We start from the raw sequence: 93,873 nt of genomic DNA on the forward strand, positions 1-93,873 counted from the left end.
GGTCGCGGTGGCCGACAGGCTGCCGCTCGTGGCTTTGATCGTATTCGTATAGGTGCCCGCCAAGGCGGCCGCCGTGAACAGGCCCGAGCTGCTGATCGTGCCGCCGCCGGCCACCACGGTCCAGGTGGGCGTGATCCCGACGTTGACGCCGGAGAAGTCGGTGCCGAGCGCCGTGAACTGCTGCGTGCCGTTGACCGCCAGCACCTGCGGGTTCGGCGTCACCGTCATCGACGCCAACGTCCCGGGATTGCTGACCCCGTGCACGTCGCACGCCGCCGTGAACAGCCCGGCGACGGCGAGCACCGCGACGACCCGCGCGAGGCGCGCCCGCGGTGCCAGCGCTTGTACGAAGCGACTCTTGATGAAGTGTTTCATGAACTCCTCCTGACCTGATGCATGTGAACGCGAACGGACGCGGACGCGCCCTAGTTCGCGGAGATCTTCAACGACTGCGTGAGTGTGATCGTGATCGGCGTGCCGGGCGTGACGATGACGTCGCGGTCGGCCAGGGTCGCGGCGCGCGCCCCGCCGGCTACGGCGCCGATGGCCCCGCCGATTATCGTGCTCTTCTCATTCTTCCCAATGACCTGGCCGATGACGGCCCCGGCCGCGGTGCCCACGGCCACGTTCCCCACGGCGCTCTTGGTGACGCCGCGGCCCTTCAGGGTATGGGGCACCGACCCGACCGTCGCCGACGGCTCATAGGTCGTCCCGCCCACGGTCAACGAACTCACGTCGAGCGCGATCATGCCGTCGGCTTCGCCCGAGTTCTTGGCCGGTCCCAGCTTCGCGATCGTGAGCACGATCGCCGATCCGCCGGGAATCACCACATGACCGCCATCGTCCATGACGTCGCGGCTGACGATCGCATTCACGTGTTCACCCACGCTGTTGGTGCGTGAGGAGATGGCGTCCTGGATGGTCGCCGCCACGGCAGTGCCAACGGACAGCGTGCGCGCGGAGGGCGCCGACGAGGCAGCGGAGGACTGAGCGTCGCTTGCTGCTCCGGCCTTGGCGGCAAGACTCTTGGGCCCGCTGCCCGCGCATGCGAGGAGGCCGAACGTGAGCAGTCCGGCAGCTAGAGTGTTTTTCATTGGTCCTCGGCACGGCGGCCGTGAAGAGAGGGGATCGCCGGCTCGCCACCGACACCGGCGGGCCCGTCTCGGCCGCGACGACGGACGTCGATGGGGAGATGCAGTGACGTTAGTGCACGCCATTTCCCCCACGTATCGCCTGATGAGGTGAAAGAGGAGGTACTCCTTTTGGGGGGGCAGGAACCACCTGCCGGCCGGGCGACGCGAGGGCCCGGGGCCAGCCCGCGGCGCGGCGCGCGTCACGCGGGATGCGAACTAACTAGTGGACTGACTGTTGGCGTGGCGTGGACACGCCGGGGACGGCGGCGACGCTAGTCGTCCTGATCGTGCGCGTAGGCGGCGATCTGCAGGCGGGTGTGCAGCGCCAACTTGTCCATGACGTTGCGCACGTGGCTCTTCACGGTGTGCGTGGCGATGTTCAGCCGCTGGGCGATTTCCTTGTTGCTCATCCCGACCGCGATCAGCGCGATCACCTCGCGTTCCCGCTGCGTCATGCGCACGGCTTCGAGCGCTACGGCCCCGCCGCGCTGGACGGCCGCCTGCGCGATCTGGGAGAACAGGGTCCCCGTCATCCGGGGCGGCAACACGCGCGCCCCGTCGGCCACGGATCGGATGGTCCCGATGAAATCCTCGAACGTGGCATCCTTGAGAATGAACCCGGCCACGCCGGCGTTCACGAACTGCGCGATCTCCTCGTGCACCGGGAGCAGATCCATCACGATCACCCGCGCGTCGGCCATCTCGTTCTTTGCCGACTCGGCCAGGCGCAGGCTGTTCTTGTCCTGCAAGCCCACATCCAACAGGATGACCCGGGGATTCGCCTCCTTCAGCTTCGCCGTCTCGAGGCTGGTCGCGGCGAGCACGACCTTCACGTCGGGCAGCTCGTTGAGCATCTCCGTCATGCCTTCGCGAACGAGGCGGTTGTCCTCGATGATGGCGACGGTGATCATGCCGAGCCCACCGGCAACCTTGCGGCGGCGACCGGAGTCCCCCGGCGCCGTCCCGCGATCCGAAGCGGCTGATTGCTCATGATCGCAATCTGCGGTGTCTCACGTCAAAACGCCAGCGGCCACGCTCCGCGCTCGGTTCATGCGGCGCCGCCGTCCGTGCGCGCCGAGTCGCCGGCAGGCAGAGCCTGCCGGCGACACCGCACGCCGGGACGACGGGCTACTGCAGATAGCGGAACAGCCCCACGAGCCCGATGATGCCGCTGCCGAGCATCACGATCGTTCCCGAGCGCCCGCCGATGACCGCACCGACGATCAGTCCGGCGCCGCCGACCACCATCAGCGCCATGTTCTGCGAGTTCTCACCCTCTGACGAGACGGCCAGCGCGTTCGGCACGGCCGGCGCGGCATTGGTCCGGAATCCGACCGCAGCCGTCTGGAGCATCGGCCCCACGACCGGAGCCGGCGTCACCGCCGGAGCGGACACGGCCGTCGGCGCGGTGCCCAGGCTCGTGGAGTCGAACGACACCTGCTGCGCGGCGAGAGGGGCGGCCACGAACAGGGCGGCGGCCAGCATGAAGAAACGGGAATGGGCAAACATGTGAGATCGCTCCGGGATTCGAGGACGTGACCATCGCGTGAACCGCATCGCGCGGCGCGCGACGAATGGCGCGCGCCGCCGCATTGCATGAGGCTCCTGATCAGTAACAACGGGCCGCGGCACGAGCCATCGCACGAAGGAGGTAATGCCTCGCCGCAGCGGCGAAATCCTCCGCGCGCCTATCGAACACCCATCTGATGTGCTACCCTGCACGTCATGGATGACCGGTTGTCCGATGCAGCGACCGGCCAGTGCGAGTTGCATCTGCACGAGACGCCGCGGACTTCGATAGCGCGCCGATCCGACGCCGGCACCCGGCCGGTGGCTCGGCGAGCCTCTCAGCCCGCGGTCGCTCGGACCGGGGAAGTGCCGTGGGACGCCGCACCGAGGTGGAGCCGATGCTGCCGCAAGGCGATGCGACCGCAGACGTATACACTGCCCTCGGGCTGCTCGCGGACATCGTCGACACCGTGCGCGAACCCCTGCTGGTGCTCGACGCCGAATTCCGCGTCACCCACGCCAACCGCTCGTTCTTCCGCACGTTCCGGGTGACGCCCGAAGACACCATCGGCCAGATCATCTTCTCGCTCGGCAACGGCCAGTGGGACATCGCTCCGCTCCATACCCTGTTGCACCACCAACTGCCCCTGCAGGCCCAGTTGGACGATTTCGACGTCGAGCACGTGTTCCCCGGCATCGGCCGCAAGGTGATGCTGTTGAACGCCCGCCTGATCTCGTCCAGAGAGCACCTGCCGCGGATGATCCTGCTCGCCATCGAGGACGTCACCGAGCGCCGCCACGCCGAACAACAGCTCGGCGCCCAGCGCCGGGAACTCCAGCGCTCGAACACCGCGCTCCGGGCATTCGCCTCGGTCGCGTCGCACGATCTCCAGGAGCCGCTGCGCAAGATCCTCGCGTTCGGCGAGCGGCTGAGCGCCGCGGCGGGGCCGGTGCTCGACGGCGACGCTCGCGGGTATCTGGACCGGATGACCGACGCCGCGGCGCGGATGCGGAATCTCATCACCGACCTGCTGGCCTACGCGCAGGTGACGACCAGGGCGCAGCCGTTCGTGCGCGTGGACCTTGGCGCGCTGGCGCGGGAGGTGATCGCCGATCTGGAAACGTCCATCGCCGAGGCCGGGGGACGGGTGGAGGTGGGCGACCTGCCCACCATCGACGCCGACCCCCTGCAGATGCGACAGCTGCTGCAGAACCTGCTCGGCAATGCGCTCAAGTACCGCCGGCCCGATCAGCCGCTCGTCGTGCGCGTCCAGTCGCAGCCGCTCGATGCGCGGCAGTGCGCGCTCACGGTCAGCGACAATGGCATCGGATTCGACGACCAATACGCGGAACGCATTTTCGGAATGTTCGAACGGCTCCACAACCGGAAGGATTACGAAGGTTCCGGCATCGGCCTTGCCATCTGCCGAAGCATCGCCGAGCACCACGGTGGAACGATCACCGCGATCAGCACCCCCGGGCAGGGTTCTACGTTCACGGTCTCCCTGCCCGTCACGCAATTCACATCGGCGGACATGTGACCACGCTCGAGGGAAACTCCATTCCCGTCATGATTCTCATCTGTGACGACGACGAGGACGACCGCCTGCTCACCAGGCAGGCGCTCGAAGAAGCGCATCTGTCGAACGACGTCCGCTACGTCGAGGACGGGGTGCAGTTGATGAATTACCTCCACCGCCGGGCCGAGTACGCCGGCGAGAACGGCAAGGCCCCGCGGCCGGGATTGATCCTGCTCGACCTCAACATGCCGAAGAAGGACGGCCGGGAGTGCCTCCGGGAGATCAAATCCGACGAGAACCTCCGCGACATCCCGATCGTGGTGCTCACCACTTCGCGTCAGGATGAGGACATCGCCAACAGCTACCAACTCGGCGTGAATTCCTACATCGCGAAGCCGGTCACGTTCACCGGGCTCGTGGATGCGCTCAAGGTGCTGGGCCGCTACTGGTTCGAGCTCGTCGAGTTGCCGCCGCTCCGGTAGGGCGGCCGGCTACGCGGCTGCCCGCGTATCCTTCACCACCCGCCCGCCCTGCACCACCAGAACGACCGCCTCCGGCGTGAGCGCGTGGATGTTGGCCAGCGGATCGATCGCCGTCACCGTCACGTCGGCCAGCTTGCCGGCGGCGAGCGTCCCCACCCGGTCCTGCCAGCCCAGGCACTCCGCGGCCACCCGCGTCGTCGCCACCAGCGCCTCCATGGGCGACATGCCTGCGTGGTCGCACATGAGCCCCAGTTCACGCAGGTTGGTGCCGTGCGGCATCACCCCGGCGTCGGTTCCCATGGCGATCTTCACGCCCGCCTGGTGCGCGCGGCGGATGCTGTCGCGATGCGCCTGCAGCACCTCCTTCGACTTGCGCAACGCCCACTCGGAGATCGTCCCCGCCTGCTCGGCCTGCTCGATCACCGCCTGCGGCGCCAGCAGCGTGGGCACGAGGAAGGTGCCCCGCTCGAGCATCATCTCGATGGCCTCGTCGTCCAGATAGATGCCGTGCTCGATGGAGTGGATTCCGGCCCGCACCGCGTTCTTGATCCCCTCGGCGCCCTGCGCATGCGCCATCACCTTCACGCCGCGGCGGTACGCCCCCTCCTGCACCATGACGTCCAGTTCCTGGGGCGAGAACTGCGTGAACTCCGGATGGTCGGTGGGGCTGAGCACGCCGCCCGTGGCGCACACCTTGATCACGTCGGCGCCGGCGCGAAGCACCTCGCGCACCTTCTTGCGCACCCCATCCACCCCGTCGCAGATGCCGCTGGGCAATCCCGGGTGGGGCGCGAACAGTCCCAGCTCCTGGCCCGATGGCAGCCAGAAATCCAGGTGGCCGCCGGTGATCGAGAGCGGGACGATGCTGATCTGCATGCGCGGGCCGTCGATCAGCCCCAACTCCAGAGCGCGCTTGAGGCCCAGGTCGGCGCCGCCGGCGTCGCGCACGGTGGTGATGCCGGCATCGAGCGTGCGGCGCAGGTAGCCCAGCGTCAGATAGAAGTTGAGCGAGAAGGGCGTCGTGGCCGCCTTGATCATCCCCTCCAACTGCACGGTGGCATGGACGTGGGCATCGATGAGCCCGGGCAGGATGGTGCCGCCGCCGGCGTCGATCTCCGTGAGCGCGCCGTCGGGGCGCCGCAGGGTGTCGAGCCGTCCCACCGCTTCGATGCGGTCGTCCTTGAGAAGCACGGCGCCGTCGGGTACGGCGGCAGCTCCCGTGCCGTCGATGAGCGTGCCGTTGCGGATGAGCGTGTAGGTCATGGATCGGAGGCGTGGAGGCGGGATCGAGGCGGGAGCGCGCGCGGCGCAGCGGATTCTACGCCGGATACGGACGACACGCGAGTCCCCTCCGCCCTCAGAAATGGTATCGCACGCCGGCGTTGAACTGCCGGCCGTTCAGCGGCCCCCACGCGTCCACCGACCACTGTCCGCCCTCGCCCACCGTGGGCCGCATGAGCGGCTCGAAGCTGGTCTGCCGCACGTTGGTCAGGTTCTCGGCGTTCACGAACAGCGTGGCGCGGCCCACGCGCTGCGCCGCCAGAATACCGAGCGTGGTATACGGCGCCGACAGGGCGCGATAGGGATCGTCCTGCAGCGCCTGCCGGCCCGTATAGAAGATCTCGGCCGCCAGGTACGCTCCCGAATCGTCGTCCTCGAGCGCGGCGTCGATCCCCGCCTCCTCGCGCGGCACGTACGGCGCCTCGCGCAGCCGCCCGGTGGCCGGCGAGATCTCGCGGCTCCGCGTGGCGGCATAGTACGCCGTCACCACGTACGGCTCCTCATTGTAGACCGCGAACAGCTCCGCGCCGTGCGTGCGCAGATCGCCGGCCGCATTCACCAGATCCACGAGTCCGGTGCTGTCGCCAGCCACGGGCCGGAGGCCCACCGGATGCTGCACGGCATCGGCGAACAGCGTGCCGTTCACCTGCAGCGGCCCACGTGACGCGGTGATGTCGAGCGAGGTCGAGCGGGCCCGCTCGGCCTCGAGGGGCTGCGGCTGGCGCACGTGCGTGAGCCCGATGGCCGCGGTCTGATCGTTGAGCGGCGACGGCGCCGACCAGCCGCCGCCCACCGACGCCCGCACGCTCACCGCGCCGAGCGGACGCCACAACAGCGACACGCGCGGCGTACAGATGGTGCCGTACACGCTCGAGGCGTCGCAGCGACCGTCGAGGGTGGACGCGATCCACGCCGTGGGCGAGTACGTGTGCTGCACGAAGATGCCGGGGGTGGACGTCGCCCGGTTGGCCCACGTCACGTCGCGGTTGGTGTAACGGTCGCCCTGCCACGCGGCGCCCACGATCAGCACCTGCCGGCTCCACACGGCCGTCCCCGACAGCTCGCCGAACGTGGACCCCTCGCGCTCGCGCTCCAGCGTGCCGCTCACGATGCGGCGGCGGTGTTGCACGTTGGCCGAAGCGCGCAGGGCAAGCGAGACCGCGCTGGAGATCCGCATCGTCCCCGTGGCGCCGACGTCGGCATGATCGGTGGAAAGGCTGTCGAACCCGAGCCGGCCGGGGAGCACCGTGCGGCCGGGGAGGGCGCCGCCGGCGCGACGCTCGGTGAGGACGCCCGCCGTCACCATGAGCGAGCGGCCGGCGCTGTCATCGTAGAAGAGCCGCGGGCGCACCTCGGCGCGGCGCAGCCCCGTGACGTCGGACCAGCCATCGCGATCCGGATCCACGGCGCGCTGCTGGTGCAGCCCGCCGAGCACCGTGAGGCCCACGTGGGGCGCGAGCTGCCGCGCGTCGAAGCCGAGCAGATCCGTTCCGCCCTGCGACGTACCGTTCACCACCACCTGCGACGTATCGGGCGGGCGGCGCGATACCAGGTCCACCACGCCGCCCAGCGCAGCCGGCCCATAGAGCGACGACGCGGCTCCCTTGATCACCTCCGCCTGCCGCAGGTCGAGCGGCGGCTGTTCCACCAACCCGAAGCCGCCGGCCTGCGTGCCGAAGAGCGGAAGTCCGTCGTTGAGCACGAGCGTGTAGCGGCCCGGGAGTCCCTCGAGCCGGATGTTGGTGGCGCCGAGCGAGGGCGAGGTGGTGCGCATGCGCACGCCGCTCAATTCGTCGAGCAGCGAACTGAGATCAGCGGGCCGCATCTCGTTCTTCTCGCTGATGTCGTCGCCGCCCAACACCTCCACCCGCAGCGGCTCGTCCTCGATGCGGCGATCGGCCCGCGTGCTGGTGACGATCACCGGCGTCACGGCCTGGGCGGCAGCCTGCAGGCGGACGACGACCAACGTGTCGACCCCTGGACGGAGCATCAGGTGCAGGGTGTCGGGCGTGAACCCGAGCTTCGTCACCGTGATCCGCGCCGCGCCCGCGGGGAGGTGCAGCGTGGCGCTGCCGCTGGAATCCGTCCGCGCCGTGGCGCCACCGCCCGTGGCGGTGGCCGCCGCGATCGGCCCGCCGTCTCCGCGGGCGAGCACGTGCACCGTTGCTTGTGGCCGTTGGGCGAACGCGCGCGGCGCGACCGCCCCCAGAATTCCGATGATGCCCGCCATCGCGTACCGAGCCTTCAACCCGCCCCCCAGCCACGTTCCTCATCCGCCGCGACGGCCGCGGCAATAGCTGCGGGAGAAAGGTAGACGGGCCACCTATCAGCACGATGACAGGCGCAGGTCCTCAGTGCTTTCTTTGCGGCGCGCCGGCCGGGGCAAGGCGGGTCGAGAAGGCGCGCCGCGCCGGCGCCCGGGGGGGCGTATAGTTGTTTTCATATATCTGTCGCCGCGTCCAATAATTTGACAGCGTCCAGAAATTATACTGTTGCCACTAATGGGCATGCTAATCTATTGTATCGCCATACGCCGACGCGCCGGCCCTCCCCCCTGGCCACCGGCATCTGGCATCGTTGGTCCGCAACGCCGCGAACCCGACACCTGTGACGCGATCCCACCACAAGAAGCTTTCCGACCCGGACCATCGCGTCCTGTTCGAGTCCGCTCCCGGCCTGTATCTGGTGCTCGCGCCGGACCTCACGATCGTCGCCGCCACCGACGCGTACCTGCGCGCCACGATGACTACCCGCGACCACATCCTGGGCCGCGGGCTGTTCGACGTTTTTCCCGACAATCCGGGCGACCCCGCGGCATCGGGCACGCGCAATCTCCGAGCCTCGCTCGACCATGTGCGGTCCAGTCTCGTGCCCGACACGATGCCGGTGCAGAAGTACGACATCCGCCGCCCGGAGTCCGAGGGCGGCGGATTCGAGGAGCGGTTCTGGAGCCCCGTGAATACCCCGGTGCTCGGCTCCGACGGCACGCTGGCGTACATCATCCATCGCGTCGAGGATGTCACGGAGTTCGTCCGCCTCCGGCAGCGCGAGAGCGAGAACCGGCTCGTCACCGACGAACTCCGCACGCGCGCCGAGCGCACGCAAGCGGAGGTGTACCTGCGCGCGCAGGAGGTGGCCGCGGCCAGCCGGCAACTCAAGGAAACCGAGCAGGGCCTGCTCCGCGCCAAGGAGGTCGCCGAGCGCGCCAATCGCGCCAAGTCGATCTTCCTCGCCAAGATGAGCCACGAGTTGCGCACGCCCCTCAACTCGATCATCGGCTTTTCCGAAGTGCTCCACGACGAGACCTTCGGCGCGCTCAACGAAAAGCAGCGGCGCTACGTGAGCAACGTGCTGAGCAGCGGCCGCCAGCTCCTGGCGCTGATCAACGACATCCTCGACCTCTCCAAGGTCGAGGCTGGCCGCATGGAGCTGCTGCCCAGCGAATTCTCGATCGCCGGCGCGCTGGCCGACGTGCGCGCGATCGTCACCGCGCTCGCCGACCGCAAGACGCTCGTCCTGGACGTGGACCTGGACGACGGGCTCCCGCGGATCGTGGCCGACCAGGGCAAGTTCAAGCAGGTCATGTTCAACCTGCTCAGCAACGCGATCAAGTTCACGCCCGCCACCGGTCGCGTGGCCGTGACCGCGCGCCGGGCCCTGCACGCCGCCGGGCACCCCCGCGACGATCTGGTGGAGATCGCGGTGTCGGACACCGGCATCGGGATCCGCCCCGAGGACCAGGAGCGGATCTTTTTCGAGTTCGAGCAGATCGACTCCGACTACGCGCGCGAGCAGGAGGGCACGGGACTGGGGCTGGCGCTGTCGCGCCGACTCGTGGAGTTGCACGGCGGAAGTCTGTGGGTGGAGAGCCAACTCGGGGCCGGCAGCACGTTCCGGTTCACGCTCCCCGTGGTGCCGGCGGCGCCGGCAGCCGCGCCGCCGGCGCCGGTCGAGGCGGACGACGGCGGGGACGCGGAACCCGCCGGGGCCGGTCCGCTCGTGCTCGTCGTGGAGGATGACGCCAAGTCGGGCGAGCTCCTCTCGCACTACCTGAGCAGCGTCGGCTATCGGGTGGCGCGCGCCGCCAACGGCGTGCAGGCGCTGGCGCAGGCGCGCGCGCTCCGGCCCGACGCGATCACGCTCGACATTCTCCTGCCCGACCGCCACGGGCATGAAGTGCTGGCGCTGCTCAAGGCGCAGCCGGAGACGCGTGAGATTCCCGTGGTCGTGGTCTCGATCACCGAGAACCGTGAGTTGGGGTTGAGCCTCGGCGCGGCGGACTGGCTGGTGAAGCCGGCGCGGCGCGAGGACTTCATCGCCGCCATGCAACGCGCCGCGAAGGGCGCGGCGGACCGGCCCGGCGCCCCCGCCGCCACCGTGCTCGTGATCGACGACGAGGTCACGGTCCTCGAGTTCCTCACCGACGTGCTGAGCCACCAGGGGTTCCGGGTGATCGCGGCGCGCGGCGGGCGCGAAGGGCTGGCGCGCGCCGCCGATTCCTCCCCCGACGTGGTGGTCCTCGATCTCATGATGCCCGACGTCTCCGGGTTCGACGTGGTGCGGGAGATCCGCGCCGGCGCCGAGGGGCGCAACGTCCCGATCGTGGTGTTCACCGTGAAGGATCTCACGGCCCGCGAGCGCGCCGAGCTCGCGACGGTTCACGGCGTCGTGCAGAAGGGGCGCGGCCGCGAGGCGCTGCTCCACGCGCTGCGGAGCATCGCGCGTCCGGACGCCGCGGGGGCGTGATGGCGACGATCCTCGTGGTGGAAGACAATCGCCTCAACATGGAGCTGGTCACCGACCTGCTCGAGGCGGCGGGACACGTCGTGCGTCCGGCGACGACCGCCGAGGAGGGGCTCGCGATGGCGCGCGCCGAGCAGCCCGACCTCATCCTGATGGACATCCGTCTGCCCGGCATGCCGGGCTCGATGGCCGTGCGCGTACTCAAGGACGACCTGCGCACCGAGCGCATTCCGACCATCGCCCTCACGGCCCAGGCCATGAAGGGCGACGACGAGTCGGCGCTGGAAGTCGGGTTCGACGGATATCTATCCAAGCCGATCGACACGCGCCAATTCCCGGCGGAAGTGGAGCGCTTCCTGAACCTTCGGGGGCGCGTCTGACGGTCCCGCCTTCCGCGCACGACGCGCCGCTCACCGGCCGCGTGCTGGTCGTGGACGACCACGCCGGAAACCGCCTGCTCCTGCGCGATCTGCTCGACGCGCAGGGGCACACCGTGGTCGAGGCCACGGACGGCGCCGCGGCGCTCCAGCACGTGAGCGACCAGCTACCGGACGTGATCCTGCTCGACGTCCAGATGCCGGGGATGGATGGGTTCGAGGTCTGCCGACGGCTCAAGTCGTCGCCGGCGTCCGCCGCCATTCCGGTGCTGCTGGTCACGGCGCTCAGCGCGCGCGAGGACCGACTGGAGGGCATCCGCGCCGGCGCCAACGACTTCGTGACCAAGCCCGTGGACACAGCCGATCTCGTGCTCCGCGTGCGGAACGCCATGCAGACGCGCCATCTCCACGCGCGCGTCGAGGCGCAGTACCGGAACCTGGGCGAGATGGAACGGCTGCGCGACAGTCTGGTGCACATGGTGGCGCACGATCTCCGCTCGCCGCTGGCCGGCGTGCATGCCATTCTCGAGATGCTGCAGATGGATGCCGAACTGCTGCCTCCGGACAGCGCGGCGTTCCTGAGCGATGCGCTGCGCCTCACGCGCCGCGCCGCCGACATGATCGGCGATCTGCTGGACGTGAGCCGCCTCGAGGCCGGCCGCCTCCCGGTGGAGCACGAGCGCGTGGACCTCGGCGCCCTCACCGCCGAGGCCGTGCGCGGGATGTATGCCGGATCGGTGCGCATGCTGTGCGTGCCGCCGCCGTCGCCCGTCGTGATCCAGGGCGACGGCAAACTGCTGGCCCGCGTGGTGACCAACCTGCTCGACAACGCGGTGAAGTTCACGCCCAAGGGCGGCACCGTGCGCGTGGCCGTGACCGAAGACGACCGCGGCTGCACCGTGACCGTGACCGACGAGGGGCCCGGCGTGCCGCCGGACGCGCGCGCGGCGATCTTCGACAAGTTCGCGCAGGTGCCCGGCGTGTTGCAGCCGCGGCGATCGAGCGGCCTGGGGCTCACGTTCTGCAAGCTCGTGATCGACGCGCACCATGGCACGATCGGCGTCGACAGCGCCGCCGGCGGCGGCAGCGCATTCTGGTTCGTGTTGCCGGGGCCGGCCTGATCGGGGCCGCCGCGCGCGGCGGGCGCGGTCAGTGGGTCGTCGAATCCGCGCGAAGCCCGCGGCGCGCTTCCGCCCACCAGTTGTGGACGACGACCAGACGGGGATTGTCGCCCTTGAGCACGAGCAGGGTCTTGCCGTCGGGCGACACGTCGTAATTGGCGTGGGGCGAGACGGCCGGCAGATAGTCGTCGTCCATGAACGTCGTGCGCGACGTCACCCGGAAAGGCCGGGTTGCCGCGATCGCGGCCGCCACGAAGCGGCCGTTGCTCCGATAGAACAGGCGCCGGCCGTCGCGCGCCCACACCGGCTCCGTCCCGCCGGTGCTCGAGATCTGGATCCGCGGGCCCGGTCCGGGAAAGGGCTGCACCACGACCTGCGCGGTGCCCGACTCGTCGGTCACGAACGCCACCCAGTGCCCGTCGGGCGAGACGCGAGCCATGAACTCCTGGAACCGCGTGCCGGCGATCGACCTGAGCGTCGTGTCGCCGCTCAGCATCCGGTATCCGACGTCGCCGCCCGTCGTATCCACCTGGAACACGATGGCGCGCGCGTCGGGCGTCATGACCGCCTCGTAATAGGCGGCCGTGGGACTGGCCAGGAGCACGGTGGCCGGCGCGCTCTCATCGATCGGCTGCCACCAGATGGCGGAGCGCGCTCCGCGGTCGGAGCGATACATCACCCGCGTACCGTCGGCCGACCACTCCGGCCGTTCGTTGACCGAGCCGCCGCTGGAGAGACGCCGCAGGCCGCGAGTAGCAAAATCATATATCCAGATGTCGCTCGTCGCGCCGGACGTGATCGACAGCGCCAGCCGCTTGCCGTCGGGCGAGTATCGCGGAAACCCGTAGCCCCGGACTTCCGGGAGCACCGGCGTCTCGCCGTCGGCGTTGGCGAGCACCACTTGGGATTTCGCGCCCCCGGTGGCATAGACGAGCGTTCCGGCGTTCGAGAGCGCGGCCTGGGCGCCGGCGCGATTCCCGGTCGCCACGTCGCCCACCGCCGGCACCGCCGGGCCCGTCGCGGAGCCCGAGGCGACATCGAACGGCGCCACGACCAGACTTCCCGTGGTGTTGGCATAAACCAACGAACCATCCATGGCGCCGAGCACGCTCGTGGCCGGCACGTCGAGCCGGCGCGCCCGGCCGGTAGAGAGCGTCAGCATCCCGACCCGCACGGCTTCGAGCCCTCCGGAGCCCCAACTGGAGTACGCCACGTGATCGCCATCCGCGATCGCCGTCGGGAAGTACTGGCCCTCCTCGCCTCCCGCGGTGTCGAGCGCCGCGACTGCCGGCTTCGCGCCGCCCGCGGCGGGGAACGAGACCAGGTGTCCGGTGATGCTGACGACGATCGTGCCGTCGCGAGTCCAGGTGCCCCCGACCATGTTGGCGATTTCGGCGATGGGCTGCGGGGCACCACCGCGCACATTCACCTTCAACAGCCGCCCCGCCACCCAGAACGCGATCCACTGTCCGTCCGGCGAGAAGAACGGCTGGACCCCGCCTTCCGTGCCCGGGATCGGGGAGGCCGCCAATTCGTCCAACCGGCGGATGTACAGCCGCGCGACGCCGTCGGCGCCGATTCCCGAAATGACGATCGTGGAACCGTCCGGCGAGATCGCGACCCCCATCCCCCCACTCGTTCCCACGGCGCTGCGAATCATCGGCGTGACGCCTTGGGGCAGATCCACCGCGAACCGTTCCACCGTCGCCTCCGGCGCGCGGCGCGCAGCGATCCACATCCGGGCGGCGAACGCAACGGCCGCGATGGCGATCACGACGCTGCCGAGCACGAGCGGATGGCGGAGCGAGGCACGCCATCCACTGGGCGAGCCCGCATGGCCTGCGCCGCGCCCGGCTGCGCCGAGCGACGCCGCCGGCGCGGCCGGCGCGGCGAGCGCATCCGCGAATGCCTGCGCCGTGGGGAACCGGTCGGCGGGCAGCTTCTCCAGCGCCCTGTGCACGGCATACGCCACCGGCTCGGGCGTGCTCTTGCGCAGCATCGTCACGGGCTCGGGCTCGGCGCTCATCACCTTGGCCACCACCGCCTGCACGGTGGACCCCGTGAACGGCGGATCGCCGGTGAGCATCTCGTACAGCACGGCGCCCAGCGCGTAGACGTCGCTTCGGGCGTCGATCTGCTTCTCGCCCATCGCCTGCTCGGGGCTCATGTACTGCGGCGTGCCCAGGCTGAGCCCCGTCTGGGTCATCCGCGCGCCGGCCGCGCTCTGGATCGCCAGCGCGATGCCGAAGTCGGCGACGGTCGCGCGGCCGTCGTGCAACAGGATGTTCTCGGGCTTGACGTCGCGGTGGATCACGCCGTGGCGGTGCGCGTAGTCGAGCGCGCTGGCCACCTCGCAGGTGATGCGCACCGCGTCGGCGATGGGGAGCGGCTTCTCGCGATCCAGCCGGTCGCGCAGCGACTCGCCCTCGACGTACGGCATCACGTAGAACAGCAGGCCGTCCGCCTCGCCCGAATCGTGCAGGGGGAGGATGTGCGGATGCTGCAGATTGGCCGTGGTCTTGATATCGCTCAGGAAGCGCTGGGCGCCCAGCGCGGCCGCGAGATCCGGATGAAGCACCTTGATCGCGACCTTGCGGTCGTGCTTGAGGTCCTCGGCGAGGTACACCGTGGCCATGCCGCCGGCGCCGAGTTCGCGCTCGATGCGGTAGCGGTCGTGCAACGCGTTACGAAGGCTGGCTGCGACGTCGCTCAAGGCGCGCTCCGTGTGGATCGGGCGGATCTGCCGGCACGAGAGATCAGACGCCGTGACGGCGTCCGACCGCGGGCCCGATGTGGGGAGCGCCCGGGAGTTCGGCGCGGAAGGCCCGCCGGAGCCTCCGCGTCGGGGCAAACATAGGGGCCGGCCGCCCGGACGGGCAAGTGTTCCGACGCGCTACCGCGCGTCCAGCACCCGCCCGGCGTTCAGGTGGTCCCAGTTCAGCATCGTGTTGAACACCAGGAAATAGGTGCCGATCGTTTCGCCGCGATAGATCGGGTTGTTGGCGAACAGCACGATATGCCCCTTCCCGTATGGGTCATCGACGACGAGCGGCCGCTGGGCGATGTCGGCGCCGCCGCCGAGGAGCCCCGACACCAGCAGGTCGTGCTGGTCGGTGTACCGCAGCGCCACGCGCGGACGCTGATCGGGCGGGATGACGTTGAGCGGATTGCGCAGCTGCTCATCGGTGATCGGCGCCGCCTGCCAGGGCTCCACGGTCGGACGCGGCGGCGCCTGGAATTCCGGCGCCAGCGCCGGCCGGCCCTGCACTTCGTCCTGGTCGGCCGCCGTGCCGCGGCCGGTGGGACGGCCCGCCGCGCCGCCGCCGAACCGCCCGCCCCCGCGTCCCCCGCGGACGTTGCTGACGCCGAAGCTCTCGCCGTCCTCGCTGTACACGGCCAGGCTGTCCCTCACGCCGTACACGATGGGGCTCGCGTTGTCCACGATCCGCGCGCGCAGCAGGCTGCCCACCACTTCCTGGCCGCGCGGCTGGTTGTCGCTCACGCCGTTGGTCAATCCGTACTGCATGGCGAGCTGCGCGGTGCTGCCCACGCCGATCAGCACGCCGCCCCGGGCCACGAAGTCCTGCAGGTGCTGCAACCCGTCCCAGCCCAGACCGGGCCGGATGTCGTCGGTCTGGGCCCAGGTGCCGATGTTCGGCGTCTGGGGCGTGTTCTTCCACGGCATCGGGTTCCGCCACATGGGCATCCCCTCGACGATGGCCTGCGGGCTTGCGCCCACGGGCGGGAAGATGACCACGTCGTACTTGGCGTTGAGGTCGGCGTCGCGGGCCACGTCCTGCGTGCTGATGTAGGCGTACGGCAGGTGCAGGAAGTCGAACGCCTCGCGCCACCAACCCTCGGTCTGCGTGCCCTGCCAGGCGTGCACGATCGCCACGCGCGCGGCCCGCAACGGGTGCATGGCCACCGCCGGCGCCGACGGCAGCGCGTACGCCTCGAGCCCGAGCGCCCTGGTGGCGCTGTCAAGGACGGCCCGTGACACGCCGCGGATGATGAACGTGCCGCGATCGAACCGGCGTCCATCGGCCGTGAACGAATCCTCGGCGGCCTGGAAGTCCGCGTCCTTCAACGCGTAGCGCAGCGTGGCGAGCGCGTTGTCGCCGTTGTGGTTGATGGCGAACACGCTCCCGCTGCCGTGCACGCCACCCGGCGCCGAGATCTGGCCGGTCACCTCCTGCATGGCCGCGGCGAGCACGGTGGTGTCGGTCACGCGCACGCACTCGACGTCGAAGCCTTCGGGGAACGTCCACCCGGTGTCGTCGTACGGATGCTTCTGCGGATCGTTGGGCGACCAGAACTGGTAGTCGAGCAGCGCGTCGGCGATGCGCGAGTACGGCTGATCCATGCGAATGACGTAGCTGCCGGCCGGGAAGGTGCGCGGCACCATGGCGGGCGGCGGCGCGCTCTCGCCGCCACCGCGCGCTCCGCGGCCGTTGGCGGGTCGCTTGCCGGGCACGTTCACGGTGAACGGCGCCGTGGCCCGCGAGATCTCGACGTGCTGCCGCTGCAACACCTGCAGCAGGCCCACCTGGGCGCCAGGCCGCGGATCGTCCCCGGGCAACACGTAGGCGGCGGGGCCTTCGGTGGTGGCCTTCTCGATGGATCGCTTGGCCTTGGTGTAAAAGTTCTCGAGGAACAGCTGCCGGTTGTTGGCAAAGTACTCCAGCGAAACGAGCAGGCCGGTCTGCTCGTAGTTGTTGTTGTCGCGCAGCGACCACTTCACGTGCGGGAGCGGCGGATCCTGGCGGTACCAGGTCTTGTCGGTCTCGCTGGGCGACAGCGTGCGCTCCACGGTCTCGGCGGTGCCGCCGTTGCCGAACGTCTCGTACAGGCGGCTGATGCCGTTGTGCATGGCGGCGATGAACATCAGGTAGCCGGGCGACCAGGTGTCGAAGTTGCCGTGGGCGAACACGCCGGGCATGCCGAACCGCGTCATCTCCTGCACGTTGTTCCAGCCGAGCATCTGCCATTCGTTGGCGAGCAGCGGATCGATCCACGCGTTGTAGGGGCCGTCGCCGACGGTGTTGTCGTACATGAACGGCACGGATTCGTGGAGGTCGTGCAGCACCTGGGCGTTCCAGCCCACGTACGTGTTGAGCACGTTCCGCGTGAGGTCGAGCGTGGCGCCCATGGCATCGCGGTTGTTGTCGTGCGCCACGTAGTGGCCCCAGTAGATGAGCGGCGGCGCCGTCTCGCCGGGGTGGGCCATGTGCCAGTGGAAGAGATCCACCTCGCGGTCGCGGCCGTCCACCTCGACGATCGGGGTTATTAGTGTAATCAGATGGTCGCGGATGTTTCGCACGTACGGGCTCTCGTCCACGGCCAGGCGGTAGGCCAGCTCCATGAGCGCGGTGGGAGCGCCCGATTCGGTGGAGTGGATGGTGCCGGTGATGTAGTACACGGGCGTGGTCTGCGGGATGAGCTGTTCGGCCGTGGCGTCGTTCATGCCGATGGTGCGCGGGTCGGCGAGCTTGGCGAGGTTGGCCCGGTTGCGGTCGAGATTCTTCCACACCGCCTCCGACGCCACGCCGACGGCGATCATCTCGCGCCCCTCCTCGGTGTGGCCGATGGTCCACACGCGCACCCGCGGGCTCGACTTGGCGAGCAGCCGCATGTACGCGTACACCTGCGACGAGTACGGCAGGTTGTCCCTGGCGCCGGCGATGTCGCCGAGCACGGCCATCGGGGTGGGCACGGTCTTCGATGCGGGGAGGTAGTCCACCAGCGGCGAGCTGAAGAATGGCTCGGTGGTGTACTCCCTGATCCGCGCGGTGTACGCCGAATCGATGGGCTGGCGCGGATCGCGTCCGGGCTTGAGGCCCTGCAGTTCGCCCTGGGCGTGGGCGGCGGCGGTGGGGGCGGCGAGCAGGAGTGCGGCGCCGAGCGTGGCGAACGGGGGGAAGAGACTGCGCCTCATGACGGGCCTCGGGAGCGTGGGACGGGACGTCCGGATACCGGCCAGAAATTGGGTGCGCGCGCGGGCCGGCGCCAGACGGGGCCCGGGTCGCACCCCCACCGAAAGTTTACAGGCGCCGCGACACGCCACCGGGCCGGCTTCTATATTCCCCCCACCATGATTCTCGCTATTCTGGGCGCGTTCCAGCTCGCCGCGGCGCAGCCGGTGCCGGAACCGGCGATCTACAACGCGCGTGCCGGTCAGACGTCGGTGCACATTCCCATCATCGACACCACGATCACCGTGGACGGCCGCCTCGACGAGCCGGTGTGGCGGCGGGCGTCCATGCTCACCGGGTTCTCGGAATACCAGCCGGTGGACCAGCGCCCCGCGCCCGACTCCACCGAGGTGCTGGTGTGGTATTCGCGCGACGCGATGTACTTCGGGATCAAAGCCTTCGAGACGCACGGCGCCGTGCGGGCCACGCTCGCCGAGCGCGACAATGTGAGCAGCGACGACAACGTCGAGGTGCACCTCGACACCTACGACCAGCGCACCCGCGCGTTCGTGTTCATCGTCAACCCGCTGGGCGTGCAGGCGGACGGGATCAAGAACGAAATGGGCGGGTTCGTGCCCGGATCCAACGTGTCGCCGGGCCAGAACGACCTCAGTCCCGATTTCATCTGGGAATCCAAGGGCCACGTCACGCCCTGGGGCTATGAAGTCGAGATGCGCATCCCGTTCAGCAGCCTGCGCTACCCCGCGAAGTCGGTGCAGAACTGGGGCATCCAGATCCAGCGCAACGTGCAGCACAGCGGCTACCAGGAAACGTGGACCGAGGCCCACAAGGCGTCGGCCAGCTTCATTCGGCAGGAAGGCCAGCTCGTGGGCCTCACCGGCATGCACCATGGGCAGGTGGTGCAACTCAACCCCGAGCTCACCAACACCGTGACCGGGTCACCCTGCTGCAACACGGCGCTCGACGGCTGGCAGTACGCGTCGAAGCCGCAACTGGGCGGCAACGTGCGCTGGGCGATGGGGAGCAACTTCGTGCTCAACGGCACGGTGAAGCCCGACTTCTCGCAGGTGGAGGCCGACGCGACGCAGATCGCGGCCGACGAGCGGTTCGCGCTGTTCTATCCCGAGAAGCGCCCGTTCTTCGTGGAAGGGGCGGACCAGTTCAACGTCCCCAACACGCTGGTCTACACGCGGACCATCGTGCAGCCGACCGCCGCCGTGAAACTCACCGGGCAGGTGGGGAACACCGACGTCGCGGTGATGTCGGCGCTGGACGCGGGGAGCACGACGCCCGACGGGCGGAGTCCGCTGGTGGACATCGTGCGGCTCGATCGCGGCTTCGGCCGGCAGAGCACGGTGGGCATGCTCTACAGCGACCGCGTGGGCGGCGGGCGCGCCAACCGCGTGCTGGACGGCGACGTGCACTACGTGCTCGACCCGCGCACGTACGCCCAGTTCCAGGCGGTGATGAGCTCGACGACGCAGAACGGCACGACGCACGACGCCCCGATGTGGGAGACGGTGCTCGACGGCACGGGCCGGGGGTTCGGCTTCCACTACAGCGTCCTCGGCATCGGCAACGGGTTCGCGGCCGACAACGGGTTCGTGCAGCGCACGGGGATCGTGCAGCCGAGCGTGATGAACCGCCTCACGCTGTACGGCGCGCCGGGGGCGTTCATCGAGCGGTTCAACGTGTACCTCATGACGTCCGGCGTGTGGCGGTACGACGACTTCTTCTCGGCCAGGCACCTGCTCGAGGACAAGCTGTCGCCCAACGCGTCGTTCACCCTCCGCGGCGGCTGGTCGTTCAACGTCACGCCCACGCTCTCGAGCTTCGCGTTCGATCCCGCGGCGTACACCGGCGACTTCACGGGCACGCCGCAGGCGCCGGTGCCGTTCGCGCCGTCGCCGCGGATCACGACCGCGCTCACCACGCTCAAGCTGTCGACGCCGCAGTTCCAGACGTATGCCGCGTCGGCGGGGATCACGACCGGGAACGACGTGGACTTCCTGGAGACGGCGCGGGTGCGGCGGCTGGACTACAACGGGAGCCTGGACCTGCGGCCCACGCAGCAGTTGCGCCTGAGCGCCACCTACCAGAGCAGCACCTTCACGCGGCGCAGCGACGGGGTGCAGTCGCTGTCGGTGCGCATCCCGCGGCTCAAGGTGGAGTACCAACTCACGCGCTCGATCTTCTTCCGGGTGGTCACGCAGTACACGGCGATGAAGCGCGAACCGCTGCAGGACTGGCGCACCGGACAGGTGCTGCTCGTGGGGAGCGGCGGCACGTACACGCCGTCCACGGCGAGCGTGAGCAACGCGCTGCGCACCGACTGGCTGTTCTCCTACCGCCCCACGCCGGGCACGGTGTTCTTCGCGGGGTACGGGAACACGCTCACCGAGCCGGACCCCCTGGCGCTGGACCGGCTGACGCGGACGAGCGACGCGTTCTTCGTGAAGGTGTCGTATCTGTTCGGGGCGATCGGGGCGCGGTGAGCCCGGACGCCGGCTGCGGCCGGCGGTTTGACTTCGCGCCCGCCAGGCGCGAAGATCGTAGCTTGGCCAATCCTGCACCGCGAAGACCGCACTTGCGAGTTCCCCCGGAGGCTGCCGCGTCGCACCCACACGAGGACCTCTTCCAGCGGGCCAGCTCGGCGGTCGAGTCGCGGTACAGGCTCGAGCGCGAGTTGGGGCGTGGGGCGACGGCGGCGGTGTTCCTCGCGCGCGATCTGAAGCACGAGCGCCTGGTGGCGCTCAAGGTGCTGCTCCCCGAGTTGGCGGCGTCCCTGGGCACCGATCGCTTCCTGCGCGAGATCCGGCTCGCGGCGCGGCTGGCGCATCCGCACATCCTGCCGGTGCTCGACTCGGGCACGGCGGGCGAACTGCCGTTCTACGTCATGCCGTACGTCGAGGGGGAAACGCTGCGCGAGCTGCTGGCGCGGCAGGGATCGCTGGCCATCGACATCGCGGTGAACCTGGCGCGCGACGTGGCCGACGCCCTGGACTACGCCCACGCGGCGGGGATCGTCCACCGCGACGTGAAGCCCGGCAACATCCTGCTCCTCGGGGGGCACGCGGTGCTGGCGGATTTCGGGATCGCGCGCGCCATGGTGGCCGCGGCCGGCCAGCACGTGACGGGCGCCGGCATGGCCGTGGGCACGCCGGCGTACATGAGCCCGGAGCAGGCGGCCGGCGACGACGCGGTGGACGGGCGGAGCGATCAGTACTCCCTGGCGATCGTGGTGTTCGAGGCGCTGGTGGGATATCCCCCGTTCGCGGGCGGGACGACGCAGGCGATGATCGCGCGACGATTCGTGGAGCGGCCGCCGGCGGTGCGGACGCTGCGCGCCGATGCGTCCGAGGCGCTCGAAGACGCGTTGTCGCGCGCCATGGCGCTCGACCCGGCGGACCGGTTCGCGGACATTCGCGAGTTCGCCACGGCGCTCACCCCGGGCGGCGAACGCACCGTGCGCGTGAGCCCGCCGACCGCGACCCGCGCCGCGCCGGTGTCGGCGGTGCCCTCGGTAGCCGTCCTTCCGTTCGCCAACGGGAGCACCGATCCGGAGATGGAGTTCTTCTCCGACGGCATGACGGACGAGATCGTGGGGTCGTTGAGCCGGCTGCGCAATCTGCGGGTGGCGGCGCGGAGTTCGTCGTACGCCGCCCGGTCGCGCCACGAGGATGCGCGCGCGATCGGCGAGCGGCTGGGCGTGGGGGCCATTCTCGAGGGGAGCGTGCGCCGGGCCGGCACCCGCGTGCGGGTGAACGCGTTTCTCGTCGACGCCCGGACGGGGTTCCAACTCTGGTCGGATCAGTACGACCGCGAGATCGACGACGTGTTCGCGATCCAGGAGGAAATCGCCACGCGCATCGTCGAGACGCTGCGCGTGCAGCTGCTGGGCAACGCGGCGCGCCCGCTCGCGGCGTCCACGACGACCAATGCTGCCGCGTACGACGCCTACCTGCGCGGCCGCTACTTTGCCAATCAGCGGACCGAAGCGGGGCTGCGCCGTAGCCTCGACCAGTTCCGCAGCGCGATCGAGGCCGATCCCGGGTACGCGTCGGCCTACGCCGGGTTGGCGGAGGCGTTGGCGCTGCTCGGCCTGTACGGCGTGGTGGCGCCGCGCGAGGCGATGCCGCAGGCGGCGCAGCGGGCGGACGAGGCGCTGCAGCACGACCCGGCGCTCGCCGAAGCATACGTGACCCTGGGCATGGTGCGCGCCCTCTACGATTTCGATTGGCCGCGGGCCGAGGACGCGTTCCGGCGAGCGATCGCGCTCAGCCCGCGCTATCCGGCGGCGCACCAGCGCTACGCGATCGACTGCCTGGCCCCGCAGCGGCGCTTCGGGGCGGCGATGGCCGAGATCGATCAGGCGTGCCAGTTGGAGCCGCTCTCCCCCGTGCTCCAGGCGAGCGCCGGGATGATCCGGTATTTCGCGGGCGACCTGGACGCGGCGATCGCGATGGAGCGGGCCGCCGCGGCGAGCGACGGGGGATTCGCGATGGCCGAGTTCTTCCTCGGCACGATGGCGCGCGACGCGGGGGACATGCCCACCGCCTACGCGGCGTTCCAGCGCGCGATCGCGCTCACCGGGGGAACGCCGGAGATGATCGCCGGCCTCGCGCGGGCGCACGCCGGGGCCGGACAACAGGGCGAGGCCGAGCGACTCCGCGCGCAGTTGGCGGATGCGGCGCGCGACCGGTTCGTGTCGCCCTGCCTGCTGGCGCAGATCGACCTGGCGCTGGGGCGCGTGGACTCGGCGCTCGACGGGCTGGAGCTGGCCATGGAGGTCCGGGACCCCGAACTGGCGTACCTCGTGGTGCGGCCGGTGTATCGCGAGCTGGCGGGACAGGAGCGGTTCGTCCGCCTCTGTCGCGCGCTCGACCTGCCGTTGATCTCGTAACCGCCCACCGCCGAGGGCGCGATGACCACCCAATCGAAGACGAGCGTGGCGGTACTGGGCGGCGGCTGCGGCGCGATGGCCGCGGTGTTCGCGCTCACGGCCACCGCCGAACTGCGGGCCCGGTACGACGTGACCGTGTACCAGCTGGGATGGCGGCTGGGAGGCAAGGGAGCGAGCGGGCGCAATGCGCAGGCCGGCCAGCGTATCGAGGAGCACGGGCTCCACATGTGGCTGGGATTCTACGACGACGCCTTTCGCATGATGCGCGAGTGCTACGCCGAATGGAACGGTCCGGTGCCGTTCGCGCAGGCGTTCATTCCGCAGCGGCTGATCACGTTGCAGGAGCTGGTGGGCACCGGTCCCGCGGCGCAATGGGAGACCTGGAACGTCCACGTGCCGGTGCTGCCGGGCGAGCCTGGCGTGGACGGCCCGCCGCTGCTGGTGGAGTTGCTGGACGGACTGTTCGACGCGCTCACCGGCCACTACGCGACGGCGGGTCTCAGGGACCGCGCGGCGGCCGGGTTCCACGCGCTGACCGCGGCGCGCGCGCATCTGGGCACGATGCACGAGGACCCCTCGCGCCACACGCCCCACGACCGCCAGCAGCTGTTGGCCCACATCGAGACGGCGCGGGCGAGCGTGGCGGCGGCGGCGCCACTGTCGTCGCTGGGCGACTTCATGCGGCGCGCCGCGTTGCTGGTCGAACTGGGGCTGGCGATCGCGAAGGGATTCGTGACCGACGTCCTGCCCTACGGCGACGCGGGGTACGACTGCATCAACGACGTCGAGTTCCGCGCCTGGCTCGAATCGCACGGCGCGAGCCCGGACGTCTCCTTCTCGGCGCCGGTGCGCGCGCTGTACGACCTGGGGTTCGCGTACGCGGCCGGCGTTGCCGACCGCGACCACGCCCAGGCGGCGGCGGGAGTCGCCCTGCGGGTGATGCTGAGCATCGCGTTCGGGAGCCGCGGCGCCCCGCTCTGGAAGATGTACGCCGGGATGGGCGACACGGTGTTCACGCCGTTCCACGAGGTGCTCAAGGCGCGCGGGGTGCGCTTCAAGTTCTTCCACCGCGTGCGGGCGCTCCACCTCTCGCCGTCGGGCGCGCTCGTGCAGCGGGTGGAGCTGTCGCGCCAGGTGGACGTGCTCGCCGGCGCCGAGGAGTACGACCCGTTCGTGCCGGTGGCGGGGATTCCGGCCTGGCCATCCGATGCGCTTTGGCCCCAGATCAGGGACGGGCAGGCGGTGAAAGCGCGCCTCGAAGCGGAGGGGATCACGCTCGAGTCGCCGCGGTGCACCGAGGAGGTGGAGCGCGTCACCCTCGAGATGGGCCGCGACTTCGACCTCGTGCTTCTGGGCATCTCGCTGGGCGGTCTGCCCGACGTGTGCGGGGAGTTGCTGGACGCGAGCGAGTCGTGGCGGTCGATGGTGGCCAACGTGCCGACGGTGGGAACGCAGGCGTTCCAGGTCTGGCTCAACAAGCCGCTGGCCGAACTCGGCTGGACGGCGGGGCCCACCGTGATGACGTCGTATGCCGAGCCGTTCGACACGTGGGGCGAGATGTCGCACCTCATCCCGCGCGAGGCCTGGCCGCCGCAGGCCGGCGTGCAGAGCATCCATTACTTCTGCGGCGCGATGCCCGACCATGCGGCGCCAGCCTCGGCGCTGGGGCCGCTGAGCGCGGCCGAGCTGGACGTGGTGGTGCGTGACCGCGCGCGCGCGTGGCTGGAGGAGCGTATCGCGCACCTGTGGCCGAGCACGATGGCCGGGGGCACGTTCGACTGGAATCTGCTCGTGGATATGAACGCGGGCGTGGGGCCGGCGCGGTTCGACGCGCAGTTCTTCCGGTCGAATCTCGGGTTGACCGAGCGGTACGTGCTCTCGCCGCCGGGCTCGATCCGGTTCCGGCTGCCGCAGCGCGACGCCGAGTTCGGCAATCTGTTCCTCGCCGGCGACTGGACGCGCACGCTCTACAACTCGGGGTGCGTGGAGGCGGCCGTCGACTCGGGCCTGCGCGCGGCGGCGGCGATCAACGCCTATCCGTCGTTCCCCACCGCCGCGCCCACGACCTAGGTATTGGGCGCGCGCCAGACCTCGGTGCCGGCGTCGGCGGTGAAGTCGAGCTTGGCCCAGCAGGCGAAGAGCACGGGGATGCCGCCCGTGGTGGGCAGGCCGAGGTCATTGGCGATCTGGTGGCTCGGAAAGTCGGCGAGGTCGAGCACGTAGTCGCCCGTGAGGAGGCCGCCGCCGTAGATGTGGGTGGGCGTGAACGTGCTCTCGATGATCGCCTGATAGCAGGCCCGCGTGCTGTCGCGCGCGTCGCGGAACTGCTTGAAATTCACCGACGGGACGGCGCGCGAGGCGAGCATCTTCACCACGTCCACCAGCAACTCCAGCCCGTGCACCGGGAGCTTGGAGGCGCCCTTGCCCCAGAAGTCGATCAGGAGTTTCCACAGATCCTCGATCTCCTGGAGCGGCCCCAGCGTTCCGTCGCGCCGGACGCGGGCCACCGTGCGCATGGTGCCCTGGCTGGCGTTGCTCAGCGGATCGAACACGATGGCGTTGGTGACGAAATCCGCCGGATCGGTGGGCTGCAGCGGCATCGTGATGTCGCCGATCTCCTTGCGGAAGCCCCAGATCTCGCGGCCGGTGGCCATGCCCATGGGGCCGCTGATGAACAGGTAGGGAATCCAGAAGGTGATGCGATCGGGGCTCGAGCCGTCCGTCGTGCGGGCCAGGAGCGGGATCCAGAATCCGGTCTCGTAGTCGGGCGTGTAGCCGGCCTGTTCGGTCACCGAGAAGTGGCGCGCGGTGAGCGAGTAGCTGAGCATGACCGACGACCCGATCACGGAGTAGGTGATGGCCCCGCCGTTGGGCTGGTTGAGGAACTTGTCGACGAGGGCCTGCATGTTGGCCTGGGTGCCTTCGACGAAGAAGGCCATCAGCGTGACGCCGTCGCAGGCCGCCGGCGCCTGCGGCACCTGCAGCCCGTGCCCGAGGTCGTCGACGTAGAGCGGGTAGGACGAGGGCGAGGAGGACATGGCGGGTTCCGTCAGGGTGATTGGAGAAAGTTGAATCCGACGATGGTGGCGGGCTCGCCGCAGATGGCGCGGGACGCGGCGGCGCCGGACATGACCGCGCCCTCGACGCAGGTGACGTTCATGCCCGTTCGCGTCCAGGTGCCGGCGAGGTACAGGTTGAGGAATCCCGAATCGCCCTGGCGCAATCGATACTTGGTGGACCCGTGCCAGGACGCCACGCAGCATTCGGAAGGATCGACGTTGGCGCGCATCCATTGCGTGGCCACGCGGGCCGGCCCCTGGGCGTTGGCCGCCGTGTGCAGGAGGGCCCAGTCGAGCGTGGCCTGCGTGCCGGGCTCGAGCGCCGACGGCCAGATGGTGGCGGTGTAGGTACTGAGCCATGTCCGGGCGATGTCGGCGACCGCCTCGGTGGCGAGGCGCGGCACGTCGTGGTCGCGCGACGGACGGCGGAAGAGGTCGGTATTGAACGGGCCGCAGAAGTACTGGATGGACCGGGGGCCGGCGGCGAGGGGCCAGCTCTCCTTGTCCAGCACCTGCGACATGTCGGCCCACACGTCCATCGGCTCGGCGGATCCGTCCATCGCCGGCCTGGGGTGGGCCCAGCCCAGGCCCTGGAGATCGCGGTCCATCCACAGCTGCACGCCGAACGTGGGGATGAGGCCCAGCTGCTCGGTCATCGCCCGGAACTGGGGGCTGGCGGCGATCAACTCCTCGCACATCGAGGGATCCTCGTCATTCAACTTCTGGAATGCGCCGAGGTTGATGCCGAGGATGACCTTGTCGAAGTCGGTCCCGAGTTCGAGCGATACGTCGCCGGCCTTGGTGTCGCACCAGCGGGACTCGAGCGTGAGGCCGGCGGCGTCGAGCTGGGCCTTGATCGCGGGCCCGTTGCGGATCTGTTCCCAGAACGGTTCCGACGGCCAGCAGGGCAGCCCCTTGACCGTGAACATCGGGTCGTACGACGCGCCGGCCAGGTCCACCTGGCGATCGAGATGGACGCGCTGGATCCACCGCTTGTTGGGCGAGAGTTCGAGGTGCCTGACCTTGTGGAAGAACTCGAAGTGGACGCCGCGCGCCTTCAACACCTGGTAGAGCGGCCCGATCACCGTCTCTCCCATGCCGGCCTGCATCTCGTACAGCACGGCGCCCTTGTACGTGGCGAAGATGCGGATGAGCGAGCGGATGGCGGCGCCGGCCGCGAAGTCGGGCTGCAGGCCCTTGGCCAGGTCGGTGCGATAGGCGAACGCCAGATCGTACAGGGCGCGGAGCTCCGGGGCATCGAACAGCCGCGGCACCGACTTGATCGTCGGGCGGGCGCCGTTCTCGATCAACCAATCGAGGTACTCGTATTCGTCGAGGCCATTGAGATCCCAGGTGGTGGTGAACCCGTACCGGGGATTGAGCAACCCACGCAACGTGGCCGTGGCGGTATCGAGAATCATGCCGAGCAGCGCCCCTTCGCCCGTCGGGTCGACGAGCCGCCGCACGACGTCGTGCGCGCCCTCCAGGAGCAGGAGGGTGGCCTCGGCCAGCGCGTGGTCGAACGCGCCCTCCATCGACTCGGCGGAGACGGAGGTGAGGTGGCTGCGCTCCAGCAGATGGTGCAGACGGCCCGACGAGTGGCGCAGGGCAAGTCCCGGGATCGCTCCGGCCACGGCGATCGTCTTGCGGATGGCATGGCCGAGTCCCTTGCGCGTGCGCAGGTCGCTGACGATGCTGGCCAGCAGGCGGCCGACGATCGCCAGGGCCGCGCGGACCATGTGCCCCCGCCCGATCTCGTGCTCGATGTCGGCGAGGAGCTGCTTGACGATCTCGGCGAGCACGCCCAGCGCCTCGGTGACGGCGCCCCACGGCGTGAGCAGGAGTTGGCCGTCGCCCGGCGTGTCGGCGTTGGTGGGCCACTCGGCGAGGAAGTACGTCTGGCCGTCGCCCAGTCCGAGCGGCGTGATCGATTCCGGCTTGAACGCATCCGTCCACGCCTGGAAGGGATTGTCCGGCTCCTTGGCCTGCTCGGCGTAGCATTCGCGCATCATCGCGAACGCGTTCTCGTAGAAACCGAGCCAGATGTGGAGGCCGTGCTCCTCCACGCGATCATGCTCGTCGCGGTTGCGGCCGCTGGCCCCCTGCCCTCCCAGACGCCAGCCCATCTGGTAGATGGTCACGTCGTGCTTGGCCCGCAGTTCGGGCGTGCGCGTGAGTTGATATGCCGCGCTGAGCGAGCCGGCTCCGCCTCCGAGAATTGCGATGCGCGTCTTGGGCATGGCGGCGGGTTGCGAAGAAGGTGAGCGGGGAACGGACGATCAGACCGGTCCGGACGACGGCACGGATTGTATCGCAGCAGCGGCGCGTGCCGCGTCGTGTTCGGCGCCCAGGGAGGCGAGCCTCGCCGCGGCGCCGTCGAGTTGTCGCCGCTGGGCGGCGGGCGGCGCGGACAGATGCAGCGCCGACTCGAGCTCCAGAAGGCCATAATCGTACGGCATCCGCAGGCGTTCGGCCAGTTGGAGCCCCGTGTCCCACAGGCGCCGGGCGCGGCGCGCATGTCCGGCCTGCCAGGCGTACTGGCCCCGATGGAGGGCGGCCCGCGGGCCGGCCACGGGGAGCATCCAGGCGAACTGCCGCAGGACCATGCACGCCTGGCGGGCGCGACGGCGCGCCTCGGCGGCGGCCGGTCCACCGGCGCGCGCGCGCCAGTCGGCGAGGAAGACCTCGCACATGCCGGCCACGCTCCAGAGGGAGTAGTACAGATTGGGCGGGGTGGCGCGGAACTGCGCGAGCGCGGTGGTGGCGTGCGTGAGCGCCAGCTCCCGATCGTCGTCGCGCAGGGCGGCGACGGCCAGCAACCCGTGGCCCACCGTCTCCTCGGTGCGGTGCGCGTTGTACTTGAGCTGGGCGCGGTAATCCGCGACGAGGCCGGGATCCACGCGGCCGCGCGTGGCGAGCAGTGTGGCGCACTGGCCGGCGCGCGCCCAGAGCCGCGATTGGAGCGCGCCGTACCGCGCCGACGCGAACGTCTCGTCGAAGCAGCGCCGGGCGTCGGCGAAGCGGCCGGTGGAGAGGTTGGTGAATCCACGGCCGGCGCGACACGCTTCCCAGAGGAACCGGGCGCCCTGGCGTCCGAACAGCTCGCACCCCCAATCGGTGGTACGCTCGACCAGCTCCCAGTCGCCCACGTTGCTGGCGTAGTTGAGCTGGATGCGCGCCAGGTCGCGCACGTTGGGTTCGTCGCGAGCCAGCGATTGGGCGCGCGCGACGTACCAGTGGGCGGCCGACGTCAGGCGGGCCATCCCGGCGAGAATGGCGAGCGTGGCGTATCCGTCGATCATGCCCGCGCCGTCGGCGCCCCGCTCGGCGAGGTTGGTGCATCGCAACGAGGCGTACACCGGCGAGACCTGCTCGTTGTTGAACCAGCCGGCCTCGGCGAATCGTTTGGTAGCGAGCGCCGCCGTGGCGAGCGCGGCGCGCTCGGCGGGCGGCGCGGCGCCGACGAACCGCGCCGGCCGGAGGCGGTGCAGGATCTGCGCGGCCAACTCGCGCCATATGCCGGCCGTCATGCCCACCGTTCCCGACGACAGCGGGTAGCCGAGCAGGGCGAGCGCCGTGCGCAGGTGCGTGCCGGCCACGTTGTACTCCGACAGATGGATGGCGGCTTCGCCGAGCCAGAATTCCCACTGCGCCCGGCGTTGCGCGTCGAGGGGTACGTCGTTGGCCGCGGCCAGCTCCTTGGCCCGCTCCAGGAAGCTGCGCGCTTCGCGGTTGGCAAAACTCTGCACCGCCTGCTCGGCCGCGCGCTCGAGATACGGAATGGCGCGCGCCGGCTCGCCGGCGCGATCCCAGTGGTGCGCGAGCAGCGGAGCCAACGCGGCCAGTTCGTGGGCGCGGTGCCGCTCGTACCACTCGGCCACGGCGCGGTGGAGTTGCCGGCGTTGCGCGAACAGCAGGGCGCCGTACGCCACGTCCTGCACGATGGCGTGCCGGAACAGATACGCCAGATGCGGGTCGGGGGACTCGACGCGCGTGAGATCGACGTCCTCCAGGTGCTCCAGCCCGCCGCGCAGGCGCGGGAGGTCGGTGGGCACGGGGTACACGTCGTGCAGCACGTCGTGCTCGAACACGCGGCCGATGATACTGGCTGACTTGAGCATCAACTGCTCGTCGAGCGGCAGGCGGTCGATGCGCGCCGAGACCACGCCGTGCACGGTGTCCGGGAACTCGGCGCCGCGCAGCCCCGCCTCGCCGGCGGCCAGGCGGCACACGCCGTCGTCGATCGCGACGAGGCCGGCTTCGGCGAGGGCGCGCGCGAGTTCCTCGCTGTAGAACGGATGCCCCTCGGCGCGCCCGAGAATGAACGCGACGAGCTCCTGCGGGACGTCGGGAACGTGCAGGCAGTGAGCGAGCAGCGCGGGCAGCTCGGCTTCGCCCAAGGGCCCGAGCGGCAGATGCACGCCGTTCGCTGTGTCCATGAGGCGCCGGACGCCGGTGGCGGTGGGCTCCTCCAGCGGGCGGCTCGAGAGCACGACGAGCAGTCGCGGCACGCGGGCCGCCACCGCCGCGGCCAGGTCGAGCGACGCCGAGTCGAGCCAGTGGACGTCGTCGAGGATGAGCACCAGCGGCGCCTCGCGGGCCACCGACGCGACCAGGGCCACGGCCAGATCCTTGATCGCGTCGGCGCGCACCTCGTGGCGCATGGCCTCGGTGAACGGGGTTTCCGGCAGCTGCAGCGGCAGGATGGCGTTCAGGACGGGGGCGCGCGCGGCCAGATCGGGCTGGTCGGCGAGCGGCGCGAGCAACGCCTCACGCAGTTCGGCGCCCTTCAGCGATGTGCCGCGGCCCGCCAGGCGCGCGAGCAGATCGCGCCATGCGAAGTAGGCGGTGGTGCGCTCCACCGCGTCGCCCGCGCCGGCCACCACCTGCACGGCCGCGCCGCGCGCGCGGTCGGCGAGATCGGCGACGAGGTACGACTTGCCGATCCCCGCCTCCCCCTCGATCCAGACGAGGCCGCCGTCCCCGCGCCCCAGCGCGTCGACGCGCGCGGCAAGTGCGGCGCGCTCCGTCGCGCGACCGGCGATGAACTGGCCGCCGGCGCGCAGCGGCACGCTCGCCCGGCCGCGTGGCCGATGGACGCTCACCGGTTGCGCAAATCCCTTGACGCGAATGGGGTCGAGGGTGTCGAACGCGAAGCGGCCGCCGCTCGCCTGGCGCGTGGCGTCGTCCACGAGCACGCCGTGGGCCGCCGCCTTCATCAGCCGCGCGGCCAGGTTGATGGTGGTGCCGACGATCGTGTACTGGCGTCGCGCCACGCTCCCGTACGCGCCGCAGAAGGTGCGGCCGGTGGCGACGCCGATCGTGGGCGTGAGGCCGAGCGCCGCCAACTCCTGGGAGAGAACGACCGCCGATTCGACGGCGCGGGTCGCCGCATTCTCCGCGCCCCCGGGCGGGAGACCGAACGCGCCGATGATGCTCAGGCCCTTGTCGTCCATCAACGCCTGGTACACCGCGCCGGCGCGCCGCTGCATCTCGCGTTGCGTGGTCTCCACCGCCCGGTGCAACATCGCGGGCGCCGCGGCCGGATCGTCGGGCAACCCGAGCAGATTGATGAACACCACCGACACGCGACGGAACTCGGCGCCCCACGCGCCATGGCCGGCGTCCACGCGATCACGCACCACCGGCGGCACGTAGGGGCGCAGCAGATCGGGCGAGACGTGGGGGAGCCGCAGCGCACGTGGAGGCCCGCCGCCGGGCACGCCGTCCACGCGCCGCCACCCGCCGGGAAGCGCGGCGCCCGGTGCGGCAGCCGTCAGGAATCGCGACGCATCCGCGGACAGGACCACGTGACCCGGTTCGGCCACGCCGCTCGCGTCGCCCGCCTGGCGGATGGGATCGCCGACGAGCATCGCCGTCCACTGGTCGTCGATGCCGCCGAGTTCGACGATGCCGAGGGCGCCGGCGCCGATGCCGGCGCGCAGGCCCAGCGTGACGTCGGGCGCCGGCGCGAAATCATGCAGGCGGTCGCGGATGGCGAGCGCGCACTGCGTGGCCGCGATGGTGGCGGCCTCGAGCGTCGGCGCGTCGTCGGCGTGCCAGAGGGCCAGCGCCGCATCGCCCGCGAACAGTTGGACGTCGCCGCCATGCGCGACGACGAGATCGGTGAGCTGGCCGAAGTACGCGTTGAGGATCTCCGAGAGGCGCTCGGCGCCCTCGGCGCCTGCTTGCGCGAGGCGTTCGGCGAGGCTGCTGAACCCGGCGATGTCCACGAACAGCGCCGACCCGAGAAACTGATCGTGACTCGGCCCCGTGGGCGGTCCCCGTCGAGCCGCCACGCGTCGCTGCTGGATGGCGGAGACGTACGAGGCGAGGGATTCCATGACCGATGAGTATGGGGGCGCCCCCCCCGACCGGACAATGGGCGCGCGAGCGGGCGGTCCGGAGGTGCTAGCGGGTGGGTCCCTGCCGGAGAAAGCGCTGCGCCAGCGTCGCCATCCGCTCGTCGCCCTCCCGCGCGGCCCGGTCGCGGATGCGCGTCACGATGGGCTTGAGCTTCTCCTCGCCCCACGCGTAGCCCGTGGCCTGCTCGGCGCCGTACGAGTTGCCCACGTTGGCGCCGTCGAGCAGCGCCTGCGCGGCCGCGTCGTCGTAGCCCGGGTCGTCGCGCGGGGGCAGGACGTAGCGCGGCTCGGGCTCGTTGGCGTCTTCGTTCACGAATGCGCGGGACATTCCTTACGTATAGCGATACGGGCGGGTGGGAGGAAGACGGTAGGGCGGTAGGGGGGTAGGGGGGCTACTGCGTTACGCAGTCTACCGTCCTCCCCCCCTACCCTCCTACCGTCCTACCTGCTCCTATTCCAGCGCCTCGCGCACCTTCCGCAGCAGCGACTCGGACGTGTACGGCTTCTGGAGCAGCGACTCGCGGCCCTCCATCACGCCGTGGCGGATGATCGCGTCGTCGGAGTACCCGGAGGCGAAGACGATCCGGATGCCGGGCCACCGCTGGCGCACCCGCTCGGCGAGTTCGCGGCCGCTCATGTTCGGCATCACGACGTCGGTGATCATGAGATCCACCTTGCCGCCCAACTCCTCGAGCACGCGCAGGGCCTCGGGCCCGTTCGCGCCCTCGATCACCCGATAGCCGCGCGTGGCGAGAATGCGCGTGGCCATGCGGCGCACGCCCTCGTCGTCCTCCACCACGAGCACCGTCTCGGCGCCGTGCTCGGCGCGCAGGGGCGCAGGGGCGCCCATGGCCGCGACCGGCTGCTCCACCACCGGCAGCGTGATGTGGAAGACCGTGCCCTTGCCCGGCTCGCTCTCGACATCGATCGTTCCGCCGCTCTGCGCCACGATGCCGTGCACCACGGCCAACCCCAGCCCGGTGCCGCGGCCCGCGGCCTTGGTCGTGAAAAAGGGCTCGAACAGGCGCCCCTTCACGTCGGCCGCCATCCCGGTGCCGGTGTCCGACACGGACAGGCGGACGCGGGGGGGCGCGGCGTCCACGGCCGGGTCCGCGGCAAGCGCGCGCGTGGTGATGGCCAGGCGTCCTCCTTCGGGCATGGCATCGCGCGCGTTGACCGCGAGGTTGAGGATCACCTGCGAGAGCTGGCCCGGATCCACGCGCACGGGCCCGGCGGACGGATCCAGCACCACGCTCAGCTCGATGTCCTCCCCCAACAGCCGCTGGAACATCTGCTCCGCCTCGGTGACGATGCCGTTGACGTCGAGCACCTGGGGCGCGATGACCTGGCGGCGGCTGAACGCGAGCAGCTGCCGGGTGAGCGATCCGGCACGCACCGCGGCGAGCTGGATCTCGGCGGCCAGCGGCCGGAGGGAATCGCCGGTTTCGAGCGCCGCGAGCAGCAGTTCGGTGTTGCCGCCGATCACGGTGAGCAGATTGTTGAAGTCGTGGGCCACGCCGCCGGCGAGGATGCCGATGGACTCGAGCTTCTGCGTTTGCTGAAGCTGGGCTTCGAGATGGCGGCGCTCGGTGACGTCCTCGGCGACTCCGGCAATGCGGAACACCGTGCCGGCTGCATCGCGCACCGGGAACCCGCGGTCCCGGATCCAGCGCGTGGCCCCGTCGGGCCGCAGGATGCGGTACTCCTCGTCGTAGGTGCCCGCCACCTGCTTCTCGTACGTGGCCCGGACCACACGCTCGCGGTCGTCGGGATGAATGGCGTCGATCCAGTCCTTGGACGAGGCATACAGACTCTCGCAGCTGCGTCCCCAGATCGTTTCGTACCCCGGGCTGATGTACACCATCTGATCGTGCGCGGGATCGGCGAGCCAGAACACCTCGCGAATGTTCTCGGCGAGCTGCCGGAACCGTGCCTCGCTCTCGCGCAGCGACTCGTCCACGCGGCGCGTCTCGGCCCGCTGGCGCAGCGTTGCGATCCCGAACTCGAGATCTTCGGCCAGCTCCTTGAGCAGCGCGATCTCGCCGTCGTCGAACGCGTCGGCGTCGGCGGCGTACACCGTGAGCGCCCCCAGCGGCGCCCCGTCGACCATGATCGGCAGGGCCAGCGCCGATCCGATGCCGTGGCGCTGGGCGGCCTCGCGCCAGGGCACGAAGGCAGGATCACCGGCGATGTCGTGGCTGGATTGCGGCCGTCCCGAGCGCACCGCCCGGCCAATCGGACCGCGGCCACGGTCGCTGTCGTCCCAGCGCACCATGATCCCCTCGAGGTAGGCGATGGCCGGACCGGCCCTCGCCACCGGGCGCACCGTCCTCGCCTCATCGTGCTCGGCGATGCCCACCCACGCCAGTATGTAGCCGCCTACGGAGACCACGATCTCGCAGATGCTGTCGAGCAGCGCCGCCTCATCGGCGGCGCGGATCATCGCCTGGTTGCACTCGCTGATCGTGCGCTGCGCCCGGTTCGTGCGGCGCAGCTCCCGCTCGATGGCCTTCCGCGCCGTGATGTCCTGCACGGTACCGGCGAGACGCGGGTGGCTCTCGGTGGGAACCAGGGACTCGCTGCGCGCCTCGATCCAACGCACCGTGCCGTCGCGCAACACGATGCGATATTCCACGACGACGGGTCGGGGGTTGTCGCTCGCTTCGCGGAAGATCCGGCCCACGCGATCGCGATCGTCCTCGTGCATGCGCCGCAGCGTGTGCTCGAACGCCGGGATCGGGCCGCTCGGATCGATTTCCAGGATCCGGAACAGCTCCGGCGACCACCAGCGCTCGCCGGTGCGCGAATCGTATTCCCAACTGCCCATCCGCGCGATCGCGGACGCCGTGTTCAGGTGCGATTCGCTGCGCGCCAGCGCCTCGGCGAGCGCGGCGTCCGAGGGATCCCCGATGGTGGCGGCGAAGCCCGCCGGTCGGTGCCGCGCATCGTACAGGCACGACAGCGCCAGGGGTGCGTCGAAGCGGGACCCGTCAGCGCGCGCCCACGACCGATTCTCGCGCGCCTGGCCGTCGGCCACGGCCCGGGCCATGATCGGCGGCGCGTCCTCGAGCCGCCCGTCGTCCGGCAGGTGCAGCCCCGCCCACGGCCGGCCGACGACCGATCCGGCAGGGCGCCCGAACAGTCGCTCAGCGGCCGGGCTCCACCCCGTCACGACGCCGGATGCGTCGAGGGTGAACGTCGCGGCGGCGCCTTCATGCGTCATGCGGAATGCTGCGCCGCAGGGCCGGCCCGCACAAGGGCGGGGGGGGCGGCCCCGCCCTACCGTCCTACCGTCCTACGTTCCCCCCAGCCGCATCCACGTCTCCACCACCGTATCCGGATTCAGCGAGATGGTCTGAATCCCCTCGTCCATCAGCCACTTGGCGAAATCGGCGTGGTCCGAGGGCCCCTGGCCGCAGATGCCGATGTATTTGCCGAGGCGATTGCACGTGGAGATCGCCATCGACAACAGCATCTTCACCGCCGGATCGCGCTCGTCGAACCCCTGCGCCACGAGCCCCGAATCGCGATCGAGCCCCAGCGTGAGTTGGGTGAGATCGTTGGACCCGATGGAGAATCCGTCGAAGTACGCCAGGAACTGCTCGGCGAGGAGCGCATTGGACGGGATCTCGCACATCATGATCAGGCGCAGCCCGTTCTCGCCGCGCGTGAGCCCGTGCTCGGCCAGCAGCTCCACCACCCGCTTGGCCTCGCTCACCGTGCGCACGAACGGGATCATGATCTCCACGTTCGTGAGCCCCAGCTCGTCGCGCACGCGCTTCATGGCGCGGCACTCCAGCGCGAAGCAGTCCCGGAAACTCTCGGCCACGTAGCGCGACGCGCCGCGAAAGCCGAGCATGGGATTCTCCTCCTCGGGCTCGTACAGCTCGCCGCCCAACAGCTTGCGGTACTCGTTGGACTTGAAGTCCGACAGCCGCACGATCACCGGCTTGGGATAGAACGCGGCGCCGATGGTGGCCACGCCCTCGACCAGCTTGTCCACGAAGAACGCCTCGGGGCTGGCGTAGCCCCGGGAGCGCCGGAGGATCTCCTCGCGCAGGCTGGCGCGCGCGCGGTCCACGTCGAGGATGGCCTTGGGGTGGATGCCGATCACGTTGTTGATCACGAACTCCAGCCGCGCCAGCCCCACGCCGCCATTGGGAATCTGCGCGAATTCGAACGCCAGTTCGGGATTGCCCACGTTCATCATGATCTTGGCCGGCAGGTGCGGCAGTTCCGCCACGTCGCTCCGCGTGACCTCGAAGTCGAGCGCGCCGCGATAGACGTATCCGGTGTCGCCCTCGGCGCAGCTCACGGTGACGTGCTCGTCCTCGGCGAGCGTGGCGGTGGCGTCGCCGCAGCCGACGATGGCCGGGATGCCCAACTCGCGCGCCACGATGGCGGCGTGGCAGGTGCGCCCGCCGCGATTGGTGACGATCGCCGCGGCGCGCTTCATCACCGGCTCCCAGTTGGGATCGGTCATGTCGGTCACGAGGACGTCGCCGTCCTTCACGCGGTCCATCTGGCTGGCGTTCTTCACCAGGCGCACGGCCCCGACGCCGATCTTCTGGCCGATGGCCCGCCCGCTGGCCAGCACCTTGCCGTGCTGCTTGAGCCGGAACTTCTCCGTGGACCGGCCGGCGTGCGACTTCACGGTCTCGGGACGCGCCTGCAGGATGTACAGCTTGCCGTCCAGCCCGTCCTTGCCCCATTCGATGTCCATGGGGCGGCCGTAGTGCTTCTCGATGATCACGGCAAACCGCGCCAGTTCGAGCACGTCGGCGTCGCTGAGCGAGAAGCGATGGCGGTCGGCCTCCGGCACGTCCACGGTGACCGTGCTCTTGCCGGCCTCCTTGCTGCCCGTGAACACCATCTTGATGAGCTTGGAGCCGAGGCCGCGGCGCACCACCGACGGCTTGCCGAGCGCGAGCGTCGGCTTGTGGACGTAGAATTCGTCGGGGTTCACGGCGCCCTGCACCACCGTCTCGCCCAGTCCGTAGCTCGACGTGATGAACACGACGTCGGGAAAGCCCGACTCGGTGTCGAGCGTGAACATCACGCCCGACGCGCCCTCGTCCGACCGCACCATGCGCTGCACGCCCGCCGACAGCGCCACGTCGGCGTGCGCGAATCCCTTGTGCACGCGGTAGGCGATGGCGCGATCGTTGTACAGCGACGCGAACACCTCGTGGAGCGCGGCGAGGATGTTCTCGTACCCGTGGATGTTGAGGAAGCTCTCCTGCTGGCCGGCGAACGAGGCGTCGGGAAGGTCTTCGGCGGTAGCCGAGGACCGCACGGCGAACGTGACGTCGCCGCCGGCGCCGGCGGCGAGCTCGTCGTAGCGGGCCTTGAGCTGCGCTTCGAGCGCCGGCGGGATGGGCGTGTCCATGACCCAACGACGGATCTGGGCGCCGGTCCTGGCGAGCGTGACCACGTCGTCCACGTCGAGCGCGTTCAGCGCCTTCTCGATGCGGCCGGCCAGCCCCTGATGCGCCAGAAAATCGCGGAAGGCGGCGGCGGTCGTGGCGAAGCCGCCGGGCACGCGCACTCCCATTGCCGCCAACTGGCTGATCATCTCGCCGAGCGATGCGTTCTTGCCGCCCACCTTGTCCACATCGGTCATGCGGAGCTGGTCGAACGGGATCACGTATGGAGTCGGTGCGGTCATCTGGCCCGGCCTTTCATGACGGAGATTTGTATTGCCCAAGCGCTCCAACTATTCTAACGCATTCCTCACGGGCCCCGAACGCATGACCGCCACCAGGACTGTCTTCTTCATCTCGGACGGCACCGGCATCACCGCCGAGTCGCTGGGCCACAGCCTGCTTTCCCAGTTCGAGGGGATCGCGTTCCGGCAGGTGCGCATCCCGTTCGTGGATTCCGTAGAAAAAGCTCGGGATTGCGTGGTCCGGATCCGGGAGGCGCGGGACGCCGGCGGCGCGCGGCCGGTGGTGATCTCGACGCTGGTGAACCCCGACGTGGCGAGCGCCCTCCGCGAGGCGGATGCGCTGGTGCTCGACTTCTTCGAAACGTTCATCGCGCCGCTCGAGTCGGAATTCAGCGTTCGGTCGTCGCATGCCATCGGCAAGTCCCGCAAGGTGGCTACCAGTAGCGACTACACGGCCCGCATCGAGGCGGTGAACTTTGCCCTGGCGCACGACGACGGGGTATCGAGCGCCGATCTGGAGCAGGCGGACATCATCCTGGTGGGGGTATCGCGGAGCGGGAAGACGCCCACGAGCCTGTATCTGGCGCTCCAGTTCAGCGTAAGGGCAGCCAACTATCCGCTGATCCCCGAGGATTTCGAGCGCAACAAGCTGCCCGACGATCTGGAGCGGCACCGCGGCAAGCTGTTCGGACTCTCCATCAGCCCCGACCGGCTGGCCAAGATCCGCGAGGCGCGGCGTCCCGACAGCACGTACGCCGCACTGGACAACTGCCGTTACGAGGTGGAGGCGGCGCAGCACCTCATGCGACGCCACGGCATCCGGTGGTTCGATTCGACGACCAAGTCGATCGAGGAGATCGCGGCGGTGATCATGCAGACGGCGAAGTTGGAGCGCATCGCGTACTGAACTACTGGTAGGGTGGTAGGACGGTAGGGGGGTAGGACGGTAGACTGCGTGACGCAGTCATCCGTCCTACGCCCCTACACCCCTACCGTCCTACTGTCGTTGTCTCGCTACCGCTTCCACGTGCGCCCGCGCCTCCGGCTGGCTGTCGAGCAGGGCCAGGAAGTCCGGCCGTGAGAGCGTGAGGAAGAGGCAGTCGGTGCGGGCGGTGACCGTCGCATTGCGCGGGGCGTCGCGGAGCAGGGCCATCTCGCCGAATTCATCGCCCTCGCCCAGGCGCCCGAGTTCCACCGTCTCGCCGCCCGGCTCCACGCGACTCACCTGCGCCTGGCCGCGCACGATGAGGTAGAACCTGTCGCCGGCATCGCCCTGACGCACCACCACCTGCCCCGCTGGCGCACGCTGGGCCACGAACCGCGTGGCCAGGGTGCCGAGCTGATCGGCGAGCGGGCGCAGCATCGGACTCTCCCTGAGCCGCTGCGCCCCCACCGCGGCGCTGGCGCCGTCGCCGCTCACGGTGATGCCCTGCTGCCGCCGCCACATCTCGGCGTACGTCCCCTCGCGCGCGAGCAGCTGCTCGTGCGTCCCGCGCTCCGCCACGCGCCCGTCCCGCAGCACGAGAATCGTGTCGGCGTGGGTGACGGAGCCGAGCCGGTGCGTCACGGCCACCGTGGTGCGCCCCCGGCCGGCCCGCAGCAGGGTGGCGTTCACCGCCGACTCGGTCACCGGATCGAGCGCCGCGGTGGCCTCGTCGAGCACGAGAATGGCCGGATCGCGCACCAGCGCGCGGGCGATTGCCAGGCGCTGGCGCTGCCCGCCCGACAGCGACGCGCCGCTGATCACCGTGTCGTATCCATCCGGCAGCGCGGCGATGGCGTCGTGCATCTCGGCGGCGCGGGCCGCGGCCTCCACCTCCGCGTCGGTCGCGTCGGGCCGGCCGAGGCGGATGTTCTCGCGCACCGTCGCCTTGAACAGCACGCTGTCCTGGAGCACGAATCCCATCTGGGCGCGCAGGCTGCGGGCGGTGAACTCCCGCGCGTCCACGCCGTCCAGCGTGACTCGCCCGCCCAACGGCTCGTAGAACCGCGCGAGCAGGTTGAGCACCGAACTCTTGCCGGAGCCGCTGGCGCCCACGATCGCCACGAACTCTCCCCGCGGGATGCGCAGCGACGCGCCGTGGAGCACCGGCGGCCGGCCCGCGTAGGCGAACGTCACGTCCTCGAACGCGATGGCGTCGCGCAGCGGCGCGGCCTCGCGCCCGCCGGCCTGATCGGCCGCGTCTTCGGGCTCGGCGAGCAACTCGTCGATGCGCCGCATGGACGACGCCGCCGCCACGAGGCTCGGCGCCGAACGCGCCAGCACGACGATGGACCAGCCGAGGCTCCAGAAGACCGTGATGAACGCGATGAACGACCCGAGGCTGATCTGGCGGCCATAGGCGAGGAACCCGGCCACGGCGATCGCGCCCACCTGCACGACGTAGATGCTGATGACGGTGGTGCGCTCGACGAGCGTGGCGAGCGTGCCGGCGCGCACGATCGTGCCGGAGAGCGCCTCCAGCGCGCGGCCGAACCGCGCGCCGGCCGCGGCGTGCAGGTCGTACACCTTCACCACGCGGTGGGCCGCGAGCGTCTCCTCGGCCACCGCCAGCAGCGCCGTGTCGCGCGCCTTCTGCTCGTAGGCGGCGGCGCCGGCGCGCGGCGCGATGAGGCGCGGGCCGATCAGCGCCAGCGGCCAGACGAGGATCGCCGCCAGCGCCAGCTGCCAGGGCAGGAGATAGACCAGCAGCGCCATGCCCACGAGCACGCTCAGCCCGGGGAGGAGCAGCGTGTTCACGGCGCCGATGAGCCACGCTTCGAGCCAGGCGACGTCGGACGACAGGCGGCCCAGCACGTCGCTGGGCGCGTGCGACGTGTAATACGAGATGGGCAGCCGCTGCGCGTGGTCGAAGATCGCGCGGCGCACCGTGCTCACGGCCCGCGCCACCCAGCGCACGTACAGGCGATCCCGCCAGAGCGCGAGCGACGCGGCGCCGGCCACGGTGACGGCCAGCGCCGCGAGAATCGTCACCAGCGCCTGCCGGTTGGCGGGAACGATGGCCCGGTCGATCAGGAACCGGTAGCTGAGCGTGAGCGCGCCGTCGAGCGCCGCCTCGAGGAGCGCCAGCGGAACGATGAACGCCAGCGCCCGGCGCCCGCCGCCCAGCAGGCGCGCCACGCGGCGCGGCGGCCGTTCAGCCACCGGTGCGGAAGCAGTGCACGACGAGCCGCGCGTTGGCCGTGGGCCGCAGGCGGTCGAGCGGCGTGCCCGCGAAGTCGCCGTGCACGTCGATGCGCGTGAACCCCGCGCCGGCGAGGAGCGCGAGTTCGTCGTCGAGCGGGATGTTGCGGAAGACCACGCGCACCACGACGCGTCGCGCCACGCGATCGTCGGGCTCCAGCCAGTCGATGAAGTCGTAGCGCACGCTCACCGGCGCATCCGACGCATCGAAGAGGTTGGTCTGCAGGCGAACGCGCTGGCCGGTGGACGGATCGCGGCTCACGGTACGGACGTCGAGCGTCGTGCCCGCCGCCGGGCCGGCCAGCCAGCCCGGCAGGTCGTCGAAGATGAACACCCCGCCCGGCGCGAGGTGTTCGTGGACCGCGCGAAAGGTGCGCGACCGGTCGGCGTCGGTGAGCAGGTGGGCCACGGTGCCGAACGGCGCCACGACCATGCGATGTCGATCGGCCAGCTGCATGGTGCGCATGTCGCCGTGCACGAGGCGGCAGCGGTCGCCGTACGGGGCCAGCCGGACCCGGGCGCGCTCCAGCATGTCGGCGCTGGCATCCACGCCCACCACGCGATAGCCGGCGGCGAGGAACTGTTCGGTGAGGCGCCCGGTGCCCACGCCGAGTTCGAGAATCGTGTCGCCCGGCGACAGCCGGTCGGCGGCGGCCCGGAGGTAGAACGCCGCATCGGCGAGCGAATCCTCGAACAGCGTGTCGTAGACCGGGGCGTAGCTGGCGTAGACGGCGCCGAGTTGGTCGTCGGGGCTGGGCCAGTCGAGGTTCATGGGGTTGGATCCAGGTGAGAACAACTTGTAGGACGGTAGGGGGGTAGGGGGTAGGACGGTTGACTGCGTGACGCAGTTATCCGTCCGCCCCCCTACCGTCCTACCCCCCTGCCGTCCTACCGAGTCTCTAGTAGAGTCCTGCCCTGCCCTTCACCGATGCGATGAGCTTGGCCGGGTCGTACCCCACGCCCTGCTTGAACACGAGCTGCACCTTGGCGATGTCGTCGATGTTCGCCGCCGGGTTGCCGTCGATGACGACGAGGTCGGCCTGCTTGCCGGCGGCGATGGACCCGATGCGGTTGGCGCGGCCCAGATACGTCGCGCCGTTCAGCGTGCAGATCCTGATCGCCTCGAGCGGGGTGAAGCCGCTGCCCACGAGCAGCTCCACCTGGCGCTGGTCGGAGTAGCCCGGAACCACGCCGCCGCCGCCCGTGGGATCGGTGCCGGCGATGAGCAGTCCGCCGGCCCGGGCGAACGCCAGTTCCATGGCCCGATCCTTGGCGAACAGACCCGGGTAGATGGAATTCGTGTTCTTCTGCGTGGCGGCGTACCGCTGCGCGAACTGCGCCTGGAGAATCGGATCGAGCACGTCGAGCCCGGGCGGCATCGGCTGGCCGGGCGTGAACGTCTCGAACACGGTGAGCGTGGACGTCATCGCCACGTGGTGCTTCACGAGGTCCGCCACGAGCGCCTTGAATGGGGCGCCGTTCGGATCGACGGCGGCGAGCGCCGCCATGCCCTTGGCCTGGCCCGGGCAGAGATCCGGCTGCTTGTCGTGCACGAAGTCGGTGGAGACGAAGAACCCGTGCTCCAGATCGTCGATGCCCAGCGCCGCGGCCTCGCGATACGTCACCGAGCAGAGGTGGCCCGTGATCTTGAGCCCGCGCTTGTGCACCTCGGCCACGGCCGCCTTCAGCTCGGCGCGCGTGATGTTCATGTACGCCTTGAACGACGTGGCGCCGGCGTCGGCCCAGAAGTCCACGTACCGGCGCGCGTCGGCGGCGTTCTTGAGGGCGTACATCTGCGTGAAGCCAGAGCCCGGGCCCTGCAGATAGGGCGCCGTGGCGTCGATCCACGGCCCGGGCTGCTCGCCCGCCTTGATCGAGGCGGCCCAGTTGAGATCGCCATAGCCGCCCACGTTGCCCGTGGTGCGCATGGACGTGACGCCGCCGGCCAGGTAGAGCCGCGAGAAGCTCACGTACTCGTTGCCGTACACGCCCGGGCCGGTGGGATAGAACAGGTGTTCGTGCATCATCACGAGGCCCGGGATCACGGTCTTTCCGGTGAGATCGAGCACCTGGGCGCCGTCGGGCACGGCCACGGAGCCGGCGTCGCCGACGGCGGCGATGTTGCCCTCGCGGATGATCACGGTCTGATTCTCGCGCACCGGCGCGCCCGTGCCGTCGATGACCCGCACGTGCGTGAGCGCGACGACGCTGGTGTCGACGCTCACGAACTGCATCACGTTGGGCGAGAGCGTGGGGCGCTGGGCGGCGGCCGGCACCGCGCCGGCCGCGAGGACGAGAGGCACCGCGGCGGCGAGCGAGCGCGCGGCGCGGGCGAGGCGGAGCGTTCTGGTAGTCAGCATGCGGAGAGCTTACCGCGCGCCGGCCGCTTCGTCCACCGGCGCCGGCGGGCGCATGGCCGAGCGGTAGCCCCACACGAGCGCCGCGACGTACAGCGCCACGCCCAGCACGTGGACGTCGGTTGCGAGCGCGGTGTCGTGGCGGAGCAGGCCGGCGCGGCCGAGCAGGTAGGCCCAGTCGTGCTCGCCCCCTCCCACCAGGGGCAACGCCTGCGCGCGGGCGTCGCCCACGTACACGGCGATGTTCCACAGGTTCTGCGCGATCCACCAGAGCACCACCGAAGCGCCGAACGGATCGCGCGCTGGAGCGAAGCGCAGGAAGTACACCAGGAACGCCGACGGGACGATCAGCTGGAACAGCGTGCCGCCGGCAAACTGGATCACCTCGCCGAACGGGCCGAACACGAGGTGGCCCGTCTCGTGGATGGCGAGGTCCACGCCGTCGAGCAGATGCCCGCCGCCCGGATCGCGCAGGCAGACCAACCCGTACAGCGCGAGGGCGCCGAGGAGCGCGAGCTTGGCGTTCCGCGTTGCGGTGGACGGCGCGTCGGCGCGGGGGGCCATCAGGCCGGCCGCCGCGCTACCGCTCGGGCCCGGCGGTGACCGTCTCGCCGGCCAGGAACCGCCCGATCTTGTCGTTGAGGAACTTCAGGTCGGCCGGACTCGCGCCGGCGCCCGCGGGGTGGCCCCAGAGCGACGGGATGGGCACCAACGACACCGTGCGCATGAACTGCGCTTCGTAGCGCGCGTCGCCGACGGGAAAATAGAGGTCGGTGGCCGACGGCATGTACAGGAACGGCACCTTGATCGAGCGCAGCGCGGCCTCGACGCTGCCGCCGAAACCCGGCGTGTTGCCCACGTCGTGCCGTTCCCACGTGCGCGCCTGCAGGATCACGTCGTTGGCGTCGGCGCCCGGCAGGAAGTGCGTGCGGAAGTTCTCCAGCACCTGCGCGAACGTGGTGCCCGGAGGCGAGTTGGTGCGCCACAGTTCGCGGCGCCACCACTCCTGCGAGTAGAGCCAGCCCGCCCACACCAGGCCGAACGCCTCGAGCCCCTTCTCGGGCTCGGTGGTATAGTCGCCGCCGTGGAACGTCTGGTCGGCGGTAATCGCGGCGATCTGCCCTTCGAGGCGCACGATGCCGTGCCCGTACGTCTTGGCGGTGCCCGAGGTGGCCACCACGCGGTCGGCGAAGTCGGGGTAGCTCACCGCCCACTGGAACGCCTGCTGCGCCCCCATCGAGAACCCGATCACGGCGCGCACGTGCGTGATCTTCAACTCTTCGGTGAGCAGCCGGTGCACGGCCTCGACATTGTCGCGGATGGTCGTGACCGGAAAGCGCGGCCCGTGGTACGGCTCGGGCGTATTACTTGGCGACGACGAGTGGCCGTTGCCGAACAGTTCGGTGACCACGAGGAAGAGCCGCGTGGTGTCGAGCGCCCGTCCCTGCCCGATGAGCCACTCGTAGCCGCGGTGGTCCCCCATGTAATACGAAGGCAGCAGCACGGCGTTGTCGCGCGCGGCGTCCAGATGGCCGTAGGTGCCGTACACGATGCGCGCCGCGGGCAGCACGACGCCGCTCTCCGTCTTGAAATTCCGGATCACGAAGTCGCGGACGTCGGCGGGGTCGGGGCGCTGCTGGGCGAGGGCCGGCGCCGCGGCCAGAGCGAGGAGGGCGGGCACCAGGAAACGACGATGGGCGAGCATGGGGGAGGGAGAGAGAAGGTTCAGATCCAGCGGCGCACGCGCCCCGTGTAGGCGCGGTACGCGTCGCCGAACGTGCGCGCCAGGTAACGCTCCTCGCGCCGGATCGCGTACTGCTGGATCACGAGCACGAGCGGCAACAGCAGGACGAACGGCCAGAGCGCGTCGAACCAGAGCGCCACGCCGGCATAGAGCATGAGCATTCCCAGATACAGCGGATTGCGCGTGATCCGGAAGGGCCCCTTGACGATCAGCGCCGTGGTGGGCTTCACGGGCACGACGCTCGTATGGTGGCGGCGAAAGCAGGTCAGCGTCCACGCCGTGAGCCCCACCCACGCCACGACGAGCACGAGCGCGGCAACACGCGCTTCGTCGCGCGGCAGCAGCGTCATCGGGCGCAGCCGCTGGAGGCCCCACCCGGCGGCGAACGCGAGCAGGAAGATGAGCGGGGGTGGAAACCGCACGCCCGCGCTGTCGGGCCGCGCCGCCGTGGGCGCGCTGTGCCGCGTGGTGGGGGGCTCCATCAGCGCTCCGGGGAACGGGGTGCGGTGCCGCGCCATCGAGCGAGGGGGGCGCGTCTGGCGCTCGCCCGCGCCACGCCCCAATTTGGCCCAGGCCCTTCCCGGCCGCCACCCTCCGCTTCAACCCACCCTGCCATGATGTTCCGACTCACGCCCTCGCTCCTCGTCGCACTCGGCGGGCTCGCGCTGGTTCCGACGCGCACCGCTCCCGACCCGCAGCCGCTGCGTGGATTCACCGGCGCCTCGTCGCGCGTGGAACGCGATTGGGAAGCAAAGTTCGACGCGATTCCCGATCCGGCCCGCATGCGCGCCGCCATGAAGCTCCTCTCGGCGCGCCCCCATCACGTGGGGTCGGCGTACGACTCGACCAACGCGGAGTGGATCCTGGCCCAGTACAAGTCGTGGGGGTGGGACGCCCACATCGAGACGTTCTACGTCCTGTTCCCCACGCCCAAGCAGCGGCTGGTGGAGCTCGTGGCGCCCACGCACTACACGGCCAAGCTCGAGGAGCCGACCGTCGCCGTGGATCCCACGTCGGGGCAGAAGTCCGAGCAGCTTCCCACGTACAACGCCTACTCCGCCGACGGCGACGTGACCGGTCCGCTGGTGTTCGTCAACTACGGCGTGCCTGCGGACTACGACGAACTGGCGCGGCACGGCATCTCGGTGAAGGGCGCGATCGTGATCGCCAAGTACGGCGGGTCGTGGCGCGGCATCAAGCCCAAGGTGGCCGCCGAGCACGGCGCCATCGGATGCCTCATCTATTCCGATCCGGGGGACGACGGCTACGCCGGCGGCGCGGTGTTCCCCAACGGCCCGATGCGGCCCTCGCAGGGCGTGCAGCGCGGCAGCGTCGAGGACATGCCCACGTACACCGGTGATCCGCTCACGCCCGGCTGGGGCGCCACCAAGGACGCCAAGCGGCTGCCAATCAGCGAGTCCACGGTCCTGTCCAAGATCCCCGTGCAGCCCATCTCGTACGGCGACGCGCAGCCGCTGCTCGAAGCCATGGGCGGGCCGGTGGCGCCGAAGTCGTGGCGCGGCGGACTGCCAATCACCTACCGGCTGGGCGCGGGCCCGGCGCGCGTGCACTTGGTGGTGAAGTCCAACTGGGACATCAAGCCCATCCACGACGTCATCGCCAAGCTGCCGGGCACCACCGAGGCCGACCAGTGGATCATCCGCGGCAACCACCACGACGCGTGGGTGAACGGCGCCGCCGATCCGCTCTCGGGACAGGTGGCCGAACTGGAGGAGGCGCGCGCCCTCGGCACGCTGTACCGGCAGGGCTGGCGCCCCAAGCGGACGATCATCTACGCCGCGTGGGACGGTGAAGAGCCCGGCCTGCTCGGCTCCACCGAATGGGTCGAGGAGCACGCCGCGGAACTGCAGCAGCACGCCGTGGCATACATCAACACCGACGGGAACGGGCGCGGGTTCTTCCATGCCGCCGGATCGCATTCGCTCGAGGACTTCGTGAACGGCGTGGAGAAGGACGTCACCGATCCCGAAGCCAACGTCAGCCTCTGGCAGCGCAACAAGGCCGAGCAGGCCGTGCGCGCGGCCGAGGACGGCGGGCGAGGGGGCGCCGGCGAGAGCGCCACGGCCCGCCCCGACGCCGACCTGCCCATCGGCGCGCTCGGCTCCGGCTCCGACTACACGCCGTTCCTGCAGCACCTCGGCATCGCGTCGCTCGACGTCGGCTTCGGCGGCGAGGACCAGAGCGGCATCTACCACTCGATCTACGACGATTTCTACTGGTACACGCACTTCAGCGACACGTCGTTCGTCTATGGCCGCGCGCTGTCGCAGGCGGTGGGCACGGGGGTGATGCGGCTGGCCGACGCCGACGTGCTGCCCTTTGTCTACACCAACCTCGCGGCCACCGTCCACCGGTACACCACGGAGTTGCAGCAACTCCGCGACCAGCGCGCGCGCGAGATCGCCGCCAAGGATCGCGCCATCGCGGCCGGCGACTACGCCCTGGCCAGCGACCCGCGCAACCCCACGCTGGCGCCGGCGCCCGAAGTGGCGCCGCCGCAATTCAACTTCGCGCCGCTGCTCAACGCCGTGGACACGCTGACGGCGGCGGCGGCACGGTTCGAGAGAGCCTACGCGCAGTGGGACCACACCTCCGACACGGCCGAAGCCGCGTTGCGCGGCGTGAACGAGCGCCTGCTCCAGTCGGAGCGCGAGCTGACGTCCGACGCGGGCCTGCCGCGCCGTCCATGGTACAAGCACCTGCTCTACGCCCCCGGCTACTACACGGGCTACGGCGTGAAGACCATGCCGGGCGTGCGCGAGGCCATCGAGCAGGACGAGTGGAGCAGCGTGGATGCGCAGATCGCGCGCATCGCCGGCGCGCTCCAGGCGGAAGCGGCGCTCGTGAACGGCGCCGCCGCCAACCTGGGCCCCGCCAGGTGAGGGACCGAACGCCGAGCCCGTGAACGATCAGTTCAGCCGGTGAGCTCGCGATTCCAGGCGATGAATGCGCGCTCGATGAAGCTCTTGCTGAACATCGTCCACTCGCCGGTGGACGGCGGAAGGGTGTACGCGGCCGCGGCGTCGTGGGCGCTCATGCCCTGCGCGTGGGCGCGCCGGGCGGCGCGTTCCACGTCGTCGATCATCGCGACGTACCGGTCGAGATCGGCCGGCGTCCCGATGGCCCCGTGCCCCGGAACGTACGTGCGCGCCCGGGCGCGCTGCAGCACCCGCACCGACGCCGACAGCTTGCTGGGAATGGCGTCCACGTAGTTGGGGAACATCGCGTTCCAGAACAGATCGCCGCAGAACACGATGTTCGGATCGTCCAGCTCGAGCGCCAGGTCGCTGTCGGTGTGGCCGAGCTGCGGCACGATGCGGACGGCGCGGCCGCCAAGGTCGAACGTGCCGCCCTCGGTGGGCGACAGCAGCACGGCGTCACGGAGCGCGGCGGTGCGCGCGTCGTCGGCCGGCTTGTTGCGCGCGATGGCCTCGTCGCGCGTGATCTGCGTGGCGCTGATCTCCGGGTGGCGGCCGTCGGTGAAATAGCCGGCCACGCCGTTGGAGTGGTCCGAGTGGTAGTGCGTGACGATCACGTGGGTGGGCCACCGGCCGGTGAGCGCGTGCGCCTGGCCGGCCAACCACTGTGCACCCTTGGGCGTGTTGAACCCCTCGATCACCAGCACGGCGTTCCGGCCCACGATGATGCCGCCGTTGGAGACCGTGGTGTAGTCGCCGCTCAGCGGCGTCGAGACCAGCGCCCAGATCCCCTCGGCCACCTGTTCCAGGCGCGCGAACGGCGCGGTGGCGACCACGGGGCCGGCCGGCATGCGGGCCCACAGCTCGCGCAGCGCGCGCGGGGCCACGGCGGCGGCGAGGGCCAGGTGCGCGGCGCAAGAGCCGGAGGTGGCCAGAAATTCGCGACGGGTGATGGGCGGCATGACGTCCCGGGGAAAGGGGTTCGAAGCGAAGCCGGGCGGATCAAGGCGTGCCGTAACTCATGGCGGGCAGCCCCGCCTGCTTGCGGAGCAGCGAGAGCTGGCCCAGATGGTACGAGTCGTGCTGGACGAGAAACGTGAGCGCGCCGAATACCGTCTGCTCCGGGGCCGGAAAGCGGACCGTCACCGCGGCGTCCAGTTCCTCGGCGGTCATCGCCGCCAGCCGGTCGCGCAGGGCGTGTGACGCCGTGGTCCACGCGGCCTCGAGGTCGGCGTGCGCCGGCCACTGTTTCACGTCGTCGATGCTGCGCGCCGCGGCGAGATCGGCGGGCAGCGGATTGGCCGTCTCGGCGCCGAGCAGCTTGAGCAGGAAGTAGCGCGACTGCACCAGATGCAGGGCCACGAACGCGGCGCTGTTGGCGTGATCGGCGGGGCGTGCCTGCGCCTGCTCGGCCGTCATGCCGTGGAGGCAGTTGCGGTAGAGCGTGGTGTTGAGGCGCAGGATCGATGATGGGGCGATGACGCGCGGGTCCATGGGAGCCTGGGTGGGAGTGGATCAGTCGTCGGGGTGCGTCATGACGTACGTGAGCATCTCGATGTTGCCGGGAGTGTAGCCCGCGCGGCGGATGGCCGCCACGACCTGGGCCCGCGTATGCGTGCCGTGGTTGGCGGTGTGGAGCAGCATCTGCCACATCCGGGACTTGCCCGACGGCCCGTTGGGAATGCCCCACTCGAGGAACTGGTGGATCCGGTCGTCGGTGAGCCCGGCGATGAAGGCGTCGGTCTGGGCCAGGATCGGGAGCCACCGTTGGCGGGCCTGCGCCACCGTGGCCACGTCGTCGGGCTGGAGTCGCAGCTTGATCGCATCGCTCACGGTGATCTTTCCCTCGTACCACGACACCCACGCGTGCTGCGACGCCATGAAGTGCGCGAAGGTGTCGCGGATGGACCCGTGCCCACTGCATCCGGGCGCCGCATACTGCTCGGGCGTAAGCTGCTCCATGGATTTGAGCAGGCCGTCCGTGGCCCAGGCGTTGTACTTGTAAGCGTAGGCGATCACGTCCAGGGTCATGCGGGCCTCGCTGGGCAGGGGACGGTGGGCGGGGAGCCGCCCGGATTCTACTGCGCGCCGGCGCCGGGTGAAAGCCGGCGCCCGCGGCGGCCGCCTATCTGGCCGCCGCGGTTGGGGGATAGATTGGCGCATGCGCCGACTTCTCCTGATCCTCGTGTTCGCCTGTGGCGGGCTGGCCCACGCCCAGACCGGACCGTTGGTGGCCGACTCAGGCCGCTTCCTGCTCCGCGGCAAGCCGTTCCAGATCATCGCCGGTTCCATGCACTACGCGCGCGTGCCGCGCGCGTACTGGCGCGACCGGCTGGAGAAGGCCCGCGCGATGGGCCTCAACACGATCACGACATACGTGTTCTGGAATCTCCACGAGCCCTCGCCCGGCCACTACGACTTCTCCGGCCAGAACGACATCGCCGAGTACCTCCGCATCGCCCAGCAGGTGGGGCTGCACGTGATCCTGCGCCCCGGCCCGTACGTGTGCGCCGAATGGGACCTGGGCGGATATCCCGCCTGGCTGTTCGCCGACTCGGGCATCGTGCTGCGCAGCACCGACCCCAAATTCACCCGGCCCGCCCAGCGCTGGCTCGACCGGCTGGGCAAGGAAGTCACGCCACTGCTCGCCAGCCACGGCGGTCCGATCATCGCCGTGCAGGTGGAGAACGAGTACGGCTCGTTCGGCAAGGACACGGCCTACCTGGAGTGGCAGCTCGCCGCGCTCCGCCACGCCGGATTCAACGACGTGCTGCTCTACACCGCCGACGGCGACTACCAGCTGCCGCACGGGACGCTCCCCCAGCTGCCCGCCGTGGTGAACTTCGGCCCCGGCGAGGCGGACAGCGCGTTCGCGCGGCTGCAGAGCTTTCGCCCCGACGGCCCGCTGATGACGGGCGAGTACTGGGCCGGCTGGTTCGACCAGTGGGGACGCCCGCACCACACCACCGATGCCGCGCAGCAGACACGCGAGTTGGCGTGGATGCTCGGCCGCGGCTACTCGGTGAACCTCTACATGTTCCACGGCGGCACGACGTTCGGGTTCATGAACGGCGCCAACATCGACGGCGGCCACTATCACCCGCAGACCACCAGCTACGACTACGACGCCGCGCTCGACGAGTCGGGGCGCCCCACGCCCAAGTACTACGCCTTCCGCGACGTGATCGCCAAGCACACCGGCATCACGCCGCCGCCGGTGCCGGACACCCCGCCGCCGATCGCCGTGCCCCCGTTCCCGCTCGCGCAGGCGGCGTCGCTCTGGAGCCAGCTCCCCACGCCGGTGCACGTGGCGCGGCCCCGCAGCATGGAGACGTTCGGCCAATCGTACGGCTACATCCTGTACCGCACCACCGTCGGCCCCGCCACCGCCGGTGAGTTGGTGGTGCGCGACGTGCGCGACTACGCGCAGGTGTACGTGAACGGCGCCCTGGCCGGCACCATGGACCGTCGGCTCGACCAGGACAGCATGGCCCTGGCGCTTCCCGCCCACGCCCGGCTCGACCTCCTGGTGGAGAACACCGGACGCGTGAACTTCGCCCGGCCGCTGCTCACCGAGCAGCAGGGCATCACGCATTCGGTATCGCTCGCCGGCCAAGAGCTGACCGGGTGGGACGTGTACACCCTCCCCATGTCGTCCACGCCGAATCCCGCGTTCCACGACGGCGCGCCGGCCGGCCCCGCGTTCTACCGCGGCGAGTTCCAGGTCGCCAAACCCGGCGACACCTTTCTCGACATGCGCGGCTGGGGCAAGGGCACGGTCTGGGTGAACGGACACCAGCTGGGCCGCTTCTGGTACATCGGTCCGCAGCAGACGCTGTACGTGCCCGGCCCCTGGCTGCACCGCGGCAGCAACGAGGTCGTGGTGTTCGACCTGATGCACCCCGAACGCCGCACGCTGGCCGGACTGGCGCATCCGATCCTCGACGACCTGCAGCCCACCACCCCCGCAGCCCCCGCCGGCGCCGCCGGCGCCCAGCGTCCCGAGGCCCTCTGGTACTCCGTGGGCCACGACGCGAGCACCGAGAGCTTCGTGGCCCACGCCGATCAGATCGACATCGTCGCGCCGCAGGTATTCGCGATCGAGCACGACGGCCGCATCCGCGGGCACATCGATCCGCGCGTCGTGCAGACGGCGCGCGACAAGCACGTCAAGCTCGTGCCGCTGGTCGTGAATCCCGGATTCGACCAGGCCCTGGTTCACCGGGTGCTCACCGTCCCCATCGTGCGGCGGCGCGCCCTGCACAGCCTGGCCGACCTGTGCCGCGACGAGCATCTGGACGGCATCCAGTTCGATTTCGAGAACGTGAACGTCGCCGACCGCGACGCGTTCACGGCGTTCGTGCGCCAGGCCGTGGACTCGGTGCATCACGCCGGGTGCACGCTGTCGGCCGCCGTCGTGCCGCGCGCCAGCGACGCGCCCGGATCCACCGCGTACGAGCAGTGGCTGTTCGAGAACTGGCGCGGCGTGTACGACTACAAGGCGTTGGCCGACACGCTCGACTTCATCTCGTACATGACCTACGCCGAGCACACGGGCGGGACCACGCCGGGCCCGGTGGCGGGATTCGCGTGGATGGAGGCGTGTCTCCAGCACCTGCTCGCGCTGGGCGTGCCCCCGGCCAAGATCTCCCTGGGCATCCCCTCGTATTCCGACTGGTGGTATCCGTTCTACAGCGAGAAGACGGGCGCCCGCTCCGAGGGCCGCGACATCCCGTACGCGCGCGCCGAGAGCCTGCTCACCGCGCACGGCGCGCACGCCACCTGGGACGAGGCGCAGCAGTCGCCGTTCGCCGTATGGAGCGACCACGGGTTGTTCAATTACCTGTGGATCGAGGACGCCCGCGCCTTCGCCGCCAAACTCGCGCTGGTGCGCCAATACCACCTGCGCGGCTATTCGGTGTGGGTGCTGGGCACGGAGGATCCGCTCGTCTGGCCGGCGATCGCCGCCGCGGGACGACCGTAGCCGCGCGCTACACCGACGTTCCCACGAGCCGGCCGACGCCGGCCGTGAGTCCCATGGCCAGCGCGCCCCAGAAGGTCACGCGCGCCGCGCCCGCAAACACCGGGGCGCCGCCCGTCTGAGCCGCCAGGGCGCCGAGCCCGGCCAGGAACACCAGCGACGCGCCGATCACCCACGGAATCAGCACCCCCGCGGGGACGACGGCGCTGGTGATGAGCGGCAGCGCCGCTCCGACGGCGAATGTGGCCGCCGATGCCATCGCCGCCTGGATCGGGCGCGCCGTGACCACTTCGGAGATCCCCAACTCGTCGCGCGCATGCGCGCCCAGCGCATCCTTTACCATGAGCTGTTCGGCCACCTGATGCGCGAGCGCCGAATCCAAGCCGCGCTTCACGTAGATGGCCGCCAGCTCTTCGCGTTCGGCCTTGGGATCGGCGGCCAGCTCCGCGCGCTCGCGCGCCAGGTCCGCCTGTTCGGTCTCGGCCTGCGATTTCACGGACACGTATTCCCCCGCCGCCATCGACATGGCGCCCGCCATGAGCCCCGCCACGCCGGCTAGCAGGATCTGGGCGCGCCCGGAGTCGGCCGCGGCCACGCCCACCAGCAGACTGGCCGTGGAGACGATGCCGTCGTTGGCGCCGAGCACGGCGGCGCGCAGCCAGCCGATGCGTTCGGTGCGATGGCGTTCGACGTGTCGCGCAGGGGGTTTCACGGCGTGTTCCTCGGGGTCGGCGTCCCTTTCAATATGGTGTACCGCACGGTATTTCTGGGATGCCCCCAGCGGCGACCCTCGGCCCCGTGTCATGGCCTGCGGCCGCCGGGCGGCGATGGACCCCCAGACCGGAGTTCCGATGCGTTGTCGTCTTCTGTTCGCACTCACGGCGTTCGGCGCGCTCGCCGCGCTGCCCGTCCCGTCCGCGGCGCAGGGCGCCGCGAAGTACCCGGCGCGTGCCATCCAGCACGACGTGCCGATGACCGACATGATCCAGCGCGCCTTCGCCGCAGGCACCCGCGACTCGACGGGCCGCCCCGGCCCCAACTACTGGCAGCTGTGGACCGACTACGCGATCACCGCGCGATTCGATCCGTCCACCGGCCTGCTCACCGGCCACGAGCACGTGGTGGTGCAGAACAACGGCCCCAACGAGATGCGCGAGATCGTGCTGCGCCTGGACCAGAATCTGTTCGCGGCCAACGTGCCGCGCGCCGAGGTGGTCACCGACATCACCGACGGCATGCAGGTGACCGGGCTCAGCGTGGACGGCCGGAGCGTAGCGTTGAATCCCGGCGCGGCGCCCCGCCGGTTCGGCCGCGGCGGCCGCGGCGCGGCGCCGCCCCCGGTGACGCTCAGCGCGTTCGACATGTCGCAGACCTCGGCCACGATCACGCTGCCCGACCCCGTGCCGGCGCACGGCAGCGTGACGCTCGACGCCGACTGGCACTTCACCGTGCCCAAGGTGGCGGCGCCCACCCGCGGCATCCGCATGGGCGCGTGGGGCGATTCCCTGTACCAGGTGGGCCAGTGGTATCCGCGGGTGGCCGTGTTCGACGATCTCCGCCAGGGCGGCTGGGACACCGAGCCGTACCTCGGGCCATCAGAATTTTATAATAATTTCGGTCACTTCGACGTGCGGCTCGACCTCCCGGCGGGATGGGTGGTGGGCGCCACGGGCATCCTGCAGAATCCCCAGGACGTGCTGACCGCGGCCGAGCGCGAACGGCTGGCGGCGGCGCTCGGATCCGACTCGACCACGCGCATCGTCGGGCCCGGCGACTTCGGACCCGGCAAGGCGACCGCGGCCGGCGACCGGCTGACCTGGCACTTCGTGGCCGACACCGCGGGCGACGTGGCCTGGGCCACGTCGGATCAGTTCGTGTGGGACGCCACGCGCGCCGTCATTCCGGGCAAGGCGGCGCCGGTGCCGATCAACGTCATGTACCTGCCCGGCCACGCCACACAGTACGCCGACGCCGGCCCCACCGTGCGCCACGCGCTGCAGTTCTACTCCAGGCTGTGGCTGCCGTATGCGTTCCCCACGATCACGATGGTGGACGGGCCGGAGCTGGGCATGGAATATCCGATGTTCATCATGTCGAGCGTCGGAGCGTCGGACCACGAAACCGGGCATGAATGGTGGCCGATGACGCTGGGCACCAACGAGACCTGGTATCCGTTCATGGACGAGGGATTCAACCAGTACATGAACATCCTCTCGGCGGCCGATCGCGCCGGCAAGGTGCCCGACCTCGACGGACGCGGCCAGAGCTACGGCCGCACGAGCGGCAACGAGCGTGAAGGGCCGATGATGTGGGACGCCAACTACGGCGGCCCGATGTACCAGTTCCAGGCCTACAGCAAGGCGCCGATGATGCTGTCGATGCTGGGCGGCGTCGTGGGCGACAGCGCGGTCTGGCGCGCGATGAGCGAGTACGCGCACGCCTGGCGGTTCAAGCACCCGTCGCCGTGGGATTACATGTTCTTCATGAACAACGCCCTGCACCGGAACCTGAATTGGTTCTGGTACTACTGGCTATTCACCACCGACGGCGTGGACGGCTCCATCCAGAACGTCACGCACGCCGGCGCGCGCACGATCGTCACCGTGCACCAGGCGGGCGAGATGCCATCGCCGGTGGTGCTCGCCGTGCACTTCGCGTCCAAGGGAGCGGCCATTCGCCACATGGCCAACGCGACGATGGTGGACGACTCCACCGCGCTCGTCACCTATCCGGTGGACGTGTGGTTCAGCGGCAGCCGGACGTTCAGGGCGACGCTCGACTTCGGGGCGCGGAAGATCGACCGCATCGTGCTCGATCCCCACTGCCGGTTCCCCGATAAGAACGTGGAAGACAACACGTGGCCGCGGCAGCCGCAGGCCGCGGAGGCAGCGGGCGCGGAAGCGCCCGGCCGCTTCGGGCCACCGGTGTGCAAGGGGTGACCGCGGCATAGACAACGGACAATCCTCCATAGACAATGCCCGCCGGCGCAGTGCGCCGGCGGGCATTGTACCACCAATGGTGTTACGCGGTCACTTGCCCTGGTGGCTGATCGCGTAGACGTACGCCGACACCGACTTGATCTGCTCGGGGGTGAGCTGCGCGCCCCCCATCGGCATCATGGGCGCCACATACGGCGCCGTCGGCTTGGGCATGCCTTCGGTCACGCGCTTCTGGATGAACGCGTAGCTGCCGTCGCCGGTGAGCCACACCGTGTCGGCCAGCGACGGCGCCAGGACCGTTCCCTTGGCATCCACGCCGTGGCAGGTGGCGCACAGCCCGCCAGCCTTCTGCCCGTGAAAGATGCTGTCGCCTTCGGCGACCATCGCCGCCGTGGCGCCCGCCGGCGGCGCGCCCGCCGTGGGCGCAGTGGGAGCAGCAGCAGGGGCAGCTGCCGGCGCCGCCGCCGCCGCAGCCGCAGCCGCAGCCGCCGCGGAATCCGCCGTTTTCGAGGCGGCCTTCTCGCCGCCGCCACACGCCATCAGCAAGAAGGCCGACGCCACGACCGTCGTCCCCGCCACGCGCCCTGCAGCGCCGACCAACACTCGACCAGAAATATGCATCCCATCCTCCCGGATCTCGAACTGTTTAGAGTAGTAGACGCCTGCGGGAAGGGGCGAGAGCAGAGTCGTCGCCGGCTCAGCCCCTCGGTCCGACTCCCGTAGAGGCCACGATATGATGCTACACCGATTCGCGGCGCTGTAAAGCCGCCCAACGCCCAACGCCCGGCGCCGCCCTGCGCCGCCGCTTGCGGCGTTCCGTGCCCCGCCCACAGCTTGAGGCATGCACCGTCGCCGCTTCCTCCAATCACTCGGCGCCTCGCTGGCAGGCGCGGCCCTGGCGCCCCGCCTGCCCCTTGGGCAGCGGCGCCTGCGTCGCGTGGGGCTCGAGCTGTATTCCGTGCGCGGCGCGATGAAGCGCGATCCCGAGGGCACCCTGGCCGCGGTGCGCGCCATCGGCTACGACGATGTGGAGTTGCTCTGGTCGTTCGACAATTTTGGCCGCACGCCGCAGCAGGTCAAGGCAACGCTCGACCGGCTGGGGCTGCGCGCGCCGTCGGCCCACATCGCGCCCGAACTGCTGGCCGGCGACTGGGAGACCAGCCTCGAAACGGCGCGGTATCTGGGGCACGAGTTTCTCATCGTGCCCAGCCTGCCCGACGCCACCAACCACTCGCTCGACGCCTGGCAGGAGTGGGCCGACCGGTTCAACGTCGCCGGCGCGGCGGCGCGCAAGGCCGGCGTGTGGCTGGCGTTCCACAACGAGCCGGAGCACATGCGCCCCATCGACGGGCAGGTGCCATACGACCTGTTCGTCGCGCGCACCGATCCCAAGGCGGTCTGCCTACAGTTGGACTTCGGCAACATGGCGGTGGGCGGCGGCGATCCGATGGCATACCTCATGCGGTATCGCGACCGCTACCGGACCTTCCACGTGAAGGACGTGGTGCGCGACCGCACGCATGACACGGAACTCGGCACCGGCGTGCTGGACCTGCGGGCGCTGCTCGCGGCCATTCCCGACATCGACGCCAAGCCCTGCTACATCGAGCAGGAGAGTCCGGCCGACGAGATGGCCAGCGCCCGCGCGAACTACCGCTACCTGTCCAGGCTGGAGTTCTGAGGCGGCGTCACGAGCCCCCGCACCCCGGCATGCGGAACGCGCCGATCCGCGTCGAGTAGCGGTCGGCGTCAGGCTTGAAGTAATCGCCCACGTACCAGATGGTGCAGTCGTCGCTCGGATCCACCGCCGTCTGCGTGTAGTCTTCCCAGCGGAGCGTGGTGGTCTGCGCCGCCCGGCCCGTGGCCAGCACCGCCTCGCGCAGCGTGAGCAGCCCCTTGGGATCGCCCGCCAGGCGGCCGGCAAACCGCTGGCCCGCAAAGTCGGGCGTGCCGCCGAACGAATACCCGATGCCGATGTCGCCGCGGGCGTCGATGGCGGCGCTGCCCATCCAGCGATAGAAGCTGTCGGGCGCGTACGTGCCCTGCTGGTACAGGCGGAGCGCGCGGCCGGCGCCCACCCGGAATTCATACCAGCGCACGCCGCCCCCGCCCTCCGACGTGTTCACCGAGTGCACGGCGACGATCGATTCCTGATCGCCGATGCGGCGGTAGACCACGCGGGCCATGAGCTTGTCGCCCTGCGCGTCCAGCCGGCGGTCGGTGCCGGGCTGCGGCACGCAGCTCGAGAGCTGGCCGTCGCACAGGTAGTGATACGGCGCCACGGGAATCTTCACCGGCCCGGCCACGCGCGTCCTGGACGGGTCGCGCCAATCCACGTGATACGTCCAGGCATAGATCCCGTCGTCCTCCATGACGTGATCCAGCTGCGTGCCGCCGGCGGCGAGCATGATGTTGGGCGCTCCGGCCGGCGGGAGCTGCGTGCCCTCGAGGTCGGCGTTGTTCAGGAAATTCACGCCGTCGATCACCACGCACTGCTCCCCGGCGTCCTCGCCGGCCAGCATCTTCGCGCGGTCGGCCACGCACGCCTGCTTCTGGATCACGTGGTCGCCGGTGCTCGTGGGCACGTAGTAGCCGTCGGGCCACACGGCGGGACGCGGATAGTCCGGGAACAGCGGGCGGATGAACTCGTAGCGGAAGTACGGGCCGAACGGGCTCGCGCCGGTGCTCACGGCGTAGCACATCGCGTACGAACCTTTCTCGTCCGCCGGGGGACGGCCGCCGCGCCCACGCCCGCGCGCGGCGCCGGTGTCGGCACCGGGCGGCGGCGCCGGTGGCTGGTAGAGCGCCACGGCGGGGCCCGGCTGTCCCGGCACGCCTCGCACGCTCTCGCGCGCCGGTCCGCCCGACACCGGAGGCGGCTGGTCGTCGGCGCGCGGCGGGATGCGCGAGAAGATCGGCATCACGATCAGCCACCGGTTGGCCAGCTGATCGTACCGCGCCACGGCGTCCCCGTTGTTGCGCTCGGCGCACGCTCCGCCGAATCCGCGGAACACGTTGTTGGTCTCCACGGGTCCGTACAGCACCTTGCCCGTGGTGTCGAACATCCTGCCCTTCTTGGTATAGATCGCCATGCGCGAATTGACGATCTGCACGATGTAGTCGGCGCCAACCGCCAGGGAGTTGTCCGACGGATTGCGCAATCGCGCCGACCCCTGCGGGCCCTGGAACCCGGCGCCGAGTCCGTCGAAGCGGGCGAGTAGTTCCGGCGCCGGCCGAGTGCCCGGCGCGCGCTGCTCCACCGCCGCCGAGCCCGGGGGCACGGTGATGGCGACGGCGCTGGTGTCGGCGCGGCGCGGCGCGGCGGCGTGATGGCGCGCGGCAAGGAGCGCCACGAGGAGCAGCGCGGGCAGGAGGGCGATGGCGACGCGGATTCTGGCGGTCATGAGCGGCGACGGGATGAGAGCGGAGCGCGGCGGGAGGGCGCCCGGCCTATCATAGCGCCGGGAGACCGGCCGGGCGAGCTGGAACCGGGCCCCCTTGCCGGCATTTCTAGATTGCCTGGTGAGCCCCCGTTTCGGGGCGCGAGGATTCCGGAGGATCCATGTCGATCAGACCCGTCAAGCGCATCGTCGAAGCCACGCCCACACTCGAAGGCGCGGGGGTGAAACTTCGTCGCGCCTTCGGATTCGGCAACACCGAGGAGTTCGACCCGTTCCTCCTGTTCGACGATTTCCGCAACGAGCGGCCCGAGGACTTCCTCAAGGGGTTTCCGTGGCATCCGCACCGCGGCATCGAGACCATCACCTACGTGCTCGCGGGCACCGTGAACCACGGCGACAGCCTGGGCAACACGGGCGCGATGGGCGCCGGCGACGTGCAGTGGATGACGGCGGGGAGCGGCATCCTGCACCAGGAGATGCCCAAGGGCGACGCCAATGGCCGCATGCACGGGTTCCAGCTCTGGGCCAACCTGCCGGCGTCACAGAAGATGACCGACCCGCGGTATCAGGACATCCTGTCGGCCGACATTCCCGAGGTGATCGACGACGACGGCACGCGCGTGCGCGTGGTGTGCGGCGACTTCTGGGGCAAGACGGGCCCGGTGGACGGGGTGGCGGCGGAGCCGAGCTATCTGGACGTGTACGTGCCGGCCGGCGTGCGGAAGACGCTGCCCGTGGACACGTACCGGCACGCCTTCGCGTACGTGTTCGAGGGGAGCGGGACGTTCCGCGGCGCGTCCGATCCGTTCGGCGCGCTCACCGAGCGCGTGGGCGACAACGGGGCGACCGTCGCCGAGGAGACCGTGCGCGACACCGCGGGCAACCGGTCGCTCGTGGTGTTCGACAGCGGCGACGAGGTGACGGTGCAGGCCGGGGACGAGGGGATCCGGTTCCTGCTCGTCTCGGGCCGGCCGATCGCGGAGCCGGTGGCGTGGTACGGGCCGATCGTGATGAACACGCAGCAGGAGTTGCGGCAGGCCATGCAGGAGCTGCAGCAGGGGACGTTCATCAAGCACCGGTAGGGGCAACCCGGAGTTGCCGGCGCGCTACACGCCCGGCAACTCCGTGCCGCGCACCTTGCCCGCCAGCCCCGCGAACACCACGAGCGCCGCCACGCCCAGCAAAGCTTCCGTATAGAGCATCCCGTTGGTGTGCCACGCGTCGTGCGCCCATCCGTCGATCCGCAACACGCCGAGCGTGAACAGCGTGTTGAGCGCGAAGAACAGGTTGAGCTTCGTCGCCGCCGCGGTGTGCCCCACGATCGCCAGCGCCAGACCGGTGAACGACGCCGCCACCATGCCGAGGGTGAACGAATAGAACAACGTCGACGCGGCGTACCCCGCCGCGTCCCGCGGCGACCAGGCCATCACCACGCACGCCACGAGGCCCAGAAAGCACGACGACGCGTACGCCCACGGCTTGCTGATCCGATCGGCGAGCCGGCCGCCCAGGAAGCACCCGGCCACGACGGCGATGCCCCCGCCCACCCCGAGCACGAGCGACACCATGTCGGCCGGCGCGTGCCACTCGGGACCGAGCGAGCCGAACAGATCCTTGGCCGCGCCCGTGCCGATGGGCAGGATGGCGAGGATCAGCCCGATCCGCCCGATGCGGGAACGCACGATGCCCGCCAACTCGCGCCATGCGTCGGCCACCCGCGCCCCGACCGACGCGCCATGCAGCGCGCGCGGCGGCTCGTCGAGCAGCAGCAGCGGCAGCGCGCACAGCGCGAGCACGACCGCCAGCGCCGCCCCCGCCATCCACGGCTCGGGCGCGTGCCGCATGAACCAGAGGCTCAATCCGCCGCCCGCCGTCTGGCCGAACTGATTGCCCGACTGGAACCACCCCGCCGCTCGGCCCCGCGCCGCGAGCGGCGTGTTGTGTACCATCAGCCCTTCGGTGGCGAAGGCCACGAACGTCGCGGCCACGCTCGACATCAGCACGAGCACCGACAGCAACGGCATCGTGGCCTGCGACAGCGGCACGAGCGTGATGGCGATGAACCCCGCCGACACCGTCGCGATCGCGATCAGGTACCAGCGCTTTCGCGACAGGGTGTAGTCGCCGATCGGCGCCCACACGAACTTCCACCCCGAGGCGAGCAGCGTCATGCCGATCACGCCGGCGATGGCCGACACCGAGATCCCGGCCCGCGCCGCGAGATACCCCAACGCGATCGACGGAAACCCGAACGACAGCCCGAACGGGAAGTAGAGCACCGCCCACACCCACGGGTGGCGGGCCGCGGGGGGCGTCGCGGAACGAGCGTCGGGGACGGCGGACCGGGCGGGCGGCATGAACGGCCAACATACGGAACGCGCTGCGCCGGCGCGAATGGCGCGCCGCCACGCCGGCGTGGACGCCCGGCGCCGCGGCGCTGTACCTTGGTGCATCGCGTTCGCCATGCCTTCCTGAGGTCCCCGTGCTGAACCGCCTGCTCCCGGCCACGCCGCTCGCCCTCGCCGCCGCGCTCGTCGCGACGACGCTCCTCGCCCCGAACGCCACGGCCCAGACGCGGGCCGCGCCGGCGTTCGATCCCGCCGCCACGGCCGCCGGCCCCCGCCCCACCCCGGGACCGGTGTACGAGTCGTTCGCCTTCAGTCGCGCGGTGGCCCGCGGCACGCGCACCCGCAGTGGCCTTCCCGGCCCCAACTACTGGGTGCAGCACCCGCGCTATTCCATAGACGCGGCCCTCGACCCGGTGCGCAACCGCGTGACCGGGCGCGAGACGGTGGAGTACGTGAACCATTCCCCCGACTCGCTGCGCACGATCGCCGTCTATCTGCGGCAGAACGTGTTCGCGCCCGGCGTGCCGCGCCGCCAGCCGGCGCCGATCACCGGCGGCGTCACGCTCGGCCGCGTGGCGGTGAACGGGCGCGCGATCGTGGCCGAGCGGCACCGCAATCCCGCGATGCCGATCACGGCGCCACCGGAGCAGCCGCCGCGCGTGGGCGAGTACGCGGTGGACGGCACGGTGATGTGGATTCCGCTCGCGCAACCGCTGCTGCCGGGCGACAGCGTGCAGCTCGCATTCGCCTGGTCCTATGCGCCGGCGCCGGCGCCGGCCGACGGCCGCGAAGGGCACGACGGCCACGTGTACTTCATGGGCTACTGGTATCCAGAGATCGCCGTGTACGACGACGTGGACGGCTGGGTGACCGATCCGTATCTGCTCGAAGCCGAGTTCTACATGGATCCCGCCGACTACGACGTGCGCCTCACCGTGCCGCGCGGCTGGGTGGTGGACGCCACCGGCACGCTGGCCAACGCCGCCGCCGTGCTCACCCCCGCGGCGCGCGACAGCCTGGCCGCGGCGCGCCGCACCGGGCGCGTGGTGCGCGTGCTCACGCCGGGCGCGCCGGCGGCGAGGGTCTTCCAGCCCGGCGGCGCCACCACCACCTGGCACTTCGTGGCGCCCGACGTGCGCGACTTCGCCTGGGGCACCAGCGACCAGTACGCGTGGGATGCGACGCGCGCCCTCGTGGGCGGCGGCCGCGACACGGTGGCCATCAACAGCTTCTTCCGGCTGAACCGGCCCGCCGCCGCCTGGCGGTTGGGCGGCGCGCGGTTCACGCGCGACGCCATCGAGCGGCTCTCGGCCTACCTGTGGGCGTATCCGTGGCCCAAGATGACGTCCATGGAGGGCGTGCTGAACAGCGGCGGCATGGAGTACCCGATGATGACGCTGATGCAGCCGTGGGCCGACACGCTCTCGCTGGCCGGCGACCTGATGCACGAGACCGGGCACATGTGGTTCCCGATGCAGGTGGGCTCCAACGAGACGCGCTACCCATGGATGGACGAGGGGTTCACGCAGTTCGACGTGGCCCAGGGCATGCGCGCCCTGTACGGCGAACCGCGCGCGGGCGGGCGCCCCAACGACTCCGAAGCGGGCCAGCGCGCGCTCTACGTGGGCAGCGTGCGCGCCGGCGGCGATGCGCCGTTGATGCTCCCCGGCGACGAGTATCCGCAGGATCTGTACTTCGTGATGTACTACGACAAGACGGCCCAGGCGCTGGCCGCCCTCCGCGGGATCCTCGGCGCCGACACGTTCCATCGCGCGTTCGTGGAGTACGGCCGCCGTTGGATCGGCAAGCATCCGCAACCATATGATTTCTTTAATACCCTGGCGAGCGTGTCGGGACGCGACCTGTCGTGGTTCTGGCAGACCTGGTTCTACCACGCGTGGCCGCTCGATCAGGCGCTGGCGTCGGTGACGCCGGACGGCGATTCGGTGGCGATCACGATCGTCGACCGCGGACTGGCGCCGATGCCGGTGCCGCTGGCGGTGACGCGCGCCGACGGCCGCGTGCAGCGGCTCGAGGTGCCGGTGGACGCGTGGCTGGCCGGCGCTCGACGGGCCACGGTGCGGGTGGCGGCCCAGCCAGCCATCGTCAAGGTGCAGATCGATCCCGACGCCGCCTTCCCTTACGTGAACCGCGCCGGCCTCACCTGGACGCCGCGCTGACCGGCGCTACCCCGCCGCTGGAGCCTCGGCCGCGAACGCGCAGTTGCGGCCCATCTCCTTGGCGCGGTACATCGCGGCATCCGCCCGCGCGATCACCGATTCGAGCGCCTCGCCCGGCGCCCATTCGGCGATCCCCACGCTCGTGGTGATCGTCACCGGGCCGTCGATCGCGTCGAACTCGACGGCGGCGATCGCGTCGCGCACCGCGTCGGCCAGGCGCACCGCGCCGGCCAGGGGCGTGCCTGGAGCGACGATCACGAACTCCTCGCCGCCATAGCGTCCCACGTGATCGTAGGCGCGCACTCGGCTGCGGATGGCCGCCGCCGCCATCTGCAGCGCGGTGTCGCCCACGGAGTGGCCGAACGTGTCGTTGATCGACTTGAAGTGGTCGAGGTCGAGCATCAGCACGCACAGCGGATCGCCGAATCGCGCCGCGCGGCCGATCTCCTGCCGACCGAGTTCTTCCAGGCGGCGGCGGTTGTACGCTTCGGTGAGGATGTCCACGCCCACCAGTCGATCCAGCTCCCGCGTGCGCTCGAGGACCAGGGCCTCCAGCCGCAGGCGATCCTCGTCCGCGCGCCGCTGCGTCGCGGCCACGAACGCCCCGAGCTCGGCGACGGTATTGTTCACCAGATAGGCGAGGACGTCGGGCGGATCGCCCGCGAAGTCGCGCTCCAGCTGCGCCGTCAGGTCGCCGGCCGCCACCCGGATCAGCATCTCGGACGTACTCTGCACGAAGTCGGCCAGGCGCTTCTCCTGCTCCTGCGACGTGCGCATGATCCGCTCCAGCTCCTCGGCGATCGCGTTGACGAAGAACGCGGCGGTGTCGGTGTCGTCGCGCGTGCCGGTGCGCGGCAGGCGGAACGAGAAGTCGCCCTCGCACAGCCGGAGCAGCCCGGTCACCAGTTCGGGGGGCAGTTCGCGCGGATCCGGCATCAGCCCACCACCTGGCGGATCCACGCCGCCGCGTCGTCGAACGACCCGAACATGCGCGTGGGCACGCGGGGCCGGCTCAGCCCCAGGAACACCGATCCCACCGCGCGGCCGAACGGCGAACTGCCCACGAGCGCGAAGCACACCTGCAGCGCGGGATCGGGGGCGTCGCGGTACACCGCGCGCGCGCCCGCGTCCTGCTCGATCACCGGATCCATGAACACGATCACGCCGGCGCGCGTCCCCCGTGACCGCAGGTGGTCGAGCTGGATCCCCACGCTCTGCCGCGCCGTCTCGGCGGTGTCGGCGGTGCCGTCGCGCGGCACCACGGCGAGCATGCGCGGCTCCACCTCGTAGAAATCGGCGTTGTCGCTGGTGCCGATCCTCGTCCAGCCGGTCGTGTCGATCGCCGTCAACGCGCGCGTCCCGGCCGGAGGGTCTCCACCCACGCGATCGCGGTATCGTAGGAATCGTGCACCCGGGTGGGGAATTTCGGCTTCGTCAGTCCCAGGAAGAAGCTGGCGATGGCCCGCGAGATCGGATTGCTGGCCACCAGCGCCGCAGCGTAGAACAGCGCCGGATCCATGCGCTCGGCGTAGATGCGGCGCGCCTCCGAGTCCTGCGACAGCAGGCTCGTCAGGTGCACGACCACGGCCACCGGCCGGCCCATCTCGCGCGCGAATCGGATCTGGAAATCGGTGTTCATCACCGCCGAGGCCCCGTCGTCCTTGAGATCCTTGTCCGGCAGGACGATCAGGATGTCGGGGTCCACACGGAAGTACTGCGTATTCGCCGTGCGGCCCACCGGCGTCGACGCCGCGGTGGGGGGAGCGGGCTCGGTCATCTCGTACTCCGTGAATCCATGGCGTTGCCGCGCGTCGGCCGCGCGGCGATGCACGCTATCTTACGTCGTCAGGCCACGCAACGCCATCGCCGACGCCGTCCACCCTCCGCACCACCCGCGACTGGCCGCTCGCCGGTCCACGACGCATGTTGTCCGGCGTCCAAGTCTTCCCCGAGAATCCGTCATGCCGAAGCTCAACATCCTCTTCACGCTCCTCGTCACGGCCGCCGCCGCGCTGCCCGGCCCGCGCGGCGCCCAGGCGCAGACCCCGCAGGAGATCGCGCGCTGGGAGCAGGAAGCGCAGCGCGTCACGATCATCCGCGACGACTGGGGCATCGCCCACATCTACGGCCACACCGACGCCGACGCCGTGTTCGGCGTGGAGTACGCCCAGGCTGAGGACGACTTCAATCGCGTGGAGACCAACTACCTGAACGCGCTGGGCCGCCTGGCGGAAGCCGAGGGCGAGTCGCAGATCTGGCGCGACCTGCGCATGAAGCTTTTCATGGATCCCGACACGCTGAAAGCGGAATACGCGGCGAGTCCGGCGTGGCTCAAGCAGCTGATGGACGCGTTCGCCGACGGATTGAACTTCTATCTGTACAAGCACCCCGAGGTGAAGCCCCGCGTGATCACGCACTTCGAACCGTGGATGGCGCTGTCGTTCACCGAAGGGAGCATCGGCGGCGACATCGAGCGGGTGAACCTCAACGAGCTGGCGGCGTTCTACGGCCACGTGCCGCTGCCCGCGCGCCAGGGCCGAGGCGACGGGCCGCCGCCGGAGCCGTCGGGCTCCAACGGCATCGCCATCGCGCCCGCCAACACCCTCGACCATCACGCGCTGCTCTGGATCAATCCGCACACGTCGTTCTACTTCCGCTCCGAACTCCAGATGGTGAGCGACGAGGGGCTGGACGCCTACGGCGCCGTCACCTGGGGGCAGTTCTTCATCTATCAGGGCTTCAACCCCACCGCCGGATGGATGCACACGTCCAGCGGCGTGGACAACATCGACGAGTTCCTGGAGACGGTGGTGAAGAAGGGCGATCGCCGCTTCTATCGCTACGGCAACAGGGACCTGCCGATGGCGCAGCGGACGATCGACGTGCCCTACAAGACCGCCACCGGCATGGCGCACCGCACGTTCACCGCGTACTTCACGCAGCACGGCCCGGTGGTGCGCTCGGTGGGCGACCGGTGGGTGAGCATCAGCCTCATGCAGAGCCCCGTCAAGGCGCTCACCCAGTCATACACGCGCACCAAGGCCAAGGACTACGCGGCGTGGCGCAAGATCATGCAGCTGCACACCAACTCCTCCAACAACACGATCTTCGCGGATGCGGAGGGGAACATCGCGTACTTCCACTCCAACTACATCCCCCGGCGCGACACCTCATTCGACTGGACCAAGCCGGTGGACGGCAGCAACCCGGCCACGGCCTACCACGGCCTCCTGTCCACCGACGAGACGCCGCACCTGCTGAATCCGCCGGTCGGGTGGCTCTACAATTCCAACAACTGGCCCTGGTCGGCGGCCGGCCCCGACAGCCCAAGACGCAAGGACTTTCCCCGGTACGTGGAGACCAGCACCGAGGAATCTCCGCGCGGCTACCACGCGCTGCGGCTGCTGCCCAACCACAAGGACTTCACGATGGCGTCGCTCACCGCGCTGGCGTTCGACAGTTATCTGCCCGCGTTCGCGACGATGATCCCGCCGCTCATCAAGGCGTACGACGCCACGCCGGGCGCCAATCCGCTCAAGGCCCGGCTGGCCAAGAAGATCACGCTGCTGCGCGGGTGGGACTATCGGTGGGGCATCAATTCGGTGCCCACGTCGCTGGCCGTCTTCTGGGGCACGGACATCATGCATCGCGTGGGGCGCGAGGCGCGCGCCGCGGGCATGTCGGCCGAGGACTATGTGGTGCAGCGCGCGTCGTCGGACGAACTGCTGCAGTCACTGGCGGCAGCGGCCAACCAGATCACCGCCGACTTCGGCACCTGGCAGACGCCGTGGGGCGACATCAACCGGTTCCAGCGCATCAACGACGACATCGATCCGAACTTCGACGACGCGAAGCCGAGCATCCCGGTGCCGTTCACGTCGTCGATCTGGGGCTCGCTGGCGTCGTTCGGCGCTCGCGCGTATCCCAACACCAAGAAGTGGTATGGCACGAGCGGCAACAGCTTCGTGGCCGTGGTCGAGTTCGGCGACAGCGTGCGGGCGCGCGCGGTGACCGCCGGCGGCGAGAGCGGCGACGTGCATTCGCCGCACTTCGCCGACGAGGCCGAGCGCTACGCCACGGGGAACCTGCGTGTGGTGTACTTCTACAGGTCGCAGCTGCAGGGCCACACGGAACGGGAGTATCACCCGGGCGGCTGATCGCAATCGCCCGTCACCGCCCAACCTCCACGAGGAATCTCATGCGCGCCCTGCCGTACATCGTCGCGAACGCCGGCCTGATCGCCGCACTCGCCGTCCCTTGCCCGGCCCCTGCCCAGGCCGCCGGCGCCGCGGCCCAGCCGGCCAGCGATCCCATCGAGACGCTCGTGAGCCGGCTCGATCTCGAGAAGTACAAGGCCACGATCAAGGGCCTCACCCAGTTCGGCGACCGGCGCCAGGGCACCGAGCGCAACCGCCAGGCGGTGGACTGGATCGAGGCGCAACTCAGGAGCTATGGGTGCGCCGACATCCAGCGCCTCACCTATGACTGGCAGCCGCCCGCCCCGCGCGGACGGGGCGGTCGCGGGGGCCGCGGGGGCCGCGGGGGCCGCGGCAGCGACCTCGCGCAGGGCGGCGGCCGCTACCGCGGCATCCGCGCGCGCACGGGCGTGAACACCGACTCGCTGCGCCAACCCGATCCGGCAATCCGCGCCATCGACACGCCGCCCACGGTGCCGGGCGAACGCCAGGAGGTGTTCTGCACCAAGGTCGGCACCACGCACCCCGACGAGATGTACATCGTGGGCGGCCACATGGACGGCATCGGCTGGGGCCAGGCCGCCAACGACGACGGCTCCGGCTCGGCGCTCGTGATGGAGTTGGCCCGCGTGTTCAGCAGCCCCGACGTGCAGACCGACCGCTCCATCCGCTTCGTGCTCTGGAACAACGAGGAGAGCGGGCTCAACGGCAGCCGCGCGTACGTAGCCCAGCGCGAGTCGCTGCAGGGCAAGGAAGATCCGCCGGGGTCGGGCAAGTATCCGGAACCCCGCTGGCTCGGCATGATCCAGCACGACATGATGCTGTTCGACCACGGCATGCCGCGCGCCGACGGCACGCTCTCGCCGGAGCAGCGGCCGGAGGCGGACGTGAACATCGAATTCCAGGTGAATTCAAAGTTCGCCGCGCAGGCCCAGACGCTGGCCTGGGCGTTCGAACGGGCCAACGAGAAATACGCCACGGACTATCCGGCGTCGGTGGGCAGTCACATGACCAACACCGACTCCGACCCGTTCAAGGACATCGTTCCCGCCATCAGCCTGCGCGAGAACCAACGCGGCACGCAGATCGGCGCCGGCTGGGATCCCAACTGGCACCAGCCCACCGACGTCTACACCACGTACAACGACAAGGATTTCCGGCTCGGGCTGAATGCCGCGCAGACCACGCTGAGCGCGGTCGCCGAACTCACCGGCGCGACGATCAGGAAGTAGCGTCGCGCAGGTCCCGCTTGACGGCGGCGATCCCGCCGCCGTCCACGACGCGCGTGTAGCCGGCCTGCTTCAGCGCGTTCGTGGCCAGCGCCGACCGCGAACCGCTGGCGCAATACAGGAGGATGCCGGCGTCCTTGGGAATGCCGCGCCGCTCCATCGCGTCGTGTCCCACCTTCTGCACGGGAATGCAGATGGCGCCGGGCACGTGACCGAACAGGAACTCCAGGCGCGACCGCACGTCGATCACGAACGCCACGGTCTTGTTGCGATACTTCTTCATGAATTCACGACTCGCTAACGATGTGGAGGAGGCGCGCGGAACAGACCGAGGTCGATCGACTCCGCCATCGCCCGATATCCGGCGTCTCCCGGGTGGAGATGGTCGCCCGAATCATAGGCGGGCAGAAATCGCGCCGGATGGCTCGGGTCGCGCATCACAGCATCGAAATCTATGACGCCGTCGAATGCGCCGCTGGTCCGGATCCATGCGTTCACCGCCTGCCGCTTGGCCTCCGACGCGGCCGAGTAGTACGGCTCCGACCCCTCGAACGGCGTCAGCGTGGCTCCGTACACCACGAGCCCCCGCTCGCGCGCGCGCTCGGCCAGCTGCGACAGCCCGAAAATGATGGCGGCCGCGCTCACGGAGTCGTCGGGGTTCCTCGAGAAGTTCGCCCGTCCGATGTCGTTGATGCTCTCCATGATGATGACGTCGCGCGCGCCCGGCTGCAGCAGCACGTCGCGGCCGAACCGCGCCAGGGCGCTGGGCCCCGCTCCGGGATTCAGCACCCGATTGCCGGAGATGCCCGCGTTCGCCATGCTCATCACCGGCGCGCCCGGCGTGGTGAGCAGGCGCCGGGCCAGCACGTCGGGCCACCGGCGGTTCTCATCGGGCGTGGACGCGTACCCGTCGGTGATCGAATTCCCGATCGTCACGATGGCGCCCGCCGCCTGCGCGTTGGTGACGTCCACGCCCGACAGGAAGACCCAGGATCGGAACGCCGTATCGGCGGCGAACGCGGTCGCGGCGGCGAAGTCGCCGGCGCCGGACACATATGTGGTCTGCAGGCCGAGCGGATGGCGCGTGGACGTGCGCGCCGAATCGGGCAGATAGAGGCTCACCACGAGGTCGCTCAACGGCGGCACCTGGTAGGCGATCGGATCGCTCACCACGGTGGCGCCCGCCCCGATCGTCACCGCCGCCTGCCCTCCGAACGTGAGCGCCCGGTCGGACCCCGCGCCGGTGTTCGCGCCGCCGGCGCGCCGCGCCACGCGCGCGTCGCCAATCACCAGGGGCCGGTCGCCGTACTCGTTGGACAGGCGCACGCGCACGCTGTCGCCGCCGAGCGTGGTGTGCACGATCTCACGGATGGTGCGATTGACGTAGGTGGGCACGCCATCCGGCGTCCCGGCCGCTGGTCGCGCGTCCATCCACGACTGGCTGGCGCTCCAGGTGACGATCCAATGGGGGGCCGCTGGGCGCTGCGCGCCGGCGCCGGTGAACGCGGCGGTGAGCGTCGCGACCGCGAGGGCGAGCGTACGAACGGAGCGACCGGACATGGGCGGTGCCTCCAGCTGGAGAAGCCAGAGAGTTACGTGCCCGGCACGGCCTCCGGAAGAGCCGGCCCATCGCCGCCGAACGGCGCCGTCTCGGGGGCCCGCCGCCGCGAGAACCTGGTCTGCAATTCGTCCAGGTACGTATAGAACACCGGCGTCACGTACAGCGTGACCAACTGCGAGAACGCGAGCCCGCCCACCACGGCCACGCCCAGCGGGCGCCGCGTGGCGGCGCCGGCGCCCCAGCCCACGGCGATCGGGATCGCTCCCATGAGCGCCGCCATCGTCGTCATCATGATCGGCCGGAAACGCACGCTGGCCGCTTCGAGGATCGCCTCGGTGGGCGTCTTGCCGCTGTCGCGCTGCGCCTCGATGGCGAAGTCGATCATCATGATCGCGTTCTTCTCCACGATGCCGATCAGCATGATCACGCCCACGAACCCGTAGATGTCGAGGTCGAGGTGCACCAGCATGAGCGTGGCCAACGCGCCGAACGCCGCGAACGGGAGCCCGGTGAGAATCGTGATCGGGTGGATGAAGCTCTCGTACAGCACGCCGAGGATCACGTAGATCACGAACACCGCGAGCACGAGGAGCACCACCAGCCCCGACTGCGTGTCCACGAACGCCTGGGCGATGCCCGAGAAGCTGGCCGCGATGTTGGCCGGCAGGATGCGGGCCGATTCCTGCTTGACCGCGGTCAGCGCCGTGCCCAGCGACACGCCGGGCGCCAGGTTGAACGAGATCGTGGCCGACGGGAGCTGCCCCGAGTGGTTCACGGTGACCGGACCCACGCTGTCGTTGAACCGCGCCACGGTGGACAGGGGCACCAGCGGTCCGCGGGACGAGCGCACCCACAGGCGGCCCAGCGCCGCGACGTCGGATTGGTACTGCGGCAGCAGTTCCATCACCACCCAGTACTCGTTGGTGGACGTGTAGATCGTGGACACCTGCCGCTGGCCGAAGGCGTCGTACAGGGTGTTCTCGATCTCCGCCGCCGAAACGCCCAGCTGTCCGGCCTGCTCGCGGTCGATGTCCACGGTGACCTGCGGATTGTTGATCAGCAGGTCGCTGGTGACGTCCGTGAGGATGGGCAGCTGGCGCAGGCGCGTCTCGAGCGCCCGGGCCGCGGTGTCGAGCGCGCCCATGTTGCCGCTCTGGAGCGTGTACTGGTAGAGGCTCTTGGACGCGAGGCCGCCGATGGAGATCGCCGGCGGATTCTGGACGAACACGGTGATGTCGGGCACGCTCGCCAGAGCGCGCGTGATGTCGCGCGCGATCTCGTCGGCGCTGCGGCGCCGCTCCGTGATCGGCTTGAGGTCGATCGTGAGTTGGCCCTGATTGGCCGCCGCCGTCGTGCCCACCGACGACGTCACCGACCGCACGTCGGGATCCTGCGCCACCACCGCCGCCACCTGCTTCTGCCGTTGCGAGAGGCCGTCGAACGAGATCCCCTCCGCCGCCTCGGTGGTGGCCAGCAGTTGCCCGGTGTCGTCGGTGGGGAACAACCCCTTGGGGATGGCCCAGAACAACCAACCGGTCACGACCAGCGTGGCGAACGAGAACGCCAGCGCCGCCGGCCGCCGCTGCATCACCCACGCCAGCGTGCGTTCGTAGATGCCCAGCCACCAGTCGTAGAACCGCTCGGTGGCGTGGTAGAACCGTCCGTGCGCGCGCTCGTGCTCGGCCCGCAGGAAGCGGCTGGACAGCATCGGCGTGAGCGTCAGCGACACGAACCCCGACACGAGGATCGCGACGCCGATCGTGACCGCGAACTCGTGGAACAGCTTGCCGATGATCCCGCCCATGAACAGGAACGGGATGAACACCGCGGCCAGCGAGAACGTCATCGACAGGATGGTGAATCCCACCTCGGCGGCGCCGTCGATGGCCGCCTGGCGCTTGGTCTTCCCCATCTCGAGGTGGCGCACGATGTTCTCCAGCATCACGATCGCGTCGTCCACCACGAAGCCCACGGCCAGCGTGAGCGCCATCAGCGACAGGTTGTCCAGGCTGTAGTGCAGCAGGTACATCACCGAGAACGTCCCGATGATCGACATCGGCAGGGCCAGGCTGGGGATGATCGTGGCCGAGAGATTGCGCAGGAACAGGAAGATCACCAGCACCACGAGCGCCAGCGTCAGCTCGAGGGTGAACGTCACGTCGTGCACCGACGCCTGGATGGTGGCCGAGCGGTCGTAGAGCGTGGACACCTTCACCGTGGGCGGGATCTCCGACTGCAGGCGCGCAATCGACGCCTTGACGCGGTTGGCCACGTCCACCGTGTTGGTGCCCGGCTGCCGCTGGATGGCGAGCACGATCGACCGCTGCCCATTGTACCAGCTCGCCGTCTTGTCGTTCTGGACGTCGTTGGTGATCCGGCCCACGTCGCTCAGGTGCACGGGCGCGCCGTTCCGGTAGGCCACGATCACGTCGCGGAACTGATCGGCGTCGGACAGCTGCCCGGTGGCCTGCACGGTGAGCGCCGTCAGGGGGCCCCACAGCACGCCGGTGGGCATGTTCACGTTCTGACTGGCGATCGCCGAGGCCACGTCCTCGAGCGCGATGCCGCGCGTGGCGAGCTGCGCCGGATCGAGTTGCACGCGCACGGCGTACTTCTGCGCCCCGTACACCAGCACCTGGGCCACGCCGCCCACCATCGACAGCCGCTGGGCCAACGTCGTCTCGCCGATCTCGTCGAGCGTGGACAGCGGGACCTCGGTGGACGTCAGGGCGAGCGTCAGGATCGGCGCGTCGGCCGGATTCGATTTCTGGTATGACGGCGGCACGATACCCTGCGGCAGCGCGCGCGTGGTCTGGGCGATGGCGGCCTGCACGTCCTGCGCCGCGGCGTCGATGTCGCGGTCGAGGGCGAACTGGATGACGATCTGCGTCTGCCCCACGCTCGACGTCGACGTCATGTTGTCGATGCCGGCGATGGTCGAGAACTGTTTCTCGAGCGGCGTGGCCACGGTGGCCGCCATCGTCTGCGGGCTCGTGCCCGGCAGCACGGCGGTGACGGTGATCGTGGGAAAGTCCACGTTGGGCAGGTCGCTTACCGGCAGCTGCCTGTAGGCCACGATGCCGAACACGAGAATGCCCACCATGACGAGCGTCGTCATGACGGGGCGTTTGATGAACAGCGTCGTGAAGTTCATAGGGTCAGTCGCCCGCCGCCGGGACCACCTGGCCCCCCGCGGTGGTGGTGGTGCCGGTAGCGCGCGCGAACACGCGGCCGCTCCAGCCCTGCAATTCGTCGAGGTACGTGTAGAACACCGGCGTCACGTAGAGCGTCACGATCTGGGAGAAGGCGAGTCCGCCCACGACCACGATGCCGAGCGGGCGCCGCGACGCCGCGCTCGCGCCCACGCCGATCGCGATCGGCAGCGTGCTGGCGATGGCCGACACGGTCGTCATCATGATCGGCCGGAACCGCACGCTCGCCGCGCGGACGATCGCTTCGGCCGGCGTGCACCGGTCCTCGCGCTCGGCGGCGATCGCGAAGTCGATCATCATGATCGCGTTCTTCTTCACGATCCCCACCAGCATGATGATCCCCACGTAGCCGTACACGCCCAGCTCCACGTGGGTCACCCAGAGCGCCACCAGCGCCCCGAACGCCGCAAACGGCAGCCCGGTGAGGATGGTGATGGGGTGGATGAAGCTCTCGTACAGGATGCCGAGAATGATGTAGATGATGAACACCGTGATCACGAACAGCAGCCCCATCCCCTGCTGCGACGCCTCGAACGCCTGGGCGGCGCCCGAGAAGTTGGCCGAGATCGACGCCGGCAGCGTGCTCCGCGCCAGGCGATTGACCGCGTCCACCGCCGCGCCCAGCGAGACGTTGGGCGCGAGGTTGAACGAGATCGTCACCGACGCCATCTGCCCGGAGTGCGCCACGCTCAGCGGCCCCGTGGTGTGCTCGAACGTGGCCACGTCCGACAGCGGGATCATGCGCCCGTTGGACCCGGGCACGAAGAACCGCCGCAGCGCGTTGGCGTCGGTCTGCGCGGCCGACACCGTCTCCATCACCACCCAGTACTCGTTGGCGGGCGTGTAGATGGTGGACACCTGCTGCTCGTTGTAGGCGTCGGCCAGCGCCTGCTCGATCGACGCCGGCGTCACGCCCAGCGCCAGCGCGCGGTTGCGGTCGATGTGCACCTGCAGGATCGGGGCCCGGTTCTCGAGGTCCGACGTCACGCTGGTGAGCAGCGGCACCTGCTGCAGCCGCGCCATCAGCTTGCCCGCCTCGGAATACAGCGTGTCGATGTCGTTGCCTCGCAGCGTGAACTGGTACTGCGCCTTGGCCGAGCGGCCCCCGATGTGGATGGCCGGCGGGTTCTGGAAATACACGGCCAGCCCCGGGATGCCCGACAGGCGCCTGGTCAGTTCGTTGACCATCGCGTCGGCCGACGGCCGCTGGCCCTCCGGCTTGAGCGTCACGTTCAGCCGCCCCTGATTGGACGACCCGAACCCGCCGCCCACCGACGAGCTGAACGACTCGACGTCGGGATCGGCGGCCAGCCGCGCCATGGCGATCTGCTGCAGCCGCTTCATCTCTGGGAACGACGTGCCCTGCGCCGCTTCGGTGGTCCCGTTGAGCTGGCCGGTGTCGTCGGGCGGGAACAGCCCCTTGGGGATGATCATGAACAGCCCCGCCGTGAGCACGAGCACCACCACCGAGAATCCCAACGCGTAGCGGCGGTGGCGCATCACCCAGCCCAGACTCCGCTCGTACGCGTGTAGCGTGCGTTGGAACATCTGCTCGGTGGCGTTGAACCAGCGGCCGTGGCGCTGCTCGCTCTTGGCCTTGAGCAGCCGGCTGCACAACATCGGCGTGAGCGTGAGCGACACGAACCCCGAGACGAGGATCGCCACCGAGATCGTGATCGCGAATTCCTGGAACAGCCGCCCGATCTGGCCGCCCATGAACATCAGCGGGATGAACACCGCCGACAGCGACAGCGTCATCGAGAGGATCGTGAATCCCACTTCCTGCGCGCCGTCGAACGCGGCCCGCATCGGCGGCTTCCCCATCTCCAGATGGCGCACGATGTTCTCGAGCATCACGATCGCGTCGTCGACCACGAACCCCACGGCGAGCGTGAGCGCCATCAGCGACAGATTGTCCACGCTGAAGTGCAGGATCGCCATGATCGAGAACGTGCCGATGATCGACATCGGCAGCGTGAGGCTGGGGATCAGCGTGGCCACGGCGCTGCGCAGGAACAGGAAGATCACCATCACCACGAGGCACAGCGCCACGACCAGCGAGAACTTCACGTCGTGCACGGAATTCTGGATCGACACCGAGCGGTCGTATTGCACGTGCACCGTGACCGTGGGCGGGAGCCCCCGCTCGATCTCCGCCAGCGCCTCCTTCACCGCCGCCGCCACCTCCACCGTGTTCACGCCCGGCTGCCGCATCACCGCCAGTCCGATCGCGCGCTCGTTGCCGATCCAGCTCGCCCCCTTGTCGTTCTGCATGTCGTCGAGGACGTTCGCCACGTCGCCCAGCCGCACCGCCCCGCCGTTGCGATAGGCGATGATCAGCTGGCGGAACTGCGCGGCGTTGGCCAGCTGCCCGGTGGCCTGCACCGTGCGCGTGCGATCGCGCCCGTAGAGCACCCCCGTGGGCAGCATCACGTTGTTGTTGCGGATCGCCGCCGCCACCTGCGACACCCCGAGCCCGCGCGCCGCCAGCCGCGCCGGATCGACCTCCACGCGCACGGCGTACTTGGCCGACCCCCACACCTGCACCTCCGACACCCCTTCCACCATCGACAGCCGCTGCGCGATGTCGGTCTCGGCGTACTCGTCCACCGTCTGCAGCGGCAGCACCGCCGACGTGAGCGCCAGGAACAGGATCGGCGCCGCCGCCTGGTTCTGCTTGTGCATCGACGGCGGATGGATGCCCGCCGGCAGCGCCGGCATGGCCTGCGAGATCGCCGCGTTCACGTCCTGCGCCGCCGCGTCGATGTCGCGATCGGGCGAGAAGGTGAGGCTCACGTTGGTCGAGCCCAGCGAGCTGTTGGACGTGATCTCGTCGATCCCGGCGATGGCCGAGAACGCCTTCTCGAGCGGCGTCGCCACCGTGGCCGCCATCGTCTCCGGGCTGGCGCCCGGCAGGCTCGCGCCCACGCCGATGCTCGGCGAATCGGTGATCGGCAGGTCGCTCACCGGCAGCCCCCGGTAGGCCACGATGCCGAACACCACGATGCCGATCATCAGCAGCGTGGTCATGACCGGCCGCCGGATGAAGAGCCCGGTGAGACTCATCGCCCCGCTCCGGCGCGGCGCCTTCGGATCGCGGTCACCGCGACGTCGCCGTCACGCACCCGGGCGCCCGCGCCGGCCGCCGCCGGAGGCGCTGCCACCCTTGGCGCCGCGGCTCACATGCGTGCTGTCGCCGGCCGGCGGGTCCACCGCCGTGCGCAGCGTGGCCGCCGCGCCCGGCGTGAGACGCGACTGCCCTTCGGTGACCACGCGGTCGCCCTCGGCCACGCCCGCCGCCACCACCGCCAGGCCGCCCGTCGTCCGCTCGATCACCACCGCATGCTGCTGCGCCTTGTTGTCGGCACCCAACGTGTACACGTACGTCCCCTGCTGCCCCGTCACCACCGCCTGGGCCGGGATCACCAGCGCCCCCTGCTCCACGTACAACCGCATGCGCGTGGACGCGAACTGGCCCGCCCACAGGTCGCCGTCCTTGTTCGCGAACGTGGCCTTGAGCTGCACGGTGCCGGTCGTCGTGTCCACCGCATTGTCGATGAAGCTCAGCGTCCCCAGCTCGGGCTGCGTGCCGCTCCCCTGCTGGGCCGCGAGCGCCTCCGCCACCGGCGACGACGACTCCGGCGCCACCGTCGGCTGCGTGGTGGAGTCGAACGGCGACGATGCCGGCGTGCCCCCGCCCGGCATCGCCGTCACCGGCAGGCCGCCCCGCGGCGCATAGCGCAGCAGCTTGGGCAGCTCGGACGACGGCACCGAGAATCGCACCATGATCGGACGGATCTGGTTGATCACCACCAGCGGCTGGCTGCCCGCGGCGCGCACCAGATTGCCCACCCGCACGAGCACGCTGCCGGTCTTGCCGGCGATCGGCGCCCGCACCGTGGTGTTGTCCAGGTTGAACTTGGCCGTGGCCACCAGCGCCGCGTCGGCGCGGAGCGTGGCGTCGCTCGTGGCCGCCGTCGTCTCGTACTGCTCGGCCTCTTCGGGCGTGATGACTTTGGCGGCGACCAGGCTGCGGTACCGGTCGCGCTCGTATCGCGCGTTGGCCGCCGTGGCCGAGTCGCGCGAGTACGCGGCCCGGGCCTGCTGGTAGGCGTTCTCGTAGGGACGGGGATCGATCTGGAAGAGCACCTGCCCCGTGGTGACCTCGTGGCCTTCCTGGAACGCTACCCGGGTGACGATCCCGTCCACCTGCGAGGCCACCGCCGCCGACTGGATGGGCGTGACCACGCCGTTGGCATCGATGATGTAGGGCACGTCGGCCCGCCGCGCCGCGACCACAGCCACCGTGACCGGCGGCTTCGGGGGTCGGGCCTGCTGCTTGGCGCACGAGGCGGAGAGCACGAGCGCGCCGCACAGGGCGGGGGCGACGCGGGAGACACGCACGAATTGCTGCAATTGCCGCATTGGTTGAGCCGAGAGTGGGGATCGCGGTGAGACGGACGCGGAGGGCGCGCGGGCCCCCGATCCGGGAGGGCAACCCGCCGCTCGCCACGCCTGCACCCCAACATACGGATGAGGGGGCCCAGACGTTTGAAATCCGCGCCGGCCTTTACATCGCCCCGGTCCCCGGCTAATGGCGGCCCGCCCCGGCGGCTCCCCCCTACTTCATCCGCGACGGCAGCTTGAGCGTGCGCCCCGCCACCATGAATTCCCCCATCCCCCGGTGATGGAGGGTCCGCGGCGCCACGCGCGACGGGCGAATCCAGGCCTTCACCACTTCGAGCACGAAGAAGTTGTACCTGGCCACCAGCCGCGTATCGGACACGACGCACTCCAGATTCGCGAAACACTCGGCGATCAGGGGCGGCGCCACGCGCGCCGCCGGCTCCGCCGTCAGGCCGAAGGCGGCGAACTTGTCCACCCGCCGCCCGGTCGTGTTGCCGCACGCCACCACCCGGTCGGCCAGCCCCACGGCGGGAATGTTGATCACGCACTCCCGCGAGGCCTTCAGCGCCCCGAACGAATAGTTGCGCTCGCTGATCACGCACCCCACCAGCGGCGGTTCGAACTCCATCATCGTGTGCCACGACATCGTCATCACGTTCGGCCGCCCGCGCCGCGCCGTGGTGACCAGCACCACCGGGCCCGGCTCGAGCAGGCGATACACCCGCGACAACGGGAGCGACCGCTTCCGGGCCCGCTGGCCCGCCGCCGGCACGGTCACCCCGCCAGTTGGGCGTCGAGCGTCATCGGCACCGCCGACAGCGCCCGCGACACGATGCAGCCGGTTTTGGCGTCTTCGGCGAACTTCTTGAACTCCCCATCCGACACGCCCGGCACCACGCCGCGCGTCACGAGGTCGATGCCGCTGATCGAGAAGCCGGCCTCCCCCTTGGTGAGATGCACCGTGGCCGTGGTCGTGACGCTGGTGGCCGGGTGCCCCGCCGTGGCCAGCGCCGCCGCGAGGGCCATCGAGAAGCACCCCGCATGCGCCGCGCCGAGCAGCTCTTCGGGATTGGTGCCGCTCCCGCTCTCGAACCGGCTGGCGAACGAGTACGGGCCGTCGAACGCCCCGCTCCCGAGCTTCACGTTGCCGCGGCCCCCCTTCAGGTCGCCGTTCCAGCGGGCTTCAGCCTTGCGATCCATAGCGCGCTCCTTCCGATGCGTGATCCCACCATGGGCCGGCGCGCCGCGGAACGGCGAGCGGTCCCCTCCATAGTCTGAACGTACGCGAAATGCGGCGCCGGCCGGAAGGCTGGTAGTCGCTCCCGCACGACCCTACATTCAACCAGCCGTTCGCAACCGGTTCGTTGCCCGGCCCGCCGTCTCCTTCCACGGCGTTCCCTTCCCGGCTCCGCAATCCCGCACTGCGGCGTGATTTCGCGTCCGGACCTGGCAGCGCCGTCCCACGCCATGCCCCCACGGTTTCCCCTCCTGCCGCAGCGCCTCTCCGGGCTGGCAGACATCGCCGGTAATCTGTCCTGGAGTTGGAATCGCGACGCGCGCGCGATCTTCCGCACCATCGATCCTCTCATCTGGACGCGCTGCCGGCATGATCCCATCCGGATCCTCAATGAGGTGAGCGGCGAGCGCCTGGCCCAGTGCGCCGCCGATCCCGACTTTCTTGCCCAGTACGACGCGCTCATGCGCTGGCACGCGTCGGAACAGTCGGACGACGTCACCTGGTTCGCCCAGACGTATCCCGACCAACGCCGCCGGGCCATCGCGTACTTCTGTGCCGAGTTCGGCTTCTACCACTCCGTGCCCATCTACTCGGGCGGGCTCGGCGTGCTCGCCGGCGATCACTGCAAGACGGCCTCGGACCTCGGCGTGCCCATCGTGGGCGTCGGCATCCTGTACCGCCACGGCTACTTCGATCAGCGCATCCGCTCCGACGGCTGGCAGGAGGATGCCGACGATCCATTCGACATCCACAACACGGTGCTCGAGCCCGTCGAGGCCCCCCACGCCACCCCGTATCTCACGGCCGTGCGCACGTCGGGGCGCGACGTGTTCATCCGCGCGTGGCGGTTGCGCGCCGGCCGAGTCTCGGTGTACCTGCTCGACACCGACTTCGACCAGAACCACCCCGACGACCGACCCCTGCTGAGCAAGCTGTACGCCGGCGGACCGGAGTTGCGCCTCAAGCAGGAATGGCTGCTCGGCGTGGGCGGCGTGCGCGTGCTGCGCAGCCTCGGCATCAAGCCCGCGGTGTGGCACGCCAACGAGGGCCACGCGGCGTTCATGCACATGGAGCGCCTGCGCGAGTTCCACCAGGCCGGCGTGCCGCTGGACGAGTCGATCCGGCGCGTGCGCGCCACGAGCGTATTCACCACCCACACGCCCGTGCCCGCCGGCCACGACATGTTCCGCATGGACCAGGTGCTGGAATGCACGGGCCCGATTCCCGACGCGCTGGGGATCGATCGTGACACGTTCATGATGCTCGGTCACCATCCCTTGATCGACCACGACACCTTTCACATGACGGCGGCCGCCATCCGGCTGAGCCACCGCGTGAACGCCGTGTCGCGGCCGCATGCCGCGGTCACGCGCCACCTGTGGGCTTCTCTCTGGCCGGACCGCCGCGAGGACGAGGTGCCAGTAGGCTACGTGACCAACGGCGTGCATCTCGCCACCTGGATGGCCAATTCGGTCATGGCGCTTCTCGAGCGCCACCTCGGCCCCGACTGGGGCGCCCGCGTGGACGACCCCCAGCTGTGGGAGCAGGTGCTCACGCTGGACGACGAAGCGCTCTGGCGCGTCCACCGGCGGCTCAAGGAAACCCTCCTCATGCACGTGCGCGAGCATGCGCGGCATGCCTTCGCGCGGCGCGCGCAGGTGGCCGATCAGCTCGTGGGCTCCGGCGTGCTGCTCGATCCGCACGCGCTCACCATCGGCTTCGCCCGCCGGTTCGCCACGTACAAACGCGCCCACCTCATCTTCGAGGACACCGAGCGTCTGCTGCGCATCGTCACCAACCCGGCGCGCCCGGTGCAGATCGTCTTTGCCGGCAAGGCGCACCCGGCGGACAATCTCGGCAAACAGGTGCTGCAGGAGGTCTACCAGGCCACGCGCGATCCCCGATTCGAGGGACGCGTGGCCTTCGTCGAAGACTACGACCTCCACCTGGCGCACGTCCTCGTCCAGGGAGTGGACCTCTGGATGAACCTCCCGCGGGTGCCCATGGAAGCGTCCGGCACCAGCGGCATGAAGGCCGCGCTCAACGGCGTGCCGCAACTCGGCACGGTGGACGGCTGGTGGGAAGAGGGATTCAACGGGCACAACGGCTGGTCGGTGGTGGAAGATCCGGCGGCCCCGGATGCTGAGGTGGGTCCCCAAGCGGCCGCACAGGTGTATCATCTACTGGAGCGGCATGTCGTGCCGGCATTCTATGATCGCGACAGCAAGGGCGTGCCGCACGCCTGGATCGAAGTCATGAAGCACGCCATCCGGGCGGCGGGCATGCATTTCACCGGTCAGCGGATGCTCACGGAATACGTGCGGGACTATTACGTGCCGGCAATCGTCGGCGATGCCGGCGCCGACGTCCCGCCCACAGGATAGGCGGCGCGCGTGGCCACTCGAAGGACTCCGGCACCGGCAAAGCCGCGGCGGGCCGCCTCCCCGCCGCGGGCGGCGTCCGATGCCAACCGGCGCACCATCGTCCACCTGACGGCGGAGTACTATCCGTACGCCCGCACCGGCGGCCTCGCCGAGGCGGTGGCCGGCCTCGCCAAATTCCAGGCGCGCGGCGGCGAACGCGTGGTGGTGTTCATGCCGCTCTACGCGCTGGTGCGGGAGGTGGCGCCCGACCTCGAGCCGCTGGGCCCCGCGCTCACGATCGCCGTCGGACCACGCCTCGAAGAGGTGCGCTTCTTCCACAACAAGCACGCGGCCGACGGTCCGGAAGTGATCTTCGTGGACTCGCCCGCCTACTTCAAGCGCGCCGGCATCTACGGCGAGCAGGGCGCCGACTACCCCGATAACCATCGCCGGTTCGCGCTGTTCGCCCGCGCCGCGCTCGAGGGCATCGTCCAGTTCGTGCCCGGCCCCGTGCTCCTCCATGCCCACGACTGGCACACCGCGCTGGCGCCCGTGTACGCGCGCACCTACAGCGCGCTCGCCGAGCGGTTCGCGGCCAGCCCGATCGTCGTGTCGGTGCACAACGCCGGCTACCAGGGGCACTTTCCCGAGACGGCAATCGAGGAACTCGGGCTTCCCTGGGAACTGTGGACGCTCGACTACCTTGAGTGGTACGGCAAGCTCAACGTGCTCAAGGGCGGCCTCAGCTTCTGCGACATGGCGGTCACCGTCAGTCCCACGCACGCCCGGGAGCTCTGCACGCCGGAAGGCGGGTTCGGCCTCCACCACACCTTCCAGGACCTGGGCGACCGGCTGGTGGGCATCATCAACGGCATCGATCAGCGCGTGTGGGACCCCGCCACCGACGATTACATCGCCGCGCACTATTCGCGCGACGACCTCTCCGGCAAGGCGGCGTGCAAGGCGGCGCTGCAGCACTCGTTCGGACTGGCCGAACGCCCCGACGTGCCGCTGTTCGGCATGACCGGCCGGCTGGTGAAACAGAAGGGGTTCGACCTCATTCTCGAGAGCGAGCGCGTGCGGTCGTACGACGCGCAGTTCGTCTTCCTCGGCGAGGGCGAACCGGGGTACCGCGCGGCGCTGTCGTCGCTGGCCGCGGGGCGCTTGCACACCGTGGCCGTGGACTTCGCGTTCACCGATGTGCTCGAGCACCGGCTCATGGCGGGCTCCGACATCGTCCTCATGCCGTCGTTGTACGAACCGTGCGGGCTCACGCAGCTGCGCGCCCAGCGCTACGGCGCGCCGGTCATCGGGCGACGCGTGGGCGGCATTCGCGACACCGTGCAGGACAACCGCACCGGCTTCCTGTTCGACGACTTCACCGCGGAGGCGCTGGACGGCGCCATCGACCGCGCGCTCGCCTGCGCCGCCGACCCCGACGCCTGGACGGCGATGATGCGCCGCGCCATGGAATCGGACTTCGGGTGGGAACGCGCCGCCCAGGCGTATGGCCGCGTGTACGCCGAGGCCGATCGCCTGGCGCGGGCACGCCCATGAACGCATTCTGCAGCTAATGGACTTCGTCCTCGTTCTGCACTCGCATCTGCCCTTCGTGCTCGGGCACGGCCGCTGGCCCCATGGCAGCGACTGGCTGATGGAAGCGGCCCTCGATTCGTATCTCCCGCTGCTCGATGCCCTGGAGCAGCTGGACGAGGAGCGCGTGGCCGCGCCGGTCACGCTCGGCGTCACGCCCGTGCTCGCCGCCCAACTCGCCGATCCGCTGTTCGCCACCGAGCTCCGCGCATTCTTCGCGCAGCGCCTGGTGGCCTGCGACGAGGCGGAGCGCGAACTCGCGCACACCGGCGACCACCAGCTCATTCCCATCGTCCACGTCTGGCGCGACCGATTCCGCCGCCTGGAGGCGCGTTTCGAGTCGCTCGACGGCAACCTCGTGGGCGCCCTGCGCGCGCTCGAGGCGGCCGGCCGGCTGGAGCTGATGAGTTCGGCGGCCACGCACGGCTTCCTGCCGCTCCTGGCTCGCGACGAGAGCATTCGCCTGCAGCTCCATGCCGGCCGCGCCGAGCATACGCGGTTGTTCGGCCGCGAGCCCGCCGGGCTCTGGCTGCCCGAATGCGCGTACCGCCCGCGCGGGGAATGGGCCCCGTGGCCCGGCGCGCCCGTCACGGGCGTCCGCGCCGGCATCGAGACCCACGTCGCCGAGGCCGGCTACCGCTACACGGTCATCGACTCGCACCTCGCGCGGGCCGGCCGCCCGCTCGAAGCCTACCACTCGAGCGCCGAGTCCGCGGCCCACGAGGCGCTGCGGTCGCCGTACCGCGACTACGCCGTGGGGCACGACGCCGACGCGGTGCGCGCCCTCGTGCGCGACCCCGCGTCCACGCGCCACGTGTGGAGCCGCGACGAGGGATATCCGGGCGCGTTCCGGTATCTGGAATTTCATAAGATCCGCTGGCCCGGCGGGCTCAAGCTCTGGGAGGTGACCGGCGCCGGCGTGTCGCTGGGCGACAAGCGACCGTACGACGCCGCGGCCGCCCGCGCGCTGGCCCGCGAGCACGCCGGCCATTTTGCCGGCCTGCTCGACGGCATCGCCCGCGACGCCACGCCGGCCGAGACGCTGATCGTCGCCCCCTTCGACTCCGAACTGTTCGGCCACTGGTGGTTCGAGGGTCCGGACTTTCTCGCCGACACCTACCGCGCCCTGCGTGGACACCCGAGCGTCCGGCCCACCACCGGCTCCACGCACGTCAATGCGGCCGGCGCGCCCACGTCGCTCGAGCTGCCCGCGGGATCGTGGGGCAGGAACGGTGATTTCAGCATGTGGCTCAATCCCGGCACCGCCTGGACGTGGGAGCGGCTGTGGGATCTCGAGACGCGCTTCTGGCGCGCCGCGCCGGCCGCGTTGGCGCTCCCTGCCGCGCATGCCGTGCTCGCGCAGGCCGCCCGCGAACTGCTGCTCGCCCAGGCCTCCGACTGGCAGTTCATCATCTCCACGGGCGAGGTGGTGGATTACGGCGAGCGCCGGTTCCGCGTGCACGCAGACGCCACCGCGGAGTTGGTGGCCGCGCTCGAGAGCGGCAGCGATCTGGCCGGCGCCGCCGTGCGCGCCGAGGCGCTGCGCGCGCGCGACGGCCTCTTTCCCGACGTGCTCGATGCCGTGGCCCGCGCGCTCAAGCCCTCCGCCGCGTCCGCCTGATCATCCATGCACTCGGTTGTCGTCCACGGTCACTTCTATCAACCACCCCGCGAGAATCCCTGGCTCGGCCGCGTGGACGTGGAGGCGAGCGCCGATCCGTTCCACGACTGGAACGAGCGCATCACGCACGAGTGCTACGAGCCCTGCACGGCGGCGCGACTGCTCGACGCCGAGGGGCACGTGGACGGACGGATGAACCTGTTCTCGTGGATGAGCTTCGACGCCGGCCCCACGCTGCTCCGCTGGTTGGAGCCCAACGCCCCCGACGTCTACCGCGCCATCCTCACCGCCGACGCCGAGAGCGCCCGGCGCCTGGACGGGCACGGCAACGCGCTGGCCATGCCCTACCACCACGTCATCCTCCCGCTCGCGTCGCGGCGCGACAAGGCCACCGAGATCCGGTGGGGACTGGCCGACTTCCGCCGCCGGTTCGGCCGCGACGCCGAAGGGTTCTGGATGCCCGAGACCGCGATGGACGAGGAGACGCTCGTCGTGCTCGCCGAGCACGGCGTGAAGTTCACCATCGTCGCGCCGCGCCAGGTGGGCCAGGCGCCGACCCAGGGCCAGCCGCTGCGCTTCTCGGCCGGCGGCGGACGCGAGATCGCGCTCTTCGTCTACGACGGACCGCTCGCCACCGGCGTCGCCTTCGGACGGCTGCTGGAACACGGGGATCTCCTGGCCCGGGCCCTCGCTCCCGACTCTGCCGTCGACGGATTCTCGCTCGCCAGCGTGGCCACCGACGGCGAGACCTTCGGCCACCACCACAAGTTCGGCGAGATGGCCATGGCCCGCGCGTTCGCGATCCTCGCCGCGCGCGCCGACGTGCGCGTGGAGAACTTCGCCTCGGTGCTGGCTCGCCATGCGCCCACGCGCAACGCGCTCGTGGTCGAACCGTCGTCGTGGAGTTGCGCGCATGGCGTGGAACGGTGGCGCTCCGACTGCGGCGACCGCATCGTGCCGGGCACGTCGCAGGCCTGGCGGCGTCCGCTGCGCACCGCGCTCAACTGGCTGGCCCGCGAGATGGACGCCCGCTTCGAGGCCGAAGGCGCCACGCTGTTCGTGGACGCATGGCCCGCCCTCGACGCGTTCGGCAGCGTGGCCACCCGGCTCGACGCCGAACGCCGCGCCTGCGTGCGCGCCCATCTCGCGCCCGGCGCCAACGAGGATCGCGCCCTCGAACTGCTGGACGCGATGTGGGCGCGGTTCGGCATGTTCGGATCGTGCGCCTGGTTCTTTGACGATGTCGCCGGACACGAGACGGTGCTCATGCTCTGGCTCGCCGCATATGCCATCGAGCGCATGCGCGACGCCACGCTCGAGAGCGGATTGCGCGACCGCCTGGCCGCCGCCATGAGCAACGATCCCGCCGAGGGCGACGGCGAGCGCGTCTATCGCACCCGCGTCCTCGCGGCGCGCCCGAGGGCGGCCACGTGAGTCATCCGGTCCCGCTCCCGCCGGTGCGCTTCGTGTTCGGCGTGCACCTGCACCAGCCGGTGGGCAACTTCCACCACGTGTTCGCGGCCCACGCCCGCGATGTGTATCGGCCCCTGCTCGCCCAGCTCGAACGCCGGCGCCTCGGCCCGGCGCTGCTCCACATCTCGGGGCCGCTGCTCGAATGGATCGAGGAACACGACCATCAGCTCGTGGATCAACTCGGCAAGCTCGCCGCCGACGGCGCCGTGGAATTCCTGCTCGCCGGCATGTACGAGCCCATCCTCGCCGCCATCCCGCGCCCCGACCGCGTGGAGCAGATCGCCTGGTTGCGCCAGGCGCTCCAGGCGCGATTCGGGATCGCCGGCGACGGCCTCTGGCTCACCGAGCGCGTGTGGGAACCCGAACTCTCCGCCGATCTCGCCGCCGCCGGCATCCGCTACGCCCTCGTGGACGACCGGCACTTCCTGGTCACCGGGTTCCGCCGCGATCAGCTGCACGTGCCCTATCGCACCGAGAGCGACGGCCAACCCCTCACCCTGCTCGCCATCGACGAACGGCTGCGCTACCTCATCCCGTTCCGCCCCCCCGAAGAGATGGCCGACTACCTGCGCGCCCTGCACGCCGCGCGCCAGCCCCTGGCCGTGTTCGCCGACGACGGCGAGAAGTTCGGCGGGTGGCCCGGCACGCGCGAGTGGGTGTACGACCGCGGCTGGTTCGACCAGTTCTGCGACATGCTCGACCGGTTGCGCGACGAGGGCGTGGTGCGCCTGTGCAGCGGACGCGAGGCGCTGGACGAGGTGCCGTGCGGCGGAATCGCCTACCTGCCCACCGCGTCGTATCGCGAGATGGAAGGCTGGGCGCTGCCGCCCGATGCGGCCAACCGGCTCCTCGCGCTCGAAGCCGAACTCGGCACCGAGCGCATCGCCGGCCCCGACGGCGCCCTCGTCCGCGGCGCGCACTGGCGCAACTTCCTGGCCAAGTACGCCGAGTCCAACCGCATGCAGAAGAAAATGTTCGCGCTGAGCACGCTCTGCCGGCAGCGCGGCAACCCACCCGTCGCGCGCCGCGCCGTGGGTCGCGCGCAGTGCAATGACGCCCTCTGGCACGGCGTGTTCGGCGGCCTCTACCTGCCCCACCTGCGCGCCGGCGTGTGGAGCCAACTCGCGATCGCCGAGCGCGAACTCCGGCAGGGCGAACCCATCGCCGCCGAGACGCTCGACATCAACGGCGACGGCTCCGATGAGGTCTGGGTCCACTCGGCGCACTTCTCGGCCATCATCGCGCCCGCCCGCGGCGGCGCGCTGGAAGAGTACACGCGCTTCGACACCGGGCGGAATCACGCCGACACCCTCACCCGCCGGCTCGAGGCGTACCACCTGTCGCGGCCGGGCCACGCCGGCACGCCCGCCCACGACGGCACCGCCAGCATCCACGACCTCGAAGCCGCCCTCGTGTTCGACGCGCAGCCGCCCGTGGATCTCGACGACCGCGCCATCGGCGTGCCGCGCATCATCGCCGGCCACCTCGCCGCCGACGCCTACGCCGCCGCCGCGTACCAGCCGGTGGCGTCGTTCGCGCGCACGCGTTGCGCCGCGCGTGTCGAGGTGGCCGACGACGCCGTGATCGTGCACTGCGAGGCGCCGGGCTTTACCGTGGACTGGCGCATCGCCGCCGACGGCGAGGTCCACGCCCGCTACACCTGGGACGCCGGCGCGCTCCCCGAAGGCGCGCGGTTCGCGCCCGAACTGTCGCTGGCGTATCCGCTCGCCCTCGACGCGCCCGGCGCGCGCGACGTCTGGCGCTACGAGATCGCGACCACCGCCAAGTCGGAGCGCGGCATCGAACGGGTGCGGCAGGGCGAGGCGGTCACGCCGTTGTTCGACGCCGCCACGGGCGAGGCCGCGTTCTCCCTCAGGTAGCCGCCGGACCCGCGCGATCCACGTAGTCGCGCACCGCGAGCACGTACGCCGCCTGGCTCCACGTGAGCGGCGACACCGACAGCGGGTCGCCGTTGTACGGGTTCAGCTGCTCGGCCATCACGCCCGACGGCAGCGCCCGCTCGGCGGCCCACTCGATGAGCGCGCGGCCGATTGCCCGATCGTCCCCCGTGCCCCGCTTGATGTGGTAGCGCGCCAGCCAGAGCGTGGAGATGAACCACGGATTGCCCTCCGCGATGTCCAGCCGCTGCGTCTCCACCTGGTGGTAGCGATCGTTCTCGTATCGCGCCATGCCGCCGATGTCGGTGTGCACGCGCAGCCGCTCGGCGATCTGTTGCACCGTGGCCTGCAGCTGCACGTCGTCCGGCGGCAGGACGTCCAGCTCCACCAGCCCGAACAGACTGGAGTCCATCGTCATGTCCAGGGTGTAGCCCGACGGCGTCACCGACGCCATGCGCGCGAACCGCTGCTCCCGATCGTTCCACATGACGTTGCGGAATCCATCCAGCATCCGCTCCGCGCCCGCGCGATAGCGCGCGGCGCGCTCACCTTCGCCGAACGCGTCCGACAGCTCGGCGGCGGCGCGCAGGCCGGCGATCACCGCCGCCACCGTGAACGCGTGCACGCCCCAGCGCTCCTCCCACAAGTCGAACGACGGCTGCGGGAGCCCGGTGTTCTGGTCCACGTACGCGAGCATGAAATCCCCGGGCCGGGTGACCAGCGACCGGTAGAACGGCGCCGTGCCCTCCACGTTCCGGAATTTCAGGAAATTCTGCCACAGCGCCCACACCACGAGCGCCGTCTCGTCCTCCTGGATGGGCAGCACGGGCTTGCCGTCGCGGATGTAGCTCTGCCACGTGGAGGCCAGCGTGCCGTCCGGATTGAACTTGTGGCGCAGGAATCCCTTGGACGAGATCACCCGCGAGCAGAAGCCGAAGAAGTTCTCCGGCGCCTGGGCGTGGCCGGCGCGGATCAGCGCCACCGACACCAGCGCGCCGTCGCGCGGCCACACGTACGAGTAGGTGTCGCGCGCCTCGGCCGTGATGTCGGTGTCGTTGGCCGCCAGGACGGCGCCGTTGCGGTCGATCTGCGTGCGGATGATGAGCAGACTCTGCGCGTACCGCTCGAGCGCCCGCGCCGAGAGATCGGTGTCCACGCCCAGCCCGCGGCTTCCCCAGAGGCCCCAGTAGTTGTGCGTGCGGCGCAGCAGCCGGTCCGGCGTCTTGGCGCGCATCACCTGGTCGATCGTGGCCACCGCGCGGTAGTCGGTGCCCGCCGCCATCCAGTAGTACAGCTCCGCCGAGCCCTGCGCCGGCACCTGCAGCGTCACGCCCATCGTCGAGTCCACCGAACCCTGGGCGATGGGATTCCCCTGCAGCACGCCGTCCTCCGCGTCGCGCCATGTGCCTTCCTTCCCGTCCACTTCCTTGTTGCCGCAGGCATATTGCGTGACGCCCACCTGGTGGCTCACGGCGCAGTTCATGAGGAAGTAGCGGTCGTCCTTGTAGTGGATGATCGCCTGCGTCTCGGGGTCGAAGAACGCGGTGTCCCCCACCTCCGTCCCGCTGAGGTGGAAGTCATGATGGAAGAACACGCGGATATCGCGCGCCCGCGCCGCCTCGTTGTGCACCACGATGCGCCGCACCAGCACGTTCTCGAAGAAATCCACGGTGTCGGCGCACGCGAGCGAAACCGCCAGCCCCGCATGCCGAGCCTTGACGTCGGTCACCAGCGTCCCCGCCGCGAACCGCAGGTCGGGCGCCCACTCGGGACCCATCCAGGCCATCTGGCCTTCGGTCCACACGCCGAAGTGGAACGGGTGCCCGGTGGCGTGATTCTCCTTGCCGATGTTCGGAAAGTAGATGTCGCGAATCAGGTAGTCGCGGCCGAAAGCCACGAGCAGCGCGCCGTTGGCGAGCGGAAGGTCACGAGGCATGGAGGACCATTGGGGTGAAGCGTGGAGATCGCGCCTATCGCGGAATCCCGTTCGCGTAGCCGGCCACGGCCACGAGATGGCACGCGCTGCCGCCGAGCACGAACAGATGCCAGACCAGATGCGCATACCGCATCCGGGGCCTGGTATAGAAGAGGACCCCGAGCGTGTAGAAGGCGCCACCGGCCAGCAGCCAGGCGAGGCCCGCCGGACCCACCGCCACCGCCAGCGGGTGGATGGCCACCACCACCAGCCAGCCCATGAGCAGGTACACCGCCGTGGACAGGCGCGGGTACTTGAATCCCACCCCCGCCTTGAGCACGATCCCCGCCAGCGCCAGCGTCCAGATCGTCCCCAGCAGGCTCCAGCCCCACGGACCGCGCAGCGCGCCGAGCGCGAACGGCGTGTAGGTGCCCGCAATGAGCAGGTAGATCGCGCCGTGGTCCACCACGCGCAGCACCGGCTTGGCATGCGACCGCGCCGGCACCGCGTGGTAGAGCGTGGACGCGCCGTACAGCAGCACCAGCGTGCTGGCATAGATGGCGCCCGCCACCACCTGCCACGCATTGTGATGCCGGGCGCCGGCGATCACGAGCAGCGGCAGCGCCGCCACGCTCGCCAGGAATCCAGCGCCGTGGCTCACCGAATTGGCGATCTCCTCGCCCAGCGTCTGGGGACGGTCCGACATCGCTAGCGCGTCACCGCGTAGTAGATCACGTACAGCCACGAGAAGAATCCGTGGACGATGGCCCACAGAATCGAGTGCGACTGGGACCACGAGATCGTGATCGCCAGCGCCGTCCCGAACCCCACCCCCGTCTTGGCCACTTCCACCCGCGAGAAGCCGGATCTGTCGCTCATCGGTGCCTCCGAATTCGTGATCCCTACCCGAGCCTGACCACCATCTTGCCGGTGTTCCCGCCGCGGAACAATCGGAGAAACGCCCCCGGCGCGTTCGCTATGCCCTCCACGATCGTCTCCCTGGCCTGCAGCCGGCCGGCGGCCAGATGTCCGCCCACATCCTTCGCGAATCGGGGCAGTTGATCCAGATGGTCGCTGACGATGAATCCCTTCATGGTCAGCCGCTTGCCGATCACCAGCGCCAGATTGCGCGGCCCCGGCGGCGGCGTCTGTTCGTTGTAGATGGAGATCGCGCCGCAGGCGATGATGCGCCCGTACGGCCGCATCGCCGTCAGCGCCGCCTCCAACTGCTCCCCGCCCACATTGTCGAAGTACACGTCGATCCCCGGCGGGGACGCGGCCGCCAGCTGCGCCGGCAGATCGCCGTCGCGGTAGTTGAACGCCGCGTCGAACCCCAGCTCGCCCGTGAGCAGCTTCACCTTCTCCGCCGATCCGGCGCTGCCCACCACGAAGCATCCGCGGAGCTTGGCCAGCTGGCCGGCCACGCTGCCCACCGCGCCGGCGGCCGCCGAGATGAACACGCGATCGCCCGCCTTCACGTCCACGAGGTTCAACCCCACCCACGCCGTGAGCCCCGTGATGCCCAGCACCCCCAGCCACATCGATCGCGGCTGCACCGCCGGGTCCACTTTGCGCACCGCGGACGCGTCGGCCACGAACGCCTCGCGCCAGCCGAGCATCGAGGTCACCACGTCGCCGGCGGCGAACCCGTCCGCGCGCGACGCGATCACCTCGCCCACCGCCGACCCTTCAAGCACCTGCCCCACCTGGAACGGCGGCACGTACGATTTCACGTCGTTCATGCGGCCCCGCATGTACGGGTCCACCGACATGAACGTGTTCCGCACCAGCACCTGCCCCGGCGCCGGCTCGCCCAGTTCCACCGAGGCGAGCGCGAAATGTTCGGCGGCTGGCATCCCGCGCGGGCGCGACACCAGACGGATTTCGCGGCTGACGGTGGTGGACATCGTGCGCTCCTCTCGGGAATGGCTGACAATGAACGATAACCACGCGGCCGCCGGCCGTGGCTTGCCCAGTCCCCCACCGGCGGCGATCTTCGGGCCATCCCTTCGTGAGGCCCGTGTCCCATGCCTACCCTCGTCGTCGGTTCCGCCACGGCGCGCCCCGGCGCCAAGGTCTCGGGCTTCCTGCATGTACCCCACGCCGCCGATCCCGGTGCCGAGATCCCGGTCACCATCGTCGCCGGCGCCGATCCCGGTCCGGTGCTCGCCCTCATCGCCGGCACGCACGGCTCCGAGCCGTCGCCCATCGTCGCGCTGCAGCGCGTGCGCGCCGAGCTCGATCCGGCCGTCCTCCGCGGCACCGTCATCATCGTGCAGATCGCCAACGTCCCCTCGTTCGCGCACCGCACCATCTACCGCGGTCCGTGGGACCAGAAGAACCTCAACCGCGTGTTTCCCGGATCGCCCCACGGCACCGCCTCGGAGCGCATCGCCCACGCCATCACCACCCAGGTCATCGACCAGTGCGAGTATCTGGTGGACATGCACTCCGGCGACGGCAACGAGGCGCTCCGTCCGTACTCGTACTGGAACAACCTCGGCGTCGACGGGCGCGTCGATTCCACGGCGCGCGAGATGGCGCTCGCCTTCGGGCTCGACCACATCGTGGTCGACCGCGGCCGCCCGCGCGACCTGAACGCCACGCTCTTCTGTTCCAACACGGCGCACGCGCGCGGCAAGCCCGCGGTGACCACCGAGGCGGGCGGCGTCGGCGTCCCCACCGAGGACATGGTGGCCCTCAACGCGCGTGGCGCGTTCCGCGTGATGCGCTACCTGGGCATGCTCCCCGGCCCCCGCGACATGCTCGAGCACGCCGTCTGGATCGAGCCGTCCGAGGTGCTCACCAGCCCCGCCACGGGCCTCTGGTATCCCGCCGTCCATCCCGACCAGTACGTGGCCAAGGGCGCGCCCTTTGGCCACCTCACCGACTACTTCGGCGAGACGATCGCCGAGGTGCGCGCGCCGATGGCCGGCATCGTGTTGTACGTCGTGGCGTCCCCCGCCATGGGAGAGGGCGAGCCCCTGGGCATGGTGGGCGC

64 protein-coding genes are annotated in these 93,873 nt (G+C 70.2%); 23 read left to right on the forward strand and 41 right to left on the reverse strand.

Features of this window, described 5'->3' with window-relative positions:
• From VNE60_07910 to VNE60_07925, 4 genes are all read right to left on the reverse strand, one after another.
• Positions 1–375: hypothetical protein (locus VNE60_07910; GenBank protein ID HVB31427.1), on the reverse strand; the 375-nt coding region annotated here is incomplete at its 3' end.
• Positions 376–425: 50 nt separating this feature from the next.
• Positions 426–932 (reverse strand): YMGG-like glycine zipper-containing protein, encoded by a 507-nt coding sequence (locus VNE60_07915; protein ID HVB31428.1) that lies wholly within the window; start codon positions 930–932, stop codon positions 426–428.
• Between the two features lie 473 nt (positions 933–1,405).
• Positions 1,406–2,044 (reverse strand): response regulator transcription factor, encoded by a 639-nt coding sequence (locus VNE60_07920; protein HVB31429.1) that lies wholly within the window; start codon positions 2,042–2,044, stop codon positions 1,406–1,408.
• 217 nt (positions 2,045–2,261) lie between these two features.
• Positions 2,262–2,642: a hypothetical protein gene (locus VNE60_07925; GenBank protein HVB31430.1), complete on the reverse strand. Its 381-nt coding sequence runs from the start codon at positions 2,640–2,642 to the stop codon at positions 2,262–2,264.
• A 371-nt stretch (positions 2,643–3,013) separates the two neighbouring features.
• Between VNE60_07925 and VNE60_07930 the strand changes: the two genes are divergently transcribed.
• Together VNE60_07930 and VNE60_07935 are read left to right on the forward strand one after the other, a co-directional pair.
• Positions 3,014–4,183, forward strand: coding sequence for an ATP-binding protein (locus tag VNE60_07930; protein HVB31431.1), 1,170 nt, complete (start codon positions 3,014–3,016; stop codon positions 4,181–4,183).
• A 29-nt stretch (positions 4,184–4,212) separates the two neighbouring features.
• Positions 4,213–4,644: a response regulator gene (locus VNE60_07935; protein ID HVB31432.1), complete on the forward strand. Its 432-nt coding sequence runs from the start codon at positions 4,213–4,215 to the stop codon at positions 4,642–4,644.
• 9 nt (positions 4,645–4,653) lie between these two features.
• Here the strand turns inward: VNE60_07935 and VNE60_07940 are convergent, their stop codons facing one another.
• Positions 4,654–5,907 (reverse strand): amidohydrolase family protein, encoded by a 1,254-nt coding sequence (locus tag VNE60_07940; GenBank protein HVB31433.1) that lies wholly within the window; start codon positions 5,905–5,907, stop codon positions 4,654–4,656.
• A gap of 94 nt (positions 5,908–6,001) precedes the next feature.
• Positions 6,002–8,155: a TonB-dependent receptor gene (locus VNE60_07945; protein ID HVB31434.1), complete on the reverse strand. Its 2,154-nt coding sequence runs from the start codon at positions 8,153–8,155 to the stop codon at positions 6,002–6,004.
• A gap of 377 nt (positions 8,156–8,532) precedes the next feature.
• Here VNE60_07945 and VNE60_07950 point away from each other — a divergent pair, with 377 nt between their 5' ends.
• Genes VNE60_07950 through VNE60_07960 form a run of 3 tightly spaced genes read left to right on the forward strand, consistent with a single transcriptional unit; the run spans position 8,533 to position 12,166 of the window.
• The gene (locus VNE60_07950; protein ID HVB31435.1) at positions 8,533–10,671 is read left to right on the forward strand and encodes a response regulator; all 2,139 of its coding nucleotides are present in this window, start codon (positions 8,533–8,535) and stop codon (positions 10,669–10,671) included.
• Positions 10,671–11,048 (forward strand): response regulator, encoded by a 378-nt coding sequence (locus tag VNE60_07955; GenBank protein ID HVB31436.1) that lies wholly within the window; start codon positions 10,671–10,673, stop codon positions 11,046–11,048. Before VNE60_07950 ends, VNE60_07955 begins: the two co-directional genes overlap by 1 nt.
• A 41-nt stretch (positions 11,049–11,089) precedes the next feature.
• Positions 11,090–12,166 (forward strand): response regulator, encoded by a 1,077-nt coding sequence (locus VNE60_07960; protein HVB31437.1) that lies wholly within the window; start codon positions 11,090–11,092, stop codon positions 12,164–12,166.
• 28 nt (positions 12,167–12,194) lie between these two features.
• Here the strand turns inward: VNE60_07960 and VNE60_07965 are convergent, their stop codons facing one another.
• On the reverse strand, positions 12,195–14,879 hold the full coding sequence (locus tag VNE60_07965; GenBank protein HVB31438.1) for a protein kinase: 2,685 nt from the start codon (positions 14,877–14,879) through the stop codon (positions 12,195–12,197).
• A 180-nt stretch (positions 14,880–15,059) separates the two neighbouring features.
• Positions 15,060–18,101 carry a M14 family zinc carboxypeptidase gene (locus tag VNE60_07970; protein HVB31439.1) on the reverse strand — a complete coding sequence of 1,014 codons (3,042 nt, stop codon included), beginning with the start codon at positions 18,099–18,101 and terminating at the stop codon, positions 15,060–15,062.
• Positions 18,102–18,257: 156 nt separating this feature from the next.
• Here VNE60_07970 and VNE60_07975 point away from each other — a divergent pair, with 156 nt between their 5' ends.
• The 3 genes from VNE60_07975 to VNE60_07985 all read left to right on the forward strand — a co-directional run bounded on the left by VNE60_07975 (position 18,258) and on the right by VNE60_07985 (position 25,072).
• Positions 18,258–20,594, forward strand: coding sequence for a DUF5916 domain-containing protein (locus tag VNE60_07975; GenBank protein ID HVB31440.1), 2,337 nt, complete (start codon positions 18,258–18,260; stop codon positions 20,592–20,594).
• A 92-nt stretch (positions 20,595–20,686) separates the two neighbouring features.
• Entirely contained in the window at positions 20,687–23,002 is a 2,316-nt protein-coding gene (locus tag VNE60_07980) for a protein kinase (protein ID HVB31441.1), read from the forward strand.
• A gap of 21 nt (positions 23,003–23,023) precedes the next feature.
• The gene (locus VNE60_07985; protein ID HVB31442.1) at positions 23,024–25,072 is read left to right on the forward strand and encodes an FAD-dependent oxidoreductase; all 2,049 of its coding nucleotides are present in this window, start codon (positions 23,024–23,026) and stop codon (positions 25,070–25,072) included.
• Here the strand turns inward: VNE60_07985 and VNE60_07990 are convergent.
• The 6 genes from VNE60_07990 to ppsA form a co-directional block, all read right to left on the reverse strand.
• Positions 25,069–26,040 (reverse strand): hypothetical protein, encoded by a 972-nt coding sequence (locus VNE60_07990; protein ID HVB31443.1) that lies wholly within the window; start codon positions 26,038–26,040, stop codon positions 25,069–25,071. The two genes, VNE60_07985 and VNE60_07990, sit on opposite strands and share 4 nt — an antisense overlap.
• 11 nt (positions 26,041–26,051) lie before the next feature.
• Complete coding sequence (locus tag VNE60_07995) at positions 26,052–28,301, reverse strand: FAD-dependent oxidoreductase (protein HVB31444.1); 2,250 nt, start codon at positions 28,299–28,301, stop codon at positions 26,052–26,054.
• Positions 28,302–28,340: 39 nt separating this feature from the next.
• Positions 28,341–32,405 (reverse strand): AAA family ATPase, encoded by a 4,065-nt coding sequence (locus tag VNE60_08000; protein ID HVB31445.1) that lies wholly within the window; start codon positions 32,403–32,405, stop codon positions 28,341–28,343.
• A gap of 67 nt (positions 32,406–32,472) precedes the next feature.
• Positions 32,473–32,754: a hypothetical protein gene (locus VNE60_08005; GenBank protein ID HVB31446.1), complete on the reverse strand. Its 282-nt coding sequence runs from the start codon at positions 32,752–32,754 to the stop codon at positions 32,473–32,475.
• 123 nt (positions 32,755–32,877) lie between these two features.
• A complete protein-coding gene (locus VNE60_08010) occupies positions 32,878–35,649 on the reverse strand; it encodes a PAS domain-containing protein (protein HVB31447.1) in 2,772 nt (923 codons plus the stop codon).
• 72 nt (positions 35,650–35,721) lie between these two features.
• Positions 35,722–38,094, reverse strand: coding sequence for a phosphoenolpyruvate synthase (ppsA, locus tag VNE60_08015; protein HVB31448.1), 2,373 nt, complete (start codon positions 38,092–38,094; stop codon positions 35,722–35,724).
• Between the two features lie 82 nt (positions 38,095–38,176).
• On the opposite strand from ppsA, the gene VNE60_08020 reads away from it, so the two are divergent.
• Positions 38,177–39,001, forward strand: coding sequence for a pyruvate, water dikinase regulatory protein (locus tag VNE60_08020; GenBank protein ID HVB31449.1), 825 nt, complete (start codon positions 38,177–38,179; stop codon positions 38,999–39,001).
• 90 nt (positions 39,002–39,091) lie between these two features.
• On the opposite strand, the gene VNE60_08025 is transcribed toward VNE60_08020, so the two are convergent.
• The 6 genes from VNE60_08025 to VNE60_08050 all read right to left on the reverse strand — a co-directional run bounded on the left by VNE60_08025 (position 39,092) and on the right by VNE60_08050 (position 45,861).
• Positions 39,092–41,239 (reverse strand): ATP-binding cassette domain-containing protein, encoded by a 2,148-nt coding sequence (locus VNE60_08025; protein ID HVB31450.1) that lies wholly within the window; start codon positions 41,237–41,239, stop codon positions 39,092–39,094.
• The gene (locus tag VNE60_08030) at positions 41,232–42,050 is read right to left on the reverse strand and encodes a class I SAM-dependent methyltransferase (protein ID HVB31451.1); all 819 of its coding nucleotides are present in this window, start codon (positions 42,048–42,050) and stop codon (positions 41,232–41,234) included. Before VNE60_08030 ends, VNE60_08025 begins: the two co-directional genes overlap by 8 nt.
• A 127-nt stretch (positions 42,051–42,177) precedes the next feature.
• Positions 42,178–43,638, reverse strand: a complete 1,461-nt coding sequence (locus VNE60_08035; GenBank protein HVB31452.1) for an amidohydrolase family protein — start codon at positions 43,636–43,638, stop codon at positions 42,178–42,180.
• Positions 43,639–43,647: 9 nt separating this feature from the next.
• A complete protein-coding gene (locus tag VNE60_08040; protein HVB31453.1) occupies positions 43,648–44,199 on the reverse strand; it encodes a hypothetical protein in 552 nt (183 codons plus the stop codon).
• A 16-nt stretch (positions 44,200–44,215) separates the two neighbouring features.
• A complete protein-coding gene (locus VNE60_08045; protein HVB31454.1) occupies positions 44,216–45,340 on the reverse strand; it encodes an alpha/beta fold hydrolase in 1,125 nt (374 codons plus the stop codon).
• Positions 45,341–45,360: 20 nt separating this feature from the next.
• The gene (locus VNE60_08050) at positions 45,361–45,861 is read right to left on the reverse strand and encodes an isoprenylcysteine carboxylmethyltransferase family protein (protein HVB31455.1); all 501 of its coding nucleotides are present in this window, start codon (positions 45,859–45,861) and stop codon (positions 45,361–45,363) included.
• Positions 45,862–45,993: 132 nt separating this feature from the next.
• On the opposite strand from VNE60_08050, the gene VNE60_08055 reads away from it, so the two are divergent.
• Positions 45,994–48,282, forward strand: a complete 2,289-nt coding sequence (locus VNE60_08055) for a transferrin receptor-like dimerization domain-containing protein (GenBank protein HVB31456.1) — start codon at positions 45,994–45,996, stop codon at positions 48,280–48,282.
• 32 nt (positions 48,283–48,314) lie between these two features.
• On the opposite strand, the gene VNE60_08060 is transcribed toward VNE60_08055, so the two are convergent.
• From VNE60_08060 to VNE60_08070, 3 genes are read right to left on the reverse strand one after another with little or no spacing between them, the layout of a single operon-like run.
• The gene (locus tag VNE60_08060) at positions 48,315–49,280 is read right to left on the reverse strand and encodes an MBL fold metallo-hydrolase (protein ID HVB31457.1); all 966 of its coding nucleotides are present in this window, start codon (positions 49,278–49,280) and stop codon (positions 48,315–48,317) included.
• 40 nt (positions 49,281–49,320) lie between these two features.
• A complete protein-coding gene (locus tag VNE60_08065) occupies positions 49,321–49,812 on the reverse strand; it encodes a DinB family protein (protein ID HVB31458.1) in 492 nt (163 codons plus the stop codon).
• A 21-nt stretch (positions 49,813–49,833) separates the two neighbouring features.
• Positions 49,834–50,349, reverse strand: a complete 516-nt coding sequence (locus VNE60_08070; GenBank protein ID HVB31459.1) for a DinB family protein — start codon at positions 50,347–50,349, stop codon at positions 49,834–49,836.
• Between the two features lie 130 nt (positions 50,350–50,479).
• Between VNE60_08070 and VNE60_08075 the strand changes: the two genes are divergently transcribed.
• Positions 50,480–53,302 (forward strand): beta-galactosidase, encoded by a 2,823-nt coding sequence (locus VNE60_08075; GenBank protein ID HVB31460.1) that lies wholly within the window; start codon positions 50,480–50,482, stop codon positions 53,300–53,302.
• Between the two features lie 7 nt (positions 53,303–53,309).
• Here VNE60_08075 and VNE60_08080 read toward each other — a convergent pair whose 3' ends face one another.
• A complete protein-coding gene (locus tag VNE60_08080) occupies positions 53,310–54,011 on the reverse strand; it encodes a VIT family protein (protein ID HVB31461.1) in 702 nt (233 codons plus the stop codon).
• Between the two features lie 139 nt (positions 54,012–54,150).
• Here VNE60_08080 and VNE60_08085 point away from each other — a divergent pair, with 139 nt between their 5' ends.
• On the forward strand, positions 54,151–56,238 hold the full coding sequence (locus tag VNE60_08085; GenBank protein ID HVB31462.1) for a M1 family metallopeptidase: 2,088 nt from the start codon (positions 54,151–54,153) through the stop codon (positions 56,236–56,238).
• Positions 56,239–56,328: 90 nt separating this feature from the next.
• Here the strand turns inward: VNE60_08085 and VNE60_08090 are convergent, their stop codons facing one another.
• Positions 56,329–56,817, reverse strand: a complete 489-nt coding sequence (locus VNE60_08090; GenBank protein HVB31463.1) for a c-type cytochrome — start codon at positions 56,815–56,817, stop codon at positions 56,329–56,331.
• A 262-nt stretch (positions 56,818–57,079) separates the two neighbouring features.
• On the opposite strand from VNE60_08090, the gene VNE60_08095 reads away from it, so the two are divergent.
• Positions 57,080–57,919, forward strand: a complete 840-nt coding sequence (locus VNE60_08095) for a sugar phosphate isomerase/epimerase (protein ID HVB31464.1) — start codon at positions 57,080–57,082, stop codon at positions 57,917–57,919.
• A 7-nt stretch (positions 57,920–57,926) separates the two neighbouring features.
• Here VNE60_08095 and VNE60_08100 read toward each other — a convergent pair whose 3' ends face one another.
• On the reverse strand, positions 57,927–59,642 hold the full coding sequence (locus VNE60_08100; protein HVB31465.1) for a hypothetical protein: 1,716 nt from the start codon (positions 59,640–59,642) through the stop codon (positions 57,927–57,929).
• Between the two features lie 158 nt (positions 59,643–59,800).
• Between VNE60_08100 and VNE60_08105 the strand changes: the two genes are divergently transcribed.
• Positions 59,801–60,721, forward strand: coding sequence for a pirin family protein (locus VNE60_08105; protein ID HVB31466.1), 921 nt, complete (start codon positions 59,801–59,803; stop codon positions 60,719–60,721).
• A 24-nt stretch (positions 60,722–60,745) separates the two neighbouring features.
• Here VNE60_08105 and VNE60_08110 read toward each other — a convergent pair whose 3' ends face one another.
• Entirely contained in the window at positions 60,746–61,996 is a 1,251-nt protein-coding gene (locus VNE60_08110; GenBank protein HVB31467.1) for an MFS transporter, read from the reverse strand.
• A 125-nt stretch (positions 61,997–62,121) separates the two neighbouring features.
• On the opposite strand from VNE60_08110, the gene VNE60_08115 reads away from it, so the two are divergent.
• Positions 62,122–64,167 (forward strand): M1 family metallopeptidase, encoded by a 2,046-nt coding sequence (locus VNE60_08115; protein ID HVB31468.1) that lies wholly within the window; start codon positions 62,122–62,124, stop codon positions 64,165–64,167.
• Between the two features lie 6 nt (positions 64,168–64,173).
• Here the strand turns inward: VNE60_08115 and VNE60_08120 are convergent, their stop codons facing one another.
• Genes VNE60_08120 through VNE60_08130 form a run of 3 tightly spaced genes read right to left on the reverse strand, consistent with a single transcriptional unit; the run spans position 64,174 to position 65,944 of the window.
• A complete protein-coding gene (locus tag VNE60_08120) occupies positions 64,174–65,103 on the reverse strand; it encodes a GGDEF domain-containing protein (GenBank protein ID HVB31469.1) in 930 nt (309 codons plus the stop codon).
• The gene (locus tag VNE60_08125; protein HVB31470.1) at positions 65,103–65,516 is read right to left on the reverse strand and encodes a hypothetical protein; all 414 of its coding nucleotides are present in this window, start codon (positions 65,514–65,516) and stop codon (positions 65,103–65,105) included. Before VNE60_08125 ends, VNE60_08120 begins: the two co-directional genes overlap by 1 nt.
• Positions 65,513–65,944, reverse strand: coding sequence for a hypothetical protein (locus VNE60_08130; protein HVB31471.1), 432 nt, complete (start codon positions 65,942–65,944; stop codon positions 65,513–65,515). Before VNE60_08130 ends, VNE60_08125 begins: the two co-directional genes overlap by 4 nt.
• 184 nt (positions 65,945–66,128) lie before the next feature.
• Between VNE60_08130 and VNE60_08135 the strand changes: the two genes are divergently transcribed.
• Together VNE60_08135 and VNE60_08140 are read left to right on the forward strand one after the other, a co-directional pair.
• A complete protein-coding gene (locus VNE60_08135) occupies positions 66,129–68,324 on the forward strand; it encodes a penicillin acylase family protein (protein HVB31472.1) in 2,196 nt (731 codons plus the stop codon).
• Positions 68,325–68,365: 41 nt separating this feature from the next.
• Positions 68,366–69,595, forward strand: a complete 1,230-nt coding sequence (locus VNE60_08140) for a M28 family peptidase (protein HVB31473.1) — start codon at positions 68,366–68,368, stop codon at positions 69,593–69,595.
• Here the strand turns inward: VNE60_08140 and VNE60_08145 are convergent.
• From VNE60_08145 to VNE60_08175, 7 genes are all read right to left on the reverse strand, one after another.
• Entirely contained in the window at positions 69,585–69,875 is a 291-nt protein-coding gene (locus VNE60_08145; GenBank protein HVB31474.1) for a rhodanese-like domain-containing protein, read from the reverse strand. The genes VNE60_08140 and VNE60_08145 overlap by 11 nt on opposite strands.
• 14 nt (positions 69,876–69,889) lie before the next feature.
• Positions 69,890–71,152 carry an SGNH/GDSL hydrolase family protein gene (locus VNE60_08150; protein HVB31475.1) on the reverse strand — a complete coding sequence of 421 codons (1,263 nt, stop codon included), beginning with the start codon at positions 71,150–71,152 and terminating at the stop codon, positions 69,890–69,892.
• A 32-nt stretch (positions 71,153–71,184) separates the two neighbouring features.
• Positions 71,185–74,307: an efflux RND transporter permease subunit gene (locus tag VNE60_08155; protein HVB31476.1), complete on the reverse strand. Its 3,123-nt coding sequence runs from the start codon at positions 74,305–74,307 to the stop codon at positions 71,185–71,187.
• 4 nt (positions 74,308–74,311) lie between these two features.
• Positions 74,312–77,431 carry an efflux RND transporter permease subunit gene (locus tag VNE60_08160; GenBank protein ID HVB31477.1) on the reverse strand — a complete coding sequence of 1,040 codons (3,120 nt, stop codon included), beginning with the start codon at positions 77,429–77,431 and terminating at the stop codon, positions 74,312–74,314.
• A 51-nt stretch (positions 77,432–77,482) separates the two neighbouring features.
• Positions 77,483–78,769, reverse strand: a complete 1,287-nt coding sequence (locus VNE60_08165; GenBank protein ID HVB31478.1) for an efflux RND transporter periplasmic adaptor subunit — start codon at positions 78,767–78,769, stop codon at positions 77,483–77,485.
• Positions 78,770–78,986: 217 nt separating this feature from the next.
• Positions 78,987–79,544, reverse strand: coding sequence for a flavin reductase family protein (locus VNE60_08170; protein ID HVB31479.1), 558 nt, complete (start codon positions 79,542–79,544; stop codon positions 78,987–78,989).
• A 2-nt stretch (positions 79,545–79,546) separates the two neighbouring features.
• Positions 79,547–79,972 (reverse strand): OsmC family peroxiredoxin, encoded by a 426-nt coding sequence (locus VNE60_08175; GenBank protein HVB31480.1) that lies wholly within the window; start codon positions 79,970–79,972, stop codon positions 79,547–79,549.
• A gap of 267 nt (positions 79,973–80,239) precedes the next feature.
• Here VNE60_08175 and glgP point away from each other — a divergent pair, with 267 nt between their 5' ends.
• Genes glgP through VNE60_08200 form a run of 5 tightly spaced genes read left to right on the forward strand, consistent with a single transcriptional unit; the run spans position 80,240 to position 88,939 of the window.
• Entirely contained in the window at positions 80,240–82,393 is a 2,154-nt protein-coding gene (gene glgP / locus VNE60_08180; protein ID HVB31481.1) for an alpha-glucan family phosphorylase, read from the forward strand.
• Between the two features lie 9 nt (positions 82,394–82,402).
• Positions 82,403–83,929 (forward strand): glycogen/starch synthase, encoded by a 1,527-nt coding sequence (locus VNE60_08185; GenBank protein HVB31482.1) that lies wholly within the window; start codon positions 82,403–82,405, stop codon positions 83,927–83,929.
• A gap of 16 nt (positions 83,930–83,945) precedes the next feature.
• Positions 83,946–85,586 carry a 1,4-alpha-glucan branching protein domain-containing protein gene (locus VNE60_08190; protein HVB31483.1) on the forward strand — a complete coding sequence of 547 codons (1,641 nt, stop codon included), beginning with the start codon at positions 83,946–83,948 and terminating at the stop codon, positions 85,584–85,586.
• A gap of 6 nt (positions 85,587–85,592) precedes the next feature.
• Positions 85,593–87,020, forward strand: coding sequence for a DUF3536 domain-containing protein (locus VNE60_08195; GenBank protein HVB31484.1), 1,428 nt, complete (start codon positions 85,593–85,595; stop codon positions 87,018–87,020).
• Positions 87,017–88,939 (forward strand): alpha-amylase/4-alpha-glucanotransferase domain-containing protein, encoded by a 1,923-nt coding sequence (locus VNE60_08200; GenBank protein ID HVB31485.1) that lies wholly within the window; start codon positions 87,017–87,019, stop codon positions 88,937–88,939. Before VNE60_08195 ends, VNE60_08200 begins: the two co-directional genes overlap by 4 nt.
• Here VNE60_08200 and VNE60_08205 read toward each other — a convergent pair.
• From VNE60_08205 to VNE60_08220, 4 genes are read right to left on the reverse strand one after another with little or no spacing between them, the layout of a single operon-like run.
• Positions 88,932–90,893, reverse strand: coding sequence for a glycoside hydrolase family 15 protein (locus VNE60_08205; protein HVB31486.1), 1,962 nt, complete (start codon positions 90,891–90,893; stop codon positions 88,932–88,934). The genes VNE60_08200 and VNE60_08205 overlap by 8 nt on opposite strands.
• Before the next feature lie 34 nt (positions 90,894–90,927).
• Entirely contained in the window at positions 90,928–91,578 is a 651-nt protein-coding gene (locus VNE60_08210) for a hemolysin III family protein (protein HVB31487.1), read from the reverse strand.
• A 2-nt stretch (positions 91,579–91,580) separates the two neighbouring features.
• On the reverse strand, positions 91,581–91,751 hold the full coding sequence (locus VNE60_08215; protein HVB31488.1) for a hypothetical protein: 171 nt from the start codon (positions 91,749–91,751) through the stop codon (positions 91,581–91,583).
• A 23-nt stretch (positions 91,752–91,774) separates the two neighbouring features.
• Positions 91,775–92,779: an NADP-dependent oxidoreductase gene (locus VNE60_08220; GenBank protein ID HVB31489.1), complete on the reverse strand. Its 1,005-nt coding sequence runs from the start codon at positions 92,777–92,779 to the stop codon at positions 91,775–91,777.
• A 120-nt stretch (positions 92,780–92,899) separates the two neighbouring features.
• On the opposite strand from VNE60_08220, the gene VNE60_08225 reads away from it, so the two are divergent.
• Positions 92,900–93,873, forward strand: a 974-nt coding sequence (locus VNE60_08225; GenBank protein HVB31490.1) for a M14 family metallopeptidase, incomplete at its 3' end; no start/stop codon positions are given.

This window comes from Gemmatimonadaceae bacterium (assembly GCA_035533755.1).
Lineage (GTDB): Bacteria > Gemmatimonadota > Gemmatimonadetes > Gemmatimonadales > Gemmatimonadaceae > JAGWRI01.

Coding starts and splice junctions, on each gene's coding strand:
- VNE60_07920 (HVB31429.1), bottom strand. CDS start 2,044: ATGATCACCGTCGCCATCATCGAGGACAACCGCCTCGTTCGCGAAGGC.
- VNE60_07925 (HVB31430.1), bottom strand. CDS start 2,642: ATGTTTGCCCATTCCCGTTTCTTCATGCTGGCCGCCGCCCTGTTCGTG.
- VNE60_07935 (HVB31432.1), top strand. CDS start 4,213: ATGATTCTCATCTGTGACGACGACGAGGACGACCGCCTGCTCACCAGG.
- VNE60_07940 (HVB31433.1), bottom strand. CDS start 5,907: ATGACCTACACGCTCATCCGCAACGGCACGCTCATCGACGGCACGGGA.
- VNE60_07945 (HVB31434.1), bottom strand. CDS start 8,155: ATGGCGGGCATCATCGGAATTCTGGGGGCGGTCGCGCCGCGCGCGTTC.
- VNE60_07955 (HVB31436.1), top strand. CDS start 10,671: ATGGCGACGATCCTCGTGGTGGAAGACAATCGCCTCAACATGGAGCTG.
- VNE60_07970 (HVB31439.1), bottom strand. CDS start 18,101: ATGAGGCGCAGTCTCTTCCCCCCGTTCGCCACGCTCGGCGCCGCACTC.
- VNE60_07975 (HVB31440.1), top strand. CDS start 18,258: ATGATTCTCGCTATTCTGGGCGCGTTCCAGCTCGCCGCGGCGCAGCCG.
- VNE60_07985 (HVB31442.1), top strand. CDS start 23,024: ATGACCACCCAATCGAAGACGAGCGTGGCGGTACTGGGCGGCGGCTGC.
- VNE60_07990 (HVB31443.1), bottom strand. CDS start 26,040: ATGTCCTCCTCGCCCTCGTCCTACCCGCTCTACGTCGACGACCTCGGG.
- VNE60_07995 (HVB31444.1), bottom strand. CDS start 28,301: ATGCCCAAGACGCGCATCGCAATTCTCGGAGGCGGAGCCGGCTCGCTC.
- VNE60_08000 (HVB31445.1), bottom strand. CDS start 32,405: ATGGAATCCCTCGCCTCGTACGTCTCCGCCATCCAGCAGCGACGCGTG.
- VNE60_08005 (HVB31446.1), bottom strand. CDS start 32,754: ATGTCCCGCGCATTCGTGAACGAAGACGCCAACGAGCCCGAGCCGCGC.
- VNE60_08010 (HVB31447.1), bottom strand. CDS start 35,649: ATGACGCATGAAGGCGCCGCCGCGACGTTCACCCTCGACGCATCCGGC.
- ppsA (HVB31448.1), bottom strand. CDS start 38,094: ATGACCGCACCGACTCCATACGTGATCCCGTTCGACCAGCTCCGCATG.
- VNE60_08020 (HVB31449.1), top strand. CDS start 38,177: ATGACCGCCACCAGGACTGTCTTCTTCATCTCGGACGGCACCGGCATC.
- VNE60_08030 (HVB31451.1), bottom strand. CDS start 42,050: ATGAACCTCGACTGGCCCAGCCCCGACGACCAACTCGGCGCCGTCTAC.
- VNE60_08035 (HVB31452.1), bottom strand. CDS start 43,638: ATGCTGACTACCAGAACGCTCCGCCTCGCCCGCGCCGCGCGCTCGCTC.
- VNE60_08040 (HVB31453.1), bottom strand. CDS start 44,199: ATGGCCCCCCGCGCCGACGCGCCGTCCACCGCAACGCGGAACGCCAAG.
- VNE60_08045 (HVB31454.1), bottom strand. CDS start 45,340: ATGCTCGCCCATCGTCGTTTCCTGGTGCCCGCCCTCCTCGCTCTGGCC.
- VNE60_08050 (HVB31455.1), bottom strand. CDS start 45,861: ATGGAGCCCCCCACCACGCGGCACAGCGCGCCCACGGCGGCGCGGCCC.
- VNE60_08055 (HVB31456.1), top strand. CDS start 45,994: ATGATGTTCCGACTCACGCCCTCGCTCCTCGTCGCACTCGGCGGGCTC.
- VNE60_08060 (HVB31457.1), bottom strand. CDS start 49,280: ATGCCGCCCATCACCCGTCGCGAATTTCTGGCCACCTCCGGCTCTTGC.
- VNE60_08065 (HVB31458.1), bottom strand. CDS start 49,812: ATGGACCCGCGCGTCATCGCCCCATCATCGATCCTGCGCCTCAACACC.
- VNE60_08070 (HVB31459.1), bottom strand. CDS start 50,349: ATGACCCTGGACGTGATCGCCTACGCTTACAAGTACAACGCCTGGGCC.
- VNE60_08075 (HVB31460.1), top strand. CDS start 50,480: ATGCGCCGACTTCTCCTGATCCTCGTGTTCGCCTGTGGCGGGCTGGCC.
- VNE60_08085 (HVB31462.1), top strand. CDS start 54,151: ATGCGTTGTCGTCTTCTGTTCGCACTCACGGCGTTCGGCGCGCTCGCC.
- VNE60_08095 (HVB31464.1), top strand. CDS start 57,080: ATGCACCGTCGCCGCTTCCTCCAATCACTCGGCGCCTCGCTGGCAGGC.
- VNE60_08100 (HVB31465.1), bottom strand. CDS start 59,642: ATGACCGCCAGAATCCGCGTCGCCATCGCCCTCCTGCCCGCGCTGCTC.
- VNE60_08105 (HVB31466.1), top strand. CDS start 59,801: ATGTCGATCAGACCCGTCAAGCGCATCGTCGAAGCCACGCCCACACTC.
- VNE60_08110 (HVB31467.1), bottom strand. CDS start 61,996: ATGCCGCCCGCCCGGTCCGCCGTCCCCGACGCTCGTTCCGCGACGCCC.
- VNE60_08120 (HVB31469.1), bottom strand. CDS start 65,103: ATGCCGGATCCGCGCGAACTGCCCCCCGAACTGGTGACCGGGCTGCTC.
- VNE60_08130 (HVB31471.1), bottom strand. CDS start 65,944: ATGACCGAGCCCGCTCCCCCCACCGCGGCGTCGACGCCGGTGGGCCGC.
- VNE60_08135 (HVB31472.1), top strand. CDS start 66,129: ATGCCGAAGCTCAACATCCTCTTCACGCTCCTCGTCACGGCCGCCGCC.
- VNE60_08140 (HVB31473.1), top strand. CDS start 68,366: ATGCGCGCCCTGCCGTACATCGTCGCGAACGCCGGCCTGATCGCCGCA.
- VNE60_08145 (HVB31474.1), bottom strand. CDS start 69,875: ATGAAGAAGTATCGCAACAAGACCGTGGCGTTCGTGATCGACGTGCGG.
- VNE60_08150 (HVB31475.1), bottom strand. CDS start 71,152: ATGTCCGGTCGCTCCGTTCGTACGCTCGCCCTCGCGGTCGCGACGCTC.
- VNE60_08155 (HVB31476.1), bottom strand. CDS start 74,307: ATGAACTTCACGACGCTGTTCATCAAACGCCCCGTCATGACGACGCTC.
- VNE60_08160 (HVB31477.1), bottom strand. CDS start 77,431: ATGAGTCTCACCGGGCTCTTCATCCGGCGGCCGGTCATGACCACGCTG.
- VNE60_08175 (HVB31480.1), bottom strand. CDS start 79,972: ATGGATCGCAAGGCTGAAGCCCGCTGGAACGGCGACCTGAAGGGGGGC.
- glgP (HVB31481.1), top strand. CDS start 80,240: ATGCCCCCACGGTTTCCCCTCCTGCCGCAGCGCCTCTCCGGGCTGGCA.
- VNE60_08190 (HVB31483.1), top strand. CDS start 83,946: ATGGACTTCGTCCTCGTTCTGCACTCGCATCTGCCCTTCGTGCTCGGG.
- VNE60_08195 (HVB31484.1), top strand. CDS start 85,593: ATGCACTCGGTTGTCGTCCACGGTCACTTCTATCAACCACCCCGCGAG.
- VNE60_08205 (HVB31486.1), bottom strand. CDS start 90,893: ATGCCTCGTGACCTTCCGCTCGCCAACGGCGCGCTGCTCGTGGCTTTC.
- VNE60_08210 (HVB31487.1), bottom strand. CDS start 91,578: ATGTCGGACCGTCCCCAGACGCTGGGCGAGGAGATCGCCAATTCGGTG.
- VNE60_08215 (HVB31488.1), bottom strand. CDS start 91,751: ATGAGCGACAGATCCGGCTTCTCGCGGGTGGAAGTGGCCAAGACGGGG.
- VNE60_08220 (HVB31489.1), bottom strand. CDS start 92,779: ATGTCCACCACCGTCAGCCGCGAAATCCGTCTGGTGTCGCGCCCGCGC.